The sequence below is a fragment of the Streptomyces sp. NPDC046716 genome, from assembly GCF_040645755.1.
Classification (GTDB): Bacteria; Actinomycetota; Actinomycetes; order Streptomycetales; family Streptomycetaceae; genus Streptomyces.
In genome coordinates this window covers 1-115,343 of sequence record NZ_JBEYYU010000008.1, presented here as the reverse complement: position 1 = coordinate 115,343, position 115,343 = coordinate 1, and the positions used below count along the sequence as shown (strand labels likewise).

Genomic DNA, 115,343 nt, shown 5'->3' with positions numbered 1-115,343 from the left:
GCCTCGGCGCCGCAGATGCAGTCGAGGATCGAGCCGGTCAGCGGCTGCGCGTTCTGCAGCACCACCCCGCACTGGCGCCGCACCGCCGACTGGTCGAGCGCGGTCAGGTCCTGGCCGTCGTAGAGGACGCTGCCGTGCGTGGGCGCGTCGAAGCCGATCAGCAGCCGCAGCAGCGTCGATTTGCCGCAGCCGCTCTCGCCGACCACCGCCACGAACTCGCCCGGCCGCACGGCCAGCGACACGTCGTCGAGGACCAGCGGGCCGTCGTCGGTGTACCGGAAGGACAGGCCGCGCGCCTCCAGGGCCCCGGTCAGCTCGCCCGGCCGGCCCGCCGCCTCGCGCACCTCGGGCTCCGCGTCGAGCACCGGCTTGATCTGCTCGTACATCGGCAGCACGGCCGCCGCGGACAGGAGCGCGCCGGTCAGCTGGGTCACCGACGTCAGCAGCATCGCCACCGAGGTGTTGAACGTGAGGAACGCCGCCGCCGACAGCGAGCCGCGCGCGGGACCCGCGAGCAGCATGAACATCAGCAGCGAACACAGCGGCAGATAGACGGAGTTGAGGACCGTCGTCACGTTCTTGATACGGCCCGCGCGCCGCTGCAGCTCCCGGCTGCGGGCGAACTGGTCGGCCCACGCCGCGTACGCGAAGCTCTCCGCGCCCGCGACCCGCAGCTTCGGCAGCCCGCGCAGGGTCTGGAAGGCCTGGTTGTTGAGCCGGTTGCCGAGCTTCACCAGACGGCGCTGCCAGCGCAGTTCCCACAGCCCGAGGGTGAGGAAGAGCGCGGCGACCACGGCCAGCATGCCGAGCGCGGCCAGCGCGAGCGGCACGCTGTAGACGAGGAGCAGGACGAGGTTCATCACGCCGATCGTCGTCGCCTGCACCACCACCGGGCCGACCCCCGACAGGAGTCGCCGGATCGCGCTGATGCCCATCGCCGCGCTCGCCAGCTCACCCGTGGACCGGGCCGCGAAGAACCGGGTCGGCAGTCTCAGCAGGCGGTCCCAGACGGCCGGCTGGAGGACGCTCTCCACCCGGCCCTCGACCCGCAGCACCGTGAGGTTCTGCACCAGGGTGAACGCCGCCGACACCACCCCGGCGACGACGACCGCCAGGGACACCTGGGTGACGAGGTCGGTCTGCGCGTTCGGCACATAGGTACCGAGGACCTGGCCCGTCGCGATCGGCACGAGCGCGCCGAGGCCGACCGTCACCAGGCCCGCGAGGAGCAGCCTGCGCACGTCGCCGCCCATGGCCCGCAGACTGAACCGGGCCAGCCGCCACGGACTCAACTCGCCCTCGGGCAGCGGGCGGTAGAGCAGCACGGCCCGCTCGTCGAAGTCCTCGGCGTTGTCCTCGTCGATCCGGGTGCGGCGCTCGCCCGCCGGGTGCACCGCCTCGTACCCGCCGCGCCGCCACAGCAGCGCGACCGGCGCCCCGGACGCGGCCCGGAAGCCGACCAGGGGCCCCGAGTCCTGCCGCCACCAGTCGCCGGTGAGCCGCACCGGACGGGTCCGGATCCGGGACGCCAGCGCGATCTGCTCGATCGGGTCGACCCGATCGCTGACCGCGCCGCCGCGCCCCGGCTCGACGAGCGTGATGCCCGCCGCCCGGGCCACCACCTTGCAGGCCGCGTACGTCGCGTCGACCCCGGCCTCCGTGCCCCGGGCCCGGCGCCGCTGCGTCCCGATGGAGGCGAGCAGGGTGCGGTCGGCCTGCTCGCGGACGGCCTCGCCCGCGCGGATCCCGGCGGCCGCCCGGTCCTCGTGCGCGCTCTCCATCCGCTCGATCCAGCGGTCGAGCGTCGACAGGAGGCGGTACTGCTGGTTCACCATGCGCTGCCACAGGCCGCCGTCCACCAGCAGATCGGCGGCGGCGTCGGCCGCGTACGCGGAGCCGTACTGCACGCTGCCGGGGGAGAGCTGCGGCCACAGCACGTCGTCGTCGGTGACGGCGTCCTCGGCGGCCCGGCCGTCGCGCCCGTCGAGCGGTGCCTCGAACAGCACCCGCTGCCCGCGGCCCACCCCGAGCGCGAACGCCTCCTCCAGCAGGCTCCACGCCATGTCGTACGAGCCCTGGGAGGCGTCAGCGCTGTAGGGGAGCTCGCGCAGCGGCACGCGGCGGACCGAGCAGCCCGCCAGCGGGCGTCCGACCAGCGTGTGCTGGGTGCCCTCGACCGGGCCGAGGAGCAGCGTGCCCGGCTCCAGCCGGCCCAGGAAGTGCCAGTGACCCTGCGCGTGGACGTCCACCGCGAACAGGTCGAGCGCCCCGCCCGCGACGAGCCACAGCACCTGCGGCCCCTCCAGCGGCAGGCTGCGCAGCCCGGTGCAGTCGACCGGCGCGCCGAGCCCGCCGAACGCGGCGACGACCTGGTCCGCCGAGGTGAACTCCGGTTCCGTGTAGGTCACTTCAGTGCTCCCTGACCAGCTCGGCGTACGGCCCGCCCGCCGCCACCAGATGCTCGTGGCGGCCGCGCTCGACGATCTGCCCCTGGTCGAGGACCACGATCTCGTCGCTGTCGCGGACGGTGGACAGCCGGTGGGCGATGACGACGCAGGCGCAGCCGCGCCGCCGGATGTTGTCCATCACGTGCCGCTCGGTCTCGGCGTCCAGGGCGCTGGTCACCTCGTCGAGCACGAGGATGCTCGGGCGGCGCACCAGCGCCCGCGCGATCTCCAGACGCTGGCGCTGCCCGCCGGAGAAGTTGCGGCCGTCCTGCTCGACCCGGCCGTGGATCCCGCCGGTCCGCCGTGCCACCACGTCGTACAGGCACGCGTCGCGCAGCGCCTCCATGACGGCCTCGTCGGTGATCGACGGGTCCCACAGCGCCACGTTGTCGCGCACGGTCCCCTCGAAGAGGAAGACGTCCTGGTCGACGAAGGAGACGGACGCGGCGAGCGCGCCGCGCGGAATGTCGTCCAGGCGCCGGTCGTCGATCCGGATGACGCCCTCCCACGGCGCGTACAGGCCCGAGATCAGCCGGGACACCGTCGACTTGCCGCTGCCGGACCCGCCGACCAGCGCGACCTGCTGCCCGGGTCCGACCGTGAGGGAGAAACCGGAGAGCAGCGGCTTGTCGAGCGGGCTGTAGCCGAACGTGATGCCGTCCAGCTCCACCTGCCCGCGCAGCCGCCGCGTGCTCTGCGCCTGCTCGGGCCGCGCGTACAGGGTGTCGACGGGAAAGTTCTCCACGTCCTTGAGCCGGGCCACGTCCGCGGCGAAGTCCTGGATGCGGCCCGCGACCCCGTTCAGCCGGGTGATCGGCGCGGTGAACCGGGTGACCAGCGCCTGGAAGGCGACCAGCAGGCCCACCGACAGATGCCCCTCGATCGCCCGCAGCCCGCCGATCCACAGGATCAGTGCGCTGTTGAGCGTCGCGAGCGTCGGCGCGACGATCCCCAGCCAGGCGCTCGGCACCCCGAGCTTCTGCTGCTCCTCCAGCGTCGTGGCGTGCTGCCCGGCCCACTTGCGGAAGTAGCCGTCCTCGCCGCCGGTGGCCTTCATCGTCTCGATCAGCTGCAGGCCGGTGTAGGAGGTGTTGGTGAGCCGCGCCGAGTCCGCCCGCAGTTTCTGCGTGCCCGTCGCGCGCAGCCGGACCACGATCCGCATCGCCACCACGTTCAGCAGCGCGATGCCGACGCCGACCATCGTCAGCTGCGGGTCGTACGACCAGAGCAGCGCCGCGTACAGCAGCACCACGATGCCGTCGACCCCGGCCGCCGTCAGATCGCGGGCCAGCGTCTCGGCGACCGCGTCGTTCGACTGGAGCCGCTGCACCAGGTCGGCCGGACTGCGCTGGGAGAAGAACGTGACGGGCAGCCGCAGCAGATGCCCGAAGAACCGGGCGCTGCTCAGCGTGGACGAGATGATCCGGCCGCGCAGCAGATTCGCCTGCTGCAACCAGGTCAGCGCCGCCGTCAGCGCCACCATCGCGCCCATCGACGCGAACAGCGCCCCCAGCAAAGAGGTCTGATCACCTATCAGGAAGAGATCGATATAGGTCTTGCTCAGTGCGGGCACCGCCGCGCCCACCGCCACCAGCAGCAGGCTCGCGAGCAGCGCGGCGAGCATCGTGCCCGTCGTGCCGCGCAGCCGCCCGGGCAGCGCCTTCAGCACACCGGGCCGCCGCCCGCCGGCCGTGAATCCGTCGCCCGGCTCCAGGACCAGCACGACACCGGTGAAGCTGGAGTCGAAGTCCTCCAGCGGCACGAACCTGCGGCCCTTGTCGGGATCGTTGATGGACACACCCCGACGGCCGAACCGCCGGGTGAGGCCCTCGTACACGACGTAGTGGTTGAACTCCCAGAACAGGATGGCCGGCCCCTGCACCTCGGCGAGCGCGGCGGGCTCCATCTGCATGCCCCTGGCGGTCATCCCGTAACTGCGCGCCGCCTTGAGGAGGTTGCTGGCCCGCGAGCCGTCGCGCGAGACGCCGCACGCGATGCGCAGCTCCTCCAGCGGGACGTGCCGGCCGTGGTGCGCGAGCACCATCGCCAGGGCGGCGGCGCCGCACTCGACGGCCTCCATCTGGAGCACCGTCGGGGTGCGTACCGTGCGGCGCCGCTTGCGCGGCGGGGGAGCGGGCCTGGCCCGGCGGCGGCCGTGGCCCGCGGGCGGAAGGGAGGTCGTCGTCACGGCAGTAGCCAGTCGATCGGGCGCTGGGCCGCGAGGTGCACGGCGCCGGAGGTCAGGGTCATGGAGGTGAGTGGATAGGGCGGCCCGTCCTCGGTCGACCAGGCGTAACCCGACTTCGTGGAGGCCGACTTGGTCAGCTGGACGAGGACCGGCACGCGGGTGCCGCCCTTCGTGAACTGCCCGGCCAGCTCACTGTCGCCGAGGAAGTCGGCGACCTGCCGACGCGTCTGCGGGGCCCGGCCGACGGCCTTCACGGTGCCGCGCAGCACCCCGTAGCTCTGCGCGGCGGGCACGGTCAGATCGACGGAGGCCCCGGCCGGGATGTTCGCCGCTCCGGTGGCGGGCACGTAGACCATGGCCACCAGCGGATCGCGGGCGGAATCCGTCTTCTCGACGGTCGCCACGTCGGCGCCGGTGCGGACCACGGAGCCGATCCGTGCGACGAGTGCGGTGACGCGCCCGGCGTCGATGGCCCGCACGGCCCGGTTCCCCTGCTCCGTACGGATTTTGAAGAGGACGGTGTCCGCGGCGACCCGCTGCCCCTCCTTCACGTACACGCCGGTGACCTGTCCCGTCACCGGGGTCTGAAGCACGTAACTGCCCTGCCCGTAAGTGAGGATGCCGCTCGCCCTGAGCGTCGACGACACCGATCCGGTCACCGCCCACACGGACGCGGCCGCCATCACGACGACCGTGACGGCGAGCGCGAGCAGGCCTTGCGGCCGGGCGAGCCGCACCGGGAGGTCGAGGCTCTCGGGTGACTGCAGTTTGGACAGGGCCTGTTGGCGGAACTGCACGGGGGTCTTCCCTTACGTCGCTGAAGCCCGGGCGCGCGAGACCGTCGCCCGGACGTGCCCGTAGGCCCCGGGACGCGAGGTCCCGAGGCCTGGGGCGCGCGGCCCGTCAGGTGGGCGGCGCGAAGATCCGGTGGATCGGCTCAGAGGCCGGAGACCAGACCCGTGACAGCACCGGTGTTCAGGCCGGTGAGGCCCTCGACCGTGTTGGTGAGACCGGCGACCGTGCCGGAGACCGGGACGATGCCGTCGACCGTGGTGGTGACCTGGCCGACGAGGCCGCCGACGAGACCGCCGGAGACGTTGTCCAGCTCGGCGTCGGAAATCTCGAGGGTCTCGACCTTGGGGGTGTTGCTCATGAGGTGAGCCGCCCTTCTCATAGGTATCAGAGGGTATTTCGCAAAACGTGGAAGGTGCCGTGATCCGGTGGCGCCGAATCCGTCGCCGTTCCGCGATGCGGAGGATCAAAGCACGTTGACGCGTCGCACAGCCAATCGGAAGGTCGCCGGTCAGAGGGGATGTGCTCGCTCAATTACCAAGACGTGCAGGCCCGTTCACGAACGGGTGGCAACGTCTCCACATTCTTCACGGAGTGAATTGCGCACGACCGGTTCGGCTATTCGCCAAAGGGGACACCCGCGCATCAATGGGTTTCATCGCGTGCATCATGCAATGAATTTTTTGAGGCCCGCGTGACTGCTCTGCGCAACCGCTGTGCAGGTTTCTGGCACGCCACCGCGCACGCCGTGAGCACGGCCGGCGGCACGAATCCCCACGGGGGCGCGGCGGTGTCCACGGCCACGGCACAGGCGGCCCCGCCGACCACGGCCGACAGGCGGGCGGCGGTCCACAGTTGCGCGGCGCCGCGCGCCGATCCGTCCACGGCGCCGGTGACGAGCGTGGTGAGCGTGCCGGTGAAGTAGGTCGTGGGCGCGCCCCCGGTGCCCGCGGCGACCATGGCCGCGGACTGCCCGCCCATCGCCACCGCGGCGCCCACGAGCAGCACGGTCCGCCAGCCCTCACCGGGCCGCCCGCCGAGTGCTCCGGCCGCGACGGCCACGGCGGTGAGCAGCGCGCACTGCGCGGCGAGGCAGGCGACGACGGCCCCCGGCCACGCCCGGCCGGCGGCCCGCCGTCGGGCGCCCCGGCACGCGAGCGCGGCGCAGGCGGCGCCGACGACGTATCCGCCGAGCGCGACCAGGGGGCCTGTCACCTCCGAGCCGTCGCCGCGCCCGGCGGAGATCCCGAGCAGCACCAGATTGCCGGTCATCACCCCGGCGAACACGCTCCCCAGCACCGTGAAGGCGAGGGCGTCGACGGCGCCGGAGGCCCCGGCGAGCAGCAGAAGGGCGAGCTGGGCGCGTCGGTTCATGACCCGACGGTAGGTGCCGCCGCACCGATCCGGCGGGACCCGGGGCGGGGCGTCACCGCGACGGGCCTCGACCGCTTTGCGTGCTACGGGCAACCACAGCATCAGCGCCCTGTGTCCCCGGGGACCCGCTGATCTCTGACGAACCTGCAATCGCCCCTGTTAGCAAGGGAGTTGGCGTGGTAACTTCACCGACAGTTCCCAGTGTGGGACCGACTTACGGGGGTTGGTCGGTGAAGATATGAGCACGCCACAGGAACCGGGCGGCCTGCTCATGCGCTTGGTCTTGGTTCTTACCGACGAGTTGTGCGCCCTGCCGTGTGTGCGCGAGGCCCGGCAGCGCTCCCTCTACATGAACATGGTCTGCGACGCCCTGGGGATCCCGTGGATCGAGCAGGGACTGCCGGTCCGGGCCGAGGTGTCGTACTTCGTCAGGCAGGTCCTCCAGTACGACGTCGGGCAGGGCTTCCGGGCGCTCATCGACGGCGTCGGTGTCCTGGAGGGACGCGAGACCGGCGAGAGCCTCGACCGCCTGGTGCGCCGTGAGGTGTACGGCGTGGAGAGCCGAGGACTCCCGGAACTGCCCGGGGTGTTCGACGCCGAGACCCAGCGCAGGGCCTGGGAGCTGCTGGCCCAGGGACCCGTACCGCGGCCGGTGCTGCACAGCGTCCTCGCCGGTGAACTGCGCATCGCGCTGCCCGACGCGGAGGGCGCCGTGGGCCTGTTCGCCCATCTGGTCGAGCAGAACGCGCAGCCGGACGGACTGCCCCCCGCCCTGGTCCTCGTCGAGGTGGTCGCCGCCCTCGGCTCGACCCAGGCGGCGGCCCTGCGGACCTGGTCCGACAAGTGGGCCGAGGCCGCGGAGCTCAACGACGCGCTGCGCGAGCGGCGCGACCGGATAGCGCACCGCGCGGTGCCCGACGGTACGGTGCCGCGCGCCCTGGTCGTCATGGTCGACCCGGCGCACGACGGCACCGACCGGATCTACGTACGCCACTGGGTGAACGCGGCGGCGGGGTTCTGGCAGCCGCGCGCCTTCGCGCCGGAGGAGACCACGCTCGACGGGCTGGGCCCGGCGGTCCAGCGAGCGGTGCAGCACGGTGACGCGCAGTGGGCCGGGGCGGCCGAGGACAGCCCCGTCCACGTGGAGTTCGTCCTGCCCCACGCCCTGCTCAACCACGACGTGGCGCGACTGAAGATCGCCGCCGACGCCTATGAGCCGCTCCCGCTCGACCTGCGCTACTACATCCATCTGCGCAGCCTCGACCGGATGCGCAGCCGGGACCGGCGGCGGATCGACCTGTGGCGCGAGCGCTGGCGCACCTTCCTGCAGGCCCCGGCCGCGGAGGCGTACCGGTGGAGCGGGACCGATCCGTTCACCGAGTGGCAGCAGATGCTCGCCGCCAACCCCCGGGCGACCGGCGTCATCCTGCAGCACCCCGCGGATCGCGGGCGGGCCCTGGAGGCGCTGATGGTGGCCCTCGACCAGGGGGTGGGCCTCGTCGTCTGGGACCGGCGTCCCGACTCGCCCCAGTCCGTCGAACTGCTGCAGCTCCTGCTCGGCCACAGCCCCGGTCAACTCCCCTTCAAGGTGCACCAATTGCGGGTCCATGCGGAGACGGAAGAAGGGGGGCGGCTTCGCGTGGGGAGAAACATCGCGTTCCTCTGGGACGACCCGAACCGCCTCGTCGACTGTGAGGAGATGCCGGCATGACCGAGCAGCACGGCACCGCATGGCGTGTGTTCCACGGCGTGGGCAGCGCCCCGGTGGGGGCGGGGCCGACCCTGCCCGGGGCGCCGCCCTGGCGGACGTTCGCGGGCGGCCCGGCGCAGCCGCTGCCCGACTGCGACGACTCACGGGCCACCCGGCGGCGGCTCGGCGACGACCAGGACCTGGTCCATCTGCGCCAGGAGGACATCGACATCGTGAACGCGGCGCTGCTGCTGCGCCGCCCTCTCCTGGTCACGGGACCGCCCGGCGTCGGCAAGTCCTCGCTCGCCTATCTCATCGCCCGCGAACTGGGCCTCGGCCGTGTCCTGCAGTGGGGCATCGTCTCGCGCACCGCTCTCAAGGAGGGGCTGTACGCCTACGACGCCATAGGCCGCGCCCAGGCCATCGCCGCCTGGCGGGCGGGGGCCGACCCCGACGCCGGTGAACAGGCCCCGCGCATGGGCGACTTCGTGACCCTCGGCCCGCTCGGCACCGCCCTGCTCCCGTACGAGCAGCCGCGCGTGCTGCTCATCGACGAGCTGGACAAGAGCGACATCGACCTGCCGAACGACCTGCTGCACGTCATGGAGGACGGCTCCTACGACATCCCGGAGCTGAAGCGCAGCTCCGAGGAGGCGGTCAGCGTCTTCACCGACGACCCGGGCGCCCGCACGACCGTCGAGCGCGGTCTGGTCGAGTGCCAGGCGTTCCCCGTCGTGGTGATCACCAGCAACGGCGAGCGCGAGTTCCCGCTCGCGTTCCGCCGCCGCTGCCTCCCGCTGGAGCTGCGGCTGCCCTCGCGCGAGCGGCTGATGTCGATCGTGGCGAGCCATCTGAGCGGCAGCGAGGACGTCGTCGGGGAGCTGGTGGACGACTTCGAACGACGGGTGCAGGACGGCGGAACCCACTCGGTGGACCAACTCCTGAACGCGGTCCTGCTGGTCACGACGGGTGGTTTCCAGGCCGACGCCGACGGGCGTAAGCTCGTCGAGATGCTGCTGCGCGACCTCGCGAAAGGCCGCTGATGACCGGCTTGCCCAGGAAGCGCGCCCCCGACCCGGGCGGCGGCGGGAGCGGCGCACCGACCGGCTCGTCGGAGGACGGACCGGACTGGCGCGACCTCGCCGAGGCCACCTGGCTCGCGGCCGCGTGGCTCGCTTCAGGACGGCGCGCGTCCACGCCGTCACAAGCCCCGGAAGCCGATCATCCGGATGACCCGGCGGTGCCCGCCCCGGACCCCGGCACCGCAGGCGCTCCCGGCTCCGGACCGCCGCCCGACGGCGGACCGGCGGGCGGCAGCATGGAGATCCCGTACGCGTATCCGGACTCCGGGCCCGACCTGGCCTCCGCGGAGTCCGGCGGCGGGCCCCTCTTCCGGCTGCCCCCCGCGCCCGCGGTACCGCCGGCCCGCCCGCTGCGTCTGGCACGGGTGCTGCGCTCCCTGGGCCGCCGCGTACCCACGAACGAGCCGGGGCCGCTGGACGAGGACGCCACCGCGCAGCACGGGCTGAGCGACGGGCTGTGGATCCCCTATCTGCTGCCCGCGCACCAGCGCGCCCTGGACGTGGTGCTGCTCGTCGACGACACGCTGACCATGCGGGTCTGGCGCGGCACCGTTCGCCGGATCGCCGACGAGGCGGCCCGCAGCGGTGCCTTCCGCGACGTCCGCACCGTCCGGATCAAGGTCCCCGTCGAAGGCCCCGCCGTCGTGTGCTCCGCCGACGGCCGGGCGGGCGACCCCCGCGAACTCCTCGACGGCAGCGGCCGGCGACTCTTCCTCGTCGTCACCGACGGGCTCGGCGCGGGCTGGGCCGCGCCCGCCGCCGACGAGCTGCTCTCCGCCCTCGCCCGGGGCGGCCCCACGGCGCTGGTCCACCTCTTACCGCCGTACCTGCGCCACCGCTCGTCCCTGTACCCCTTCCGCGCCCAGTTCGGCGCCGCCGGCTTCGGCGCGGCCAACTCGGCACTGGGCTGCCGTCCGCCGCACGACATCGCCGACCCGCTGCGCCCGCTCCCCGAACCCGACGACGGCACGGTCCCGGTGCCCGTCCTCAGCACCCACCCCGCCTCGTTCACCGCGTGGGCCGAGCTGGTCACCGGCGAGCCCGGCGTGCACCGCACGCTGCCGATGCTGCCCGCGGGCGCCCTCGCCAAGGGCACCCCGGCGCCAGGACTGCGCACCCCGAGGATCGACGGACCCCGCGCGGCGGCCGCCGCCGTGGCCCGCTTCGCCGGACTCGCCAGCCCGCTGGCCCGCCACCTGGCGCTGCTGCTCGCCGTGATCCCGCTCGACTTCGACCTCATCGAGGAGCTGCGCGAGCGCGCCGTCCCCGAGGCGGGCCCCGACCACGTCGCCGAGGTCATGATGGGCGGCCTCATCGACTGGGAGCACGGCGACCATCCGGACGGGAGCGGCCCCGAGTTCGCCGACGGCGTCCGCGAGGCGCTGCTCGCCACGGGCACACGTACGCAACTCGCACGAATCGTCGACGTCCTCGCCGAGCTGCGCAGGGGCCGGGGCGCCGCGGCCCCCCTGCGCGCCGCCGTGCGCAATCCGGAGGACACCCCGTTGCCGGACACGGGCAGCGTCGGCCGCCCCTGGCTGCGGATCGAACTCGCCGTGCTGCGCGCCCTGTCCGGACCGCACGCGCGACGAGCGGCCCGGATCGTCGCCGGGCTCACGAATGCGGGTGGTGCTGTGGCGAGGGAAGATTCCAACGGTCCTGGAGGGGACAACCTGATCGCTGAGAGCACCGGCGAAACAGGAGTCGACGACGTGGTATCAGCGGCTGGACCCGACACAACCGAACACACCGAAGCTGGGAAGGCTGACGCAACCATGGACCTCAAGGCTCCCGAACACCGCTTCGTCCGCAGCGGTCAGCCGAAGATCATGGGGAACGTGCCGCCCAAGAATCCCAATTTCACCGGCCGCGAGATCCTGCTGGAAGCCGTCGACGAACAACTGCGGCAGAAGGAGACCGCCGCGGTCCTGCCGCACGCCCTGCACGGCATGGGCGGCGTCGGCAAGTCGCAGATCGCCATCGAATACGTGTACCGGCACAGCGCCGAGTACAACGTGATCTGGTGGGTGCCCTCCGAGCGGGAGTCCCTGATCCTCGCCTCCCTCGCCGAGCTGGCCTCCTTCCTCGGCCTGGACACCGGACCGCAGGCCAACACGGCGGTGCCCGCCGTGCAGGAGGCGTTGCGCTCCGGAAAGCCGTACGACAACTGGCTCCTGGTGTTCGACAACGCCGAGGACATCGACGCCGTCCGGGCCTATTTCCCGAGCGGCGGCCCCGGCAAGATCATCGTCACCTCGCGCAACCGCGACTGGGAGCGTGTCGCCACCCCGCTCAGCGTCGACGTCTTCGACCGCGAGGAGTCCATCGCCCTGCTCCAGCGGCGCGCGCCCGACCTCGCGGCCTCCGACGCCGATCTGCTCGCCGACGCCCTGGGCGATCTGCCGCTCGCGATCGAGCAGGCCGGAGCCTGGCACGCCGCCACCGGCATGCCCGTGGCCGAACACCTCGAACTGCTCTCCCAGCGCCGCGTCGAGATCCTCGACCTCGACCCCAACCCGGACTACCCGGTGCCGGTCGCCGCGGCCTGGAACCTCTCGCTCGACCGGCTGGCGCAGGAGCACCCCGCCGCCCGCCAGCTCCTGGAGGTCTGCGCCCTGATGGCGCCGGAGCCGATCCCGCTCAGCCTGCTGCGCGGCGGGCGGAGCGTGGAGGTCAGCCCCGAACTCGACCCGGTGCTGCGCGACCCGGTCCTGCTGGCCCGCGCCACCCGAGAGCTCAGCAAGTTCTCGCTGATCCGCCTCGACCACAAACGCGGCACCCTCCAGATGCACCGTCTGATGCAGAGCGTGCTGGTGAACGGCCTGGACCCGGCCGCCGAGACGCGGCTGCGGCACGCCGTCCACCAGCTCCTCGCCACCGCCAAGCCCGGCGAGGGCGCCTCACCGGAACTGTGGCCGGCCTACCAGGCGCTGCTGCCGCACGTGCAGGCGTCGGGCGCGGTGCGCAGCTCCGACCCGTGGGTGCGCGACCTCGTCCTCGACGTCGTGTTCTTCCTCTACTACTGGGGTGCGCACGACACCGCGATGAACATGGCACGCCAGGCCTGGACCGTCTGGCAGTCGCAGTCCGGCGACGACGACATCATGGTCATCCGGATGGCCAAACTGCTGGCCTTCATGCTCGGCAAGTTCGGCAGCCGCGACGAGGCCCTGCGGCTCAGCGAGAAGGCCCTGGAGGAGTCCAGGGGCGGCGAGGTGCCGGACGAGGAACTCATCAGCTCGATGTCGCAGATGGCCTTCTCCCTGCGCTGCCAGGGTGAGTTCGAGTCGGCCCGGACGCTCGACGAGGACGGCTTCGACATGGCCCGCCGCCTCTTCGGCCCCGACGACCCGGCCGCCCTCCAGGCGGCGCACAGCTACGGCGTCTCCCTGCGCTGCTGCGGCGCCTTCACCGAGGCGCGCGCGCTCGACGAGGACACCGCCCGCCAGTTCGAGGTGCTCTACGGACCCACGAACGGGTTCACCCTCAACTCGCTGAACGCCCTCGCCGTCGACATCCGCGAGTCCGGCGACTACCGCTCAGCCCGCCTCCTGATGGAGTCCACCTACGAGGGGTACGTGGCCAACTTCGGCGTCAACAACGCCGCGACGATCTCGGCAGCCCGCGAACTCGCCGTCTGCCGCCGCCGCGCCGGCGCCACCGCGGAAGCCCGTGAACTCATCGAGGACACCTTCGCCCGCTTCACCGAGCGTTACGGAACCGAATACACGGACACCCTGGCCGCGGCGATGAACGCGGTGGTGGACCGCCGCATCACCGGCGACCTGGCCCAGTCCCGCGACCTGGGCGAGAAGATCGTGGTCCGCTACCGCGGCGCACTGGGCGAGGACCACGCCGCCACGGTGTCCGCCCTGGTCAACCTGGCGGCCACGCTGCGCGCCGTCGGCGACATCGACGGCGCGGAGCGCTGCGACATCGAGGCGGTGGAGCGGTTCACCACCCGGCTCGGCGAGCGGCACCCCAACACGCTCACCGCCCGCATCAGCCGGGCGAACGACCACTACGCGCGCCTCGACTTCGCGGCGGCCCGCACGGTGGACGAGGCGGTGCTGCCGCTGCTCGACGACGTCCTCGGCCCGGATCACCCACTCACCCTGACCTGCACCGCCCACCTCGCCCTCGACCTGCGCGGCCTCGGCGAGTCCGCCGCGGCCGACCGGCTGAACGCCCAGGCCGTCGAGGGCCTCACCCGGGTCCTCGGCGCCGACCACCCCTGGCGCACGGCCGCCCAGCTGCACCAGCGCATCGAGTGCGACATCGCGCCGATGCCGCTGTGACCGCGCACTGACCGAAAGCCCCCGCGGTGCGGGCCCGTTCCCGCACCGCACGATCCCCCAACTGCCGCTGCCTGCACCTAAGATGACCCCGAGCGACACAGGGATCAGTACATCGGACCGGCACGGGGGCTGGGCGTATGACCACGGTCGTCTTCATTCACGGTACGGGGGTCAGAGAACCCCGCTTCGGCGCGCTGTACGCCCGGACGGCCCAAGGGCTGGGCGCGCTCGCGCCGCACGTCCGCGTCGTCCCCTACCCCTGGGGCGAGACGTACGGCGCCGTGCTCGCAGCCCGGGGCGCCAGCATCCCGGAGCCGCAGGGCGGCACGAGCCGCGGCCCCGACGACGCGGACGAGACGGACCCCTGGGCCCTGCTGTACGAGGATCACCAGGCCGAACTCGCCCTCGCGGCGGCGGGCACGGGCACCGTGGTGACGGCGCCCGGGGCGGAGTTCCCCGACGAGCGCCCCCGCCGACTCCTGCTCCGACTCGACGACCTCGCACCGGAGTTGGGCCGAGGGCTGCCGATGCGCGCCGCCGCACTCGCCCGCTCGCCCCTGCTGGGCCCTGCGGCCGCCGCACTCGACCCGGACGAGCTGGCGCGGCTGCTCGCCCGCGCCCTCGCCGCCGCCGTCATCGGCGCGGCCCTGGACGCCGACGCGCCCGTACTGTGCACCGGCGACGTCCGGGACGCGGCCGTCGACCGGATCGCCGAAGCACTCGGTGCCACACCGGACGGCGCCGGGCGTGGCCTGTTCCTGCGCACCGTCAAACGGCCGCTCATGAGGGCCGGTTCGCGGGCGGCCGTCCGTCGGCGCCGGGCCCTCACCGAGGCCGTCCATCCGGCCGCGGGCGACATCCTGCGCTATCTCGCCCGCGGCGCCGACGTCCGCCGCGGCCTGCGCGACCTGATAGCCGCCCAGGAACCACCGGTGGTGCTGCTCGGGCACAGCCTCGGCGGCATCATCGCCCTCGACACCCTGGTCCTGGACCCGCAGCCGGCCGTCGAACTCCTCGTCACGGTCGGCTCGCAGGCGCCGTTCCTGTACGAGACGGGCGCCCTGCCCTCCCTCGTCCACCCGCAGCCCCTGCCCCCGCACGTGCCCGACTGGCTGAACCTCTACGACCGCCGGGACCTGCTGGGCTACATCGGCGCCGGGCTCTTCCCCGGCCGGGTCACCGACGTGGCCACCGACAGCCGCCAGCCCTTCCCCGTCGCCCACAGCGCCTACTGGGACGATCCTGCCGTCTACCGGGCCATCGCGGCCCGACTGCCGTGACGGCCCCGGAGACCGACCCGCGCCGGGTCACCGCGCTCGTCGTCGGCATCGAGGAGTACGCGGCCGGGGAGAGCTGGCGGCTGCCGGGGCCCGCCGACGACGCCGTCCGCTTCCACGGCTGGCTGCGCGAGCGCGGAGTGCCCGAGGCCAACATCCTGCTGCACCTCGCCCCCACCGAAGGACACCGCCCGGCGCTCCCGTACCGGCCCGCCGACCAGGCCGCTCTGCACCGCGCCCTCACGGACGAACTCCCCTCCCTGGAAGGCGACTTCCTCTGGGTGTGGTGGGGCGGCCACGGCGTGCTCGACCAGGACGAGCGGATCCGCCTCTACTACGCGGACGCCACCGGGCACGCGCGGCGCAACCTCGACCTGGAGTCCGCCCGCCGCCTCCTGGCCAGCGACGCCGTCACCGGATTCGCCCGGCAGAGCTGGGTCGTCGACGCCTGCCAGACCTTCGACGAACGGCACGGCTTCCCGCGCTCCCTGGACACCGAACGCCTGGGCGCGGGCGCCCGCACCACCGTCCACGAACAGGCCCTTCTGCTGGCCGCCTCCCGTGGTGAGCGAGCCGCCAACGACCCGGTGCTGCGCGGCGGCCTCTTCTCCCGCCTCGTCCAGGACGAACTCGACCGGTTCGCCGGCGACGATGCCGCCCCCGATCCGGAGCGCCTCTTCGCCGGAGTGCTGGCCCGCGTCGAGCAGGAGATCTGGGCGTCCGACCGTCCCGACCAACTGCCCACCCTCATCATCAGACGGCCGGGCCATGAGCGGACGCTGGGCCCGCCCATCGTGCGACGCAAGGGCCCCGGCGCCCTGACCGCGCTCGCCCGCGTCGCCGAGGCGCTGCTCGCCTACCCGTTCGCCCACAGTCCCGACGAGCGGCAGACCCTGGTGCTCATGCTCGATCCGAGGCTGACCGCCCGGATGCGCCGCAACCCGGCGCCCCGCCCGGACCTGGTCGCCATCGTGAGCGCCCACGCCCGCCGCGGCGATGCCCTGTGGACCCTGTACGAGGCGGTGACCTCCCTGGACGACGATCCGGACCGGGCCACCGAACTCGCAGCCGCTATCGACGAGTTGGCCGACTGAGCCCGGCACGCCCGACGGGATCCGGCCAACAGACGGTTCTCGATCATCCGCAGGGCCTACGGGTTCCGGGACCGGGCAGGCTTCGTCATGATGGAGACAGGACCAAGGCGGCATCGCGTGCCGTCATGGGTGAAGGGGGAGAACGCCTTGAACGAGCCGGTGCGCGCCGACCGTCCGGCGGACCATGTGGAGTCGGACCTGGCGGACCTCGCCGAGGTCCGCCCGGCGGAGCTGCGCCGGTACCCCACCCCGGGCCCCAGCCGCAGACTCCTCGAGGAGACCCGGCGGCCCCGCCTGGGGGTCATGTCGGGCGGCGGGAGCAATCCCGGCCGGGCCGAGTAGAGGATGGCCGCGTCCGGTTCCGGATTCGTCGCGTCCTCCTCACCCCTTCCGGTACTGCGCATGCCGGGGCCGCTCTTCGACGAACTCGCCACAGGCGGTGGTTCCGGGCGGGCTGTCGCGTTCCTGCTGAAGGGGGAGCGCGCCCGCCGCCTGCTTCTGCTTCGTGAGCTGCTCGACCGCCTGGACGAACTGCCGGACATCCTCGGTCCGTTGGGTGAGGTCGGGCAGATGTGGGAGGTGTGGGAGACGGCTGCCCGGCGTGCCCCGGACGCAGTCGACGGCCTGATCATGAGCCCGCAGTGCGGCTCCTGGGTTGCGCACACGCTGCGCCGCCTGCACGGCGCGGCGTCCGGCCCGCCGCTGTGGGTGGACGCCGGGCACCTCGGCAGCTTCGCCGCCGCCGCGAGCCTTCTGGCCGGCACGAACGCTGGTCTGTCCGTCCCGATCCGAGCCGGGGCGCTGACCCTCCCGACTCTCGGTCTCCTTCAACTCCCGCGATCGGAAGACGAGTTCTCGCCAGTGCGGGTCACCGTGCGGGCGGGGCTGCTGACCGCCGGGCCGGTCACCGTGCGGCCGCTCGACGCCGACTCCGGCGCCCCCGGCTGGCACCCGTTGCGCGCCCTGCGGCACAGCGGCGCCACGCTCGACGACCTCGACCCGTACCGCGACCTCGACGAACCCGTGCCGCCCGCCAGGCTCCCTGCCGACGACGTCGTCTACTGGGAGAAGACGCTCGGCGAGGCCCACGCCCTCCTTGCCCGCACCCCCGGGCCCATCGGCACGGTCCGCCCCGGCGACATCACCCGCATCGTCCCCTGGCCCTCCGCGCAGCGGCCCGGCATCCGGCTCAGCGCCTCCACCGGCGACGCGTTCGGCTCGATGATGTCCTCCCTGCCCGACAGCGGCCTCGACCTCGCCGAGACCCTCGTCCACGAGTTCCAGCACAGCAAACTGGGCGCGCTCCTCCACCTGTTCCCGCTGCTCGCCGACGACCGCGCCGAACGCTTCTACGCACCCTGGCGCGCAGACCCCCGCCATCTGCCCGGGCTGCTGCACGGCGCCTACGCGTTCACCGGCGTCGCCGGCTTCTGGCGGGCCCGGATCGGGGATCGCGCGGCCGACCCCGAGAACGCGGCGCCCTTCCACTTCGCGCTGCGCCGCCTCCAGACCCGCCTGGTGGTGCGCACCCTCGTCACCCGCGCCGACCTCACCCCGGTCGGCCGCCGCCTGCTCGCCGGCCTCGCGGCGACGCTCGACCGGTGGCTGCGTGAACCCCTCGACCCCGAGGTGGCCGCGCGCGCCCGCGCCGCGGCCGTCAGCCACCGCGTCGAGTGGCGTCTGCGGAACCTGCGCTGCGGCCCGGCCGAACACGCGGCGCTCGCCCGGGCCCGGCAGGACGGCGGCGCACCGCCGTCCGGGTTCGCACCGGAACTGGTGCCGGGCGGATCCACCGCCCACTGGGAGGACGCCCGAGCCGCCCGATACCTGGCACCGCGCCCGGGACCCGACGCCGACGCCTTCCTGACCACGGGCGACCCGGCCCGCGCCCGCGATCTGTACGGGGCCCGGCTGCGGGAAGCGCCGGGAGACCCGCACGCCCTGTCCGGACTGCTGCTGGCGCAGGCAGAACTCGACCACCGAGTGCGGCGGCTGCTCGCGCGCCCCGAGCGGGTCGCCGCCGCGCTGGACGTGGTGGGCGGCGACCCGGACGAGGCCGTGCGCTGGCTCGCCGCGCTCAGCCGCTGACCGTCGGCAGGGCGGTGGGCGTGCCGGTCGCGGCCGTCGACGCGCCCGAGGCGATGCCGTGCTCCGGCTCGGGCAGCGTCTCGGGGGACAGGAGCGTCGACGTCCGGCCGTCGACGCCGACCGGGACGTCGCCGTCGATCGTCACCCGGGCCAGCTCGCGCTCGTGGTCGTCGGAGTCGTCGACGCCGTAGTGCTGGGTGGCGCGGTTGTCCCAGATGGCCACGTCGCCGGCCCGCCACTGCCAGCGGACGGTGTTCTCCGGGCGCTCGATGTGCCGCTGGAACAGGTCGACCAGGTCGCGCGAGTCCTGGCCGGTGAGCCCGGCGATCTTCTGCACTTTGCCGAGCAGCAGCGTGCGCTCACCGGTCTCCGGGTGGACGCGGACCACCGGATGCTCGGTGCGGAACTCGATCTTCGCGAACACGTCGCGGAAGCGCCGCAACTGCTCCGGGACCGCGTCGGGGCGCAGGGCCGCGTAGTCGTAGTCGTTCGTGTGCACGGCCCGCAGATTCTCCGCCAGCCTCTTCAGCGGGGCGGGCAGATTCTCGTACGCCGTCGCCGTGTTGGCCCACAGCGTGTTCCCGCCGTACGGCGGGACGGTGATCGCGCGGAGGATGGAGAACGCCGGGTAGGCGGGCACGAACGTGACGTCGCTGTGCCACTGGTTGGCGCGGCCGCCGTGGTCGGAGTTGATCGGGAACGCGTACCGGCCGTCGGTGGACGGGACGGTGGGATGGGCGACCGGCGTGCCGAGCAGCCGGCCGAACGCCTCGTGCGACACCGCGTCGAGCCGGTCCTGGTCGCGGAAGAAGACGACCTTGTGGGCGAGCAGGGTCGCGCGGATCGCGGAGACCGTCCCGGGCGCCAGATCGCCGGAGAGGCGGACGCCCTCGACGACGGCGCCGAGGCGGCCGTTCAGCTTGGTGACGGTGAGGCCGGAGGCGGGGGTGGGTTCCAGGGCGGTCGTGGTCATGGGCGCGAGCGTCGCAACCGGCTCCGAAAGGCGTCAACCACTCGCCCCGCGCCGCGGCCGCCTCCCGCCGCGCCGCCGAATCCCGCTCTGACCAGGCACGTCGGGGCACGCTCCGGCCCGCCCGGGACGCTCCGCGATTTCACGGACCCGCAATGTTCCCCGGCCCGGGAACCGGCCGGATCCCCGCGGTCGGCGACCGCTCGCGCACCCAATCTTTCCGGCGCCGCCCCTCGCACGGCGACCTGTCATTAACCTGTGCGGACAGGAACACCCGTCACTCGGCGGGGTGGGACAGCTCTGTCGAAGCGCTTCGACAGTCTTATGGACAGGCGGCTGTTGATCCCCATAGGGTCAACATGTCGAACCGGCATCGGTAACCCGTCCGCGTCGAAGCGCTTCGCACCGGAAGTGCTTCGCCCCCTTACGCATCGGCTCAGGAGAACGACATGGTCACGCTCGCAGAGGTCGCCCGGCACGCCGGAGTCTCCGCCAGCACCGTGAGCTACGTCCTCAGCGGCAAGCGGTCGATCTCCGCCGCCACCCGCGAGCGCGTCGAGAGCAGCGTGCGCAAGCTGGGCTACCACCCGAACGCGGGGGCCCGGGCCCTGGCCAGCAGCAAGTCCAACATCATCGCCCTGATGGTGCCGCTGCGCACCGACATGTACGTGCCGGTGATGATGGAGATAGCGATGGCCGTCGCCACCGCCGCCCGCGCCCACGGCTACGACATCCTGCTGCTCACCGGCGAGGAGGGCGCCGAGGCGGTGCGCCGCATCGAGGGCAGCGCGCTCGCCGACGCGATGATCCTGATGGACGTGGAGCTGGACGACGAGCGGCTGCCGCTGCTGCGCACCGCGTCCCGGCCCGCCGTCCTGATCGGGCTGCCGGCCGACACCACCGGACTCAACTGCGTGGACCTCGACTTCGCCGCCGCGGGCGCCGCCTGCGCCCAGCACCTCGCCGACCTCGGACACCGCGAGATCGCCGTCATCGGCGAGGCGGCCGCCGTCTACGAGCGGCGCACCGGATTCGCCGAGCGGACCCTGTCCGGACTGCGCGAGCGCAGCGGCGAGCTGGGGCTGCGCCTCCTGCACCGCCCCTGCGAGGGTTCGTACGCCTCGGTGTCGGCAACGTTGTCGCGGGTCTTCGACGAGCGCCCCGGCACCACCGCGTTCGTCGTGCAGAACGAGGCGGCGACCGACCCGCTGCTCGCCCTGCTGCGCCAGTCCGGCCGCGCCGTCCCCGAGGACGTCTCCGTCGTCGCCGTCTGCCCCGAGCAGGTGGCGGCGCACGCCTCGGTGCCGCTGACGTCGGTCGCGGTGCCCGCGCAGGAGATGGGGCGGCGCGCCGTCGAGCAGGTCATCGCGAAGATCGAGGGGCGCGGCTGCGACGAGGAGGTCGTGCTGCTCGCACCGGAGCTGACGGTGCGGGAGAGCGCGGCCCAGGCGCCCGCCGACGCCTGAGCCGCACCGGGCCGGTCAGCTGTTGGAGACGCTGAAGCCGTTGGTGGTGAAGTTCAGGCCCCCGGCCGACGAGGTGATCTCGTAGCCGAACTGGACGTCACCGACGGTCACGTTGCCGATGTAACCCTTCGTGTCCCGCAGCCACTTCAGGATCGACAGGATGTTCACCGTGCCCGACGTGGAGTCGGAGGTGCGCAGGAACGAGTACACGTTGTTGGCGCCGTTGCTGCCGACGTAGACCGTCCAGGTGTGGCCGCCCAGCGTGACGTTCCCGATCGAGCTGCCGAGCGCGCCGACGGCGCCGTTGTAGTTGACCCACAGCATGATCTCGTTGGCGTACCCGCTGTCCCAGATGTCGTACGAGGTGTTGTAGGCGCCCGACGACGGAACCGTCACGTTGTAGCTGCTGGTCAGGGAGGACAGCGCGCTGATGGGTTTGCCGATGACCTTCTTCGCGTTCGGGTAGGACTTGATGCCGCCCGTGTTCGGATGGTCGGCCCAGACACCCCAGTTGGCCGACGAGTTGGCCCAGATCGTCTGGGAGCCCGCGCCGGATCCCCAGATGTTGTTGTACAGGGTGTAGCCGTCCGACGTGGAGTACGTGCCCCACTGGGCGGACGAGGACCACACCGCCGCCTGGGCGGGGGAGGCCGCGAGGGCGAGTGCGGCCGTGGCGGCGAGGGCGGAGCCGAGGACGGTGCGGCGGCTCGGCGATGTTCCTGATCGTGCCATGGTGTCCCTTCCATGGTCGGTGGGGGGCAGAACTAACGCGTCCTCAGGGTGAGTTCGCGGTCCTCGCCGGCGGTCAGGCGGACGCGCCCGTCGTCGCCGTCGGGGGTCTTGAGTTCGATGTGCGCGTCACGGCCGGGGCGTACGAGCGCCGTGCAGCGGCCGCCGCCCCAGGTCAGGTCGACGCGCGCGCCGAACCGGGTGCGCAGGCCGCGCACCGTGCCGCGTGCCCAGGAGGCGGGCAGCGCGGGCAGCAGCACGAGCCGGCCGGGTGTCGACTGGAGCAGCGCCTCGACGAGCAGCGCGGGCAGGGTGTGCGCGGCGTCCGCGTTGTAGACGTCGCGACGCGGATAGTGCGCGCTCATCAGGGAGGGGTGGAAGTAGTCGCCGGTCAGGACCCGGCGCAGCGCGTCGGCGACCCGGGGCGCGTCGCGCAGCCGGGCCGCGATCAGGGCGTGGTGGAGGTGGCCGTGCGCGGAGTCGTTCTCGGCGCCGCGCAGCGCGAGCGCCCGCCGCGCCGCCCGCGCCAGCTCCGGTGTGTCGTACGGGGTGATCTCGTGGTGCGGCCACACCGGGTAGAGGTGACTGAGATGCCGGTGGTCGTAGGTCTCCTCCAGGCCCGGCCAGGCCCATTCGGCCAGGGCGCCGTCGTCGTTGACCCGGAGGTCGGGCAGCCGGTCGGCGAGCGCGGTCCAGCGGTCGGCGTCCGCCCCCGGCGACCAGGCGGCGGCGGTGCGCAGGGCGTGCCGGGCCGCGGCGATGTCCATCGTGGCGTTGAGGGTGCCCCAGCTCGCGTTCGCCGGACGGTTCTCCGGCGAGTACGACGGCACGACGACCACCCGCCCGTCGGGTCCGGTCCGGCTGAGGAAGTCCTCGTAGAAAAGGGCGAGTTCGCGGACCGCTTCGATCAGCCAGGAAGGGCGCTCACCGGTCGTCTCGGCCTGTTCCACCAGCGGGGTGAGCAGCCAGTCGGCGCCGGCCGTCCACAGGTGCATCGGCCACTGGCGCTGGAAGTGGTACGTGTGCCCGGACTCGCCGTCGGTGTGCGCGGGCGCCACGATGCCGCGCGCCCCGAAGATGCTCCGGGCGTTGTCCCGCCAGTCCGCCAACTGGCCCTGTATCAGAGCGCCTTGTGCCTCGACCACCTCCGGGAGCGCGCAGGCGGGCGCCGACGCGGTCTGGAGGTTGAGGTTGGCGTCGGTGGTGAACGCGCCCGACCACGCGGTGTCCCACTCGCCGGTCCACAGCCCCGTCAGCCGGGGCGGCAGGGCGCCGGAGGAGCTGAGCAGGTGATAGCGGCCCGCGGCGAACAGCCGCTCCAGCAGGGCGTGACTGTCCGGACGGGGCAGCAGCTCGGAGCCGGGAAGCGCCCGCTCGGCCGGAAGCCCGCCGAGCGAGAAGGTGACCCGCTCGTACGCCGCCCGGTGCGGGGCCGTGTGCCGTGCGAGCAGGCTCCGGTGGCCGCGTGCCGGGCCGCCGCCGTCGATCAGGGCCGTCAGCTCGGCGGCCGCCGCACTCGCGTCCAGTTCCCCCAGGTGCCGGTGCACGCGGGTGAGCAGCAGGATCTCCGCCGCCCCGTCGACGCGGAGCCCGGTGGTGCCGATCGACGTGCGCCCGCCCTGGACCACGGCCACCGTCACACCCGTGTAGGCGAGGTCGCCGTCCGGGTAGCGGCAGCGCAGGGTCAGCTGGGCGCCGTACGGGGTCAGGACGACGCTGCGGCCGACGCCGAGCCCGCCGGGCACCCCTGCGAGCCGGTGATCGAGCAGCACCTCCCCGTCGAGGCCGGGCCCGGTGACGTACTGCACCACGACGTCGTCGGCGCGCGAGACGAAGACCTGTCCCTGCCAGCCGCCGCAGCGCGCCGCGCACACGCCCGACGCGAAGTCGACGGAGCGGCGGTAATGGCGCCACGTGATGCTGTCGCGGACGAACCGCACCTGGAACGCCGGATGGAACGCCCGCACCCATCGCAGTGCCCGCCCGTCAGTGAACTCCTCCGCGGCCGTCACGTCCCCGGCCAGCAACCTCTCCTGGAGATCGGGCAGTTGACCGGCGAGCAGTGGTGGCTTGGGCCGGGGTCCGCCCTCCGGGCGCACCAGCGAGTGGTGGGTGACGATGACCCGGTCGTCGTGCGGGTCGCCGAACACGAGGGCGCCGTGGCGGCCGTTCCCGCTCAGGAAGGCGTCCTCCCAGCGGGCGGCCGGTGCCGGCTCCCAGGTGCCGTGCGGATGCTCAGGCAGCGTCATGACCGTCCCGCCCGCCGCGCAGCGCCACGACTCCGAAACGCCCCAGCGGCACGGAGCCGGTGTACTCGGCCCCGGTGAGCAGATCGCGCAACGCGCCTTCCTCCGAGGGGAGTTCGACCACGACCTCGCCCGGCCCGTGATGCAGCAGGAACAGCACGTCGCCGCGGCGTACGGCCTCCACTCCTGCGGGGAGGCCGGGCAATGGAGGCCGTACGCCCGCCTCGGCGGCCACACCCGCGAGCAGCGCGCGCAGGGCCGAGGGCTCGGGAAGGGTGGAGAGGTACCAGGCCCGGCCGCGCCGCAGCACGGCCGGCAGGCCGTCGAGTTCACCGCCGCGATAGGCCGAGGCGACCTCCGCGTCCGGGGCGGCGGTCAGCTCCTCGGACCACAGGGTGCCGCGGAACTCACCGCAGTCCACGCTCTCCCCGGGCGCCAGCGGCCACCACTCGTGGACGGTGCGGATGCCGAACAGCTCACGCAGCCGCGCGTCCATCCCGCCGGGCCGCACCCGGTCGTCGGCGTCGGCGATCCCGGAGAAGAACCCGCACACGATCCGCCCGCCGCCGCGCGCGTACGCGAGGAGGTTCTCGACGGCGGCGTCCGTGAGCAGGTACAGCTGCGGCACGACCACCATCTTGTAGGCGGACAGATCGTGCTCGGGGTGCGCGAAGTCCGTGGTCGGGCCCGCCACCCACAGCGCCCGGTGCCAGGCCCGCACCACCTCCTCGTAGGCGACCCGCGTGGACGGCCGGGCCTCCTGGCTCCCCGCCCACCAGGAGTGCCAGTCGTGCAGCACGGCGACGTCGGCGCTCACCCGGGTGCCGGCCACCTCCCCCTCCAGCAGCGCGAGTTCGGCGCCGATGCGCTTCACCTCGGCGAACGCCCGGCCCTCCTCGCCCGCGTGTCCGACCATCCCCGAGTGGAACTTCTCCGCGCCCTGCCGGGACTGCCGCCACTGGAAGTGGAAGACGGCGTCCGCGCCGCGGGCCACCGACTGCAGCGACCACAGCCGGTTGAGGCCGCGCGGCTTCGGCTGGTTCACCTCCCGCCAGTTCACCGCCCCGGCCGCCTGCTCCATCACCATCCACGGGCGGCCACCGGCCTGACCGCGCGTCATGTCGCCGATCATGGCGTTGTACTGGCCGCCCAACGGGTCCCGCGGATCCGGGTACACGTCGACGGAGACGACGTCCTCCCGCTCGGCCCACGCCCACGCGTCCTGCCCGATCCAGAACGGCATGAAGTTCGTCGTCACCGGGATGTGGCCCGGGGAGTGCCGGCGCACGATGTCGCGCTCGGCGACGAAGCACTCCATGAGCGCGTCGGAGGTGAAGCGCCGGAAGTCCAGTACCTGCGCGGGATTGCGCAGGTACTGGGCGCGGCGCGGCGGGATCACGTCGTCCCACGTGTCGACGTGCTGGCTCCAGAAGGCCGTGCCCCACGCCTCGTTGAGCGCGTCCGGGGTCAGGTACTTCGCCCGCAGCCAGTCCCGGAAGCCGCGGGCCGCCTCGTCGCCGTAGTCGAACGTGCAGTACTCGTTGTTGATGTGCCACATGCGCAGCGCCGGATGGTGGCCGTACCGCCGGGCGAGGTCCTCGGTGATCGCCGCGGCGAAGCGGCGGTAGGTCGCGGAGGAGTGCGAGAACTGCTGGCGGGAGCCCCACCACACGGTCTGCCCGTTCTCGTCGCGGGGCAGGGTCTCCGGGTGCAGCCGGCCCAGCCACGGGGGCGGTGCCGCGGTCGGCGTCGCCAGGACGACGCCGATGCCGTGCAGGTGCATCAGGTCCATCAGCCGGTCGAGCCACCCGAACTCCCTTGCTCCCGGGCGGGGTTCGAGCTTCGCCCAGGAGAACACCCCGAGCGTGACGGAGGTGACCCCGGCCGCCTTCATCAGACGGACGTCCTCGGCCCAGACCTCCTCGGGCCACTGCTCGGGGTTGTAGTCGCCGCCGTAGAGGAGGCGGTCGGGGGCGGTCATGGCGCGGCTCCGATGGGGGGCACAGGTGGGGCGGGCGGTGCGCGGGGCGGGCCGGGGCGTCAGCCCTTGACGGCGCCGGTGAGCATGCCCTTCTTGAAGTGGCGCTGGACGAAGGGCGACGCGACGGCCACCGGGACCAGCGCGAGGACCATGACGGCCATCTGCAGGCCCAGCGTGGACAGCTGGCCGGTGTGCACCGCCTGCTGGAGCCCGGTCGGCGCGGCCCGGCTCTTCTGCACCAGCTGGATCAGCACGTTCTGCAACGGCATCATCTGCTGGTCGGTGAGGTAGATGGAGGCGTTGAACCAGGCGCTCCAGTACCCCACCGCGTAGAACAGCGAGATCACCGCGAGCACCGCCCGCGACAGCGGCAGGATGATGGTGAGCAGGATGCGCAGATCGCTCGCCCCGTCGATGCGGGCCGACTCGGTCAGCTCCGGCGAGATGCCCATGAAGAAGGAGCGCAGCACCAGGATGTTGAAGACGCTGACCGCGCTCGGCAGGATCAGCGACAGATAGGTGTCGGTGAGGCCGAGCGACTGCACGAGCAGGTACGTGGGGATCAGCCCGGCGCCGAAGAACATCGTGGCCATCAGCGACATCAGCAGGAACCGGTGGCCGAGGCTGCCGGTGCGGGACAGACCGTAGGCCGCCAGTACCGACACCGTCATCGAGAACACGGTGCCGACCACGGTGACCCCGATCGACACGAGCATCGCCCGGCTGACCTGGCCGCCGCCCAGCAGCTCCGTGTAGTTGATGAACGTGATGCCGTCGGGGACCAGGACGAGCCCGCCGGCCCGGTCGATCACCGGCTTGGGGGACAGGCTCGTGACGACCACGATCCACAGCGGGCCGAGGATCGCGAGACAGCACAGGACGAGGAAGCCGCCCTTGAGGGTGAGCCCCGCCTTGCGCGGCGGCTCCTCCCACACCGGGCGCGGCGGCGCCTGAAGGCTGCGGATCAACTGCGTGTTCAGACTCACTTCTTGTACACCCCCTGCTCGCCCAGCAGGTGCGCGAAGCGGTTCGCGCCCAGGACGAGACAGATGCCGATGGCCCCCTTCACGAGGCCGACCGCGGCCGCGTAACTGAAGTCGCCGTTCTGGATTCCCATGTTCCACACGTAGGTGTCGAGGACCTCGCTGGCTCCCGCGCCGACCGCGTCGCGCTGGAGCAGGAACTGCTCGAAGCCGACGGACAGCGCGTCGCCGACCCGCAGTACGAGCAGCAGGGCGATCACCGGGCGCAGCGCGGGCAGGGTCACGTGCCACATGCGGCGCCAGCGTCCGGCGCCGTCCATGGCGGCCGCCTCGTAGAGGTCGGTGGAGACCGCGGCGAGCGCGGCGAGGAAGACGATGACGCCCCAGCCCGCGTCCTTCCACACCGACTGCGCCGTGACCAGGAACTTGAAGAAGCTCGCGTTGGTCATCAGGTCGAAGCCGCCCCAGCCGTGCCGCTCCATCGTCTGCGCGATGATGCCGGCGCCGCCGAAGATCTGCTGGAAGACGGTGACGACCAGCACCCACGAGAAGAAGTGCGGCAGATACATGATCGCCTGCGCCACGGCCCGCACCCGGGGCCGCACGACGCTGTTGATGAGCAGCGCCAGCGCGATCGGCACCGGGAAGAACAGCACCAGCTGGAGGACGAACAGGACCAGCGTGTTCTTCGCCGCGTCCCAGAACAGCGGGTCGCCGAGCATCCGCGAGAACTGCTCCACGCCGACCCAGGGGCTGTGGAAGATCGCGGCGACGCCGTTGCTGGAGACGTACGGGTCGTAGTCCTGGAAGGCGACGACATTGCCCAGCAGCGGGACGTAGTTGAAGAGCAGGAGCAGGGCGATGGCGGGCAGCGTCATCAGGATGAGGGCGCGGTCGCGGCGCAGCCGGGTCCTGAAGGGGACCTTGGCGCCGCCGGAGCGCTTCTCGGGGACTGCCTTCGGGGTGAGCGCGGCCACCGGCTCCTCGACGGCGGCCGGCGGACGCACCCCGTCGGGCCTGCTCCCGGCGGTGAGAGACATCAGTTGCCGCTGCCGTTCTTGTCGATGAGCTTCTTGTACCAGTCGCGCAGCTTGTCGCCGCCGGACGACTTCCAGGTGGAGATGGCCTGCTGGACGTCGGAGAGCTTCTTGTTGCCGCGCACGTAGTCGATCTCCAGCTGCTCGAACTGGCTGGAGAGGTTCGCGTAGCGGGTCGGCTCGACGATGTTCATGCCGTACGTGCTCGTGTTCTTCATGAACGCGCCCTGACGCTGCTCCCACTCGACCTGCGCGCGGGCGATGTCGGGGTAGTCGGGGTGCGCGAAGTAGGGGGCCGGGGCGGACAGCATCACCCAGGCGTTGATGACCTCCTGGTTGCCCTGGTCGTTCTTGACCGGGGTGCCGTCCTTGACCGAGTAGTGCGTGCCCTCGACGCCGTAGTTGACGAGCATGAACTCCTTGGTGCCGTAGGGCGCGGCGGCGAAGTTCGCGGCGGCCAGCGCGTTCTCGACCGTCTCCTTCGAGGCGCCCTTGCGGATCAGCGACCAGATCGTGGCCGGCGAGCTCGCCCACAGCGTGGGGTCGCCGCCGTCCGGGCCGAACAGATCCATGGCGGCCATCTCGAAGTCGGGGTTCGACTTCGCCTGCTCGGCGGTCTTCACGTACCACTGGGACATGTCCATGTTGAACATGAGGATCTGGCCCGCGGTGAACCGCTGGCCCGCGTCACCGGAGCGCGCCTTGTCGTCGGGGTGCACCACGCCCGCGTCGAACAGCTTGCGCGTCCACTCCAGGGCTTCGAGGTACTCGGGCTGCTCGACGCGGTAGGTCAGCTTGCCGTTGTCCTCGATGTGCCAGCCGAGGGTCCCCGAGGGGCGCACACCGAAGATGTTGAAGCCGGTCCACGACATGTCGGCGCAGGCGTACACCTTCGCCTTCGCGCTCGTCGCCTCCTTGGCCCAGCTCAGGAACTCGTCCGCCGACTTCGGGACGTCGTAGCCCTTCTTGTCGAAGATGTCCTTGCGGTAGTACGCCGGGTTGAACGTCGCCGCGGCGGACGGCATGGGGATGCCGCGCAGGGCACCGCCGAAGATGCCCATCCGCCAGGAGTCCGACGGGATCGCCGCCAGGTTCGGGTACTTCTTCACCTTGTCGCCCGCGAGGTACGGGCCGAGGTCCATGAACTTCGCGGTGATCGCGTTGGAGATCTTGCCGACCAGCTCCCAGCTCGGCACGACCACCATGTCGGGTATCGAGCTGGACGCCAGCACGGCTCCCAGCTTCTCGCCGTAGGTGTTGCCGTCCTGGTTCTGCCAGGTGATCTTGGTGCCCGCGGCCTTGTCGAGTTGCGTGTAGTAGGCGCAGTCCGCCTTGGGTGCGGTGCCCCACAGCGGGGACATGACCTTCAGGGGAGCGCCGGTGCCGAGCTTGCCCTTCACCGAGGCGGACAGGGCGGAGAGGTCGACCTTGGCGGTGTAGCCCGCCGCCGATCCGTTCTTCGACGAGATGTCCGGCCGGGCGAAGGTGCTCGCGACGTACGTCGGCAGCAGCTTCGCGGCGTTCTTCTCGGATGTGGTGCCCTCCCGGTCCTTGCTCTCCGAGCCGCCGCCGCAGGCGGAGAGCAACGGCACACCGCCGGCGACCGCGACGGCGGCGACGGCCGTCGAGCCGAGGAAGGTTCTCCGGCTGGGACCGGAGTTCACGGTGTGTGCGGTGGAGGAGTTCGGCGTCATTGCTGCAACCCTTCGGGACAACGCATCGCGCATTTCGTCGAAGCGCTTCGATGTTGCAGCGACATTAAGGGAACCCCTTGAGGCTCACAAGGTGCGTGCATCAGATTCCTGAACGCAGTGTCACTGCCAGGCACTTGACACCTGACATCTTCTGTACGGAGCATCGAAGCGCTTCGAAGATTTCTTGCGCCGGTCGGTGAGACGACCGCCCCATCTCGACAAGGGACCCGCCAGTGACCGAAGAATTCCCGCTCGACCCAGGTGGCACCCCGCCCGCCGACAAGCGCGTCGACGACCTGCTCGCCGCCCTCGCGCTCGACGAACGCATCGCGCTGCTGCACCAGTTCACGCCCGGCGTGGAACGGCTCGGCCTCGCCGCGTTCCGCACCGGCCAGGAGGCACTGCACGGGGTCGCCTGGATGGGCCCGGCCACCGTGTTCCCGCAGTCCGTCGGGCTCGGCGCCACCTGGAACGAGGACCTGGTGCGCCGGATCGGTGACGCCGTCTCGAACGAGGTCCGCGCCATGCGCGCCCGCGACGAGCGCGTCGGTCTCAACGTCTGGGCGCCGACGGTCAATCTGCTGCGCCATCCGCTGTGGGGCCGCAACGAAGAGGGATACTCCGAGGACCCCTGCCTCACCGCCGCCATCGCCACCGCCTACACGCGCGGCCTGCGCGGCACCCACCCCACCTACTGGCGCACCGCCCCCGTCCTCAAGCACTGGCTCGCCCACAACAACGAGACGGCCCGCGACACGGCCAGCTCCTCCGTGCGTCCGCGCGTCCTGCACGAGTACGACCTGAAGGCGTTCCGGCGGCCCGTCGAGGAGGGCGCGGTGGCCGGCGTCATGCCCGCCTACAACCTCGTCAACGGCCGCCCCAACCACGTATCGCCCTATCTGCGCGAGCAGTTGAGGACCTGGACCGACCAAGAGCTCCTCGTCTGCTCGGACGCGGGCGCGCCCAGCAACCTCGTCGACTCCGAGCACTACTACGCCACCCACGAGGAGGCCACCGCCGCCGCGCTGATCGCGGGCGTGGACAGCTTCACCGACCACGGCACCGACTCGTCACAGATCATCGGCCGGGTCCGGGGCGCCCTGGAGCGGGGACTGATCACCGAGACCGACATCGACACCGCCGTACGCCGCCAGCTCGACGTCCGCGCGCGCCTCGGCGAGTTCGAGGACACCGACCCGCTGCCGCCCGGCGCGTTCGACACCGACGCCCATCGCGCCCTCGCCCGGGAAGCCGCCGAACAGGCCGTCGTGCTGCTCAAGAACGACGGTGTGCTGCCGCTCCCCGACGACGCCCGGATCGCCCTCGTCGGCCTGCTCGCCGACGAGTGCAAGACCGACTGGTACAGCGGCACCCTCCTCCACCGCTCCACCCCGCTCGACGGCCTCCGCGAACGCTTCGGACCGGACCGGGTCACCTTCACCGAGGGCGTGGACCGGATCCGCCTCCGCTGCGACGAGGGCTGGCTGTACGTCCCCGAGGGCGCCGCCGCCACCGAGGCACGCGGCGCCGAGGGCGCCCTCGACCCGGCGCTGCTCGCCGGCCGCACCGACCTGCCGCCGCTCGTCACCCGGACCGACGAGGGCACCGAACTCGCCCTGATCGACTGGGGGAACGGCGTCCTCACCCTGCGCGCGCCCGACGGCCGCTATCTGTCGGTGGCCGACGACGGCTTCGTCCGGGCGTCCGCGGACCAGCCGGGCGGCTGGGTCGTCCAGGAGACGTTCACCCTGGAAGCGGTTCATGACGGACACCTCCTCAGGCACACGGGAACGGGGCGCTGTGTCGAGGTCGCCGCCGACGGCGTGAAGGTTGCCGACCGGGGCACCGTTTTCCGGATGGAGTTCGTCGAACGCGGCGCCGACGCCGTGACCAGGGCGGCGGCCGACGCCGACGTCGTGATCGTCGTCGCGGGCAACGACCCGCACCTCAACGGCCGCGAGACCGAGGACCGCACCACTCTCGCCCTGCCCGCGCAGCAGGACGGCCTGTGGCGCGCGGCCCGCGCCGCCAACCCGAACACCGTCCTCGCCCTGGTCTCCGCCTACCCGTACGCCGTCCCCGACGCCGACCGGGAGCTGCCCGCCCTGCTGTGGACCGCGCACGGCGGACAGGCCGCCGGCCGCGCCCTGGCGCGGGTCCTCGCGGGCGACGTGAGCCCGGCCGGCCGGCTCCCGCAGACCTGGTACGCGGCCGACGCCGACCTGCCTGACCTCCTCGACTACGACATCATCGGCTCGCGCCAGACGTACCTGTACTACGAGGGCACCCCGCTCTACCCGTTCGGGCACGGGCTGACGTACAGCTCCTTCGCCTATGACGACCTGAGCGCCGAAGTGGACTCCGAGAAGCTCGAGTTGACCTTCACCGTCACCAACACCGGGCCACGCGCCGCGGACGAGGTCCCGCAGCTCTACGTCCGCCCGCTCGGGATGCCCGTGCCGCGCCCGCGCCGCCAGCTCCTCGCGCACCGCCGCCTCACCCTGGCGCCGGGCGCCCGCGAGCGGATCACGTACACGGTGCCGGTCGCCGGCCTCGGCCACTTCGACGTCGCGCACGACCGCTGGAGCGTGACCTCGGGAACGTACGAACTCCTCGTGGGCGCCTCCAGCGAGGACATCCGCCTCACCACCGCGATCGCCCTCGACGCCGACGCGCCCGCGCCCCGGCCCGTCGTCACGGACGGACTGGAGGCGGCCGCCTACGACGAACAGCGCGGCACCGAGATCGTCGACCGCACGAAGACGCACGGCGACGCCGTCACCCCCGTCGAGTCGGCGGGCGAACTCCACTACCGCTCCTGCGACTTCGGGGCCAACGGCGTGACGGGCGTCCGCGTCGAGGCGGCGGGCGAGGGGACGGTGACCGTCGGCGACGGCGACACCCTCACGGTCCCCGCCACCGGCGGCCCGTACCGCTACGTCACGCTCGACGCCGACTTCACCGCCACCGGCGTGCAGGACCTGCGCGTGACGATCGACGGCACGGTGCGGCTGGCCCGGCTCACCTTCATCCCGCGGAGGCTCGACGCATGAAGTTCACCGACGGTTTCTGGCTGATGCGCGACGGCGTACGGGCCTCGTACGCCACCGAGGTCCGCGACGTCCGCGCCGCCGACGACCGGTTCACCGCGTACGCGGCCGTACGGCACGTGCGCGACCGGGGCGACACCCTCAACCAGCCGCTGATCACCCTCGACTGCTTCTCGCCCGCCGAGGGCGTCATCGGGGTCCGCGTCACCCACCACGCGGGCAAGCGGCGCCCCGGCCCCGACTTCGAGCTGCTGCCGGCCGAGGGCGGCAGCGGCGCCCGGGTCACCCGCGACGGCACGGTCACCGAGCTGACCAGCGGACCGATCGGGGTGCGCCTCGACTCGGCGGGGGAGTGGGGCCTGGAGTTCCGCGACACCTCGACCGGGCGGCGGCTCACGGGAGTCGACCGCAAGGGAACGGCCTTCGCCACCACCGCCGACGGCGCCCACCACATGATCACCCAGCTGGCGCTCGGCGTCGGCGAGCACATCTACGGCCTCGGCGAACGCTTCACCCCGTTCGTGAAGAACGGCCAGACCGTCGACATCTGGCAGGCCGACGGCGGCACCAGCAGCGAACAGGCCTACAAGAACGTCCCGTTCCACCTGTCCTCGCGCGGCTACGGCGTCCTCGTCAACCACCCGGGCAAGGTCAGCTACGAGATCGGCTCGGAGTCCGTCGGGCAGCTTCAGTTCAGCGTCGAGGACCAGTCCGTCGAGTTCTACGTCGTCGCCGGGCCGACCCCGAAGGACGTGCTGCGCCGCTACACCGCGCTGACCGGCCGCCCGGCCCTGCCGCCCGCCTGGTCCTTCGGCCTGTGGCTCACCACCTCCTTCTGCACCGAGTACGACGAGGAGACGGTGACGTCGTTCGTCGACGGCATGGCCGACCGGCACATCCCGCTCTCCGTCTTCCACTTCGACTGTTTCTGGATGCGCGAGTACCAGTGGTCGGACTTCACCTGGGACCCGGACGTCTTCCCCGACCCGGTCGGCATGCTGCGCCGCCTCAAGGCGCGCGGCCTGCACATCAGCATGTGGATCAACCCGTACATCGCCCAGAAGGCCGCCCTCTTCGAAGAGGCCGCCGCACAGGGGTTCCTGGTGCGCAGGCCCAACGGCGACGTGTGGCAGTGGGACCTGTGGCAGCCGGGCATGGCGCTGGTCGACTTCACCAACCCCGCCGCCCGCGCCTGGTACACCGACAAGCTGCGCGGCCTCCTCGACCAGGGCGTGGACAGCTTCAAGACGGACTTCGGCGAGCGCATCCCCACGGACGTCGTCTGGCACGACGGCTCCGACCCCGAGCGCATGCACAACTACTACGCGCACCTCTACAACCGCACGGTCTTCGAACTCCTCGAGAAGGAGCGGGGCCACGGCGACGCGCTGGTCTTCGCGCGCTCCGCGACCGTCGGCGGGCAGCAGTACCCGGTGCACTGGGGCGGCGACTGCTTCGCGTCGTTCGGCGCCATGGCGGAGTCCCTGCGCGGCGGCCTCTCGCTGTCCCTGTCCGGCTTCGGGTTCTGGTCGCACGACATCGGCGGCTTCGAGGGCACCCCGGACCCGGCGGTCTTCAAGCGCTGGCTGGCCTTCGGCCTGCTCTCCTCGCACAGCCGGCTGCACGGCAACGTCTCGTACCGCGTGCCGTGGGAGTTCGGCGAGGAAGCGGTCGACGTGGCCCGGCGGTTCACGCTGCTCAAGCACCGGCTGATGCCGTACCTGTACGGAGTCGCGACCGAGGCGCACGGCACCGGTGTGCCCGCGATGCGGCCCATGGTCCTGGAGTTCCCCGGCGACCCGACCTGCCGGACCCTCGACCGCCAGTACATGCTGGGCCCCGACCTGCTGGTCGCGCCGGTCTTCTCCGCCGACGGCGACGTCGAGTACTACCTCCCCGAGGGCACCTGGACGCACCTGCTCACCGGGGAGCACGTCGAGGGCCCCGGCTGGCGCCGCGAGACGCACGGCTTCGACAGCCTGCCGCTGTTCGTCCGGCCCGGTGCGGTGCTTCCGTTCGGCGCGGACGACCAGCGCCCCGACGGCGACTGGCCCGACGGACTCACCCTCCTCGTCACCCCGGACGCCGACGACGTGACGGTCCGCGTCCCGGGCCACGGCGCCCAGGAGGCGAGCCCCGCCGCCACGTACCGGGTGCGCCGGGACGCGCCCGGCGGGGCGGTGGCGGTCGAGGTCGCCGGGACGCAACTACCCTTCCATGTAAGGGAGATGTGACCTCACCCGGCGGGCGGCGCCTGGAGCGGTTCGGACGTGAACCAGTCGAAGCCGACGGTGCCCTCGGCCGCGTACGGGCCGATGACCCGGCCGGTGAAGCCGCCGGCCACCTCGGTCGACAGGTACCGTCCGTCGAGCGTGGCCAGCGCGGTGAAGGTGCCGTCCGGGCCGCTCACGCCGAAGGTGAGCGTGTCCGGGCCCGAGCGCGCGTCGCTCACCGGGAGTTCGGCCACGTCGACGCCGAGCGTCAACGGCCCGTCCGGAACCGGGTGTTCGGCGACGACGGCGGCCACGGGGCCGATCCGGGCCCGCACGCGCACGGTGCCGCCGCCCGCCTCGATCTCGTAGTGGTGGTCCTCGTCGAGCCGGACGGCGAGCCCGCCGCGGCCGTCGCCCGGGTCGACACGGGTGCGTATCCGGCAGCCGAGCAGGTCCTGGCGGCGGCCGACGAAGGTGACGTCGGGGGCGTCGAGCCCGGCCCCGCGGGCGCGCAGGGTCAGCCGGCCCGGCCGCTCCTTCGTCGTGCAGTGGGAGGCGGGCCGGGACCGCGGCGAGAGCCAGCCGGGCGCCAGGTCGGGCGCGTCGAAGTCGTCGCGGTACGCGGCCGGGGCGGACTCCGCGCCCGCGACGATCGCGCCGACCACCGGCCAGCCGTCCTCCCACCGCACCGGCGCGAGGAACGTCTCCCGCCCGAGCACGTGCCAGCCGGGGGAACCGCCACCGGGCCGCACGCCGAGGAACACCATCCACCAGGTGCCGTCGGGGGCCTGGACGAGGTCGGCGTGGCCGGTGTTCTGCACCGGGTCGTCGGTCGAGCGGTGGGACAGCACCGGATTGGCCGGGCACGGCTCGAACGGCCCGGACGGCGACGGCCCGCGCGCGACGGAGACGCCGTGCCCGCGCTCGGTGCCGCCCTCGGCGATCAGCAGGTACCAGGTCCCGTCGATCAGGTACAGGTGCGGCGCCTCCGGTGCCTTGGCGCCGGGCGTGCCCGACCACAGGCTTCGCGGGGCGCCGAGCGTCCGTCCGGTGTACGGGTCGATGGGCACCTGCGAGATCCCGGCGGTGGTGCACCAGCACGTGCCGTCCTCGTCCCAGGCGAGGTCGGGGTCGATGCCGTGCACCCCGGGCAGGGGCACCGGGTCCGACCACGGGCCGGCCGGATCGGTGGCGGTGACGAGGAGGTTCCCGCCGCCCTCGGCGCAGTTCGTGACGATCAGCCAGAAGCGGCCGTCGTGATGGCGCAGCGTCGGCGCGTAGATCCCGCCGGACGCGGGGGTGCCCGAGGGGATCGTCAACTGGCCGGGCCGGTCGAGGACGTTGCCGATCTGCTTCCAGTGCAGCAGGTCCCGGCTGTGGAAGAGCGGGACGCCGGGCACGTACTCGAAGCTGGAGCACGCGAGGTAGTAGTCGTCACCGACCCGGCAGATGCTCGGGTCGGGGTGGAATCCGGGAATGACCGGGGTGCGGTCTGCCATGAGAGCCCTCTCCGTCGAAGCGCTTCAACGCAGACTACAGCGGGTTGTGCAGCAGCAGTTGGGGTCGCTCGCTGTGTGCTGTCGAAGCGCTTCGGTCCGCCGTCGCGCCCGCTACAGCGGCAGCGCGCACACCGCGATCGGCGCCTTGAACGCGGTACCGGCGGAGGTGAGCCGGCCGGAGGTGTGGTCGACCTGGAAGACGCTCACGGAACCCGATTTCTGGTTCGCCGCGAACAGCAGCTCCTCGTCCGGCGAGAACGCGATCTGCCGCGGGAAGTCGCCGCCCACCGGCACCGTGTCGAGCAGCCGCAGCCGTGCCCCGTCCGCCTCGACCGCGTACCGGGTCAGGCTGTTGTCGCCCCGGTTGGCGAGATACGCGTGACCGCCCTCCCGCGTCACGAGGAACTGCGCCGGGTAGCTGGTGCCCGCCCCCGTGCCGGTGGACTGCGGCTCGCCCGGGGTGAGACGCCCGCTCTCCGGGTCGTACGCGCAGACGACCGCGGTGTCGTCGACCTCGTTGGCGAGGTAGGCGTACCGGCCGCCGGGGTGGAAGGTGAGGTGGCGGGGGCCCGCGCCCGGGCGCAGGGCCGCGTACGAGACTTGCGTGAGCGTCCCCGTACCGGTGTCCAGGCGGTAGGTGTACACGGTGTCGTTGCCGAGGTCGACCGCCAGGACATGGCCGCCGTCCGGGCTGGTGACGATCTGGTGGGCGTGCGGCCCGTCCTGGCCGGGGCCGGGCGCGGGCGCGCTGTGCGTGACCAGCGCGGTGCGCTCACCGAGCGCGCCGGAGGCGTCGACCGGATGCACGGCGACGCTGCCGGAGGTGTAGTTGGCGCTCAGCAGCCAGCGCCCGGACGGGTGCACCGACAGGTGGCAGGGGCCCGCACCGCCGGTCGGACGGGTGCCGAGGACCGTGGCGTCGGCCAGGCGCACGGCCGTCACGCCGCCGTCCTGCCGCTCGTCGACTGCGTAGAGCGTCCCCCCGTCCGGATGCACCGTCAGGTACGAGGGATCGGCCACGCCCTCGACCGTCCCCGCCCCGGTGATCGCGCCGCTCTCCGGGTCGTACGTGGCGAGCCCGATGCCGGAGCCGCCGCCCTGCTGCGAGGTGTACGTACCCAGGTACAGGGGACGGTCGGCGAGCGGCCGCGGCGGACGGGTCCCGCGCGGCCGTGATCGCGGCTGCGGCGGCGCGGTGGCCGCAGCCGACGACGGCAGCAGCGCCAGCGCGCCGACGGCCGCCGCAGCGCCCAGGAATCCCCGGCGTCCCGTTCCGCTCGTACGCGTACCCGACATCCGGGGAACCTCCTGCGTGGTCGCTGTCCGCTGCTTCTTCCGTGGCTACTTCATCGTGTACGAGATCACGGACGTCGTCACCAGGCACGGCGACGGCGGCACGATCTCCACACGCAAAGTTCCGCGCGTGCTGTCGTAGTCGACGCCCTCCGCCTCGAAGGAGCCCGAGCAGACGCTGCGCTGCGGGATCGTGAACGCGGTCGAGACCCGGCCGGTGACCGGTTGGCCGTCGAGGGGGCGCGCCAGCTCGACCTGGAGGACCTCCTTCGCCGCGTCGTCCGACGCGCACAGCAGACGGGTGTCCGTCACGAAGTCGCAGCCCTGGATGTTCTCCACCGGCCGGTCGAGGCTGATCTGCCCGGCCTGCGGCAGATTCGCGCCGGGCGCGGGGGCGGCGGGGTTCAGGACGGGGGCGGGGAAGACCTGGAGCCGGTTCATGGTGCCCCACTCGCCGGACACGATCCACTGCCCGTCGGGCGACACGGACGCGAACGAGTTGTTCAGCAGTTCGCCCTGGTCCAGCTTGTGCTCGTAGGTCGTGCGGGTGCCGTCGGGAGCCGTCACCGCGTACATCTTCTTCGTCGCCGTGTCACCTCCCTGGTACGCGTCGAAGGTGTAGCCGCGTGCGATGTCCGGGTCGCCGACGTGCGACCAGCCTTTGACACGCAGGGAGAGCGGCACCGAGGCGAGGCCCCGGTACAGGAGTGATCCGTCGGCGCGGCTCGCCAGGCCCTGGCTGCCGGTCAGCGAGTTCACGTACGACGTGCCGGTCTCGGTCCAGGCGGGTTCGGCGGCGCCCGCCGAGCCCGCCGCCGAGAAGGTGAGTGCGGCCGTCGCGCAGACTACGGCCGCGCGGACGGAACGTCGGTGCTGTAAAGGTCTGGGCATGCCCGTAGCCTGCACTATTCGCACGCGCGATCGCAGGCGATCGGGCGAGTAAGGTGCGCCGCGTGCCGCGAACCATGATCGCGGCCCACTCGAAGGCGAAGACCGGCGCAAAGGTGGTTGTGGCATGACGTCAACGCGACTGACGATCCTCGGCGGCGGCGGCTTCCGCGTCCCGCTGGTGTACTCCGCCCTGCTCGGCGACCACGCCGAGGGACGCGTCACCCACGTCACCCTGCACGACGTCGACAGGGCCCGCCTCGACGCCGTGGTCCGGGTCCTCGCCGACCAGGCCGCGGGCATCGCGGACGCCCCCGTGGTCACCGCCACCACCGACCTCGACGAGGCGCTCACCGGCGCCGACTTCGTCTTCTCCGCGATCCGCGTCGGCGGCCTCGACGGGCGCGCCGCCGACGAGCGGGTGGCCCTCGCCGAAGGGGTGCTCGGGCAGGAGACGGTCGGCGCGGGCGGCATCGCCTACGGGCTGCGCACGGTGCCCGTCGCCGTCGACATCGCCCGGCGCGTCAAGCGTCTCGCCCCCGACGCCTGGGTCATCAACTTCACCAACCCGGCGGGGCTCGTCACCGAGGCCATGTCCCGCCACCTCGGCGACCGCGTCATCGGCATCTGCGACTCGCCCGTCGGCCTCGGCCGGCGCGTCGCCCGGCTGCTCGGCGCCGACCCGGACCGCGCCTGGATCGACTACGTCGGCCTCAACCACCTCGGCTGGGTGCGCGGCCTGAAGATCGACGGCCGCGACGAGCTGCCCCGGCTGCTCGCCGACCCGGCGCTGCTCGGCTCCTTCGAGGAGGGCCGGCTCTTCGGCGCGGACTGGCTCCGCTCGCTCGGCGCGATCCCCAACGAATACCTGCACTACTACTACTTCAACCGCGAGACGGTCCGCGCCTACCAGGAGGCCGAGCAGACGCGCGGCGCCTTCCTGCGCGACCAGCAGGCCCGGTTCTACGCGGAGCTGGCCGACCCCGCCGCCCCGGCCCTCGCCACCTGGGACCGCACCCGGGCCGAGCGCGAGGCCACGTACATGGCGGAGAACCGGGAGGCGGCGGGCGCGGGCGAACGCGAGGCCGAGGACCTGGAGTCCGGCGGCTACGAGAAGGTCGCCCTCGCCCTCATGCGGGCCATCGCCCGCGACGAACGCACCACCCTCATCCTCAACGTCCGCAACCGCCACACCCTCGCCGCCCTGGACGCCGACGCCGTCATCGAGGTGCCGTGCCTGGTCGACGCGGGCGGCGCCCACCCCGTCTCCGTGGACCCGCTGCCGCTGCACGCCACCGGCCTGGTCACCGCGGTGAAGGCGGTCGAGCGCGAGGTGCTGGACGCCGCCGACTCCGGCTCGCGCGCCACCGCCGTCAAGGCCTTCGCCCTGCACCCGCTCGTCGACTCCGTCACCGTCGCGCGCCGGCTCGTCGACGGCTACACCGACGCCCACCCGGGACTCGCCTACCTCACCCGGTGACAACATCCCGGATCCGCACGGAAGTTCATGAACATCTGCGTGTGGAGGACCACTTGAGGACGTGTAAAGGCCTGTAAAGGCGGTATTGAGAAGGGGCGGCTCTCGAGAGCCGCCCCTTTTACGTGCCTGACGTAGCGTCATCACTCAGCGTGGCGGAATGAACTCGTCCGCAGGTGTGACGCGTCCTACAGAGAGAATCCGAGATATTCGCCAGGACTGTGACGCCGGAGAGTCACCATGCGCTTGACTTGGTGCACCCCCCAACTAGGAGAGCCCATGCGACCTTTCGCCCTGAACTATGCCCGGCCTGTGAGAGAGCCTGAGGTCAGCGCGTCGTACACATACGACTCCGCACTGCAATTGAATCTGTTGCCCGATGGCGCGGTGGCTGCGCGTGATTACGCAGTGTTGCGGGCCTGCGCGGCGACGACCTCCACCGCCGGATCCAAAACTCATTTCGACGACTGAGCGGCCGCGCGGAAATGACCGTACTGATCCTGACCTGTGAACAGGATGTGACCGCCGACCTCGCCGTCGTCGAATTGAACGCCAATGGAATCCCTGTGCTCCGCTTGGATCCGGCGGAACTGCCCGGTGGTGTCGACGTGTCCGGGGAATATGTGCACGGCGCGTTCGAGGGTCATCTGTCCGTCGGTGGCCGGGTGGTCAGCATGCAGGGTCTGCGCTCCATCTGGGTGCGCAGACCCGGCACGCCGGCGGCCCGGTCCGCCGACGTCTCCAGCTGGCTGTCCGAGGAGTCCGCGCAAGCGCTGTACGGGATGCTGCGCTGCACCGGCGCACGCTGGATGAACCACCCCGACGCGGCCCGGCAGGCCCGGCACAAGCCCTGGCAGCTGTGGCTCGCGCGGGAGTCCGGCCTGCCGGTGCCCGCCACTCTGATCACCACGTTTCCCCGCGTGGCACGCGAGTTCGCCGTGCGCTACCCGGACCTCGTCGTGAAGCCGGTCTCCGGATCGCACCCCGGGGACGACGGGCTCGCCGTACCGACCACCCGGGTCCGCCCCGACGAGGACTTCCGCGCGGTGGCGCACGGCCCCACCCTGCTCCAGCGCCGGATCCGCAAGGCCGCCGACATCCGGCTCACCGTCGTGGGGGAGCGGATGTTCGCCGCCCGGACCGAGGCCGGGCCCGACGCCGACGACGCCGTGGTGGACGTCCGCTTCAGGACCTCGGGCGTCACCTGGCGCCCGGTGCCGGTCCCGCCCCGCGTGGCGGATGCCGTCACGGCCTATCTCGAACGAGCCCAACTCGCCTACGGAGCCTTCGACTTCGCGGAGGACACGGACGGCATCTGGTGGTTCCTGGAGTGCAACCAGTCGGGCCAGTTCGGCTTCATCGAGATCGAGACCGGACAGCCCATCGGCAGCGCGGTGGCCCAGTGGCTGGCGGGCGAGCCGCTCGGCCCGGCGAACGGTGCGACGGACCCGACACGTCCTTGATCTTTACGCGGGCGCGGTCGGCGGGGTACGAGAGGTGAGGGTGTCCGACGCCGGGCACCCGGTGCGCGCCGTACGCACGAGCCCGAGCCCGGTCCCGGCGCCGCGCCGTCCGACAGCCGACCCAGGGAGCCCGCACCGCATGACACCGGTCGTCACCACCGCACAGGGCGCGCTGCGCGGCAGCACCGACGCCCAGGGCGTCGCCGCCTTCCTCGGAGTCCCCTACGCCGCCCCGCCGTTCGGCCCGCGCCGCTTCCGGGCCCCCGCCCCCGCCGAGCCGTGGACCGGTGAGCGGGACGCCACCGCCTACGGCCCCACCGCGCCCAAGAACCCGTACACCCCGCCCTTCGACGCCCTCATCCCCGAGACCTCGGTGCCGGGCGAGGACTGTCTGAACCTCAATGTCTGGACGCCCGAGCCCGGTCCCGGCGCCCGGCTGCCCGTCATGGTGTGGCTGCACGGCGGCTCGTTCTCCAACGGCTCCGCCAATTCCGGCGGCTATCGCGGCGAGACCTTCGCCCGGGACGGCGTCGTCTTCGTCGGCGTCAACTACCGGCTCGGCACCGACGGCTTCCTCCACCTGCCCGGCGCCCCCGACAACCGCGGCCTGCTCGACCAGCTCGCCGCCCTGGAGTGGGTCCGCGACAACATCGCCGCGTTCGGCGGCGACCCCGACCGCGTCACCGTCTTCGGCGAATCGGCGGGCGGCATGGCCATCGGGCAGCTCCTCGCCCACGCGCGCGCCCGCGGGCTGCTGCGACGGGCCGTGCTGCAGAGCGGTGCCTGCCACCACTTCGTCCGCCCGGAGACGGCCCGCCGGATCGGCGCGCGGATGGCGGACCGGCTCGGCGTCCCGCACACCGCGGAGGCGTTCGCGGCCGTCCCCCTGCCCGAACTGCTCGCCGCGCAGGACGCGCTGCGGATGGAGCTCGCCACGCGGCCCGACCCGGCGGTGTGGGGCGACGCGGCGCTCAACGCCATGCCCTTCGAACCGGTCGCCGACGGCCTCCGGCTCCCCGGCCCCGACCTCGGCGTGGACCTCCTCGTCGGCTCCAACCGGGAGGAGAACCGGCTGTTCATGGTGCCGACCGACCGCTTCCACGGCATCACCGAGGAGCGGGCCCGGCGCGGCGCGACGGCGTACGGCGCGGACTACGACGCGTACCGGGAGCGGCGGCCCGGCGCGGCCCCCGGCGCACTGCTCGAGGCGATCGGCACCGACTGGTTCTACCGCATCCCGGCCGTCCGGCTCGCCGAGTCCGTCCCCGGCACCCACGTCTACGAGTTCGCCTGGCGCTCGCCGCAGTTCGACGGTGAGCTCGGCGCGTGCCACGCCCTCGAACTCGGCTTCGTCTTCGACCTGCTCGACGACCCGGACTATCTGCCGATGGCGGGGGAGAAGGCACCCCGCGACCTGGCCCGCACGATGCACGCCGCGTGGGTGGCGTTCGCCGCGACGGGCGATCCCGGCTGGACCGCGTACGACCCGGCGGGCGAGCGGACGACCATGGTGTTCGACGCGGACGGCTGCCGCACCGAGGCCGATCCCCGGGCGGCGGAGCGAGAACTGTGGCAGGACGTGCGGTGATACGCGGGTGATGTCGCGCACCGGCCGCCCAGTTTTTGCCCGACTGTCACTTCAGCCCCCTTTTCTTCGGCCCCTGCCATCTTGAACACTCCGGGTGCCCCTCTTCGTGGACCGACCACCGTCGAAGCAACAGGAGACCCCCACACCCATGACGGAACTCAATCGCCGCCGCTTCCTCCAGATCGCCGGCGGAACCGCCGCTTTCACGGCCCTCTCCGGCTCCATCGACCGGGCCGCCGCCATCCCCGCCGCGCGGCGCAGCGGAACGGTCCAGGACATCGAGCACATCGTGGTGCTCATGCAGGAGAACCGTTCCTTCGACCACTACTTCGGATCGATGAAGGGGGTGCGCGGGTTCGGTGACCCGCGCCCCGTGACGCTGCCCAGCGGAAAGCCCGTGTGGAACCAGGTGAGCGCGGGCAAGGAGATCCTGCCCTACCACCCGGACGCCGACGATCTCGGCATGCAGTTCATCGCGGGCCTCGACCACGACTGGGCGGGCGGCCACAGCGCCTTCAACAACGGCAAGTACGACAACTGGGTCCCGGCCAAGGGCACCGGCACGATGGCGTACCTGACCCGGGACGACATCCCGTTCCACTACGCCCTCGCCGACAAGTTCACCGTCTGCGACGACTACCACTGCTCGTTCATCGGAGCCACCGACCCCAACCGCTACTACATGCTGAGCGGCTGCGTCGGCAACGACGGCACGGGCGGCGGCCCGGTCCTCGGCAACGAGGAGGCGGGGTACGGCTGGACCACGTACGCCGAGCGCCTGGAGAAGGCGGGCGTCTCCTGGAAGGTCTACCAGGACATCGGCGACGGCCTCGACGCGGCGGGCGGCTGGGGCTGGATCGACGACGCCTACCGCGGCAACTACGGCGACAACTCCCTGCTGTACTTCAACAGCTACCGCAACGCCAAGCCCGGTGACGCGCTCTACGAGAAGGCCCGCACCGGCACGAACGCCAAGGCCGGAGACGGCTACTTCGACGTCCTGAAGGCCGACGTGAAGGCCGGCAAGCTGCCCAAGATCTCCTGGATCGCGGCCCCCGAGGCCTTCTCCGAGCACCCCAACTGGCCCGCGAACTACGGCGCCTGGTACGTCTCCCAGGTGCTCGACGCGCTCACCTCGAACCCCGAGGTGTGGAGTAAGACCGCCCTGTTCGTGACGTACGACGAGAACGACGGCTACTTCGACCACGTCGTGCCGCCGTACGCGCCCGCCTCGGCGAACCAGGGCCTGTCGACCGTGGACACGAAGCTCGACTACTACCCGGGCGGCTCCCGGGCCGCCGGTCCCTACGGACTCGGCCAGCGGGTACCGATGATCGTCGTCTCGCCCTGGTCCACGGGCGGCTACGTCTGCTCGGAGACCTTCGACCACACGTCGATCCTCCAGTTCATGGAGAAGCGGTTCGGGGTCAAGGAGACCAACATCTCGCCGTGGCGGCGCGCCGTCTGCGGCGACCTCACCTCGGCCTTCGACTTCTCCCTCAAGGTCACCGACCCCGCCGACCTGCCCGACACCGCGGCCTACGAGCCGCCGGACCGCGACCGGCACTCCAGCTACGTGCCCAAGCCGCCCGCGCAGGGCACGCTGCCCAAGCAGGAGAAGGGCTCCCGGCCGAGCCGCCCGACCCCCTACGCGCCCTACGTCGACGGCGCCGTGGACCTCGCGACGGGCAAGTACAAGCTGACGCTCAGCGGCGGCGACACCAAGGGCGCCTTCTTCCAGGTCCGCTCGCAGAGCCGCGGCGACGGCCCCTGGACGTACACCGCCGCGGCGGGCAAGCCGGTCTCCGACAGCTGGAACTCGGCGTACTCGGCGGGCAGGTACGACCTCACGGCGCACGGACCGCACGGCTTCCTGCGCGCCTTCAAGGGCGACAACAAGGTGGCGGAGCCCGAGGTGACCGCCCGGCACGACGGCGGCACCGGCAATCTGAAGCTGACCCTGAAGAACCCGGGGACCGCCGACGCCCGGATCACCGTCACCAACGCCTACGGCGGCTGGCACGCGACGTACACGGTGCGCGCGGGCGCCACCGTCACCCGGACCGTCGACCTGCGCGCGAGCAAGCGCTGGTACGACCTGACGGTCGTCGTCGAGGGCAACGCCGGATATCTGCGCCGGCTCTCCGGGCACGTCGAGAACGGCACGGCCGGAGTGAGCGACCCGGGCATCGCCACCGTGTAGTTCCGGGCCCGCACCGGGGGTCGCCGGGGTGCACATCACACCCGTCCATCTGGTCACATTCCCAGGTCGGCGCGGTAGTGTGCCCCGGTGACTTCGCCTTCAAGCACCCCCGCAGGTTGGTACCCGGACCCCCACGGGGTGCCCCAGACGCTGCGGTGGTGGGACGGTTCCCAGTGGACCGACCACACGCACGCGGCGCCGGCCGAGCAGCCCGCGGCCGCCGCCCAGGTTCCGCCGCAGCAGCCGCCGCTCCAGCCGCAGCCCGTGATGGCTCAGCAGCACTTCGGCGGCCAGGCCGCCCCCGCGCCGCAGCACCCGGACGCCGCGCGCGTCCAGCGCCAGGTGCAGCAGCAGGCCGGGGTCGCACCGGCCGGGCAGGGCGGCGGCTCGCTGTTCACCGAGCCGGTCCTGGTGGTGAACCAGAAGGCCAAGCTGATCGAGCTGACCAACGAGTACACCGTCATGGACCAGCACGGGAACCCGCTCGGCTCGGTCACCGAGATCGGCCAGAGCGGTCTGAAGAAGGCCCTGCGCTTCGTGTCGTCCGTCGACCAGTTCATGACGCACAAGCTGGAGATCCGCGACGCGTACGGGCAGCCGCAGCTGGTGCTCACCCGGCCCGCGAAGTTCATCAAGTCCCGGGTCCTCGTGGAGCGCCCGGACGGATCACCGGTCGGTGAGATCGTCCAGCAGAACGCCATCGGGAAGATCAACTTCGCGATGGTCGTGAACGGCCAGCAGGTCGGCGCGATCAAGGCGGAGAACTGGCGTGCCTGGAACTTCGCGATCGTCGACCACGCCGGGCAGGAGGTCGCCCGCATCACCAAGACGTGGGAGGGCCTGGCCAAGACGATGTTCACGACCGCGGACAACTACGTCCTGCAGATCCACTTCCAGCTGCCCGAACCGCTGCTCAGCCTCGTCGTGGCGACCGCCCTGACGGTGGACACCGCGCTGAAGCAGGACTCCCGCGGCCTGGGGTGACCCGCGCCCCGTCGGGGGGCGCGGCCGGAGGGGATTGTCGAGGGCCCCGTCAGGGGCGCGGGGAACTGCGCGAGCGACCACGACGGACGCGCGCCCGCGATGACACCCGAAGGCCCTACGGCGCGAAGGCCACGGGGCTCTGCCCCGGACCCCGCTCCTCAATCGCCGGAGGGGCTTGAAGGGCGGTCGCCGTAGGGAGTTGAGGGGGCAGCTGTCCGGTGGTCACGACCACGGAGTCGCCGGTCACCGTCGACCGGGTCAGCAACAGCACCCCGCGCGCCGCGAGCACCGCCCCCGCCCCGGCCAGCACGTACCCCGCGACCCCACCCTGAAGCCGCTCGCCCAGCAGCGAGAGACCGATGACCGCGGCGGCCACCGGATTGGCCAGCGTGACCATCGCCAGCGGGGCGCCGAGCCCGCCCTGGTACGCGGTCTGCGACAGCAGAAGACCGCCGGCGGCGAACAGGGCGACCAGTACCGCCACCACCACGACCTGCGCGGTGAACACGGAACCCGAACGGTCCGTCGCCGCCACCGTCACCGTCTGGGTGAGCGCGGAGGCGACCCCCGAGGCGACCCCGGACGCGGTGGCGTGCCGCAGCCCCGGGCGGGCGCCGCGCCGGGCCAGGAGGCCGATGAGCGCCGTCGTCAGACCGGCGACCGCGAGGGCCTGCGGCAGGGAGAGCGTGTCGTCGGGTGCGGGCCCCGACGCCGTCACCAGCAGCGCGGCCAGACCGAGCAGGGTCAGGGCGGTGCCCCGCCACTCGACCACGGTCACCCGCCGCCCGGCGATCCGGGCGCCGAGCGGCACGGCCGCGACCAGCGTGAGCGCGCCGAGCGGCTGGACCAGGGTGAGCGGCCCGTACTTGAGGGCGGCGACGTGCAGCAGCGCCGCCGCGGCGTTGAGCAGGACCGTCCCCCACCAGGCCCCGGTGGTCAGGAGCCGCAGCGTGCCGCCCCCGGACCGGGCCGCGAGCCGCTCCTGGGCCACGGCCGCGGCGGCGTAGGCCACGGCCGAGACGAGGCAGAGCGCGACGGCGAGCAGGGTGGCGCTCATCGCTCGGCCCCGCTCGTCACGAGCTGCGGCGCGGTGGCCGCGGAGGTGGATCCCGGCGTCGGGGAGACCTGCACCGGGATGCGCAACGGCATCCGGGCCAGGACGTCGGAGGCGGACAGCGAGTCCGGCGGCGTCCGTGGGGCGGGTCGCGGCGACCACGGCGCGGAGGCCGACGCGCCGCGCGTCTCGGCGACGGCGGCCGGGTGGGCCGGGACCGGCAGCAGATGCCGGCCGATGCCCCGCCCGCTGACCGTGTGCGGCAGCCGGATCACCGCGAGGGCGGCACCGAGCAGCGCCGTCGCCACGATCGCGTCCAGCCAGTAGTGGTTGGCGGTGCCGACGACCACGAACAGGGTGAGCAGCGGGTGCAGCAGCCACAGCCAGCGCCACGTGGAGCGCGTCGCGACGATCAGCCCGACGGCGACCATCAGGGCCCAGCCGAAGTGCAGCGAGGGCATCGCCGCGAACTGGTTGGCCATGGTGTCGGTGTCCGGCTTGGCCGCGTACACGGAGGGACCGTAGACCTGCGCGGTGTCGACGAGGTGCGCCGCCCCCAGCATCCGCGGTGGGGCCAGCGGGAACGTCAGGTGCAGCGCGAGCGCGGCGGCCGTCAGCGCGGCCAGCACCCGCCGCGTCCACACGTAGTGGCGCGGGCGGCGCAGGTACAGGAAGAGCAGGAGCCCGAGCGTGGCCGGGAAGTGCACGGTCGCGTAGTAGGTGTTCGCCGCGTGGACGAGGGTGTCGCTGTGCAGCAGGACGCCCTGCACCAGACCCTCGCCGGGCAGGTGCGCGGACCGTTCGAGATGCCAGACATCGCCGGCGTTGCGGAACGCCTCGGCGGTGTGGCCGTTGGCCAGCTGGCGGCCGAACTTGTAGACGAGGAAGAGTCCTACGACCAGCAGGAGCTCGCGGACCAGGGGTGGTCGGGCGACGGATGCGTCCGGCTCCGGTTCGGCAGGCTCGGTAAGGGAATTCATCCCCCGGCCCCTTTTCGTGACGACTGGGTGGTGCGTGGTGCGCTTTATCGATACGAGAGTGTACCGATACGCCAGTGTACCGAAACGCTGGCGTACCGGTACACTGACGTATCGATAGTGGTTGTGATCTCATCGGCACCGACATCGCCACCGAGTGGAGGAGCATCGTGACGACGACGCGCGACAAGGGAACCGAGCCGGTCGGTGCGACCGCGCCGACCGCATCGCGCCGCTCGAAGATCACGCCCGAGCGCGCGCAGGAGTTCTACGACGCCGTGCTCGACCAGCTCCGCCGGCACGGGTACGAGGCGCTGACCATGGAAGGGGTCGCCGCGCAGGCCTGCTGCAGCAAGTCGACCCTGTACCGGCAGTGGAAGACGAAGCCGCAGCTCGTGGCCTCCGCGCTGCGGGCCGGCCGCTGTGTGACGTTCTTCTCGGCGGACACGGGCAGCCTCGCCGGGGACCTGGTGGCCGCGGCGCGGCACGCGGCGAACCAGGGCAAGCGGGACACGGCCCTGCTGCAGGCGCTCGGCCACGCCGTCCTCCAGGACAGCGAGCTGAAGACAGCGCTGCGCGAGGCGCTGGTCGAACCGGAGATCGCGTCGATCGACGCGATGGTCGAGCGGGCCGTGGCGCGCGGCGAGATCGCCGCCGACCATCCGGCACTGCCCTATGTGGCCGCGCAGCTCTTCGGAGTCATGCGCAGCCGCCCCGTCCTGGAAGGGCGCTACGCCGACGCCGACTACCTGGTCGGCTTCGTGACGCGCGCGCTGATTCCAGGACTCGGCCTGACCCACGAGGATCAGGCCCCTTAGACGGGAGACCGCCGGTCGCAGGGATGACCGGCCGGCGGTCTGCCCGCGCCGCACCGTGGGGACGGGGGCGGCGCGCACCCCCGGGCCGGGCGGGTTCCTCCTTGAGCGGAGGGGGACCTGCCCGGCCCGTATGCGGTGGGTTCCGGCGCGGGCCGGTCAGACGCCCTGGCCGCTGCCGCCCGAGGCGCTGCCGGTCAGGTCGGACTTCTTGATGCCCTTGACGATCTCGTCGATCGCCGAGTCGTCCGGTCCCGTCGTCTTCTCCTTCGCCGTCTTCGGCTTGTCCACGCCGATACGGATCACGACCAGGGAGTCGGAGCGGGACGGGGAGGGCAGGACGACCGACTCCACCCAGGCGTCGACCTCGGCCTCGGTGTCCACGCTCCAGCGGACCAGATAGCCCTTCTGTCCCGCCACCGTGACCTTCTTCGAGAGCAGCTCCTTGTGCCCGGAGATCCCGCCGTAGGTCTTGCCGCCGTAGGACGCCTTCGCGTTCTTGGCGATGTCCTCCTTGGCGGCGGCCTCGGCGGTGGTCGCGGACAGCTTGAGCGCCTTCGCCGACGCGCTGGAGGCGCCGCCCTTCACGCACGTCTTGCCCGAGCCGTCCGGGCAGGTGTACGTGCCCGTCTGCACCCCGGCGGAGCCGACGCCGTCCGCGCCGGTCCAGCCGTCGGGCACGGGCAGGGCTATCCCGTTGCCTATGTCGGTGGCGAAGCCCTTGTCGAGCGGTGCCTGCGGGGACTGGTCGGGCGCCTCGGGCGACGGGCTGGCGCCCTGGCCGCCGTCGCCGCCCTGCCCGCCGTCGCCGCTCTCCGGGCCGCCCCCGCCGCCGGGCGGCTCGGGCTGCCTCGACTGGGAGTCGACCCGGTCGCTCTTGCCGTCGTCGCTCGCGGTCAGCGCGTACACGCCGCCGCCGATCCCGGCGAGCACCACGACCGCGACCGCCGCCGCGATGGCGATCCGCGCCTTGCTGCGCGGCTTCGGCGGCAACTGCCCCGGATAGGCCTGATAGTTGGGATATGCCGGATAATTCCCCGCCGGCGGGTACCCGGGGGCGCCCGGCGGCTGCACCGGCTGTGCGGGCATCTGCACCGGCGCCGGGGGCTGGGCCGCTTCCGGCACCGCGTCCTGCGGCGGAGTCGGCGACGGGGTCGTGGCGGGTCTGGTCTGTTCCGTCCAACGGCCGCCGTCCCACCAGCGTTCGGTGCGCGGGCCGCCTGGAACCTGACCCGGATCGGGGTACCAGCCTGCGGGAGTCTGCGACGTCATGGCCGCCACAGTATGAGGCGCGCCTGAAAGGCGGATGAGAGGGGCGCTGTTCAGCCCGCATTACGGGCGAGATCGTTATGCGCCGCGCACCTCCCGCCACCGACAGCCCCGATCAAATGTCACCGGCTCCGCAACCCCCCACCACGGCGGCCCGGCGCGCACTACTCTCGTGACCAGTACACACCGGTACGACACCTGGAGGGTGCGGGATGACTCAGGGACGGCACGCCGACGCCGCCTCCTGTGGGCCCCAGTTGTGGGAGCGGGAGCCCGAACTGGACGTCGCCGCAAGGGCACTGGACGACCTGTGCGCGGACGCCGCCTCCTCGGGCAGCCTCGTCGTCTACCGGGGAGAGGCGGGGATCGGCAAGACCGCCCTGCTCGACCAGGTGCGCCGGCTGGCACAGGGCCGGGCCACCGTGTGGTCCGCACGGGGCGGCGAGACCATCACCTCCGTCCCGTTCAACGTCGTACGGCAACTGCTGCAGCCCGCGCTGCTCGCGCTCTCCGAGGAGGAGTCCCGCGAGTACTTCGGCGACTGGTACGACATCGCGGGCCCCGCGCTCGGCATAGCCGAGCCCACCGGCCGGCAGGCGGACCCGCAGGGCGTGCGGGACGGACTGGTCGCCGCGGTCTCGCGGCTGGCCCGGCTGCACTGGCCGTTGGTGCTGCTGATCGACGACGCGCACTGGGCCGACCTGGAGACCCTCGAATGGCTCGTCGCGTTCGCCGAGCGCCTCGACGACCTGCCGGTCCTGGTCGTCGTCGCGCAGCGCGACCCGGAGGGCGAGCAGGTTGCCGCCTGCCTGGACGCGGTCGCGCTCGCCGCCCGCCAGGACACCTCCCGGCTGCGCCCGCTCAGCCCGGACGCCACCGCGGGACTGACCCGGGCCACGCTCGGCCCGCACGCCGACGACCCGTTCTGCCGCGAGATGTGGGCGGTCACCGGCGGAAACCCGTACGAGACGGTCGAGTTGCTGGCCAAGGTGCAGGACGCCGGGATAACGCCCGAGGAGAACCGCGCCGCCGAACTGCGCGCGCTCAACAAGACGGCCCGCGGCCGCGGCCTCGTCACCCGGCTCGAAGGACTCGGCACCGAGGCGACCCGGTTCGCCTGGGCCGCCGCCGTCCTCGGCACCCGGATCGAACCGGGCCTCGCCGCCCTCCTCGCCGGGATGAACCCCGAGCAGGCCGGCCGCTGCGCCGACCGGCTGCGCACCGCCCGCATCCTCACCGACGGCGCCTACGGGGACGTCGGCACCCTGGAGTTCGTGCACCCGCTGATCGCCTCGGCCGTCTACGAGTCGATCCCGCCGGCCACCCGCACCGCCATGCACGGCCAGGCCGCCTGGGCGGTCACCGCCTCCGGACACGGCCCGGCCGCCGCCTCCCGGCACCTCCTCGAAGTGCACCCCGACGACGACCCCGAACTCGTCGAGCAGCTGCGCGCCGCCGCCCGCGAGCACCTCGCCGTCGGTGCCCCGGCCGCGGCCCGCCGCTGTCTGGAGCGCGCGCTGGAGGAGCCGCCGCTGCCCGAGCTGTGGCCGCACGTGCAGTACGAGCTGGGCTGCGCCACGCTGCTCACCTCACCGGCCACCACCGTCCGGCATCTGCGCGCCGCCCTCGAGGCCACACCCGGTCTGTACGGCGAGGAGCGCGTCGACGCGGTCTGCCGGATGTCCCAGGCCCTGGTCCACAACGATCAGCTCGCGGACGCGCTCACCCTCATCGACGCCGAGTCCCACCAGCTGGAGCCCGGCCCGCAGCGGATGCGGCTCCAGGCCAGCCGCTTCTTCTGGGAGAGCATCTACAACGGCGAGTCGGACGCCCCGGCCCGCTCCCGCAGGCTCGCCGACCTCGCCGCCAAGGTCACCGGCCGCGACAACGCGGAGCGGGTGCTGCTCATCCTGCGCGCCTTCGACATGATGAACCGCGGGGAGAACGCCGAGGAGGTCGCGGAGTACTGCGACCGCGCCCTGGTCAACGGCCGCCTCGCGCCCGGACTCGGCTGGACCGACACCGAGTGGAGCTTCGAGATCCTGATCGCCCTCGGGTTCTCGTACATCTTCTCCGACCGGCTCGACCGGGCCGAGAGCCTCTTCGCGGAAGGCATCCGGGCCTACGAGAGCGCCGGCTGGAGCGGCGGACACCTCGCCGTCGCCCACGCCTTCGCCGGATACGTCCACCGCAGGCGCGGCCGGCTCACCGAGGCGGAGGCGCTGCTGCGCGAGGCACTGCGGCTGACCGACCGCGTCGGCCGCGGACTGCCCATGCACTGGGACGCCGCGGGCAAGCTCATCGACACCCTGCTCGCCCGGGGCCGGCCCGACGAAGCCCTCAAGATCGCCGAGCGCTACGACTACGCGCCGCCCTACCCGTCGACGATCCTGTTCCCCGAGGCGTACTCCGTGCGCGGCCGGCTGATGCTCGCCATCGGCCGCACCGCCGAGGGCATCAGCGAACTGGAGGCGGCGAGCAAGGCCGCGCAGGCCCGTGGCGGGCACAACACCATCGTCTCCTCGTGGGCCTGCGACCTGGCCCGCGCCGTCGCCGACACCGATCCCAAGCGCGCCGCCGATCTCGCGGTGCAGGCCCGTGTCCAGGCGGAGCGGCTCGGCACGGACACGGCCATAGGGGAGGCGCTGCGGTGCGCTGCCGCGCTGGAGACCGGGCAGCGGCAACTGACCCTGTACGCCAAGGCGGTGACCTATCTCGAGGCGTCCCCGAGCGCGTACGAGCATGCGCTGGCCCGCGTCGAGTACGGGATCGCCGCGCGGTCGCGGGCCGAGCTCAATCACGGGTTGCAGCTGGCCCGTTCCTGTGGCGCCGAGGGTTTGGCCAACCGGGCCCGAGAGGTGCTGGAGACGGGGCGCGGGCTGCACTGACCGGTTCTTCGGGTGCGGCCCGGTGGCCGCTTCTCGCGCAGTTCCCCGCGCCCCTGAGGCATGCGCTGCGCGCAGCCTCCCCGATGAGATGCCGCACGAAGTGCGCATCTCAGGGGCGCGGGGAACTGCGCGGCCGGTCGCGACGGTGCCGCGCTAGATCGAACCGGGCTCACCCTCGGAGAGCGCCCGTTGGGCCACGGCGAACGCGGAGTTGGCCGCCGGGACGCCCACATACACCGCGCACTGCTGAAGCACGGCACCGATCTCGTCCGGGGTGAGGCCGTTGCGGCGGGCGGCCCTGACGTGCATGGCCAGCTCGTCGAGGTGACCGTGCGCGACCAGCGCGGTCATGGTGATCATGCTGCGTTCGCGGCGGCCGAGCGTCGGGTCGGTCCAGATCTCGCCCCAGGCGTAGCGCGAGATGAAGTCCTGGAACCTGGCGGTGAACGGCGTCTGCCGGGCCTGTGCCCGGTCGACGTGGGCGTCGCCGAGGACCTCGCGGCGCACCTCCATGCCGCGCCGGGCGCCCTGCCCGAAGTGGGAGCGGAGCAGCCCGAGGACCGCGTCCGGACGTTCGGCGACGGCCAGGTGCGAGGCGCCGGACAGCTCGACGAGTTCGGCGCCGCGCACCGCGTCGGCGATCTCCCGCAGATGCGCGGGCGGTGTCGCCGGGTCCTCGCGCCCGGCGATCAGCAGCGTGGGCACGGTGATGTCCCGCAGCCGGTCGCGCAGATCGAAGGCGGCGAGCGCGTCGCAGCAGGCGGCGTACGCCTCGGGGGAGGCGTCCCGGTTGTCCCGCACCAGGCGCGGCGCGGAGAACCCCGGGGTGAACCAGCGGGCCGGCGCGCTCTCGGCCACCCCGGCCGTTCCCTCCGCGCGGACGAGCGCGGCCCGCTCCCGCCAGGGCCCGGGCCCGCCGAAGTGCGCGGAGGAGCAGAGCACGGCGAGGCTGCCGACCCGCTCCGGGTGGTGCACGGCGAGGTGCAGCCCGACGGCGCCGCCCAGCGACACACCCGCGTAGGCGAACCGGCCGATCCCCAGCTCGTCGGCGAGCGCCAGCACGAGTCCGGCGAGGTCGGCGACGGTGGCACCGGCCGCGATCAGCCCGGCGTCGGACCCGCCGTGCCCCGGCAGGTCCCAGCGCACGACGCGGTGGGCCGTGGACAGTTCGGGTGCCACCTGGTCCCACAGTGCGAGCGAGGTGCCGAGCGAGGGCCCGAGGAGGAGCGGGGGCGCGGTGGGGGAGCCCTCCGCGTGGTGGTGAAGAAGACGACTCATGGTGAACTCCAGAGAGCGAGAGGGGCAGTCGCGGCGGGGGCGTCACACACGGGCCAGCGCCCGGTCGACCAGCGCCCCGGCGGCCCCCACGTACCGGGCCGGATCGAGCAGCGCCGCGACGTCGACGGACCTCAGGTCCGGCTCGTCGGCGAGCGCCTCGCCCAGCGGACACCCCCGCTCGCGGGCCGTCGCGGCGGCAGCGGCCAGCAACTCCTTGGCCCGCGCGCGGCCCACGACACCGGCCAGTTCGGCGGAGAGCCGCTCGGAGACGATCGCGCCCCCGGTCAGCCCCAGGTGCTCGCGCATCGCGTCGGCGCGCACCACGAGCCCCCGGGTGAGCTCGGCGGCGTCCCGGGCCGCACCGCCGACCAGCCGCAGCAGCTCCCGCAGCGTGGCCCACTCGGCGTGCCAGGCCCCGGCGGGCCGCTCGTCCTCGGCGGGCAGCGACCCGTACAGCGTCGCCGCGAGTGCGGGCGCCCGCCGGGCCGCGGCGGCGATCAGCGTGGAGCGCACCGGGTTCGCCTTGTGCGGCATGGCGGAGGAGCCGCCGCCCGAGCCCTCGGCCAGCTCCCCGATCTCCGTACGGGACAGGGTGAGCACATCGGCGGCCGTCTTGCCGAGCGCGCCCGCCGTGAAGGCCAGCGCTCCCGCGAGGTCGGCGACCGGGGTCCGCAGCACATGCCACGGCAACGTCGGCGCGGCCAGGCCGAGTTGGTCCGCGTACGCGTCCACGAGAGCGAGCGGGTCCGCGGCGCCGTACGCCTCGAAGGCCGCCAGCGTCCCCGCCGCGCCACCGAGCTGCACCGGCAGCACGACCGCCCGCAGCCGGTCCCGCGCGTCGAGCACCAGCGACCGCCAGCCGGCCGCCTTCAGTCCGAACGTCGTCGGCACGGCGTGCTGCGTGAGCGTCCGGCCCGGCAGGACGGTGTCCCGGTGCTCGGCCGCGATCCGCCCCAACTCACGCGCGATGGAGTCGAGTTCATCGGTGACGAGAGCCAGCGTCCGTGCCGCGACCAGCATCAGCGCGGTGTCGAGCACGTCCTGGCTGGTGGCGCCCCGGTGCACATACGCGCCGTGCTCGGCGGGGACCGCGGCCGTCAGATCGGCGACCAGCGGGATCACCGGATTGCCGCCGGAGCGGGCCCGCCGCGCGAGGTCCCGTACGTCGAAGGCGTCGGCCACGGCCGCCTCCGTCACCGCGTCGGCGGCCGCGGCGGGCGCGAGTCCGAGCGCCGACTGCGCCCGGGTCAGGCCCGCCTCCGCGTCCAGGAGGGCCTGGAGAAAGGCCTGTTCGGAGGTGGTGCGCTCGGTGGGCGCGTCCTCGCTGCCGGGGTCGAACAACGTCACGTGAACTCCAGGAAGACCGTTTCGCCCTCGCCCTGAAGGCGCACGTCGAAACGGTACGTGCCGTCCGCCTGCGGACGGGCGATCAGCGTGTCGCGGCGCTCCGCGTCGAGGCGGCCGAGGAGCGGGTCGTCGGCGAGCGCGGCGTCGCTCCCGAAGTAGATCCGGGTGAACAGATGGACCAGCAGCCCGCGAGCGAACACGCACACGCTCAGGTACGGGGCATGGTCGCCCCGGGCCCCCGGCAGCCTCGTCCGCACGTACCACTGCCCGTCCGCGTCGGTCTGGCTGCGGCCCCAGCCGGTGAACTCCCAGTTGTTGCGCCCGAGATAGCCGCCGGTGGCCGGGTCGCGCCGGATCGAGCCGGTGGTCCGCGGCAGCTCGCCCTCGCTGTCGGGGCCCCAGATCTCCAGGAACGCGTCGGGCACGGGGGTGCCCGCGCCGTCGTACACGTACCCGTGCACCACGACCTCGTCCGGGTCGCCGGCGGGGGCGATGTCGGGGCCTCCGGGGAACGGCAGCGCGTAGCCGTAGAACGGGCCGACCGTGTGCGACGGGGTCGGCAGCACCTGCTCCGGTTCGCTGATGTCCCTCTTCGTCATGGTGTCTGCTCAGCGCCCTTCTTCGATCCAGGTGGCCTGCGGGCCGTCGAGGACGATGTCCCAGTGGTAGCCCATCGAGAACTCCGGCACGGACAGGCTGTGGTCGTAGGTGGCGACCAGGCGCTGCCGGGCGGCGTCGTCGGTGACGGACTGGATGATCGGGTCGTACGGGAACAGCGGATCGCTCGGGAAGTACATCTGCGTCACGAGCCGCTGGGTGAACGCCGGGCCGAACATCGAGAAGTGGATGTGGGCGGGGCGCCAGGCGTTGAGGTGGTTGCGCCACGGATACGGACCCGGCTGGATCGTGGTGAAGCGGTAGCCGCCCTGATCGTCCGTCAGGACCCGTCCCACGCCGGTGAAGTTGGGGTCGAGCGGGGCGTCGTGCTGCTCGCGCTGATGGGCGTAGCGGCCCGCCGAGTTGGCCTGCCAGATCTCGACCAGCTGGCCGCGCAGCGGACGCCCGGCGCGGTCGAGGAGACGGCCCGAGACGGTGATCCGCTCGCCGATCGGTTCGCCGGTGTGCTGCCGGGTGAGGTCGTTGTCGATCTCGGTGATGTCGCGCTCGCCGAAGGCGGGGGAGGCCAGCTCCACCAGCTCCGGGTCCTTCGACACGTCGATGGCGACCGGCGGCTGTCGAGGATGGCGCAGGGTGGACGAGCGGTAGGGGGCGTAGTCGCGGCGCGGGTGGTGCTCGACGGGCGCACCGGAGGCGACCCGCTTCTCGTACGCGGCGTGCTCGGCCGCGATCTCGGCGTCGATGTCGGCTTGAGTGAGGGTCATGGGAGTTCGCGGCCTTCTCGGAGAAATGCTCAGCGCACTGAGTATCTTCTGGATGAGCGACACGTTGCCACTGGGTATGGGAGTCGTCAAGGGTCTAGCATTGCTCAGTGCACTCACGTAATTCCGACGCAGACCGGAGGTCCGCGATGGTCGCGGTGGACCTGAGCAGCCACCCCGGGCACCTCGCCCGGCGGCTCCAGCAGGCGCACTATCTGCTGTGGAACACGATGGTCTCCGAGGAGATCACGTCACCGCAGTTCGCGGTCCTGAACGCGCTGGTGGCCGAGCCGGGCCTGGACCAGCGCACCGTCGGCGAGCGCGTCGGCCTCGACCGGTCCACGATCGCCGAGGTGATCAGCCGGCTCACCCGGCGCGAGCTGCTCGACAAGGTGCGCGATCCGCGGGACGGCCGCCGCTGGCTGCTCCGGCCGACCGCCGAGGGCCTGCGCGCGCACAAGAAGCTGACCCTGCGCACGGCCCGGATGAACCAGGTGTTCCTGGCGCCGCTCGACGCGACGGAGCAGGCCCAGTTCTTCGACCTCATCCAGCGGGTGGCGGACGCGGCGGAGGGGCTGCGCCGCCCGCAGGAGCCGGCGCTGGGCACGCACGGCTGACCCCCGGACGCCGGGGCTACTTCTTCGCGAACACCACCCACACCTGCCCCGGCGCGAACGGCAGCGGGCCGCCGCCGTCCGCCGCCGTGAACGTGGTGCCGCTCCGCGCGGCCGGCCGCGACCACCGCGCTTCGTGCGCCCGCCCGTCCCGCAGCACCAGCGCCCGCCCCGAGCCGACCGTCCGGGACAGCGGTGACGTGCTGCCGTTCACGTCGTGGAAGCGCGAGGGCAGCACGTCGACGTACTGCACCACGACCGTCGGCGCCGCGAGCCGCTTCCCCCGGGCGTTCGTCGCGGGCCGGCCGTCCATGCCCACCAGCCAGCGCCCCTGCCCCGACGACCAGTCGAAGGTGAACTGTGCGGCGGGGAAGCGCACCGTCTGCCGGGTCCGTGGCTGTCCGCCCGCGGGCGCCTTCGCGGCGAACCGGAAACCGGCCGCGGTCCCCGCACCCGTCCCGGCCGTCGTCCGCCCGAGGCTGCCGGGCCGCAGATACAGATTGTGCGGCGCGGGTTTCCCTCCGCCCCGGAAATAGGCGGCCGGCTTCGCGCCCTGCGGCACCGCGTGCAGCGGCGCCGCGTCGATCAGCGGCTTGAGCCTGCCCTGCGCCCCGGAGTAGGCGAGCGTCGGCTCGTCGAACTGGCGCAGCAGGTCCAGATCGGTCTCGCGGGCGCTGCGCACCGGTCCCACGACGTCGGGGACCCGCGTCCCGAACACCGCCATGAGCCGGCTGAGGCCGCCCTCCACCTGCTCCGCGTACACGATGTCGGCGTCCTCGAGACCGGTCTGCGGACGCGCCGCGCCCACGTTGTCGATCTTCACCGCGAGGACTCCCGGGCCTCCGGAACCCTGCCCGCCGGGCGGCGTGCCCGTGGGCTTGCAGGCCGCGGAGAGCACCCCGAGCGCGCCGATGACGAACCCCCGCCTACGCATCCCGCGCATCTCGTTCACGTACCCCGCATACCCATCGCGGGCCGCCGCTCACCCCACGAGATCCGGCCGCGCCCCGCTTCAGCGCAGCACGTCCGCCAGATCGAACGAGACCGGTTCCTCCAACTGCGCGTACGTACAGCTCCCGGGCTCCCGGTCGGGGCGCCAGCGGCGGAAGCGGGCCGTGTGCCGGAAGCGCGCCCCGTTCTCCATGTGGTCGTACGCCACCTCGCAGACCAGCTCGGGCCGCAGCGCCACCCACGACAGGTCCTTCTTGCCCGTCCAGCGGCTCGTCGCGCCCGGCATCCGCTTCCCCTCGTGCGCGGACTGGTCGCCCCAGTCCGCCCACGGGTGCCCGGCGGGGTCGTCCATGCGCAGCGGCTCCAGCTCCGCGACCAGTTCCGTGCGCCGCTTCATGGTGAAGGCCGCGCACACCCCGACATGCTGGAGGGCGCCCTGGTCGTCGTGGAGCCCGAGGAGCAGGGAGCCGACGACGGGGCCGCTCTTGTGGAAGCGGTACCCGGCGACCACGCAGTCCGCCGTCCGCTCGTGCTTGACCTTGATCATCAGGCGTTCGTCCTGGCGGTAGCGCAGGTCCGGCGGCTTGGCCACGATGCCGTCGAGCCCCGCGCCCTCGAACTGCTCGAACCAGCGTCCCGCCAGCTCGGCGTCGGTCGTCGCGGGCGCCACGTGCACGGGCGCGGAGGTGTCGGCCAGGGCCTCCTCCAGGCGCCGTCTGCGCTCGGCCAGCGGGGTGTCGGTCAGCGACTCGTCGCCGAGCGCCAGCACGTCGAAGGCCACGAAGGAGGCCGGGGTGCGTTCGGCGAGGGTGCGCACCCGGGAATCGGCCGGGTGGATCCGCTCGCTCAGCGCGTCGAAGTCGAGCCGCCCGTCCCGCGCGATCACGATCTCCCCGTCGAGCACGCAGCGCTGCGGAAGCCGCTCGGCCAGGGCCGCCACCAGCTCGGGAAAATACCTGGTCAGCGACTTGGTGGTGCGGCTGGTCAGCTCGATCTCGGGGCCGTCGCGGAAGACGATCGCCCGGAAGCCGTCCCACTTGGCCTCGTAGTGCATCCCCGCCGGGATCCGGGCGGCGGACTTGGCGAGCATCGGCCGGACCGGCGGCATCACGGGAAGATCCATGAACCGATTCTGTCCCGTACCTCGGGGAATCGCCCGGTATGCGCACTACGTCCGGTCGGCCTAGCGTGGGGCCATGGGCAGCAAAGGCGCGGCAGTGGAGCTGGAAGCGGGCGGGCGGACGGTGCGGCTGTCCAGCCCCGACAAGGTGTACTTCCCCGACGGCGGCGGCGGGAAGGGGTACACGAAGCTGGACCTCGCGCAGTACTTCCTCGCGGTCGGCGACGGCATCGTGCGCGCGCTGCGCGACCGCCCCACCACCCTTGAGCGCTACCCCGAGGGCGTCACCGGCGAGTCCTTCTACCAGAAGCGCGCCGCGAAGAACCTGCCGGACTGGATCCCGACGGCCACCATCACCTTCCCGTCCGGGCGCACCGCCGACGAGATGTGCCCCACCGAGATCGCCGCCGTGGTGTGGGCCGCCCAGTACGGGACCCTCACCTTCCATCCGTGGCCCGTGCGCCGGGACGACCCCGACCACCCCGACGAACTCCGCATCGACCTCGACCCGCAGCCCGGCACCGACTACGCCGACGCGGTGCACGCGGCCCGCGAACTGCGCGCCGTGCTGCACGAGTTCGGCGGGCTGCGCGGCTGGCCCAAGACCTCCGGCGGGCGCGGTCTGCACGTCTTCGTGCCCATCGAGCCGCGCTGGACCTTCACCGAGGTGCGGCGCGCCGCGATCGCCTGCGGCCGCGAACTGGAGCGCAGGATGCCGCAGTTCGTCACCACGGCCTGGTGGAAGGAGGAGCGCGGGGAGCGGATCTTCGTCGACTTCAACCAGACGGCGCGGGACCGCACCATCGCCTCCGCCTACTCGGTCCGCGCCCGCCCGAACGCCCCGGTCTCCGCCCCGCTGACCTGGGACGAGCTGGGCGACGCGCTGCCCCGCGACTTCGACATCGTCTCCCTGCCCAAGCGGTACGCCGAACTCGGCGACGTGCACGCGGACATGGACGCCGAGCGGCACTCCCTCGACGCCCTCCTCGAACTCGCCGACCGGGACGAGAAGGACCGCGGCCTCGGAGATCTGCCGTATCCGCCCGAGTACCCGAAGATGCCGGGCGAGCCCAAGCGGGTACAGCCGAGCCGGGCCAGACACGAGGACTGACCCGGCTCGACCCGCTTCACCACTGCGCTACGGCAGTTCCTTCACCCGGATGTCCCGGTAGGAGATGACGTCCGAGGTGCTGTGCACCTGGAGCCCGACATAGCCGGAGGAGTAGCGCCGGCCGTCGGTGCCCGGGTCGTCGCCCCGCGGGGGTTCGAAGACCTGGCCACCGGTGTTGTCGAACTCGTTGAGCAGCACACCGTTGCGGTAGATCGAGAAGTGCTGGTCCACCACCTTCACCTCGTAGTCGTTCCACGTGCCCTTCTGGGTGACGCCCGCTCCCGCGAGGCCGACCTGGTCGAAGCCGTAGACCGACCCGGTCTTGTACATGTCGCCGTCGGGCTTGTCGAGCACCTGGATCTCGTGCCCGTACTTGATGGCGACCCACTCCGGGCTCGGCTCCTCGGGGTTGTCGTGCACCCACGGGAAGCGCACGAACACACCGCCGTTGGCGTTGCCCGTGCCCGGCGCGTCGTCACGCCACTGGAGCTTCAGCGAGAAGTTCCCGTACTTGCGCTGCGGGAACCAGAGCATCCCCATGCCGTCGACGTCCGTACGGCTGGTGATCGAGCCGTCGTCGTTCAGCGCGAACTTGCCGCCGCCGACCTGCTCCCACTTCGCGAACTGCTCCTGCGTGCCGTCCAGGATCTTGGTGTAGCCCTCGGTCTGGCCGGGCTTGCCGATCGGGGACGCCTTCGCCGCCTTGTTGAGCTTGTTGTACTCGCGCTGGTCGAGGACGCCTTCCTTCAGGAGCCGGTCGGTCACCGTCTTCACGTGCTTCACGAAGAGGGCGTGCGACGTCCACTCCTTCTCGTCCTCGATCAACTCGCCGATCCGGCACCGGTTGTTCGTGACCCGGTTCGGGATGCCCGTGTCGGTCGTCCCGACGAACACCGTGGAGCGCTCGTCGTACTCCGGGCAGTTGGGTGCGGGCACCCCGCCGCCCGACGCGACCGCGAACACGAAGGTCTGCGCCGCGGCGGTGTTCCCCGCCTTGTCGCTCGCCCGGTACGCGACCGAGTGCGCGCCCACCCGGTCCACCACGACCGGCGCGGTGTACGCGAGATAGGGCCCGCCGTCGAGCGAGTACTCGACCTTGTCGACCCCGGAGTCGTCGTCCGTCGCCGTCAGCGTCAGCTTCGCGCTGTTGACGTAGGCGTTGTCCGAGTTCTTGTCGCCGGCGACCGCGAGGGACACGCTCGGCGGGGTGGTGTCCTGCGCGGGCGGCTCGACGACCGTGAAGTCGACGGACTTCTCCGCCGCCCGGTTGCCCGCCTTGTCCGTGGCCCGGTAGCGCACGGTGTACGCGCCCGCCTTGTGCACCATGACCGGCGCGGTGTACGGCTGCCAGGCGCCGTCCGCACCGACCGCGTACTCGATGGTGTTGACGCCGGAACCGGTGTCGGACGCGGTCACCGTGACCGTCGCCATCCCCAGGTAGGCGCCGTCGGCGTCCTTCTCGCCGGTCACCGTCGCCGAGGTCTCCGGCGCCGTCGTGTCGTCCGTCGGCGGCGCCACCACCGTGAACTCCAGGGACTTCTCGGCGGCGGTGTTGCCCGCCTTGTCGGTCGCCCGGTACTTCAGGGTGTGCGCGCCGACCTGGTCGACGACCACCGCGGCCGTGTACGGCGTGTAGGCGCCGTCGTCCAGGGCGTACTCGATCCGGTCGACGCCCGAGCCGTCGTCGGTCGCCGACACGGTCACCGACGCCGAACCGACGAACGCGCCGTCGGCGTTGGTCTGCCCCTCGGCCTTGGCGGAGGTCTCCGGCGCGGTGGTGTCGTCACCGCCGCCGCCGTCCGTCACCGTCAGGACCCCCGTCATGCTGGTGTGGCCGGGGATCGTGCAGTGATAGCGGTACTTGCCGGGGGAGAGGGTGACCTCGACGGAGTACTTGCCGCCCTGGTCGTCGTTCGGGTTGGCCATGATGTTGACCGGGACGTCGTTGTTGTACTCGGGATCCGACACGTCGAAGGTCAGCGTGTGCGGCATCCCCGTGGTGTTGCCGGTCGCCGCGCTGTTCTCGAAGACGATCGTCGCCTTGCCCGCGACCGCGGTCGTCGGCGCCGACGCGTACTTCGTGATGTCGTCGCCGGCCGTCCACGTCAGCACCTGCTCGGCCGCCGTGCCCGACGGGTCCGGCTGGCTGTACGCGGCCTGGGTGCCGCCGAGCCCGAGGAGCAGCAGGAGCGCCGCGAGCAGCGCGATCACATGTCTGGGCCGTTCTCGTGTACGCATGGGTCAGCCCTTCCTGGCCAGCTGATCGGCCGCCGGAGTCGGCTCGCCACCGGTGTACGTGACCTTCCACAGCGCCGACTTGGAGTCGGAGGTGAAGAAGCCGCGCCCGTAGTCGAGGACGTACAGCGCACCGTCGGGACCGAACTTCCAGTCCATGAGGTTCTTGATGCCGTCGTTCCCGACCGGGACGATCTTCTTGAGCGTCTCGGAGTGGACCGGGAGTCCGCCGTCGCCCTGGGTGGCCGGATCCATCACGACCGCGTTGCGCGGCTGGTCGGAGTCGTAGAAGTCACCGACGAACCACTTGCCGTCCCAGTAGCCCGGCCACTTGTCCGCGTTCGGGATCGACGCGTCGTACCGGTACACCGGTCCGTCCATGGCCGCCTGGCCGCCGCCCTTCAGCCACGGCAGCAGATAGGTGGCCTCGTCCTTCTTGTAGGACGGGACGCCGTTCGCGTCGCGCGGGTAGTCCGGGGCGCCGCCCTGCGGCGAGTACCAGATGTTGTTCCCGGTGACCGGCGGCAGATTGACGAGACCGTCGTTGTTCGGCGACTCGTTCTTCGGGTGGTCGCAGTCGTACCAGCCCAGCGGCTTGCTCGGGTCCGGCAGATTGCGGTCGCGGTAGGGCTGCTTGTTGCCCATGCAGTACGGCCAGCCGCGGTTCGACGCCTTGGTGATGACGGCGAACGTGTCGTACTTCGCCGGACCCCAGGTCGTCGAGGGCTCACCGGCGTCCGGTCCGACCCAGCCCGCGTAGAGCGTGTCGGTCTTCCGGTCGATCGAGATGCGCGCCGGGTTGCGGACGCCCATCACATAGATCTCGCCGCGCGTCTTGCCGCCGCCCTCTGCCGTCTCCTTGCCGGTGAAGAGGTTGCCCTCCGGCAGGGTGTACGTGCCGTCGGCCTCCGGGTGGATGCGCAGGATCTTGCCGTTGAGGTTGTTGGTGTTGCCCGCGGTGCGGCGGGCGTCGGCGAACGAGACGCCCTTGTAGTTCGGCTCCGGGTTGTTGCCCGAGTAACCGTCGCTGAACTGCGAGGAGTTGTTGTCGCCGGTCGCGACGTACAGGTTCCCCTTCGAGTCCCAGGCCATCCCGCCACCGGCGTGGCAGCAACTGTGCACCTGAACCGGCCACTTGAGCAGCACCTTCTCGCTGCTCAGGTCCAGCTTGTTCGTGGCCCGGTCGAGCGTGAAGCGGGAGACCCGCCGCTCGGCGATCTGCTTGTCCCGGTCGAGCTGCGAGTGCGGCGTGTAGTGCAGGTACACCCACCCGTTCTGCTCGAACTTCGGATCCAGCTCGATGCCGAGCAGCCCCTCCTCGACCTTGACGAGCTCGTCGCCGCCGCCCTTGTTGCCGAAGACGGTCAACTCCCCGGCGAGAGTGACCTTCTTGGTCTTCGGGTCGTAGACGTGGATCTGCCCCTTGCCCTTGCCGACGTCGGGGTCGTTCCAGTCCGTGACGACCGGCTGCGAGGAGTCCGCGCCGCCGCGCCCGATGTAGAGGATCCGCCCGTCGGGCGCGCTCACCAGGCCGTGCGGCTCGCCGATCTGGTCGTTCTGCCCGGGCTGATTGGCCTGGGTCAGCCGCTCGGCCTTGTAGTTGCCGTTGATCGTCGCCTTGCAGTCGGCGCGCACGAGCCGCGTCGTCCACAGCAGCGCGCCGCGCAGATGGTCGCGGAAGTCCGCCTCGTCGTAGGAGGAGGCGGTCCCGCCCATGCCGGTGTAGAAGGACCGGCCGCCGTCGTAGTCACGGCACCAACTCACCGGATGGTCACCGCCGTTGGCGCTGTCACCCGGCTTGTAGGTCGACTCGCGCACCCGCGCGACCGTGTGCACGTCGCCGGACGGGTTCTTGACCCAGTTCAGCCACTGGTCGGGCCGCTTCCACTGCGTCGGCAGATCCTTCGTCGCCGGGTGCTGCCGGTCGCCGACCTCGACGGTGGCCCGCTGCACGCCGGTCGGCGACGAGGCGGCGGGCCGGGCGCCCACGAGTCCCGTGAACCAGTCGGAGTACGGCTCGGCGCGCGCCGCGTCGTGGACGCCGACGAAACCGCCGCCGGCCTCCATGTACGTCTCGAGCCCGGCCTCCTGGTCGGGGTCGAGGACGTCCCCGCCGCCGGTCAGGAACACCACGGAGTTGAAGCGCCCCATCTTGGTGCCGTTCGTGAAGACGGAGGCGTCGTCGGTCGCGGTGACGGTGAACCGCTGTCCGGCCGGCCCCGACTGGCCGATCTTCTCGATCGCCTCGATGCCCGCGTTCACCACGGGCGACTCGTCGCCGCCCGCCGCGGACCCGTAGAACAGCAGGACCCGGACGGTGGCACCGCCGGGCGGCGACTTGACGGACATCGTTGTCACGGGCCCGGCCGGGTCCGGTTGCGCGCTCGCGTTCGGCATGCCCAGGAGTCCCGCGGCGAGCGCTCCGGCCGCGACACCTCCGGCCACGATCCGGGCACGTCTGCGCCTGCTCGCTCTGAACTCTCGTACGGGCAACGGCTTTTGATGCGGTAGATGCCGCATGTGTTCACTCGCCCCTCGTCGGACACAGCAACAGCGCGGTGAAAACTAGACCTCTTTTCATGGCGCGCCAATAGGTATGACCGCAATGGCACGAACTTTGTCCTGAGTGTGGATAAACGAAGATCACCTGGCTACGGTGATCGGCGCGATGCTCTGTGTGACGTGAAGACCGGTACGAGGCTGGGGAGTTGGCCGTGACGGAACACGAAGAGGCGAACCGGGCGAGCGAGGGCGACCGTCGTGCGCTCAGTCGCCGCATGCTGATCGGCGGCGCGGTGGCCGCGACGGCCGGGGTGACATCGTTGTCCATCGGGGCCTCCGCGCCTCCCGCGGCCGGCGCCGACACCCCGCCGCGCACCGCGCCGGCGGGCGGTGAGGTCAGACGGATCAAGATGTACGCGGAGAAGCTCGCGGACGGGCAGCTCGGCTACGGCTTCGAGAAGGGCAAGGCGTCGGTCCCCGGCCCGCTGATCGAGCTGAACGAGGGCGACACGCTGCACATCGAGTTCGAGAACCTCACGGACGTCGACGCGAGCCTGCACGTCCACGGCATGGACTACGAGATCTCCAGCGACGGTACGCGGATGAACCGCAGCCATGTCGAGCCCGGCGGCACCCGCACCTACACCTGGCGCACCCACGCGCCGGGCCGCCGCAAGGACGGCACCTGGCGCCCCGGCACCGCGGGCTACTGGCACTACCACGACCACGTCGTGGGCACCGACCACGGCACCGGCGGCATCAAGAAGGGCCTTTACGGCCCGGTGATCGTGCGCCGCAAGGGCGACCTGCTGCCGGACCCCGGCAAGACGTTCACCATCGTCTTCAACGACATGACGATCAACAACAAGGGCATGCACGACGCCCCCACCTTCGAGGCCACGGTGGGCGACCGGGTCGAGATCGTGATGATCACGCACGGCGAGTACTACCACACGTTCCACATGCACGGTCACCGCTGGGCGGACAACCGCACCGGCATGCTCACCGGCCCCGACGACCCCACCCAGGTCCTCGACAACAAGATCTGCGGCCCGGCCGACTCGTTCGGGTTCCAGATCGTCGCGGGGGAGGGGGTGGGCGCCGGGGCGTGGATGTACCACTGCCATGTCCAGAGTCACTCGGACATGGGGATGGCGGGGCTGTTCCTGGTGAAGAAGGCGGACGGCTCGATCCCGCCCTACGACGACCCCCACCACATGTAGGCCCAGGGGCGCGGGGAACCGCGCGACAAGCCACGACGCACCCGCACCCGACCGAGGCCGGGCGTGCCCCTAGAGGTCGGCGGCCCGATGGGTCACACGGCCGCCGACCACGGTCAACCGCACCGGAACATCGGCCAGTTCGGTGGCGTCGACGGCCACCGGATCCCCGCCGAACACCGAAAGATCCCCTCGCGCCCCGACCCCGAGCCGCCCGGCAACCCCCTCCTCGCCCGAGGCGTACGCCGGGGCGACCGTCATCGCGCGCAGCGCCTCCATCCCGGTCAGCGCCTGCTCCGGGCCGTGCGGCGGCAGGCTCAGGTCGCGGCTCGGGCGCCGGTGGCGGGCGCCCGCCAGGACGCCGAGCGGCGGGTAGGGGGCGATGGGCCAGTCCGAGCCGAGGACGACCCGCGCCCCGGCGTCCAGCAGGTCGCGGCAGCGCCACGCCCGCCCGGCCCGGTCCGCGCCGAGCCGCCGCGACCAGTTGTCGGTGTGGTCGGCGCGGGTGAAGTCGCAGCAGTGGGTGGGCTGCATGGAGGCCACGACGTCCAGCTCGGCGAAGCGGCGCACCGTGTCGTCGGGCACGGTCTCGATGTGCTCGACCCGGTGGCGTACGGATCCGGGGGCCCCGGCCCGTGCCTTCGCCACGGAGTCGAGCACGTGCCGGACCGCCGCGTCGCCGATCGCGTGCGTGGCCGTCGGCACGCCGGCGCGGTGCAGCTCGCCGACGACCTGCGTGTACGCCGCCGGGTCCGGCCAGAACGCGTGCGTCGACTCGCCGTGGCAGTCGGGCCGCTCCAGCCAGGCGGTGCCGTTGTCGATGGTGCCGTCCATGAACAGCTTCACTCCGGCGACCTGCCACAACCGGCCGCCGGTGCCCTGGAGTTCGACGAGCGCGCGCAGTGCGTCGGCGTCGGCGCCCGGCTGGCACCAGGGGGCGACGCGCAGCCGCACCGGGAGCTCGCCCGCCTCGTCGAGCTCCCGGTACAGCTCGAGGCTGTCGCCGTTCGCGTCCATCGCGTGCCCGCCGGTCAGGCCCGCCGCGGCCATCGCGCGCAGCGCCGCCGCGAGCCGGTCGCGGCGCTCGGCGCGGGTCGGCTGCGGCGCGGCCCGCTCGACGAGCTCGCAGGCGGCGTCCTCCAGGAGCAGACCGGTGGGCCGGCCGCTCTCGTCGCAGACCACCTCGGCGGCCTGGTCGAAGGTGCGCGGGCCGTCGACGCCCGCGAGTTCCAGCGCGCGCGGGCTCGCCAGCATCGAGTGGGCGTCGAAGAGGAGGATCAGCGCGGGGACGTCGTCGAGCACGGGGGACAGCGCGGCGGACTCGACCGGGCGGTCGCCGAAGACGTTCGGGTCCAGGCCCCAGGCGTGCAGCCACGCCCCGGGCGCCAGGGTCCTCCGGTGCCGGGCCAGTGCCTCGCGTACGTCGCTCAGGCCGGTGCAGGCGGAGAGGTCGAGGCCGTGGGTGAGTTCGGCGCCGTGGGCGGGGTGGATGTGGCCGTCGACCAGGCCCGGGGTGACGGTCGCGCCCTGGAGGTCGAGCACCGTGGTGGCCGGGCCGGCCAGCGCGCGGATCTCCTGGTCGGTGCCGAGTGCCGCGATGCGGCCGTCCTCCGCCACGGCCAGCGCCGTGGCGGGGAGGACGCCGGCGGACGCCGGGTCCAGGAGGTGGGCGTTGAGCAGGGCGAGTCGGGGGTGCATGGGGCTCCGCGGGTTGTTTCGGGTGCGGGTGGTGTGTGGCTGGGCGCGCAGTTCCCCGCGCCCCTTCGCCCATGGGGGTGGTGGGTTGTTCGTTGTCGGCGGGTGCGAGTCGTGTGTGGTTGCTCGCGCAGTTCCCCGCGCCCTTAAAGGGGCGCCAACGCCCCCGGTGCCAGGGACAGTTCGCGTTCCGCCGTGGTGATGGCCATGCGGGCCACCGCCGGCGGGACGTCGTCCGGCGTCAGGGTGCCGTCCGCGCTCAGGCCGTCCAGGACGACCAGGATCTGGAGGGCGACGATCAGCGGGTCGGGGGTGCGGAACTCGCCGTGTTCGACGCCGTCCGTGATCAGGCCGGTGAGGCGGGCCCGCCAGGCGGCCTCCTGCTCGGCGACAGCGGTCCGCAGGGCCGGGCGGTAGCGGCTGAGGTGGCGGGCGTTGATCCACAGGGCGCTGATGTCGTCCCACGCCGGATCGCCCGCCGTGCGCGCCAGGAATCGGGCCAGATGCCCCGTCGGGGTGCCGTCGGGCCGCTCCGCCGGGATGAGCGTGTCCAGCTCCGCCGTCGCCGCCGTGCCGAACGCCTCCGCGACCAGTTCCTCCGCCGAGGGGAAGTAGTGGCTCACGAGCCCCGGCCGGACGTCGAGCTCCTCGCCGATGCGGCGCAGCGTGATGCCCTCCAGACCTTCGGAAAGCGCAATTGTGGCGGCCGACGCAACGATTTCCGCACGTCTGGCGGCCGGTGACTTTCGAATTCGCTTGCGCTCAACGCTTGACGACATGCCCGGCACGTTATTGAGTGTGCGACCAATAAGCAAGCAGGCGGGTCGGTCCAGCACCGCTCAGCACCCTCGGAGGGCTCGATGGCGTCCACACTTCCCGACCCGTCCCCACGCACCGGCCGGGCCGCCACCGCCCCGCCGGACGACAACCGGGCCGGCCGGATCGAGGCCCACGGCATCGACGTGATCCCGGACGCGGACCGGCGCGGGAAGGCGAGCGAACTGTTCGCGGTGTGGGCCGCGACGGGCGTGAACTATCTGAGCCTGGTCGTCGGCGGCTCGCTGGTCCTGATGGGCCTCGCCCTCTGGCAGGCCATCGCCGTCCTCGTCGTGGGCAGCCTGTTCTCGGTCCTCACCGGTCTGCTCGCGATCCCCGGCCCGGCCGCGGGCGCGCCCAGCGAAGTCGTCACCCGCGCGCTCTTCGGCGTCATCGGCAACCGCGTGAACAACGCGATCACCGGCTGGCTGATCTCCGTCTGCTACTTCGCGCTCAACCTGTCCGCCGCGGCCGTCGCCGCCTTCTCGCTCGTCGCGCGGACCGGGATCACGGTGAACACCCCGGTCAAGGTCGTCGTGATCGTCGTCATCGCCGCGCTCACGCTGGTCATCAGCGTCTACGGCCACGCCACCATCGTGAAGCTGTACCTCCCGATCACGCTCGTCCTCGCGGCGGTCTTCGCCGTGGTCGCCGTCTTCGTCGTACGGCACGCGGAGTTCGGCTACGTCCCCCAACACCCGCTCAGCGGCGCCGGATTGTGGGCGGCGGTCCTCGCCGGGGTCACGATGGTCGCCTCGGCCCCGCTCTCGTACACCACCAGCGCGGACTTCTCCCGCTATCTGCCGCGCACGACGCCCAGGCGGGCGATCATCGGCTGGACCGCCCTCGGCAACTTCGTCTCCGGCCTCCTCGCCAGCCTCATCGGCATACTCGCCGCGACCGCCGTCGACATGACCGACCCGCAGTCGGCCCTGGAGTCGATCCTGCCCGGCTGGTTCACGCCCCTGTTCCTGCTCGCCCTCGTCCTCGGCACCATCGCCGTCAACGCCCTCACCGCCTACAGCGCGGGCCTCGCCCTCCAGGCCGTGGGACTCACCATCCGCCGCCAGGTCAGCGTGCTGTTCGACGGCACGGTCGCGATCGCGCTCACCCTGTACGGCCTGCTGATCTCCAACTTCCTCGACACGGTGAACAACGTCCTGCAACTGACGGTCGTCCTGCTCGGCCCGTCCGTCGCCGTCTACGCCACCGACATCGTCCTGCGCCGCAACCGCTACGACGGCCCGGCGCTGTGCGACGAACGGCCCGGCAGCCCGTTCTGGTACCGCGGCGGCGTCAACTGGGCAGGAGCTTTCTCCCTGTTGACGGGCGCGGGCGCGGCCGCGCTCTGTGTGAGCACCCTCTACACCGGCCCGATCGCCGCCGCGCTCGACGGCGTGGACCTCGCGCTGCCGGTCGGCATGGTCGTGTCCTGCGCGTGCTACTGGCTGACGATGCGCCGCTCCCTGGCCGCGATCGCCCGCGGCTGACCCCGGGCCCCGCACCGCGGCTCCTCACGCGCCGCGCTCGCCGGGCGGCAGCAGCAGCACCTCCAAGGCCCGCGCGCAGGACCGGGCCCGTTCCAGGAACCACGGGATGCGGCGGTCGGGCAGCAGCTCAGGCGTCGCCCGCACCGCGAGCGCGAACCGGGCGTGCGCCGCGTGGTCCAGGACCGGCACCGCGAGAGTGCGCACCCCGTGCGCGGACTCACCGTCGTTGAGGGCGTGGCCGCTCTGCCGTACGTGCGTCAACTCCCGCTCCAGTGCGGCGCGTTCGACGATGGTGCGGTCGGTGAAGGCGTGCAGCGGCGGCAGCGTGCCGAGATCGCCGTCGCCCGGGCGCGGCCACGCGAGCAGGACCTTCCCCAGCGCCGTCGAGTGCAGCGGACGGCGCAGCCCCACCTTCGGGGTGACCGAGCCGCCCGCCACGATCACCGCGTACGGGCCGCTGCGCAGCGCGAGGTCGGCCGTGGCGCCGGTGCGCTCGGCCAGGTCGGCGAGTTCCGGCGCGGCCAGGTGCAGGCCCCGCTGGTGGTACGAGAGCCGGCCCAGCTCGGTCACCGCCGGACCGAGCCGGTAGCGGGCCGTGCGGAAGTCCTGCTCCAGGAAGCCCGCCGCGAGCAGCGTGCGGGCGAGCCGGTGCGCCGTGGAGCCGGACAGCTCCAGCCGCCGGGCCAGATCGGAGGCGCTCAGATCCGGCCCGTTGTCGTGGAAGCAGTGCAGCAGGTCCAGGGCGCGGCGCACGGCCTGGGAGCCGGAGGGCGGGCGGAGGTCATCGGTCACGGTGGTCCCGGGGGAGGGGAGGGAGTGCGGGGGACGACAGGAAACGTCCCACATCACGGCACCGCCGAGCAGCCCCGACCCCCAGGCGCAACAGCGCGTTCACACCCGCTCCCACATGGTGGGACGTCGCTTGCCGCCCGGTCGCGGCTCGTGCGAGTCTGCGGCCACACCGCACCGACCGTGCCTGTTCCGGACATCCGGGGAAGGGAGCCGCGCCATGCACCGCCACCACCGCGTCGCGCCCGCCGCCCGCCCGCTCCCGGTCCCGGCCGCCTTCACGCTGCGCCGCCACATCGATCTGGCCCGCGTGACCAGCGCCTCCTGTCGCCGCGCCTGACGCACTGACGCGCCGCCGCGCATCGTTCTCTCCACGCTCTCCGCGGCACCTGCCCGCTCTCCCGCTGCCGCCCGTGGGCCGTCGCCCGCCCGCGCACCGCCCTGCCCCGAACCCTGACACCCGGGACCCGCCATGCCCTCGCACGCCCCGACCCGCACCACCCCCGACACCCTCTGGTTCACCCGCTGTCCCGTGCCCACGGCCACCGGCATCGCCGCCGACCGCCGCTGGCTCGCCGACGAGTTCGCCGCCGACGGCATCGCCGTACGGTCGCTGCAGGACGCCGCGCCCGACGTCGACCGGCAGACCCACTACACGCACGCCCTGCCAGGACTCTTCCGCGAAGGCGGCAACGTACCCGCGCTGTGGGCCCGTTCGCGGGGCCAGGAGACCCGGCTCATCGGGCTGACCTGGATCGAGGAGCGCCAGGCCGTCCTCGTCGCCCCGGACAGCGCGGTGCGCGCCGCCGCCGACCTGCGCGGCCTGCGCCTCGCCGTGCCCCGGCACACCGTCGCCATCGACTTCTGGCGGGCCATGGCGCTGCGCGGCTTCGAGGGCGCCCTCGCCTCCGCCGGACTCACCCCGGACGACGCCCGCCTCGTCGACGTACCCGCCGACGGACATGAAGGACAGTGGGCCGCCGAGCTGGCCGCGCTGCGCCGCGGCGACGTCGACGCCGTCTACGTCAAGGGGGCGCTCGCCGTCGAGGCGGCCCGCCGCGCCGGAGCCCGCGTCGCCGTCGAACTCGACGAGCTGCCCGACCGGACGCACCGCGTCAACAACGGCACCCCCCGCCCCATCACCGTCCACCAGCGGCTCCTCGACGACCGGCCCGACCTCGTCGACCGGTTCCTCGCCGTGCTGCTGCGCGCCGCCGACTGGGCCGCCGGACACCCCGGCGACGTGGCCCGCATCCTCGGCGCCGAGACCGGCGCCGGAGCCGAGGGCGTCGCGGGCGCCTACCGCCCCGGCACCCACCGCACCCTCCACCCCGACCTCTCCGCCGACCGCCTCGGCCTGCTCGCCCGCCAGGAGGAGGCCCTGCGCGCGCACGGCTTCCTGCCCGACCCCGTCGACGTGCACCAGTGGGCCGACCCCGAGCCGCTGCGCCGGGCCCGCCTGCTGCCGACCACCCCCGAAGGACCGTGAGGACGCCCGCCATGCGCATACCGAACCCCGCCCTCCGCGCCATCCGTGTCTCCGCCGCGCTGACGGCCCTCGCCGCGGTCGCCGCCCTCGCCACCGGCTGCGGCACCTCCCAGGCCGACGCCGGAGGCGGCGACGACAAGCAGGTCACCATCCGCATCCCCGACCCCGGCAACGCGGGCGTCCTCGCCGTCGGCAAGAAGGACGGCAGCCTCGACAAGGCGCTCGCCAAGGTGCACGCGAAGGCCGAGTGGACCGGCAGCGCGGGCCCCTTCGCCCCCGCCGCCCAGGCGATGAACGCCGATCAGCTCGACATCGCCACCGGCTCCATCACCTCCGGCATCACCTCCCTCGCCCAGACCCCCGGCTTCAGCTTCTTCACCGCGACCGCGCCCGACGGCGCCGGCGAGGGCATCCTCGCCAAGAAGGGGTCCGGCATCGACTCCGTCGAGGACCTCGTCGGCAAGAAGGTCGCCGTCAACCAGGGCGGCACCGGCGAGTACCTCCTCCTCAAGGCACTCGCCGACCACCACATCCCCGCCTCGAAGGTCGAACGGGTCTATCTGCGCCCCGACCAGACGGCCGCCGTCTTCAACAGCGGCAAGGTCGACGCCTGGGCCGTCTGGTCGACGTACTCGGTAGCCGAACTCGGCACCGGGAAGGCCGAGTTCATCGCGACCGGCAAGGAGATCGGCTCCGACAACTACAGCCTCACCGCCGTCCGCACCGCCTTCGCCGACAAGCACCCCGAGGTCGTCCGCGCCCTCTACGCCTACCTCCACGCCGCCAGCGCCAAGGAGAAGGCGGACCCGGCCGCGTACCTGAACGTGAACACCGACGCGGGACCCCAGGCCCTCAGCGGCGCCGCGAAGCGGACCCAGATCCGCATCACCCGGCAGGGCGGCACCGTCGAACCCATCACGGACGCCGACATCGAACGGTTCGAGGCCGTCGCCCGCTTCTACGCCGACCAGAAGGTCACCCGCAAGACGGTGGACGTCGCCGCGCACCTCCTCGACGTGGAGAAGCTGTCATGACCGCCGCCGTCACGGAGACGAAGCCGGCGCAGACGGCGCGCCCCACCTCCCTCGTCACGCCCCGCCCGCCGCGCGACCGGCCCCGCCGCCGCGGCTACGCCCTCACCGTCCGCGCCCTCGGCCCGCTCCTCCTGCTCGCCGTCTGGTGGCTCGCCTCCGCCACCGGACTGCTCACCAGGGACGTCCTCGCCTCACCGGCCGAAGTGCTGGACGCCGTCGGCGAGTTGTGGGGCAACGGGCAGCTGCCCGACGCCCTCGCCACCTCCCTCACCCGCTCCGGCATCGGCCTCGTCCTCGGCCTGGCCGCCGGCCTCACCCTCGGTGTCGTCACCGGCTTCACCCGCCTCGGCGACGAACTCCTCGACTCCTCCCTCCAGACCCTGCGCACCATCCCCTTCCTCTCCCTCGTCCCCCTGTTCATGGTCTGGTTCGGCATCAACGAGACCGCCAAGATCCTCCTCATCGCCGTCGCCACCACCTTCCCCATGTACGTCTCCACGTACGGCGGCGTCCGCAACGCCGACCGCAAGCTGGTCGAGGCGATGCGCAGCTTCGGCATGGGACGCCTCGCCCTCGTCCGCGAGGTCGTCCTGCCCGGCGCGCTGCCGTCGCTGCTCGCGGGGCTGCGCCTGTCCATGACGCTCAGCGTGATCGCCCTGATCGCCGCCGAGGAGATCAACGCCACCGCCGGAATCGGGTACTTGATGGCGCAGGCGCAGAGCTACGCCCGCACCGACATCCTCGCCGTCTGCATCCTCGTCTACGGCCTGCTCGGCCTCACCGCCGACGCCCTCGTCCGCCTCCTCGAACGCGTCCTCATGCCCTGGCGGCGCGCCGCACAGGGAGCCGCCCGATGACGACCCCCACCACCGAGACGGCCGTACGCATCGCAGGACTGCGCCGCACCTTCGGCGACCGGAACGTCCTCGACGGACTCCACCTCGACATCGGGCGAGGCGAGTTCGTGGCACTCCTCGGCGCGAGCGGCAGCGGCAAGACCACCCTGCTGCGCATCCTGGGCGCGCTCGACGCCGCCGACGACGGCGAGGTGCTCGTGCCCCGGGCCCGTACCGTCGTCTTCCAGGAACCCCGGCTCGTCCCGTCCAAGAAGGTCCTCGCCAACGTCACCGTCGCCCTGCCGCGCGGCCGCGCCACCCATGACCGGGCCCGCACCGCCCTCGCCGAGGTCGGCCTGGAGCGGCACGCGGACGCCTGGCCCGGCACCCTCTCCGGCGGCGAGGCCCAGCGCGTCGCCCTGGCCCGCGCCCTGGTCCGCGAGCCCGAACTGCTGCTCCTGGACGAGCCGTTCGCCGCGCTCGACGCCCTCACCCGCCTCAGGATGCAGGACCTCGTCGGCGAACTCCGCCGCGTCCACCGGCCCGCCGTCCTCCTCGTCACCCACGATGTCGACGAGGCCGTACGCCTCGCCGACCGAGTCTGCGTCCTGCGCGACGGCCGCCTCGTCACCGACGAGCCCGTCCCCGTCGACCACCCCCGCGACCCGGGCGACCCCGCCTTCGCGGCCCTGCGCCGCCGCCTCCTCGCCGACCTCGGCGTCCACACCTCCCCCTTGGAGAAGACCGCATGACCATCACCATCGGCGTCCACGACAGCAACCCGAGCCTCTACCACCTCTCCCGCCTCGACTACGCCCAGCAGGAACTGGCCGCCGTCGGCGAGAGCGCCGTCTTCCACCCGTACACCAACGGGGTGCGCACCGGCGCCCTCCTCACCGACGGCACCATCGACTTCGGCGGCACCGGCTCCACCCCGCCCGTCACCGCACAGGCCGCAGGACACGACATCGTCTACGCGGCCGTCTCCGCACCCCGCCCCGACCACGGCGCGCTCCTCGTCGCCGAGGACGGCCCCGTGCGCACCGTCACCGACCTCAAGGGCACCACCGTGCACCTCGCGATCGGCTCCTGGCAGACCCACCTGATCGCCAAGGCCCTGGACGACGCCGGACTCTCGTACGCCACCGACATCACGGCCGTCCGCTCCGACGACGGCAGCGCCGCGCTCCTGCGCTCCGGCGGGATCGCCGCCTGGGTCGCCCAGGGGCCGCAGCTCGTCGCCGCCCTGCGCGAGGGCGGGGTCCGGGTGCTGCTGCGCACCGGCGACGTCATCTCCGACCGCTCCGTCTTCTTCACCCGCCGCGACCTCGCCGAACAACGGCCCGAGGTCGTCGCCGCCCTCGTACGGGCACTCCAGCGCGCCGACGACTGGGCGAAGGCGCACCCGCGCGAGGCCGCCGAGATCGCCGCCGAGCACCAGGGCGGCACGGCGGACGACTGGGAGACGGCACTGAAGGCGCTGCCCTGGCGCATCGAGGAGGTCACCGACGCGTTCCTCGCCGAACAGCAGCAGGCCGCCGACATCTTCGTCCGCACCGGATTCGTCGAACGGCCGGTCCGGGTCGCCGACGCCGTCGCCCGTACGGCCGGGGCGGAGCGGGCATGAGCACCATCGCCCCGCCGGAGGTCCTCTGGTACATCATCCCCCGCGAGGGCGCCTACCCCTGGGAGCCCGCGGGCCGCCGCCCCGTCGACCTCGGCTACCTCCAGCAGCTCGCCGGAACCGTCGAACGGCTCGGCTACACCGGCGCGTTGCTCGCCACCGACCTGTACGACGTGTGGCCGCTCGGCAGCGCGCTGGCCGCCTCCACGAGCACGGCCTTCCAGCCGCTGCTCGCCGTCCACCCCGGCCTGATCTCGCCGACCCTCCTCGCCAAGATGGCGCTCAGCTTCGACACGCTCTTCGGCGGCCGGCTCCGCTTCAACGTCGTCAACGGCTCCACCGCCTCCCTCCAGGAGTACGGGCTCCACGTCGAGCACGACGAACGCTACGAGCTGAGCGCCGAATACTGGTCGATCGTCAAACGCCTCACGGCCGGAGAGGTCTTCGACCACAAGGGCCGCTTCTACGACCTCAAGAACGCGGGCGCCTCCTTCCGCGACCTCGAGCCGGTGCAGGCCCCGCACGTACCGCTGTGGTTCGGCGGATCCTCCGCGCCCGGCATCGAGATGGCCGCCGAGCACGTCGACGTCTACCTGACCTGGGGCGAACCCCCGCACCTGCTGAAGGAGAAGCTCGACCGGGTCCGCGAGCGGGCCGCCGCCCACGGCCGCACCCTGCGCTTCGGCCTGCGGCTGCACCTCATCGTCCGGGACACCGAGGACGCGGCGTGGGCCGCCGCCGACCGCCTCCTCGACGTCACGAGCGAGGCGACGTACGCCCGTCAGCTCGGCGACCGCGCGGGCGAGGACGGCGTCGGCTGGCAGCGCCAGTTCCGCGAGCACGGCGGCCGGGTCCCGGCCCGGGCCCGCGAGCTGGAGACCCATCCGAACCTGTGGCCCGGCATGAGCCTGTTCCGCCCCGGCCCGGGCACCGCCGTCGTCGGCTCCACGTCCCAAGTCGTCGACAGACTCCAGGAGTTCAGGGACCTGGGCGTCGACACCTTCATCCTCTCCGGAAACCCCCTGCTCGAAGAGGCCTACCGGGTCGCCGAGACCGTGCTGCCCGCACTGGGGGTGGTCGCGCGGCGCTGAGGCCGAAAGCACGACCGGCTGTGTACGGTCGGCACCGGCTCGGTGTAAACCATCGGTAACACCTGTACGCGACATCCGTCCGTGGCGGGCAACACCGTATCGAGGGAGCCGAGTTGAGCAAGGACCGTACGTACGACTACGTCATCGTCGGGGCCGGGTCGGCCGGGTGTGTGCTCGCGGGGCGGCTCAGCGAGGATCCCTCCGTCAGGGTCGCCCTCGTCGAATCGGGGCCCCGCGACCGCAAGACGGAGATCCGGATACCGGCCGCGTTCCCGAAGCTGTTCAAGACGCCGTTCGACTGGGACTTCGCCACCGCCAAGCAGGCCGGCCTGGACGACCGCGAGCTGTACTGGCCGCGCGGCCACACCCTCGGAGGGTCCTCCTCCATCAACGGGATGATGTGGGTGCGCGGCCACCGCGCCGACTACGACGCGTGGGGCGAGGCGGCGGGGGAGGAGTGGGCGTACGACGCGATCGAACCGTACTTCCGGCGGGCCGAGCGGTGGGCGGGGGAGCGCCCCGCGCAGTCCGTGTACGGCACCGAGGGGCCGCTGCACATCTCGCCGCAGCGCTCCCCGAACCCCACCACGGCCGCGTTCCTGAACGCCTGCCGCGCCCAAGGGCTGCGCGAGCTGGGGGAGTTGAACGAGCCCGACCACGCGGGCTTCGGCATGACGCCGGTCAATCAGCACCGTGGTCGGCGCTGGAGCGCCGCCGACGGCTACCTCAAGCCCGCCGCGCGCCGCCCCAACCTCGACGTCTACACCGACGCCCGCGTCACCCGGCTCGACTTCGACGGCACCCGCGCCGCCGGGGTCGTGGCCGAGGGCATCCCCGCGGGCACCCTGCGCGCCACCCGTGAGGTCATCCTCAGCGCCGGCGCCATCGGCTCACCGCACCTGCTCCAGCAGGCCGGGATCGGCGACCCCGAGACACTGACCGCCGCGGGCATCGAGACCTTCGTCGCCGCGCCCGGCGTCGGCCGCCACCTCCAGGACCACCTCGCCTTCGCGGTCACCGTCCGCTGCCCACGCCCGGTCTCGCTCACCGGCGCCGACACCCCCGCCAACCTCGCCCGCTTCCTGCTCGGCGGCCGCGGCCCGCTCACCTCGAACGTCGGCGAGGCCATCGCCTTCGTCCCCTCCCGGCCCGAACTCGCCGCGCCGGACGTCGAGTTGCTGTTCGCTCCGGTGCCCTTCGTGAACCACGGGCTCACCCCGCCCACCGAACACGGCCTCACCATCGGCGTGATCCTGCTCCAGCCGCACAGCGAGGGCCGCATCACCCCGACGGGACCGGGCGGCGGGCCCGCCATCGACCCGCAGTACCTGGCCGCGGACGAGGACCTGCGCGCCCTCGTCGCGGGGGTGCGGCGCGCCGAGGAACTGCTCGCCGATCCCGCGCTGAGCCCGCTGCACACCTCGCCGATGGGCGGCTACCCCGGCGTCGTCGACGACGAGGCCCTCGCCCGGGCGATCCGGGCCGGTGCCGAGACCCTGTACCACCCGGTCGGCACCTGCCGCATGGGCACGGACGAGGACGCGGTCACCGACCCGCGGCTGCGGGTGCGCGGCATCGAGGCGCTGCGTGTCGTCGACGCCTCCGTCATGCCGCACATCACCCGCGGCCACACGCACGCGCCCACGGTCGCCCTCGCGGAGAAGGCGGTGGACCTGATCCGCGAGGACGCCCGTGCCTGAGGGCTACGAGCCGACGCTCACCGTGAACCGGCGCGGGTTGCCGTCGTTCGCCGCACCCGACACGTCCGGCTCCCCGTCCGGCCGCACGTCGTCGTACGGGAACGCGTAGCCGATCGGCGAGTTGGCGTGCACGATCCGCGACCAGTGGTTGGTCGTCGCCTCCTGGTAGTAGTCGTCGGACGACGCGCCGTTCGGCTGCTCGGGGTGCGTGAGCATGATGCCGCGGTTGAATCCGGCGGCGAGCCGGGCCAGCAGGCCCTTCTTGTCGTCGGAGTCCGCCGGGTTGTTGGCGAACGGACCGTAGTTGCAGGTGAAGATGTCCTTCGCGGACGGCTTGGTGAAGGTGTGGCCGCCGTTGAAGGTGAGCGTGTCGCCGCTGACCCGGCCGGTGAACACCCCGCGCCCGCCCTGCAGGTCGATGCTGAAGTCGGTGTCCGCGTACTTGGCCCACACCTGGTCGGCGTAGGCGTCGAAGTAGTCGCGGAACGGCATCTGGTCGGGCTGCCCGAAGAACGGCGCCATCAGGTTCTGCGGGGCGATCACGCGCAGCACCTTCCCGTCGCCGCCCTTGATGACCAGCTTGTCCCAGGGCTGCCCGTCCTTGGCGGCCTGCGCGGCGAGATCCGAGGCGATCTTGTCGACGGCGCCGTCCGGCAGCGGTGCGACGGTGTGGGTGGAGTCGCCCTCCAGGGTCAGCCCGATGGGCAGCGCGGTGACCAGGTCGACGTAGCTGATGTTCGCGTACAACTGCTCGGTGTTGAAGGTGAACTCGCAGAACGACCAGGTCTTCCCGTAGTTCGGGTCGGCCTCCGTGGCGAAGGCCGGCTCGACGAGCGACGGGCCCGGGTTGAGGAAGAAGTCGAGCGTGTCGTCCCGGACGAAGTAGACCCGGGCGCCGTACATCTGAGGCAGCGTCACCACCTTCGGGGCGGACCCGGCCGAGCCCAGCGGGATGGCGCAGTCGACGGGGAGCGGGGTCTGCGGGGCGCCCGGCGACTCGGGGTGGTAGACGCTGCCGTCGGCCTTGAGCAGCACCCAGTTGCCCGTCGACTGCTCGTGGCCGGTGACGTACGCGTTGACGGAGCCGCTCAACGACTTGTTCTCCAGCGCCAGTTCACAGGTGGCGGGGGCGGCGCCCGCGGTCCAGGACGGAACGGTCAGCGATGCGGCGGCCGTTCCGACGGTCGCCGCGGCACCGGCGAGAAACAGTCTGCGCGATATCACGATCGGTACTCCCGACATGTGGGGGGTGTGGGGGAGCCCCACTGTGGCGAGAGTGAATGAACACGTCAAGACTTATGTCGGGGAGCGCTCCCAGCGAATGATCCCGTTCATTTGTTGAAGGCGGACGGTATACAAACGATTGGTCCGTACCTTGCCTGGTCAGGCCCGGTGGAGCGGCGATTGTCAGTGGGCGGTGGAAGACTCGGCAGTCCGGAGCGGAAAACGGAAATTCCCTCGACGAGGAGGGCACGACCATGATCACCACAGACTTCGTGGACGGCGGTCCCGTCTGGCTGGATCTCGGCACGCCGGACCTGGACGGAGCGGTCTCGTTCTACGGCGGACTCTTCGGCTGGCGGTTCGCGTCGGCGGGTCCCGAGTACGGCGGGTACGGCACCTTCCGGCTCGGCGACAAGGCGGTCTCCGGGGCGATGACCGTCACCCCCGAGCAGGGCGGCCCGGCCTGGAGCGTCTATTTCCGGACCGGTGACGCCGATGCGACGGTCAAGACGGCGGAGCAGGCCGGCGGCACCGTCCTCTTCCAGCCGATGGACGTCGGCGACCTGGGCCGGATGGCGATCCTCGCCGACCCCGGCGGCGCCGCCTTCGGCATCTGGGAGCCGGGCGTCCACAAGGGCCTGGAGCACGTGACGCAGGACGGCGGGCTGAACTGGGTGGAGCTGTACGTCCCCGACCCCGCCGCCGCCAAGGCGTTCTACGGCACGGTCTTCGGCTGGGGCACGTTCGACGTGGAGTTCCCGGGCGGCACGTACACGACGGTCAACCCGGCGGGCACCGACGAGAACGCCATGTTCGGCGGTATCGTCCCGCTGGACTCCGACCCGGCGGAGGCCGGGGCGGGCGGGCACTGGACGCCGTACATCCACGTCCCGGACGTGGACGCCACGGCCGCCACGACACAGCGGCTGGGCGGCACCGTCCGCTCCGCCCCGGTCGATGTGCCCGGGGTGGGCCGGATCGCGAAGCTCGCCGATCCGTACGGTGCCGGCTTCGCCGTGCTGAGGGGCGACCCGGATCAGCAGTGAGGAAGGGGGCGGCCGCCCGGCGCGGCGTTGATCGCGCGTTGATCGAACGTTTTTCGCCGGGCGGCAGGCTTCTCCCATGCACGCGACCACGACCCTTCCGCCTGCCGACCCCACCTGGCAGGACCAGGCCCTGTGCGCCCAGACCGGCGGCGACTTCTTCTTCCCCGAACCGGGCAGCTCCGTCAGAGAGGCCAAGCAGATCTGCCGGCTCTGCGAGATCCGCACGGCCTGTCTGGACTACGCGCTGGCCAACGACGAGCGCTTCGGCGTCTGGGGCGGCCTCTCCGAGAAGGAGCGGCACCAGCTCCGGCGCGGCTGACGCACGGACCCGGGGGCCGCCTCAGCCGTAGGCGACGGCGAACTCCCGGGTGCCCGCCGGGATCCGGACGTCGTCACCGGTGACGTCCAGCTCCCGCCCGTCCGCGACGACGGACCGCACGGGCCCGAAGCGGCACGGGTACACGTACCGCACACCGTCCGGGGCCGAACCGATCCGCACGGTCACCCGCCGATCTCCGGCCTGATGCGTGAGCCAGTACCCGAAGGGCCGCCCGAACAGCGTCGGCGCGTCCTCCACCGCCACCGACTCCCCGTCCGGCAGCCAGTGCGGACGCACGCCCGGCGCGATGTACAGATGCGGGTCGTGGTCCTCGTCGGCCTCGAAGAACAGGATGTCGCGGAGCAGCAGCAGATACTCGGCGGCCGCCCAGCCGTGCGGGATGTCGCCCATGTACCAGTGCCGGTCCGGGACCTCGTGGAAGTCCGAGGCCACGGGGAAGGCGTGCTGCTCGTTCCACGCGCCGAGCGCCACCGCCCGGTCCTGCGCGCGCGGGAACGCCGCGCCGACCACCCAGCCGAGCAGCGCGTCGGACCGCTCCACGTCCCCGGCGAGCAGACAGGCGTGCGCCAGCTGCGCGGTCAGATACGGCCCGTACGCGTTCCAGGCCGCCCCGTGCCGGAAGCCGCCGGTCACGAAGTGTGCGTACATCGTGTCGAGGGTGTGGCGCGCCGCCCGGTCCACGTCGTCGCCCAGCTTGCTGCCCATGTGCAGCCGCAGCGGATGGAAGTAGGCGGCCGCACCGATCATCGTCGAGTCGAGCCGGCCGACGTCCCCGGGACCCGTCGGGATGTACGTCTCCCAGGCCCCGCGGCGCCGCTGCTCGTCCAGCACCCAGCGCACCGAGGCGGCGGTCGCGGCCTTCAGGTCGTCGAAGGCGCCCCACAGCTCCGCGGCCTCGGGCGCGCCGAGCCGTTCCGCGAGCCGGGCCGCCTCGTACAGGCCCGCAAGCCCCCACAGGTCGTCCCAGTAGTGCGGCTTGTCCCGCTCGCCCAGGTGCTCCGCGCTCCAGCCGCTGTGCAGCAGCCCGTACGCGTCGCGGTTGTCGCGCAGCCAGCGCGCTCCGTCCACGACGTACGGCTGGTACATCTTCGCGCCGAACGCGGCGGCCCGCCCGCGCGTGCGGTCGAAGCGGCCGATCGCCCACAGCGCCTGCCCGTTGCTGTCCCACTCCCGGTCGGCCTTCTCGTGCTCGCCGCCGAAGAACCCGTACTCGGCACACGGCCCGATCCGGCCGCCGCCGCGGTTGAACCGCAGCGGATAGTGCCTGCCCAACTGGCGCTCGGCCAGTGCGGTGTCACCCACGAGCGAGCAGGCCGTCGCCTCCACCGAGGAGTCCCGGATCCAGAACGAGTCGTAGACCGTCGGCCCCGGGTGGATCTCCCCGAGATCGGACAGGATCAGCAGCTGGGAGCGGGCCTGGCGGAACAGGTCCGTCAGATGGGCCACCGGGAGCGGCAGCCGGAGCCGCACACCCTGGCGCACCAGCTTCCGCGTCCAGAACTCCCGGCCCGCTTCCTCCAGTTCACCGACCGGTGTCGCCCGCAGCTCGGCCAGGTCGTCGGCGCCGCTGTACTCGTCGACGGGCAGCCGGACATCGATCTCGACGGTCTCGTCCTCGCTGACCCGGAACGGCCAGCCGAACACCGCGCCGCACAACCCCGCCACCTGGTCCTGCGCCTCGGCCACGCCGTTCAGCTTGCCGCCCATCACCAGATCACGGAACGGGCTGTGCCGGCCGTACAGCTCCGGGTCCGTGCCGAACTCCGGGTTGCCGTACACCCCGAACTCCTCGGGCGCCGTGTCGAAGGCGGGCCCCCAGCCGCTGTTCGTCTCGACCCGCCGCTCACCCGGCAGATAGCGCAGGAAGGTGAGCCGCCGGTCGGTGATGCCGCGGCCGTTGCGGTCGTGCCGCTGGAAGCCGCTCGGCCCGGCCGCGAGGACCGCCGCGCAGAGCAGACCCTCGCGCGGCTGGCCCGTCGGCGAACCCACCGTCACCCGGGTGAGGACGGCGTCCCGCCGCCGGGCCCCGATCGGCGCCGCGAACGTACGCTGCACGAACTCGACGTCCTCCGGGGTGCGAAAGGTCGTCAGCACCACCGGCAGATGCGGTGCCTCCATCCGCTGCTCCACCGTGCCGCCGTCCAGCAGCTGCGGCAGGCGCAGCGCGCCGGTCGCCGGGTCGAAGAGGAAGAACGACAGGCAGTACTTGTCGTAGACGGGCTCGATCTCCCCGGCCTGCCCGATCAGGGACTCCTGCCGGTGGTCCTTCACCCCGACCATGCCCCAGTACCGGTACAGCGCGTTCGACGCGAACGCCGCCTCCTTCGAGTCGTACGTCCCCGTGTCGAAGTCGTCGCTCCACCGCCGGAACGCCGCTTGCGCCCACCACGGCACGGGGTACGGAACCTGAGCCCTCGCGGCCCAGCTGCGCCACATGACCTCGTAGAACATCCACTCGTGCGTCTGCGTCATGGAGTTCACCCCCTGGACGCACCGTGGCACCGACCGGCCGACGTGCCTAGCTTTGCGGCGTGGCCCGGATCGCCGAGATGTCGAACTGCAGGCGCACCTTCTCGCTGACCATGGTGCCGCCCGCCTCCAGGCGCTTGTTGTAGACCAGACCCCACTCGGTGCGGTCGATGGTCGTGGTGCCGTCGAAGCCCGAGCGCTCGAAGCCGAAGGGGTCGAGCACCGAGCCCAGATAGTCGAGTTGAAGGTCGACCGGGCGGGTCACGCCGCGGATCGTCAGGTCTCCGGTCATACGGAACGTCTCGCCGCCCTCGTGCACCGTGGACGTGCTGCGGAACACCATCTCCGGGTGGCGGGCCGCGTCGAAGAAGTCCCGCCCCACGATGTGCGCGTCGCGCTGCTCCACACCCGTGTCGACGCTGCCGACCCGGATCACCAGCTCGGCGCGCGAGCGGGACGGCACCGCCCCGTCGAAGTGCAGCACGGAGTCGTAGTCGGCGAAGGCGCCCCGCACCGTGGTGACCATGGCGTGCCGCACGGAGAAGCCGATCCTGCTGTGCGGCCGGTCGATGGTCCACTGCCCGGTCAGCGCGCGCAGCTTCGGATCGAGCGCGACGTCGCCGACCGTCTCGCCCGGGAACGGGGTACGAGGGCTGACGACGGCCGGGGCCGGGTCGACGGTCGCGACCTGGTGGCGACGGTTGAAGATACCCATGCGGGCGAAGCCTCCTTCGATGTGATCACTCGCGATTTGATCACTCCGTGTTATCACGCCATCGGCCCTGCGCGGGCGACGAGTTGGGCGGTCTCGTCCGAGTTCCGCGTGGTAGGACGGTTAAAGCTGCACAAGATCGCCATCAATGTGAATGCACCGCCAGAAATATCGATGTCACTCACCGTCATCGTCGATGTCCCGGTAAATTCGATGGGGCCCGGGCCGCGGACCAGGCAGACTCCTCCCATGTCCACCCCGCGCAGCGCCGCCGCCCGACTCCTCGACGACCTCGCCCCGCTGCCGTATCCGCGCCGCACGAGGGAGGCCGCCCGCCGCGCCCGCGACCTCGCGGCGGACGGTGCGCTCGGCCCGGTCGTCGCCGAACTGTCTGCCCTGGGCGCCTACGAGCGGGGCATCGGCACGATCCTCGCCTGCGCGGCCGGTGACACCGCGTGGCTGGCCGCGCACCTCGCCGACCCCGACCCGTTCGTCCGCGGCCACGCCCGCCGCGCCGCACGGGGCGCCGGTGTGCCCGACGCCGCCTTCGAGGCCGCCCTCGACGACGCGCCCGAAGCCGTCCGGCGCCCGCTGCTGCGCGCCATCGCCGCCCAGCGGCGCACCGCGCTCGCCGACCGCCTCGTCGACACCGTCCGCGCCCGGTGGGGCGACGCGGAGGCGGCGCGGCTGCTGCCCGGCTGCTCGCCGGAGGTCGTCGCCCGTGTCCTGCCGGACGTCTTCCCCGCCGTACGCGGCTGGACCGGGCTCGCCGCGCGGCACCCCGGCGCCGTGCTCGACGCCGCGGCGCGCGACCTCGCCGAGACGCCGGACACCGCCCGCGAAGGCTGGTGGCACCACTACGGCCGGGCCCTCGCCGCCGTGGCCCCGGCCGAGCCGCTGCGCGTCCTCGACCTCCTGGACGCGCAGCCGCCCCAGGATTTCCCCCGGCCGCTGCAACAGACCCTCGGCGTCCTCGCGGCCGCCGACCCGGCCCGCGTACTGCGCATGATGACCGGCCCCTGGCGCAGCCAGCTCACCGGCCGGAGCACCCTGACCCCGGCGGTGCTGCGCGCCGTCGCGCGCTTCGACGGACCCGACCTCGCCGCCTACGCCCGGGCGGCCGCCGAGCGCCCGCACGACCTCGCCGCGCTGCTGCGCGCCCAGGCCCCCGCCGACCGGCCCGCCACCTACGAAACGACCGTCGCCGGACGCGGCCCCGCGCGCGGCGTCGACGCCGACGTGCTGGACGCGCTGCCCCGCTTCCACGTCGCCGACGTGGCCCGCCGCGCGGCGCGGGCGGCCCGTGAGCGCGGCGAGTCCTGGGACGCGGTGCTCCTCGCCGAGTCCTATCTGCCGCCCGACGAGGTCCGCGACGCCCTCGACGCGGCCACCCGAAGACCCCTCGCCGACCACCGCGCCACGGCCTGGCCGCTGTACGTGCGCAACGCGGCCCGCACCGCCGACCCCGCGCAACTCACCGGCGTGGCAGCCGAGTTGGCCGGGCGTCTGCGCAACGAGCAGGACCCGGTCCGCTCCGCCGCCCTGCGCGCCCTCGCCGACGACGTCCATCCCGCGCTGTGGGAGCCGGCCGCGCTGCCGGACCTCGGCCGACTCGTCGAGGCGGCCCTGGAGGCCCCCGACACCTCGTACGCCACGCGGTACGCGATCAGCGGTCTGGCCGTCGGCGTCCTGCGCGAACACGTGAAGGACCCGGAGCAGGAGCTCGTCCAGTGGGCGCTCGCGACGCTGGCCGCCGTCCACCACCATGTGCCGGAGGCGGCCTTCGGCGACCTCGACGAAACCCTGTGCCGCGGTCAGGAGCACCAGCTCTACGCGGTGCTGCGGCCCCGCATCCTCGCGCACGAGCGGAAGCGCGACTACCGTCTCCTGCTCGCACTGGCCCGCGCCCTGGGACGCCGCGCCGCCGGGGTCCCGGAACTGCAGAGCAAGCTGCGCGGCGCCGTCGAACACGGCGACCACTTCACCTCCTGGGACGCCGTCGACCAGTGGCTCGCGCCGCCCGGGACCCGCGACGAGCGCGTCGCCGAGCTCCTCGACCTGGTGCCGTCCGCCATCGAAATCCCCTCGGTGACACCGGTGGTGGCGTACCGGCGCACCGATCTCCTCGACCGTTTCCTCGACGGGCCCGCACCCTACGGCCGGTTCCTGGCGGGGAAGGGGCCGTGGGCCTTCCCCGCGGAGCACTACGGGAAGGCGGTGCGCGGCTGGCTGCCGCGCCAACAGCGCGCGTACCTTTCGCAGTTGAAGGCCATCGCGGAGGACCCCGAACGCGAAACGGAGCGGCGCGCCGAGGCGATCCGCGCCGCCGCCGACGTGCCTGACGGCGGCCGCGAGTACGTCCGCCGGTGGGCCGGCGCGGCGGACGTGCTCCTCGCCGAAGCGGCGCTCGCCGCGCTCGGCAGCACCGCCGACGACCTGCCCCTGCTGGTCTCGCACGCGGGCGACGACCGGGCCCGCGTCGCCGTGTACGCCTTCAGCCGGGCCTCCCGGCACGCCCGCCCGTCCGCACTCGCCCCGCTCCTCGACGAGATGCTGACGGGCGAGGGCAAGAAGGTCACCAGCCGCAAGGAAGCCGCCCGGCTCACGGCCGTCCGGCTCCCCGCCGCACAGGCCGGGCCCCGCCTGGCCCGCGCCTGCGCGGACCCGGCCGCCCACCGCGACGTACGCGCCGCGTGTGTCGCCTTCGCCGCGTACCGGCTGCTCGGCGAGGACACCACCTGGCGGATGCTCGCCGACGCCGCGTCCGAGGGCAGTCCGGCCGTGCTGCGCCGGGCCGCGTTGCGCCTGGCCGTGTACGACGTCGCCCCCGCTCGGCGCGCGCGGTACGCCGCTCTCGTCGCCCGGGTCGCCGACACGGCCGGCGACGACACGGAGCTCGCCGACACCGCCCTGTCCGCTCTGGCCGGCTGGGTGCCGTGGGCGCCGCAGGCCCTCGACGCCCTGGCGCGGCCGCTCACCGACCTGGAACGGCGGGCTCCCGGGCTGTGGAGCGCGGCCGGCGCGGCCCTCGTCACGGCGGCGGGCGGGACGCGGGCCGCGGCGGACGCGCTGACCGGCGCCGTACGGACCCTGATGGCCGCCGGGCCCGCGCCCGACGCGGGGGAGGAGCGGGACCGGCCCGCGCACCGCCGCGCCGAGGCCGTCGCCGGGGTGCTCGCGGGCGCCGCGACGCGGAATCCGGCGATGCGGCCGCTCGCCCGCGAACTCGCCGACGTCCTCGCGGGCGACGACGCGTTCGTGACCTCGGCCGCGCTGGTGCGGCTCGCCGCGGTGGACCTCTCGGCACCGGGCGACGACCTGCGCGCCCTGGCCCGACTGCACGACGGGCGGCCCGTGCTGGCCCTGCGCACGGCCGAGCGACTGCGCCACGGGCTGCGCGGGGAGCGGGTGCCCAGCCCCGTGCTGGTGCCGGTGGCACGGGAGCTCGCCTCGGCCGGGTCCCTCGCCGAGGGGCTGTTCGCCTGGGCCGTCACGGTCGCCCAGGGCGAGCGGGAGGGGTGGCCGGAGCCCTGGCGCGACGTCCTCCGGAGTCTGCGCGCCCATCCCTGGGCCGACGTCCGGGACGCTTCGGCACAGGTGAGTACGGCTCCCTGAGGGGCGCGGTCAGCCGATGAAAAGCCGCGGACGCGGCTGCTCGGTCGATGAGCAGACGCGTCCGCGGCTTTCGTCGTGGCTGGTCGCGCGGTTCCCCGCGCCCCCTACGGGGCTAGACGGCGGCGGCCCGGGCCGCCATGCGGGCCTTGCGGGCGGCGAGCTTCTCGTCGAACTTGGACGCCTCGCTGTCCAGGCCGCCCATGAACAGGCCGAGCTCCTCCTGCGCCTTGAGCCCCTCCGGGCCGAGCCCGCCGATCTCCATGATCTTCAGGAACCGCAGCACGGGCTGGATCACGTCGTCGTGGTGGATCCGCAGGTTGTACACCTCGCCGATCGCCATCTGCGCGGCGGCCCGCTCGAAGCCGGGAATGCCGTGGCCGGGCATCCGGAAGTTGACGACCACGTCGCGCACGGACTGCATCGTCAGGTCGGGCGCCAGCTCGAACGCGGACTTCAGCAGGTTCCGGTAGAAGACCATGTGCAGGTTCTCGTCGGTCGCGATGCGCGCCAGCATCCGGTCGCAGACCGGGTCGCCGGACTGGTGGCCCGTGTTGCGGTGCGAGACCCGGGTCGCGAGTTCCTGGAAGGCGACGTACGCGATCGAGTGCAGCATCGAGTGGCTGTTGTCCGACTCGTAGCCCTCGCTCATGTGCGACATGCGGAAGGCTTCCAGCTGGTCCGGGTCGACGGCGCGCGACGCGAGCAGATAGTCGCGCATCACGATGCCGTGCCGGCCCTCCTCGGCGGTCCAGCGGTGCACCCAGGTGCCCCACGCGCCGTTGCGGCCGAAGAGGGTCGCGATCTCGTGGTGGTAGCTGGGGAGGTTGTCCTCGGTCAGCAGGTTGACGATCAGAGCCGTGCGGCCGACCTCGGTGACCTTCGACTGGTCCTTCTTCCAGGCCTCGCCGTCCTCGAAGAGGCCGGGGAAGTTGCGGGCGTCGGACCAGGGCACGTACTCGTGCGGCATCCAGTCCTTGGCCACCTTCAGGTGGCGGTTCAGCTCCTTCTCGACCACTTCCTCCAGCGCGTACAGAAGGCGGGCGTCGGTCCATGTGGTCGACGAGCCGAGGCGGGGGGAGATGACGGTCACGGGGGCTCCTGGGGGACGGAGGTACAGCGAGCGGTTCTACCTACGGTGTCGTAGGTTACGGTGTCGTAGGTTAAGCGCTCCATAAAGAGCTGTGGTTACACGTAGAGGTCGCGAAGTCTCACTGAGAGGCACGTCACACACCCCTCGAGCTTCTCGAACTCCGAAATGTCCACCAGTACGGGCTCATGGCCGAGGTCCGCGAGCAGCTCCGCGGACTTGGCCGCGCTCGCCGCCATGAGCAGCCGGTTTCCGCCCAGCAGGACGACATGGGCGCCCGCTTCCTCCGGCACCGGCAGGAAGCGCGGGAAGAGCGAGGCGTGGTCGACCAGCGGCTCGTGGCCGATCACCGTTCCGTCGGGCAGCGCCGTGACCGCCGACTTCAGATGCAGCACCTTGGCCACGGGAACCGCCACCACCCGGGCCCCGAGCGGCTCGAAGACGGCGCGCAGCTGCTGCACCCCGGCCGCGTTCGTGCGTCCGCCGCGCCCCACGTAGAGGGTGTCACCCACCTTCAGTACGTCGCCGCCGTCGAGAGTGCCGGGTTCCCACACCCAGTTGACGGAGCAGCCGAGGCGCGCCACGGTCTGCTCGACCCCCGACGTCTCGGCGCGCCGCGACGCGGCACCGGAGCGCCCGATCAGCGCGACGTTCCGGAAGACGGCCACCGTGTCCTCCACGAACACCGCGTCCGGGCAGTCGTCGGCCGGCTCGACCAGGACCGTCTCCCAGCCGTGCGCCTCCAGCGCCGCGACGTACTCCTGCCACTGCTCGCGGGCCTTCCCCGGATCGACGGGGGTGCGCGCGACGTGGGTGACGATCCCCTCCGCCAGCCGCGGGCCTGGCCGGCGGACGAGGGCCTTCTTGCTGGGCACGGGTGATCTCCACGGGTCACGGCGGATGCGGCGCCGCGGATGAGGGGTGACAGCGGCGGGCACATCATGCACAGCCGGGCAGGCGCGACGGAATCCCCCGTTACGCGGCTGTCACCTCCTTCTCACGTCCTCTCACCCCCCTCACCCCTCTCGCCTGTTTCCCCCGGCTCATGGCCCAGCTCCAGCCACCGGGTCACCCCGATCGACTCCAGGAACGGCCGATCGTGGCTCGCCACGATCAGCGCCCCCTCGTACGACTCGAGCGCCGACGTCAGCTGCCGCACGCTCGCCATGTCCAGATTGTTCGTCGGCTCGTCGAGCATCAGCAGCTGCGGCGCGGGCTCGGCGAGCATCAGCGCGGCCAGGGTCGCCCGGAACCGCTCGCCGCCCGACAGCGTCGCCGCCTGCTGGTCGGCCTTCGCCCCCTTGAACAGGAAGCGGGCCAGCCGGGCCCGGACCCGGTTGACGGTCGCCTCCGGCGCGAACCGCGCCACGTTCTCGGCGACGGTCGCTCCGTCGTCCAGCACGTCGAGACGCTGCGGCAGGAACCGCAGCGGCACATGCGCGATCACCTCGCCCCCGACCGGCGCCAGCTCACCGGCGACGGTCCGCAGCAGCGTCGTCTTGCCCGCCCCGTTACGGCCGACGAGGGCGACCCGCTCCGGCCCGCGCAGCTCGAACTCGCCGCGCACCCGCGCCCCGTAGGGCAGGGTGAGCGAGCGCAGCGTGAGCACGGAGCGCCCGGGCGGCACCGCCGTGAACGGCAGGTCGATCCTGATCTCGTCGTCGTCGCGCACCGCCTCCACGGCCTCGTCGAGCCGCTCCTTCGCCTCGGCCAGCTTCTCCTCGTGCATGATGCGGTGCTTGCCCGCCGAGACCTGCGCCGACCGGCTGCGCAGCTTCATCACCGCCCGCGGCTCCCGCTTGGTGTCGTACATCTTCTGTGCGTAGCGCCTGCGCCGGGCCAACTTCACATGCGCGTCGGTCAGTTCGCGCTTCTGTTTCTTCAGATCCGACTCGGCGACCCGGACCATCCGCTCCGCCGCCTCCTGCTCGACGGCCAGCGCCTCCTCGTACGCGGTGAAGTTGCCGCCGTACCGGGTGACCTCCCCGCCGCGCAGATCGGCGATCTGGTCCACCCGGTCGAGGAGTTCACGGTCGTGGCTGACCACGATCAGCACCCCGGACCAGCCCTCCACGGCCGCGTGCAGCCGCTGCCGCGCGTACAGGTCCAGATTGTTGGTCGGTTCGTCGAGCAGCAGGACGTCGGGACGGCGCAGCAGCAGGGCGGCGAGGCGCAGCAGCACCGACTCACCGCCCGACAGCTCCCCGACCGTCCGGTCCAGATCGATGTGGTCCAGGCCCAGTTGGGCGAGGGTGGCGACGGTCCGCTCCTCGACGTCCCAGTCGTCACCGACCGCGGTGAAGTGCTCGTCGGCCACATCGCCCGACTCGATGGCGTGCAGCGCGGCGCGGGCGGCCGCGATGCCGAGCACCTCGTCGACGCGGAGCGCGGTGTCGAGCGTGACGTTCTGCGGCAGACGGCCGACCTCGCCCGCCACCCGCACGGTGCCGTCGGCCGGACGCAGCTCCCCGGCGATCAGCTTCAACAGGGTCGACTTCCCCGACCCGTTGGCGCCGATCAGACCGGTGCGGCCGGGCCCGAAGGCGACCTGGAGACCGTCGAAGACGGCGGTGCCGTCCGGCCACGCGTAGTCGAGGCCCGTGACGGCGACGGACGTCGTGGGGGAGCCGGGACGACTCTGGGGATGTGACATGAAGGCCTCGCGGTTGCTCGGTGCGAACGGTGACGACATGCGACGCGTTCGAGACACCGCGGGACACGGGCGAAGAAGAAGGCCCGTACCGGCGGGAGGACGGCTCGGATGCCGAGGTCTCACACAACGCCGATCACGCAGCGCACAGCGGCTGCGGAACACGCGCGGTGTCTCAAGACCTCAGTAGAGCAACGTCCTTCTCCCTTTCGACGGCAACGGGACCGACACCCAACGTAAGGAGCTGTCGGAGGGCTGTCAAAGAATTATCGTGAGGACGTGCCCCCAGGCTCTCCCACACCCCACGCCCGCCTTATCCTCCCCGCCCGCCTGCTCCTCCTGGCGTACGACACCGGCAAGGACCGGGTGTCCGGCGCCCCCGACCTGGCCCTCGCCGTCCGTGCCGGAGCCCTCGCCGAACTCGCCGCGCGCGGCCTCGTCCACGAGATCGACGGCATCGTCACCCCGGTGCCCGACACCCGCACCGACGATCCCGTCCTCGATCAACTCCTCGAACTGATCGAGGAGTCGAGACCGCGCTCCTGGCGCCGGCTGATCACCCACAAGGCCCGCGTCACCCGGGACGCGGTGCGCCGCGCCCTGGTCGCGGACGGCTACCTGGCCGCCGAGCGGCGCCGCGTCCTCGGCCTCTTCCCCGGCACCCGGTACACCCTGCGCCGCGCCGGCTACGTGGAGGTGCTGTGCATGGAGGCCCGGACCGCGCTGACCGGCCCCGCCGCGCCCGACGCCGTCCACCCCGACCAGGCGGCCCTGCTGGTGCTCGCCGCGGCGGGCCATTTCCGGGGCCTGCTCTCCGCCCGCGAACGCCGCCGCCACGCCGACCGCCTCACCGCCCTCGCCGCGCAGGCGGGCCCGGCCGTGCCGGAGATCCGCCGGGCCCTGGAGGCGGCCGTGAAGTCCGCCGAGGCCGCCAGGGCGGCGGACGGGGGCGGCGGCTGAGACGGAGCCGAGGACGTCAGGGGGAGGCGGCCGCGCCGCGCACCCGCCCCCGGACCAGCAGCGCGACGGCCGTCCCGCCCGCCGCGAGCACCAGCGCCGCCAGCGGGCGCCCCGCTCCTGACCCCGGCACCTCCACCGCGGCCGCGCCGACCACGGCCGCCGACGCCGCGCAGGCCGCCAGCGCCTCGCCCCAGGTGCGCCGCGCGGGCCGGGTCGCGGTGAGCCCGGTCGACCAGGCGTCGCTCGCCGCGAGATAGCCGACCAGGAGCACCGCCGTGCAGCACGCCTGCCACGGCGGCGGATCGCCGAGCGCGGCGATCGGCACGGCCGCGCAGGCGAGCGCGGTCGTCCGGTGCCGCGCGAGCCGGTACCACCAGCGGAACGAGTGCAGCGTCGGACGCAGATCGAGTCCCGGCGCCGCCCACAGGCCGACCACCAGCGCGCCGCAGAACAGGAACAGGCCGATGCCTCCGTGCCCGGCGGCCCACGGCCGGTACGCGGCCACGAGCAGCGCCGCGCCGAGCACCCGCACCGGCAGCGTACGGACGGCATGGGCGGCGTACGCACCCCAGGGCGCGCTCATCGCGGACGCCCTCCCACCCGGCCGGACAGCAGCGGCGCGAGCGCCAGGTCCAGCGGCTCGCCGACCGTGTGCCGCAGCACCGGCACCCCGCTGTCGCGCAGCGCGAACCGCATCGCGGCCCGGTCCGCGTGCCACAGCCGCAGCCCCAACTCGGCCGCCACGTCTCCCGGTTCGACCTCCGGATCGCCGCTCGGGATCTCCACGACGACCGGCCGCCGGGCCCGCGCCTGGAGATCGCGCAGCACCTTGAGCACCCGGGCGTCGTTCAGCGGCGTGAACACGTAGACGAGCGCCCCCTCGGGCAGCGCGGGCGTCGGCACCCGGTGCAGCCCGGGGGAGTCCAGGCCGCGGTCCTTGCGGACGTCGAGGACGCTCTCGACGATGCGGTAGAACGCGGCGTCGCCCTGGTTCCCGGACCGCGGCTCCAGCCAGCGCGTCGCACCGCCGACGGAGACGACACCGACCCGGTCGTGCGTCCGCAGATAGGCGCGGGCGAGACCGGTCGCGGCGCGCACCGTCTCGTCCAGCGAGGACAGACCGGTCGCCGGGTCCACCACGTCGCCGAACGCGTCGATCAGCATCACCGTGTCCGCGGCCCGCTCGGCGGCGAACCGGTGCAGCTGCACCGTGCCGCGCCGCGTCGTCGACGGCCAGTGGATGCGCCGCTGGCGCTCGCCGGGCTCCCACTGGCGTACGCCGAGCAGCTCGACGCCCTCCCCGTACTGCGCGGCCGTGTGTTCGCCGAGGCGCTGCGGCAGCCGCACCGGGACGGGCGTGAACCGCGACTGCCCGGCGTACGGGAACACCGCCACCTCGGCCGCCGCCACCCGCACGCTGCGGCGGGCGGTGCCCCCGGCGTCGTACACGTCGAGATCGACCGGGCCCAGCGACCAGCGGCCCCACTCCAGCGCGGTCAGCCGCAGCGTGAGCGCGGACCGGCCGACCGTCACCTCGTCGAGCCGGACGCCCGGGCCGAGCGTGACCCCGGGATCGAGCCGGACCTCGCCGCCGTCGTGGGCGACGTCGATGCGCACGGTGACCGTGTCGCCCTCGAAGCAGCGCCGGGGCGTGACGTCCACCGACGTCTCGATCCGCCGCGCGTACGCGCGCGGCAGCGCCAGCGCCAGCAGCACCACGGGGCCCGCGGCGAGCGCGAGCAGCCACGCCCGGCCCGTCAGCAGCGCCGCGGCCAGCGCCACCACGGCCACCGTCAGCAGCCGCAGCGTCCGCTCGCCGGGGCGCGGGCCCGGTGGCGGGGGCGGCGGCGCCTGCGCCGGGGCGGTCCGGCCCTCCAGGGCGCGCAGCACCGCGGCGCTCGGCGGACCGCCGGCCGGGGTACGGGGCGCGACACGGGGCGCGGTCATGAGCGGACCGGCTCCGTGCGGCGCGTCGTCGGCGTCGGCACCGTGCCGGCCAGCTCGCGCACCACGGCGTCGGTGGATATCTCGCGCACCCACAACTCGGGCCGCAGCGACACCCGGTGGGCGAGCGCGGGCACCGCGAGGAGCTTCAGGTCCTCCGGGATCACGTAGTCGCGCTGTTCGAGGACCGCGCGGGCGCGGGCCAGCTGGACCAGGGCGAGCCCGCCGCGCGGCGAGGCGCCGATGCTGATCTGGGGGTGGTCGCGGGTGGCGTTCACCAGCGCGACCGCGTACCCGAGGAGGTCGTCGTCGATCTCGACCCGCTCCACGGCGTCCCGCCAGGCCACCACCTCCGCCGGGCTCGCGAGCGTGTCGAGCACCGTCTCGGGCGCGGCCCGCGCCACCCGGGCGCGCAGCATCCCCAGCTCCTCCGGAGCGGTCAAGTAGCCCATGCGCACGCGGAGCTGGAAGCGGTCCAGCTGCGCCTCGGGCAGCGAGTACGTGCCCTCGTACTCCACCGGGTTGGCGGTCGCGATCACCAGGAACGGATCGGGCAGCGGACGTGTCGCCCCGTCCACCGTGACCTGCGACTCGGCCATCGCCTCGAGCAGTGCCGCCTGGGTCTTGGGCGGCGTCCGGTTGATCTCGTCGGCGAGCAGCAGATGCGTGAAGACGGGCCCCGGGTGGAAGGCCATCTCACCGGCCCGCTGGTCGTACAGGGACACGCCGGTCACGTCGGACGGCAGCAGGTCGGGCGTGAACTGGATGCGGCGGAAGTCCAGGCCGAGCGCCGTCGCGAACGAGCGGGCGAGGAGGGTCTTGCCGAGCCCGGGCAGATCCTCGACGAGGACATGGCCGCGGGCCAGGACGCCGAGCATGACCAGTTCGAGGGCGTCGGACTTGCCCACGACGGCACGCCCGACCTCGCGCAGCACGGCACCGGCCCGCTCGCCGGCCTCCCGCGGAGTCATGGGCGCGAGCGGCGCGGGCAGGGCGGGCGGCTCGGAGGGGTTCGTCACGACGCTGCTTCCTTGGCGGTCACGAGGCTGCTTCCTTCGACGGGTGCGGACGGGTGCGGACGGGTACGGGGAGTGCCGAGCTCTTCGAGGCGGTCGGCGAGCCGGCCCAGGACCTCGGCCGGGATCGCGCCGTCGGGTCCCGTCGCGGGCGGCTCGGGTCCCAGCCAGGGCCACAGCTCCGGACCGATCAACTCGGCCGCGCGTGCGGGCTGTCGGTCGAGGGAGACATGGTGGTGCTCGGTGAGTGCGGCGGCGAAGAGCCGGCGCAGCTCGGGCCGGAGGACGGCGCGGTAGCACAGGGCGCCGTCCGGCCCCAGGGAGATCCGCACATTGCGGTGCCACTCGCCCATGCCGGGGGCCCGCGTCCGCAGCAGCCGCACCTCGCCCCGCCGCCCGGAGTCCTGCGCGTCGGCGCCCGCGACGTACCGCGCGCACAGCAGCGCGCCCACGGCGAGGGCGACGGCCGTGGCCCCGGCGGCGACCCAGCCGTCGACGAGCAGGACAAGCACGACCGCGGAGGCCGCGAGCGCCGCCGACAGGAGCAGCAGGCGCGGAACGGTCAGCGGGAGCCGGCCGAGCGGCCTCCCTCCCGGCCCAGGTGCCGTCATCGGGCGGCCTCGCGCCCGGGCCGCTCCCGCAGCCGGCCGGCGATCTCCTCCAGCGCCTCGGCGGCGGCCGCCCGCCGGGAGTCGTCCATGGGGTGCGAGGAGTAGCGCGCCTCCCGGAACAGCGCGGTCAGCAGGGGCGCGGCGGGGCCCGCCGCCAGGCCCGCACGCGATGCCCGGGTGAGCAGATCGGCCGGGCTGTCGGCGGCATGGCGCGGCACGCCGGACGCGGCGAGGGCCTCCTCCATCGCGGCGTAGCAGGCGATCACGGCGGCCCGCGCGTCGGTGCCGTCGGCCAGCGCGCGGCGGCCCTCGCCGACCACGGACAGCAGCAGATCCCGCTCGGTGTCCTCCTCGGCGACGGCGCGCGCGGGCGGCCCCGGCAGCGAGAATCCGTGCCGGCGCAGCCGGACGGCCAGCAGCACGACGGCGATCACCAGCGCGGCCACGGCGAGCCCCGCCACGACGAGGGGCAGCGGCAGGCCCGATCCGTCGCCCGAGCCCGCGGGACGCGGCGACGGGGTGGGGAAGGACGGGACCGGCAGCTCCGTCGGCTCCGCGGCCGGGGCGTCCGAGGACCTCGCGGGGAACCGGTGCAGGACCAGGGCGAGCACCGCGAGCGCGACCGGGCCCACGAGCAGCAGCGGCAGGGCGATCTGACGCAGCCGGTCCTCGTGCGGCGACAGCGTGCCGCGATCGCCCCGGATCCGGGACCGCAGCCGCCGGACCACCAGCAGCCAGACCGCGGCCCAGGCCAGCGTGAGGCCGACCACGAGGAAGGAGGAACCGCCGAGCGGGCCCCCGCCCGGGCTCAGCAGGGTCGCGGCGGGGCGTAACAGCAGGGCGGCGGCGGCCAGTACGGCGATGACACCCACGGCGACCACCGGGCCGGGACCCGCCCGGCGAACGTCTCGGCCCACGCGTACCGCGCCTCCCCCCGCATGCCGGTCCAGGCATCCTCACACGCGGCGACACCGATGTCAGCCGTCTCCCGGGCCGCACGGGGATTTCATCTCCGGGACGCTTTCGGCCCGGTGACGGTCAGCAGGCGTCCCGCAGCAGCTCCGCGAGGTACCCGTCGACGTCGACGTGCCGGCCCTCGTCGCCCGTCGGCACCAGCTGCGTCGTGCCCGTCAGGAACTGCCGAACGTCGTCCGAGCGGACATGCACGACCGCGGTGCCCTCCACGGCGTGGAACTCCAGGACCGTACGGTCGTAGCCGTACGGCCGCACCCGCACGTCGCCGGCGCCGACGGACTCGGTCAGGCCACCGGTCAGCAGCTCGCGGGCGAACGTCCAGCACACCTCGACACCCTCCAGGGTGGCGGCGGCGGGGAAGGACATGCGGACGGCGAACGGGTCGTGCGTGTCGTACCGCAGGGTCGCCGGGATGCTCGCCATGCGCGGCGCGGCAGCGACGAGACGGGCCTCAACGGCTTGCTCGATGACGGTGGACAACGCTGCTCCCTTGCGACGACTGGACGGAGAGCGACGGACGCTCTGGGGGCCTCTCTTGAATAGACGGCGGAACGAGCGAATCCGTGCATCTGATGTCGGACGAAAAACGAGTGACCTCTGTCACCGGTTCTATTCAAGATCGCTCGAGGTGCTCTGGACGCGGCTGTGACGGTGGACTAGCTTCGCGCGCCATGGGGAGACCGCGAACGTCGAGGTACCAGAGGCATCAGAGGGCACGGCGATCGGTGGGACCGGTGGTGGCGGCGCTGCTGGGCGTCCTCGCCTCGGGCACGGGCGCGGGCCCGGCAGCCGCCACGCCCGCGGGGCAGCCCGCATGGCAGCTGAAGGACACCGGCCGCACGGACGTACGGTTCCGTGGTCTGGCCGCGGTCGACCGGTCCGCCGCCTGGCTGGCCGGGACCAAGGGCACCGTGCTGCGCACCACCGACGGCGGCAGACGCTGGCGCGATGTGTCGCCGCCCGCGGCGGCCGGTCTGGAACTGCGCGACATCGAGGCGTTCGACGCGCGGCGCGCGGTCGCCCTGGCGATCGGCGAGGGCGACGCCTCCCGCATCTTCCGCACGGACGACGGCGGCGCGACCTGGACGGAGTCGTTCCGCAACGCCGACCCGAAGGCGTTCTACGACTGCGTGGCGTTCTTCGACAGCCGGCACGGGCTCGCGATGAGCGATCCGGTCGACGGCCGGTTCCGCATCCTGTCGACCCGCGACGGTGGCCGGTCCTGGTCGGTGCTGCCGAGTTCCGGGATGCCGCCCGCGCAGTCCGGGGAGGCGGGCTTCGCCGCGTCCGGGCAGTGCCTGGTGACATCGGGCCCGAAGGACGTCTGGCTGGCGACCGGCGGCGGCGCGAGCGCCCGCGTGCTGCACTCCGCCGACCGCGGCCGCACCTGGACGGCGAGCGCCACGACGGTCCCGGCGGGCGATCCGGCCCGCGGCGTCTTCGGCCTCGCCTTCCGCGACCGTACGCACGGCATCGCCGTCGGCGGCGACTACCGCGCCGACCAGCCCTCACCGCGCGCCGCCGCGGTGACCGGCGACGCGGGACGCACCTGGACCCCGTCCACCGCAGGACCGCCGGCCTACCGCTCCGGTGTCGCCTGGCTCCCGCGCGGCCGCGCGGGAGCCCTCGCGGTAGGCCCGACGGGCACCGACCTCACCACGGACGGCGGCCGCACCTGGCGCACCGTCGACTCCGGCTCGTACGACACCGTGGACTGCACGCGCGACGGCGGCTGCTGGGCGGCGGGCGAGCAGGGACGGGCGGCCCGGCTGGAGCGCTAGGGCTCCTGTCCTAGGAGGCGGGCAACTCCTGCCGCCACCTGTCGAGTTCGGGCGCCGTCCGCGCGGCGACGAACTCGGTGATCCGGTACGCGCACACGCCGCCGGTGACGAAGGGGTCGGTCGCGGTGAGCCGCTCGACGGCCGCGCGATCGTCCCCGGCGGCGATGACGATGCCGCCGTCCCGCGGTTCCTTGCGCCCCGCCGCGAGGAACGTCCCCGCGGCGAAGTGCCCGTCGAGCCAAGCGCGATGGGCTTCCAGGAGGGCATCCACGCGCTCGACGGGCGCCGTGTACGTCAATTCCAGTACAAACATGATCGACAGCGTACGTGCGGTCTTGTGGCGTTCGTTGAAGTGTGCATGATCTACGGCTATGGCTACGCCCAAGGACCAGGCAGCCGCAGGCGCGCGGAACGGCGACGCGCCCCCGGCGATCGCACTGCGCGGCCTGCGCAAGTCGTTCGGTGACGTACAGGCCGTCGACGGCATCGAACTCGACGTGGCCGAGGGTGAGTTCTTCTCGCTGCTCGGCCCCTCCGGATCGGGCAAGACGACGGTGCTGCGGCTGATCGCCGGATTCGAGACGCCTGGCGGCGGCAGCGTCTCGCTGGCGGGCGCGGACGTCACCCGGCGCGCTCCCTTCGAGCGCGACGTCACCACCGTCTTCCAGGACTACGCCCTCTTCCCGCACCTGACCGTCGAGCAGAACATCGCCTACGGACTCAAGGTGCGGGGCGCGTCCCGCAAGGAGCAGGCGGAGCGGACCCGCTCCGCACTCGCCTCCGTACGCCTCGAGGGATTCGGCGGCCGCAGACCGCGCCAGCTCTCCGGCGGGCAGCGCCAACGCGTCGCGCTCGCAAGGGCGTTGGTCGTACATCCCCGGGTGCTGCTCCTCGACGAACCGCTCGGCGCGCTCGACCTCAAGCTGCGCGAGCAGATGCAGACGGAGCTGAAGCAGCTGCAGCGCCAGGTCGGCATCACCTTCGTCCTCGTCACCCACGACCAGGCCGAGGCGCTCGCCCTCAGCGACCGGGTCGCCGTCATGAACACCGGCCGCATCGAACAGGTCGGCACACCGGGGGAGTTGTACGAGGCACCCGCCTCCGCCTTCGTCGCGTCGTTCGTCGGCACCTCCAACACCGTCACGGGCCCGGCCGCCGAGCTGCTCGTGGGGAAAGCGGGGACGTTCGGCATCAGACCGGAGAAGATCCGGCTGCTCGCCGCCGGCGCCGAGCACGATCGCCGTGACCACAGCCAGGTGCACGGCACCGTCGCCGACGCCGTCTACCTGGGCGACCACACCCGCGTCCTCGTCGACACCGACGCCGGGCCACGCTTCGTCGTCCTCACCCAGAACCTCGACACCTCCGCCGCCGACGCCCGCGCGCTGCCCGGTGAACGGGTCCTGCTGCACTGGCACCGCCGCCACAACATCCCCCTGCACCAGCCCAGTTGATCCACCTCACGGACCGGGAGAGATCACGTGCGCGCAACCCGAACGCTCATGGCCGCCGCCGCGCTCGGCGGGCTGCTGCTCGCCACCGCCTGCGGCGGCTCCGGCGGGGACTCGAAGAGCGGCGGCCAGGGCTTCACCCCGCCGAAGATGTCCGCGCCCAAGTCCCTCGGCAGGACCGAGGGCGAGGTCAACCTGATCGCCTGGGCCGGTTACGCCGAGGACGGCTCGAACGACCCGAAGGTCGACTGGGTCACCCCGTTCGAGAAACAGACGGGCTGCCAGGTCAGCACGAAGGTCGCCGGTACCTCCGACGAGATGGTCAACCTGATGAAGACCGGCCAGTACGACGCGGTCTCGGCCTCCGGCGACGCGTCCCTGCGCCTCATCGCATCCGGTGACGCGGCTCCCGTGAACACCGGCCTCGTCCCCCACTACAAGGACATCTTCGCCGGGCTGAAGATGCAGGCCTGGAACTCCGTCGACAAGGTCGCGTACGGCATCCCGCACGGCCGAGGCGCCAACCTCCTCATGTACCGCACCGACAAGGTCTCCCCGGCGCCCGACAGCTGGAAGGCCGTCTTCGAGGACGCCGGCCGGTACAAGGGGCACGTCACCGCGTACGACTCGTCCATCTACATCGCCGACGCCGCCCTGTACCTGATGAAGACCCGGCCGAACCTGGGCATCAAGGACCCCTACGCCCTCGACCAGAAGCAGTTCGACGCCGCCGTGAGCCTGCTCAAGAAGCAGAACGGCGACATCGGCGAGTACTGGAGCGACTACCTGAAGGAGATCTCCGCCTTCAAGAGCGGCGACTCGGTCGTCGGCACCAGCTGGCAGGTCATCGTGAACACGGCGCAGGGCGAGAAGGCCCCCGTGAAGGCCGTCCTGCCCAAGGAGGGGGCCACCGGCTGGTCCGACACCTGGATGGTCTCGGCGAAGGCGAAGCACCCCGACTGCGCCTACAAATGGCTCGACTGGATCGTCTCGCCCAAGGTGAACGCCCAGGTCGCCGAGTACTTCGGTGAAGCACCCTCGAACGCGAAAGCCTGCGACGAGACCAGCGACAAGAGCTTCTGCGCCACCTACCACGCCGACGACACGGCGTACTGGAAGCAGGTCCACTACTGGAACACGCCGATCCCGCAGTGCCTGGACGGACGCACCGACGTGACGTGCGTGCCCTACGCGAAGTGGGTGCAGGCCTGGACCGAGATCAAGGGCTGAGCGGCCGAGATGGCCGACACGGCCCCGCGAAAGGTCTCCGGGGCGCTGCACCGCAGCCCCCGGCTCCGCCTCGCCCTGCTCCTGGCCGCGCCGCTGACCTGGCTGGTCGTCGCCTACCTCGGGTCGCTCGCGGTCCTGTTCCTGTCCGGTCTGTGGACCACCGACCCGTTCACGTCCGACATCGTGCGGACCTGGACGCTCGACAACTTCAAGGCCCTGTTCACGACGGACGTGTACCGCCAGGTGGTGCTCCGCAGTGTGGGAGTCGCGCTGGGCGTCACGGTCCTGTGCGTGGTCATCGCGTTCCCCATCGCCTTCTACACGGCGCGCGTCGCCCGTCCCCGGTGGCGCCCCCTCCTCGTCGTCGCGATCCTCACCCCGCTCTGGGCGAGCTATCTGGTGAAGGCGTACGCGTGGCGGGTCATGCTCGCCCAAGGGGGCCTGCTCGACCGGCTGTTGGAACCGTTCGGTCTCGACGGCCCCGGGTACGGCCTCACGGCGACGGTCCTCGTGCTGACCTACCTCTGGCTGCCGTACATGATCCTGCCGATCCACGCCGGTCTCGAACGCGTCCCGGACAGCCTGCTCGACGCCTCCGCCGACCTCGGCGCCCGCACCTGGCGCACCCTGCGCACCGTGCTGCTGCCGCTCGTCCTGCCGTCCGTCGCGGCGGGCTCCGTCTTCACGTTCTCCCTCAGCCTCGGCGACTACATCGCGGTCCAGATCGTCGGCGGCAAGACCCAGTTGATCGGCAACCTCGTCTACTCCAACATCACGCTCGACCTGCCGCTGGCCGCCGCACTCGGCACCGTTCCGGTCGTCGTCATCGTCCTGTACCTGCTGGCGGTGCGCCGCACGGGCGCGCTGAGCAGCCTGTGAACGGCCCACCGAAAGGAGACGGCGGTGCACCTGTCCCGCCCCGCCCGGATCGCGCTGCGCGTCTGCGCGCTGCTCGGCTTCGCCGTGATCTATGTGCCGCTGCTCCTGGTCGTCGTCAACTCCTTCAACCGCGACCGCAGTTCGGGCTGGCCGCCGGACGGGGCGACCCTCGACTGGTGGCGCGCGGCCTGGCACAGCGCGGGCGCCCGCGACGCGCTGTGGACCTCGGTGAAGGCGGGGCTCGGCGCCACCGTCATCGCGCTGGTCCTCGGCACCCTCATCGCGTTCGCGGTGGCCCGCCACCGCTTCTTCGGCCGCGACGCGATCTCCTTCGCCGTCGTCCTGCCGATCGCGCTGCCCGGCATCATCACGGGTGTGGCCCTCAACACGGCCTTCCGCACCGTCCTGGAACCCCTCGGCATCGGCCTCGGCCTGTTCACCGTCGTGGTCGGACACGCCACGTTCTGCGTCGTGGTCGTCTTCAACAACGTGGCGGCACGCCTGAACCGACTGTCCGGCACGTACGAGGAAGCGGCGATGGACCTGGGCGCCGGCCCCTTCCGCACCTTCCGCGACATCACCTTCCCGCTGACCCGCTCGGCGCTCGCCGCGGGCGGACTGCTCGCGTTCGCGCTGTCCTTCGACGAGATCGTGGTGACCACGTTCACGGCGGGCCCCGGCGTCCAGACGCTCCCCGTCTGGATCTTCTCCAACATGGCCAGGCCCCAACAGGCCCCGGTCGTCAACGTCGTGGCCGTCGTCCTCGTCCTGCTGTCCGTGATCCCGGTGTACGTGGCCCAGCGACTGTCGTCCGACACGACGGCGGGGAGCCGGGTCTAGGCCGCCTCGTCCGAATCGGTGTGGAGGCTGACCGCGGGGACGCCCAGCATCCTGGTCAGCACCCGGCGTTGACGGTCCGTCAGTGAACACAGGAACACCGCCGCCTCCGCGCGCGTACGGGCGCACAGGGCGGCGGTCTCGCGGACCTTGCCGTAGCTGAGGAGCGTCCGCGAGGAGTACGGCAGGGTCATCCGCGCGGCCCCGCCGGCCGAGACACCGCGCCGCTGCACGATACGGCCGACGACCCGTGCGCCGCGCCGCGCCAACTCCTCGGCCGCCGCGTCCATCAGCGCGCCGAAGTCCCGCTGCTTGCCGGAGAAGAACCCGACGAGGACGACATCGGCGCCCTGGGGCACCGGGACCGCGGGGGACGGCTCGCGCACCGGCCCCACGCGGCGCACCGGCCGCCTGTCGCGTCGTCGATTCTGCTGCACGACGCCAAAGGCTAGACGGTCCACGTCACTTGAGCTTCTCCGCGAGCAGCGGCACCACGTGCTTCAGCGCGTAGCGCGTCGACAGGATCGAGTCCGTGGCGAAGGCGCTGGAGATGTTCTTGTCGTCGAAGACCAGCGAGTGGCCCTTCTTCACCCCCGGGATCGCCCGGTACAGCGGGTCGGAGCCGACCTTCTTCGCGGTGGTGCCGATCGGCGCCATCACCAGCAGATCGGCGTCGAGCAGCTGGAGGTTCTCCTCCGACACGGACACCGAGAACGCGCTGCCGGCCTTCTTCTCCACCGCCGGGTTGTTCGTGAACCCGAGCCGCTCGACGAAGTCCACCCGGCCGGTGCCGCGCACGTACGCGCCCCAGGTCGTCGCGGTGCGCGAGCCGACCGTGATGGTCCGGTCCTTGAACTCGGGGTGCGCCTTCGCGGCGGCGGCGAACTCCTGCTTCGTCCCGTCGATCAGCTTCTTGCCCCGGTCGGCCAGGCCCAGTGCCTGGGAGACCATCGTGGTCTGCTTCTCCCAGGAGACCTTGTACTGGTCGCCGCCCTTGGGTACCCCGATGGTCGGCGCGATCTTGCTGAGGGTGTCGTAACGGGTCTGGTCGCCGCTCGACTTGGTGTCCAGGATCAGATCCGGCTTCAGCGCGGCGATCTTCTCGTACTCGGGCTCGAGGGTGCCGATCTTCTGCGGCGACTTGTCGTACTTCCCCTTGGCCCACGGGCCGACACCGTCGCCGCCGAACGCCAGCCAGTCGCTCTGCCCGACCGGCTGCACCCCGAGCGCGAGCGCCGTCTCGGCGTCGCCCCAGCCGAGCGCGACGACCCGCTTGGGCTGCTGCTTCACGGTGACGGTCCCGAACTTGGTGGACACCTTCGCGGGGAAGGAGCCGGTCGACGCGGAGCCGGCGGTGTCCGACGCGTCGTCCTTGTCCGAGCCGCAGGCGGCGAGTGTGCCGGTGAGGGTCAGGGCGAGGGCGCCGACGAGCAACGAGCGGCGGCGGGGAGTGGCGATGGCCATGGAACCTGTTCTCTTCTGTGAGCGGGGAGGTACGCGAGTCGTGTTACGGGGCGGGAGTGACGGGGCCGGCGTGGTGTCGGCCCACGGGGACGATCAGGGGCGTGCCGGACACCGGGTCGGGCACGACGGTGCTGCGCAGCCCGAAGACCTCCTCGACCAGTGCCTCGGTGACGATCGCCGAGGGCGCGCCCTCGGCGACGATCCGGCCGTCCTTCATGGCGATGAGGTGGTCGGCGTAGCGGCAGGCCAGGTTGAGGTCGTGCAGGACGACGACGAGGGTGACTCCGCGCTCGCGGTTGAGGTCCGTGAGCAGGTCGAGGACGTCGAGCTGATGGCTGATGTCCAGGTACGTCGTCGGCTCGTCGAGGAGCAGCACGTCGGTCTCCTGGGCCAGCGCCATCGCGATCCACACGCGCTGGCGCTGACCGCCGGAGAGTTCGTCGATGGGCCGGTCGGCGAGGTCGAGGGCGTCGGTGGCGTGCAGGGCGGTGGCGACCGCGGCGTCGTCGGCGGCCGTCCAGCGGCGGAACCAGCCCTGGTGCGGGTAGCGGCCCCGGCCCACCAGGTCGGCGACCGTGATGGAGTCGGGCGCCACCGGCGTCTGCGGCAGCACGCCGAGCACGGCGGCGACGTCCTTCGTGGCCGTCTTGTGCACATCGCGTCCGTCGAGCAGCACCGCGCCGTCGGTCGGCGTGAGCAGCCGGGCCATCGAGCGCAGCAGGGTCGACTTGCCGCAGGCGTTCGGGCCGACGACGACGGTGATCGCGCCCGGCGGTACGTCGACGTCGAGGCCGGAGACGATCCGGCGCTCGCCGTAGCCGAGTTCGAGGCCACGGGCCTGGAGGGTGTGCGGGGATGCCACGGGCTTCTCCTCGATGGGCCGCGGGGTGTGCGGAGAGGTGTTCATGGGTCAGCCGCCCTGACCGACGCGGTTGGCGCGGGCCAGCAGCCACAGCAGGTAGGGGGCGCCGATCACGCTGGTGACGATGCCGACCGGCAACTGCGTGCCGTCCAGGACGTGCTGGCCGGCGAAGTCCGCGACGCTCACCAGGAGCGCGCCCACGGCGGCGGACGGCAGCAGCGCCGCGCCCTGGCCCGGCACCAGGCGCCGGGCGATCGGCGGCGCGAGGAACGCGACGAAACCGACCGGGCCCGCGGCGGCGGTGGCGATCCCGGCGAGCCCCATGGCACAGGCGAGCAGTGCGCGCCGGTCCCGCTCGACCCGGGCGCCGAGACCGCCCGCGGCGTCGTCGCCGAGTTGCAGGGTGGGCAGGACACGGGCGGCGAGCGCGGTGAGCGGCACGAGGACCGCCGCGCCGACGAGCAGCGGCCACACCTGAGGCCAGGACCGGCCGTTGAGGCTCCCCGACAGCCACAGGAACGCGTTCTGCGCCTCGGTGACCTCCGCCCGCGTCATCTGGTACGAGATGACGCTCGACAGGCCCATGCCGATGCCGAGCCCGATGAGGACGAGCCGGTATCCGCTGACGCCGCCGCGCCAGGCCAGCAGATAGATCGCCGTGCCCGTCAGCAGCGAACCGGCCAGCGCGACGAAGGACAGGGGCGTCCCGCTCAGCCCGGTGAGCCCACCGGCGAGCACGACGGCGGCGCCCGCGCCCGAGCTGACCCCGATCACGTCGGGGCTCGCCAGCGGATTGCGCAGCAGGGTCTGGAAGACGGCGCCGGACATGCCGAAGCAGCAGCCCACCAGCAGGGCCAGCAGGGCGCGCGGCAGGCGCAGTTCGACGATGACGAACCGGCTGCCCGGGTCACCGCCGCCGAGCAGGGTGCGCACCACGTCGGGCAGCGGCACGGTGTAGTCGCCGTAGCTGAGCGCGAAGCAGAAGGCGGCGGCCGTCGCCGCGAGCAGCGCCGCGCTCACTCCGACGAGCCGGGCGCGGCCCCGTCGGCGGACCGCCGCGACCCGGGCGGTGGCCGCCCGCAGGTCAGGTGCGGGCGAAGCAGCGGGGGAAGTTGCGGGAGAAGTAAGGGAACCCTTACCGGTTCGGGGCGGGGATATGTCGCTCACAGCTCCACCGACTTCCGGCGCCGGACGAGAAGGATGAAGGGGACCGTGCCGAGCGCGGTGGTCATCACGCCGACCTGCACCTCGCCAGGGCGTGCGATGAGCCGCCCCACGACGTCCGCGAGCAGCAGCAGGGCCGGTGCGAGCAGCGCGCTGTACGGCAGGACCCATCGGTGGTCGGGGCCGGTCAGCAGGCGCGCCGCGTGCGGCACCGCCAGACCCACGAAGACGAGCGGCCCGGCGACGACGGTCGCCGCCCCGCACAGCAGCACCACACACGCGGCGGCGCCGAGCCGGGCGAGCGCGATCCGCTGGCCGAGCCCGCGGGCCGTGTCGTCGCCCAGCGCGAGGGTGTTCAGCTGCGGTCCGAGCGCGAGCGCGAGCACACCGCCCACCACGATGAACGGCAGTGCCTGCCAGAGCACTTCGGGCTCCCGGCCGCTGAGCGAGCCCACCTGCCAGAACCGGAACTGGTCGAAGGTCCCGCGGTCGGTGAGCAGCATGGCGCTGGTCAGCGCGGAGAGCGCGGCGGCCACGGCGGCGCCCGCGAGGGCCAGTTTGACCGGGGTCGCTCCCTCCCGGCCGAGGCTGCCGACGCCGTACACGAGGACGGCGGAGACGCACGCGCCGAGGAAGCCGAACCAGATGTACTGCTCGGGCTCGGCCAGCGACAGCACGCTGATGGCGAAGACCACCGAGACCGAGGCGCCCGCGTTCACGCCCAACAGGCCCGGATCGGCGAGGGGGTTGCGGGCCACGCCCTGCATCACGGTGCCCGCGAGGCCGAGCGCGACCCCGGCCAGGACGCCGGCCGCGGTGCGCGGGATCCGTACTTCCTGGACGATCAGCTGGGCGCGGTCGGACCGGTCGGGATGGAAGACTCCGGCCACGACATCGGCCCACGCCACCTGGCCGGAACCGACCGTCAGGCTGAGCGCGACGGCGGCGACGAGCAACAGTACGAGCGCGGCCAGGCCGAGCGGCAGACGACCGGAACGGCGGCGGGGCGCCGTCGGAGGGCGGGGTGGAGCGGTGGCCCGCGCGGTGAGTTGCACTGATCTGTCCTGTTCAGGGCGCGCGGACGAAGCCCGGCAGCGATCCGGAGCGACAGCCTCCGGAGGGTAAGGTCAGGCTAACCTAACACTCGAACGGGTGGATGTAGCACCTACCCGGACGTCACCCGCACGACCTCAGGAGACGGCTTGCCGTACGCCACCGAAACCCGCGAACCGGCCACCGGCCAGGTGGAACTGCGTGACCCGGCCCAGCTGCGCGAGATCCTCGGCGAGCCGCACCCCGTCGTGATCGACAAGGTGCACGACCGGCTCGACGCGCGGGACCGGGAGCTGATCGCCCGTTCCCCGTTCTGCCTGCTCGCCACCTCCGACGCGCGCGGCGCCTGCGACGTCTCGCCGCGCGGCGACGGCCCGGGATTCGCGCACATCGTCGACGACGGCACGCTCGCCCTGCCGGACCGCCCCGGCAACCGCCGGGGCGACAGCTTCCACAACATCCTGGAGAACCCGAACGCGGGCCTGCTCTTCCTCATACCCGGCGCCAAGGACGTCCTGCGGGTCAACGGCCGCGCGCGGATCCTCACCGACGCGCCCTTCTTCGACCTCATGGAGGTCAAGGGCCAACGGCCGAGCCTCGCCCTGCTCCTGGACATCGACGAGATCTATCTGCACTGCCCGCAGTCGCTGCGCCGCTCCGGCATCTGGGAGCCGGCCACCTGGGCCTGAGTCCGCCCGCGCCCGGCGTCTAGGGTTGCGGCATGGTGACGATCACGGGGATCCCGGCGGGCTGGCCGGCCGACGAGGTGGCGGCGCGGGCGGTGCAGGACGCGCTGCGCGGCCGCGTCGTCCTCGACGAGGCCGGGCCGCCGCCCGGTGCGGGTCCGGTCACCGGGATCGACGTCGCCTACGACGACGAACGCGATGTCGTCGCCGCGGCCGCCGTCGTCCTGGACCCGGCCACGCTCGACGTCGTCGAGGAGGCGACGGCCGTCGGGCGCGTCGCCTTCCCGTACGTCCCCGGCCTGTTGGCGTTCCGGGAGATCCCCGCGGTCCTCGGTGCCCTGGAGGCGCTGCGCACCGACCCGGGCCTGGTGGTCTGCGACGGCTACGGCATCGCCCACCCGCGCCGCTTCGGTCTCGCCAGCCATCTGGGCGTGCTCACCGGACTGCCCACGATGGGAGTCGCCAAGAATCCGTTCGTGTTCGCGGAGGGCGAGTTGGGGCCGGAGCGGGGGAGTGCGGCCCCGCTCCTCGACGGCACCGAGGAGGTCGGCCGCGCGCTGCGCACCCGCGCGGGTATCAAGCCGGTGTACGTCTCGGTGGGTCACCGGGTGTCCCTGGACAACGCGTGCGCGCACGCGTTGTCCCTCACTCCGGCCTACCGTCAACCGGAGACGACAAGACGAGCGGACCGCCTGTGCAGGGACGCCTTGGCGGCCCTTTAGGGGTGCGAGGCGGTGGCCATCAGCGCTCGGCCGCCACCCTGAACGTGATCCCGGCCTTCCGCAGCCGCGCGGTGAGCGCGTCCCCCATCGCCACCGCCGTGGTGACCTGCCCGGCGCTCTCCGGCAGGTCGTCCAGCGCGAGCGACAGCGCGGACTCGGCCAGCATCTTCGCGGTCTCCCCGTAGCCCGGGTCCCCGCCGGACACCTCGGTGAACACCCGCCGTCCGCCGCCCTCGCCCACGAACCGCACCGAGAACCAGCTCTTGGACCGGCGCTCCGCGTCGGGGCCGGCTCCGGGCAGCAGCCGACCGCCGAGCCAGCGCCGCGCGGGCGGCACCTGGGCCGCCGCGAACAGGGCGCCCGCGGCGGCGACGCCACCGACCGCGACCGGCAGCGACTTCACCGCAGCGTAGTGCCGGTAGCGGAAGTCGGGGCCGTAGCGCTCCAGGGCCCGCGCGGAGCGCTGCACCACCTGCGGGTCGATCGTCGGCAGCGGCACCGCCCACGCGCCGACCTCCTTCGCGTACCGCGGCGCGGCCGTCGGCGCGTACGCGGTACGGCCCACGAGGCGCGGCTGGTGGCGCCGCCGGTCGCGCTGGGCGGCGAGCATCTGGCGCCCGCGCGCGAACTGGTTCAGCGCGGACGCGAACGTACCGCCCGAGAACCGGGCGTTGGTCCGCACGAACCCGTCGACCCGCAGCGGCACCCTCTCCGGCAGCTGCCGCACGGTGAAGTAGGCGCCCAGGTCGTGCGGCACCGAGTCGAAGCCGCAGGCGTGCACCAGACGGGCGCCCGTCTCCCGCGCGCGGGCGTCGTGGCGCACGTACATCAGGTCCACGAACTCCGGCTCGCCCGTCAGGTCCACGTAGTCGGTGCCCGCGTCGGCGCACGCCGCGACGATGCCCTCCCCGTACTCCAGGTAGGGGCCGACGGTGGAGATCACCACGCGCGCGCGGGCGGCCAGTTCGCGCAGGCTCGCCTGATCGGCGACGTCCGCGCGCTCCAGCGGCAGCACCGCGCACTCCGGGTCGATCCCGGTGAGCCGCTCGCGCAGCCGCTCCAGTTTCGCGGTGTCCCGGCCCGCGATCGCCCAGCGCAGCCCGTCGGGCGCGTGGGCCGCGAGGTACTCGGCCGTGAGCACGCCCACGAACCCCGTCGCCCCGAAGAGCACCACGTCGTACGCCCTGTCGGTCCTGTCGGGCTTCCCACGCTCGTTCATGACACCCCTCATCGTGCGTCCGGGCCGTTGCCGGTGGCCGAGGCTAGCGTGACGACTCGGAAATTGGCTAAGCGCTTGCTCGTCAAGGGCTTGTGCTGACCGGTCCGTGTTCATAGCATCGTTGGTGTTACATCAGTTGTGTCACAGACGGCCTGGGGGCGTGACCGGATGACCATGGCAGGCACGGAGACCCGCGACGAGCACGGCGGCCCGCTCGCCGGGGTGCGCGTGGTCGAGCTCGCGGGGATCGGCCCGGGTCCGTTCGCCGCGATGCTCCTCGCCGACCTCGGCGCCGACGTCGTGCGGGTCGACCGGCCCGGCGGCGGCGGACTCGCGATCAACCCCGAGTACGACATCACCAACCGCAACAAGCGCTCCGTGGTCGTCGACCTGAAGGCCGAGGGCGGGGCCGAGCGCGTGCTCGGACTCGTCGACCGCGCGGACGTGCTCATCGAGGGCTACCGGCCGGGCGTCGCCGAGCGGCTCGGTGTCGGCCCCGCCGTCTGCCACGCCCGGAACCCGAAGCTGGTCTACGGCCGGATGACCGGCTGGGGCCAGGACGGCCCCCTCGCGCAGCGCGCCGGGCACGACATCGCCTACATCGCGCCGACCGGCACCCTCGGCATGATCGGCAAAGCGGACGAGCCGCCGACCGTCCCCGCCAATCTCGTGGGGGACTTCGCGGGCGGCTCCCTCTACCTCGTCGTCGGCATCCTCGCGGCCCTGCACCACGCCCGTGACACCGGCGCCGGCCAGGTCGTCGACGCCGCCATCGTCGACGGCACCGCCCACCTCACCTCGATGATCCACGGCATGCTCGCGGCGGGCGGCTGGCAGGACCGGCGCGGTGCCAACCTGCTGGACGGCGGCTGCCCGTTCTACGGCACGTACGAGACGACCGACGGCCAGTACATGGCGGTCGGCGCCCTGGAGCAGCAGTTCTACGACGAGTTCATCGACCTGCTCGGCCTCGCGGACACCGCCCCCGCCCGCAAGGACCTGACCCGCTGGGGCGAGCTGCGCGAGGCGGTCTCCGCACGCTTCAAGGAGCGTACGAGGGAGGAGTGGACGGCCGTCTTCGAGGGCTCCGACGCCTGCGTCGCCCCCGTCCTGTCGCTGCGCGAGGCGCCCGGGCACCCGCATCTCGCCGCCCGCGGCACCTTCGTCGACCACGGCGGCATCACCCAGCCCGCCCCCGCCCCCCGCTTCACGCGCACCCCCACCTCCGTCCGTTCGGGGCCCGCGCAGCCGGGCGCCGACACCGCGGCCGTGGCGCGCGACTGGGACGTTCCGGATCTGACCGGCGAGCCCACCGCCCCTCCGAAGAAAGGCAGTTGATCGCGAGCATGGAACGACGCCTGTTCACCGCCGAGCACGAGGCGTTCCGGGAGACCGTGCGCACCTTCCTCGCCAAGGAGGTGACCCCGCACTACGAGCAGTGGGAGAAGGACGGCATCGTCGCGCGGGAGGCCTGGCTCGCCGCCGGCCGCCAGGGCCTCCTCGGACTCGCCGTGCCCGAGGAGTACGGGGGCGGCGGCACCACCGACTTCCGCTACAGCGCCGTCCTCGCCGAGGAGTTCACCCGGGCCGGCGCCGCCGGGCTCGCGGTCGGCCTGCACAACGACATCATCGGCCCGTACCTGACCTCGCTCGGCACGGACGAGCAGAAGCGGCGCTGGCTGCCCGGCTTCTGCGACGGCTCGCTGATCACCGCGATCGCGATGACCGAACCCGGCGCCGGATCCGACCTCCAGGGCATCCGCACCAGCGCCGAGGACAAGGGCGACCACTGGCTGCTCAACGGCTCGAAGACCTTCATCTCCAACGGCATCCTGGCCGACCTCGTGATCGTCGTCGCCAAGACCACGCAGGAGGGCGGCGCCCACGGCCTGTCCCTCCTCGTCGTCGAGCGCGGCGCCGAGGGCTTCGAGCGCGGCCGCAACCTCGACAAGATCGGCCAGAAGGCGCAGGACACGGCCGAGCTGTTCTTCAACGACGTACGGGTTCCCAAGGAGAATCTGCTCGGTGAGCTGAACGGCGCGTTCATCCACCTGATGACGAACCTGGCGCAGGAGCGCATGGGCATCGCCGTCGCCGCCATCGCCGCAGCCGAGCACCTGCTGGAGATCACCACGACGTACGTCAAGGAGCGCGAGGCCTTCGGGCGGCCGCTCGCCAAGCTGCAGCACATCCGGTTCGAGATCGCCGAGATGGCCACCGAGTGCGCCGTCACCCGGACCTTCCTCGACCGCTGCATCGAGGACCACTCCGACGGCACCCTCGACGCCGTGCACGCCTCCATGGCCAAGTGGTGGGCCACCGAACTGCAGAAGCGCGTCGCCGACCGCTGCCTCCAGCTCCACGGCGGCTACGGCTACATGACCGAGTACCGCGTCGCGAAGGCCTTCACCGACGGACGCATCCAGACCATCTACGGCGGGACGACCGAGATCATGAAGGAGATCATCGGCCGTTCGCTGCTGTCCTGAAAACACCCCTGCTGAAAGGCACTTCCGTGACCACAGACGCGTACGTCTACGACGCGATCCGCACCCCTCGTGGCCGGGGCAAGGCCAGCGGCTCCCTGCACGGCACCAAGCCGATCGACCTCGTCGTCGGCCTCATCCACGAGATCCGGGCCCGCTTCCCCGGCCTCGACCCCGCCGCCATCGACGACATCGTCCTCGGCGTCGTCGGCCCGGTCGGCGACCAGGGCTCCGACATCGCCCGCGTCGCCGCCATCGCGGCCGGACTGCCGGACACGGTCGCGGGCGTGCAGGAGAACCGCTTCTGCGCGTCGGGCCTCGAAGCCGTCAACCTCGCCGCGATGAAGGTCCGCTCCGGCTGGGAGGACCTGGTCCTCGCCGGCGGTGTCGAGTCGATGTCGCGGGTGCCGATGGCCTCCGACGGCGGTGCCTGGTTCGCCGACCCGATGACCAACTTCGAGACCGGCTTCGTGCCGCAGGGCATCGGCGCCGACCTCATCGCCACCATCGAGGGCTTCTCCCGCCGCGACGTCGACGAGTACGCGGCGCTGTCGCAGGAGCGGGCGGCCGCCGCGGTCAAGGACGGCCGGTTCGAGCGGTCGGTGGTACCGGTGAAGGACCGCAGCGGGCTCACGGTCCTCGACCACGACGAGTTCCTGCGGCCGGGCACCACCGCCGACTCGCTCGCCAAGCTCAAGCCGTCCTTCAAGGACATCGGCGACCTCGGCGGCTTCGACGCCGTAGCGCTGCAGAAGTACCACTGGGTCGAGAAGATCGACCACGTGCACCACGCGGGCAACTCCTCGGGCATCGTCGACGGCGCGTCGCTGGTCGCCATCGGCTCGCGCGAGGTGGGGGAGCGGTACGACCTCACGCCCCGCGCCCGCGTCGTCTCCGTGGCCGTCTCCGGCTCCGAGCCGACCATCATGCTCACCGGCCCGGCGCCCGCCACCCGCAAGGCGCTCGCCAAGGCCGGTCTGACCATCGACGACATCGACCTCGTCGAGATCAACGAGGCCTTCGCCGCGGTGGTGCTCCGCTTCGTCAAGGACATGGGTCTGTCGCTGGACAAGGTGAACGTCAACGGCGGCGCGATCGCGCTCGGGCATCCGCTGGGGGCGACCGGCGCGATGATCCTGGGCACGCTCGTCGACGAACTCGAGCGCAGGGACCTCCGGTACGGGCTGGCCACCTTGTGCGTCGGCGGTGGCATGGGCATCGCCACCATCGTGGAGCGGGTCTAGCGCCGCGGGGGCGTGGTCCGTTGCCGCGTGCGGGTGCGTCGTGGCTGGTCGCGCAGTTCCCCGCGCCCCTGAGGCATGCGCTTCGCGCAGCCTCCCCTGGGCGAGTACTCCGCTGCCCGCCCCCGCCGTCACCTCGGCCACCTCCCCGCGCACGGCGCACCGCACGACTCTCGCCCCCTGTGCCCGGGCCACCCGCTC

91 protein-coding genes (1 of these 91 running past the window's edge) are annotated in these 115,343 nt (G+C 72.6%); 43 read left to right on the top strand and 48 right to left on the bottom strand.

Annotated features, from left to right (window positions below; genetic code table 11):
- From ABZ930_RS08800 to ABZ930_RS08780, 5 genes are all read right to left on the bottom strand, one after another.
- Positions 1-2,408: the 5' portion of an NHLP bacteriocin export ABC transporter permease/ATPase subunit gene (locus ABZ930_RS08800; RefSeq protein ID WP_361543739.1), read on the bottom strand. It extends 409 nt beyond the left edge of the window; 2,408 of the gene's 2,817 nt are visible here — the first part of the coding sequence; it begins with the start codon at positions 2,406-2,408; its stop codon lies beyond the left edge, outside the window.
- A 1-nt stretch (position 2,409) separates the two neighbouring features.
- A complete protein-coding gene (locus ABZ930_RS08795) occupies positions 2,410-4,635 on the bottom strand; it encodes an NHLP family bacteriocin export ABC transporter peptidase/permease/ATPase subunit (protein WP_361543736.1) in 2,226 nt (741 codons plus the stop codon).
- The gene (locus ABZ930_RS08790; RefSeq protein ID WP_361543733.1) at positions 4,632-5,432 is read right to left on the bottom strand and encodes an HlyD family efflux transporter periplasmic adaptor subunit; all 801 of its coding nucleotides are present in this window, start codon (positions 5,430-5,432) and stop codon (positions 4,632-4,634) included. Before ABZ930_RS08790 ends, ABZ930_RS08795 begins: the two co-directional genes overlap by 4 nt.
- Before the next feature lie 140 nt (positions 5,433-5,572).
- Complete coding sequence (locus tag ABZ930_RS08785; protein WP_361543730.1) at positions 5,573-5,788, bottom strand: type A2 lantipeptide; 216 nt, start codon at positions 5,786-5,788, stop codon at positions 5,573-5,575.
- 284 nt (positions 5,789-6,072) lie between these two features.
- Complete coding sequence (locus ABZ930_RS08780) at positions 6,073-6,801, bottom strand: DUF1275 family protein (protein ID WP_361543727.1); 729 nt, start codon at positions 6,799-6,801, stop codon at positions 6,073-6,075.
- A gap of 238 nt (positions 6,802-7,039) precedes the next feature.
- Between ABZ930_RS08780 and ABZ930_RS08775 the strand changes: the two genes are divergently transcribed.
- The 7 genes from ABZ930_RS08775 (at position 7,040) to ABZ930_RS08745 (ending at position 18,330) form a co-directional block, all read left to right on the top strand.
- Positions 7,040-8,512 (top strand): hypothetical protein, encoded by a 1,473-nt coding sequence (locus ABZ930_RS08775; RefSeq protein ID WP_361543724.1) that lies wholly within the window; start codon positions 7,040-7,042, stop codon positions 8,510-8,512.
- Positions 8,509-9,534, top strand: a complete 1,026-nt coding sequence (locus ABZ930_RS08770) for an AAA family ATPase (RefSeq protein WP_361543721.1) — start codon at positions 8,509-8,511, stop codon at positions 9,532-9,534. Before ABZ930_RS08775 ends, ABZ930_RS08770 begins: the two co-directional genes overlap by 4 nt.
- A complete protein-coding gene (fxsT, locus tag ABZ930_RS08765; protein ID WP_361543718.1) occupies positions 9,534-13,871 on the top strand; it encodes an FxSxx-COOH system tetratricopeptide repeat protein in 4,338 nt (1,445 codons plus the stop codon). The genes ABZ930_RS08770 and fxsT overlap by 1 nt, the downstream gene beginning before the upstream one ends.
- A gap of 137 nt (positions 13,872-14,008) precedes the next feature.
- Positions 14,009-15,151, top strand: a complete 1,143-nt coding sequence (locus tag ABZ930_RS08760) for a hypothetical protein (RefSeq protein WP_361543715.1) — start codon at positions 14,009-14,011, stop codon at positions 15,149-15,151.
- Positions 15,148-16,242: a caspase family protein gene (locus tag ABZ930_RS08755; protein ID WP_361543712.1), complete on the top strand. Its 1,095-nt coding sequence runs from the start codon at positions 15,148-15,150 to the stop codon at positions 16,240-16,242. The genes ABZ930_RS08760 and ABZ930_RS08755 overlap by 4 nt, the downstream gene beginning before the upstream one ends.
- Positions 16,243-16,389: 147 nt before the next feature.
- Positions 16,390-16,584, top strand: coding sequence for an aldo/keto reductase (locus ABZ930_RS08750; protein ID WP_361543709.1), 195 nt, complete (start codon positions 16,390-16,392; stop codon positions 16,582-16,584).
- 60 nt (positions 16,585-16,644) lie between these two features.
- On the top strand, positions 16,645-18,330 hold the full coding sequence (locus tag ABZ930_RS08745) for an HEXXH motif-containing putative peptide modification protein (protein WP_361543706.1): 1,686 nt from the start codon (positions 16,645-16,647) through the stop codon (positions 18,328-18,330).
- On the opposite strand, the gene ABZ930_RS08740 is transcribed toward ABZ930_RS08745, so the two are convergent.
- Positions 18,320-19,303: a TauD/TfdA family dioxygenase gene (locus tag ABZ930_RS08740; protein WP_361543703.1), complete on the bottom strand. Its 984-nt coding sequence runs from the start codon at positions 19,301-19,303 to the stop codon at positions 18,320-18,322. The two genes, ABZ930_RS08745 and ABZ930_RS08740, sit on opposite strands and share 11 nt — an antisense overlap.
- 446 nt (positions 19,304-19,749) lie before the next feature.
- On the opposite strand from ABZ930_RS08740, the gene ABZ930_RS08735 reads away from it, so the two are divergent.
- Positions 19,750-20,766: a LacI family DNA-binding transcriptional regulator gene (locus ABZ930_RS08735; RefSeq protein WP_361543700.1), complete on the top strand. Its 1,017-nt coding sequence runs from the start codon at positions 19,750-19,752 to the stop codon at positions 20,764-20,766.
- Positions 20,767-20,781: 15 nt separating this feature from the next.
- Here ABZ930_RS08735 and ABZ930_RS08730 read toward each other — a convergent pair whose 3' ends face one another.
- Genes ABZ930_RS08730 through ABZ930_RS08705 form a run of 6 tightly spaced genes read right to left on the bottom strand, consistent with a single transcriptional unit; the run spans position 20,782 to position 29,436 of the window.
- The gene (locus ABZ930_RS08730) at positions 20,782-21,498 is read right to left on the bottom strand and encodes a hypothetical protein (RefSeq protein WP_361543697.1); all 717 of its coding nucleotides are present in this window, start codon (positions 21,496-21,498) and stop codon (positions 20,782-20,784) included.
- 32 nt (positions 21,499-21,530) lie between these two features.
- Positions 21,531-23,744: a glycoside hydrolase N-terminal domain-containing protein gene (locus ABZ930_RS08725; RefSeq protein ID WP_361543694.1), complete on the bottom strand. Its 2,214-nt coding sequence runs from the start codon at positions 23,742-23,744 to the stop codon at positions 21,531-21,533.
- Positions 23,731-25,722 carry a beta-galactosidase gene (locus ABZ930_RS08720; protein WP_361543691.1) on the bottom strand — a complete coding sequence of 664 codons (1,992 nt, stop codon included), beginning with the start codon at positions 25,720-25,722 and terminating at the stop codon, positions 23,731-23,733. Before ABZ930_RS08720 ends, ABZ930_RS08725 begins: the two co-directional genes overlap by 14 nt.
- Before the next feature lie 59 nt (positions 25,723-25,781).
- On the bottom strand, positions 25,782-26,708 hold the full coding sequence (locus tag ABZ930_RS08715; protein WP_361543688.1) for a carbohydrate ABC transporter permease: 927 nt from the start codon (positions 26,706-26,708) through the stop codon (positions 25,782-25,784).
- Entirely contained in the window at positions 26,705-27,745 is a 1,041-nt protein-coding gene (locus tag ABZ930_RS08710) for an ABC transporter permease subunit (RefSeq protein WP_361543685.1), read from the bottom strand. The genes ABZ930_RS08715 and ABZ930_RS08710 overlap by 4 nt, the downstream gene beginning before the upstream one ends.
- The gene (locus ABZ930_RS08705; RefSeq protein WP_361543682.1) at positions 27,745-29,436 is read right to left on the bottom strand and encodes an extracellular solute-binding protein; all 1,692 of its coding nucleotides are present in this window, start codon (positions 29,434-29,436) and stop codon (positions 27,745-27,747) included. The genes ABZ930_RS08710 and ABZ930_RS08705 overlap by 1 nt, the downstream gene beginning before the upstream one ends.
- A gap of 233 nt (positions 29,437-29,669) precedes the next feature.
- Here ABZ930_RS08705 and ABZ930_RS08700 point away from each other — a divergent pair, with 233 nt between their 5' ends.
- Together ABZ930_RS08700 and yicI are read left to right on the top strand one after the other, a co-directional pair.
- Positions 29,670-32,489, top strand: a complete 2,820-nt coding sequence (locus ABZ930_RS08700) for a glycoside hydrolase family 3 C-terminal domain-containing protein (protein ID WP_361543679.1) — start codon at positions 29,670-29,672, stop codon at positions 32,487-32,489.
- The gene (gene yicI, locus ABZ930_RS08695; protein ID WP_361543676.1) at positions 32,486-34,720 is read left to right on the top strand and encodes an alpha-xylosidase; all 2,235 of its coding nucleotides are present in this window, start codon (positions 32,486-32,488) and stop codon (positions 34,718-34,720) included. The genes ABZ930_RS08700 and yicI overlap by 4 nt, the downstream gene beginning before the upstream one ends.
- Positions 34,721-34,722: 2 nt before the next feature.
- Here the strand turns inward: yicI and ABZ930_RS08690 are convergent, their stop codons facing one another.
- The 3 genes from ABZ930_RS08690 to ABZ930_RS08680 all read right to left on the bottom strand — a co-directional run bounded on the left by ABZ930_RS08690 (position 34,723) and on the right by ABZ930_RS08680 (position 38,382).
- On the bottom strand, positions 34,723-36,198 hold the full coding sequence (locus ABZ930_RS08690) for a glycoside hydrolase family 43 protein (RefSeq protein WP_361543673.1): 1,476 nt from the start codon (positions 36,196-36,198) through the stop codon (positions 34,723-34,725).
- Positions 36,199-36,309: 111 nt separating this feature from the next.
- The gene (locus ABZ930_RS08685; RefSeq protein WP_361543670.1) at positions 36,310-37,494 is read right to left on the bottom strand and encodes a lactonase family protein; all 1,185 of its coding nucleotides are present in this window, start codon (positions 37,492-37,494) and stop codon (positions 36,310-36,312) included.
- Positions 37,495-37,539: 45 nt separating this feature from the next.
- On the bottom strand, positions 37,540-38,382 hold the full coding sequence (locus ABZ930_RS08680; RefSeq protein ID WP_361543666.1) for a hypothetical protein: 843 nt from the start codon (positions 38,380-38,382) through the stop codon (positions 37,540-37,542).
- A gap of 124 nt (positions 38,383-38,506) precedes the next feature.
- On the opposite strand from ABZ930_RS08680, the gene ABZ930_RS08675 reads away from it, so the two are divergent.
- The 6 genes from ABZ930_RS08675 to ABZ930_RS08650 all read left to right on the top strand — a co-directional run bounded on the left by ABZ930_RS08675 (position 38,507) and on the right by ABZ930_RS08650 (position 46,094).
- Entirely contained in the window at positions 38,507-39,859 is a 1,353-nt protein-coding gene (locus ABZ930_RS08675; protein WP_361543663.1) for a 6-phospho-beta-glucosidase, read from the top strand.
- A gap of 276 nt (positions 39,860-40,135) precedes the next feature.
- Positions 40,136-40,327 (top strand): putative ATP-grasp-modified RiPP, encoded by a 192-nt coding sequence (gene tgmA / locus ABZ930_RS08670; RefSeq protein ID WP_111661123.1) that lies wholly within the window; start codon positions 40,136-40,138, stop codon positions 40,325-40,327.
- 14 nt (positions 40,328-40,341) lie between these two features.
- Positions 40,342-41,319, top strand: a complete 978-nt coding sequence (tgmB, locus tag ABZ930_RS08665) for an ATP-grasp ribosomal peptide maturase (protein WP_361543659.1) — start codon at positions 40,342-40,344, stop codon at positions 41,317-41,319.
- A 139-nt stretch (positions 41,320-41,458) separates the two neighbouring features.
- Positions 41,459-42,907 (top strand): carboxylesterase family protein, encoded by a 1,449-nt coding sequence (locus ABZ930_RS08660; RefSeq protein ID WP_361543656.1) that lies wholly within the window; start codon positions 41,459-41,461, stop codon positions 42,905-42,907.
- Between the two features lie 148 nt (positions 42,908-43,055).
- Positions 43,056-45,110 carry a phosphocholine-specific phospholipase C gene (locus tag ABZ930_RS08655; RefSeq protein WP_361543653.1) on the top strand — a complete coding sequence of 685 codons (2,055 nt, stop codon included), beginning with the start codon at positions 43,056-43,058 and terminating at the stop codon, positions 45,108-45,110.
- A gap of 87 nt (positions 45,111-45,197) precedes the next feature.
- The gene (locus ABZ930_RS08650; RefSeq protein WP_361543650.1) at positions 45,198-46,094 is read left to right on the top strand and encodes a phospholipid scramblase-related protein; all 897 of its coding nucleotides are present in this window, start codon (positions 45,198-45,200) and stop codon (positions 46,092-46,094) included.
- 115 nt (positions 46,095-46,209) lie between these two features.
- Here ABZ930_RS08650 and ABZ930_RS08645 read toward each other — a convergent pair whose 3' ends face one another.
- The gene (locus ABZ930_RS08645; RefSeq protein ID WP_361543647.1) at positions 46,210-47,151 is read right to left on the bottom strand and encodes a hypothetical protein; all 942 of its coding nucleotides are present in this window, start codon (positions 47,149-47,151) and stop codon (positions 46,210-46,212) included.
- Positions 47,148-48,128 carry a phosphatase PAP2 family protein gene (locus ABZ930_RS08640; RefSeq protein ID WP_361543644.1) on the bottom strand — a complete coding sequence of 327 codons (981 nt, stop codon included), beginning with the start codon at positions 48,126-48,128 and terminating at the stop codon, positions 47,148-47,150. Before ABZ930_RS08640 ends, ABZ930_RS08645 begins: the two co-directional genes overlap by 4 nt.
- 167 nt (positions 48,129-48,295) lie before the next feature.
- On the opposite strand from ABZ930_RS08640, the gene ABZ930_RS08635 reads away from it, so the two are divergent.
- On the top strand, positions 48,296-48,943 hold the full coding sequence (locus tag ABZ930_RS08635) for a TetR/AcrR family transcriptional regulator (protein ID WP_361543641.1): 648 nt from the start codon (positions 48,296-48,298) through the stop codon (positions 48,941-48,943).
- Positions 48,944-49,099: 156 nt separating this feature from the next.
- Here the strand turns inward: ABZ930_RS08635 and ABZ930_RS08630 are convergent, their stop codons facing one another.
- On the bottom strand, positions 49,100-50,212 hold the full coding sequence (locus ABZ930_RS08630; protein ID WP_361543638.1) for a DUF2510 domain-containing protein: 1,113 nt from the start codon (positions 50,210-50,212) through the stop codon (positions 49,100-49,102).
- Positions 50,213-50,421: 209 nt separating this feature from the next.
- On the opposite strand from ABZ930_RS08630, the gene ABZ930_RS08625 reads away from it, so the two are divergent.
- Entirely contained in the window at positions 50,422-53,097 is a 2,676-nt protein-coding gene (locus ABZ930_RS08625) for an AAA family ATPase (protein ID WP_361543635.1), read from the top strand.
- A gap of 153 nt (positions 53,098-53,250) precedes the next feature.
- On the opposite strand, the gene pcaD is transcribed toward ABZ930_RS08625, so the two are convergent.
- The 4 genes from pcaD to pcaH are packed head-to-tail and all read right to left on the bottom strand — an operon-like array spanning position 53,251 to position 57,104.
- Complete coding sequence (gene pcaD, locus ABZ930_RS08620) at positions 53,251-54,375, bottom strand: 3-oxoadipate enol-lactonase (RefSeq protein ID WP_361543632.1); 1,125 nt, start codon at positions 54,373-54,375, stop codon at positions 53,251-53,253.
- 42 nt (positions 54,376-54,417) lie between these two features.
- Positions 54,418-55,722 carry a 3-carboxy-cis,cis-muconate cycloisomerase gene (gene pcaB / locus ABZ930_RS08615; RefSeq protein WP_361543629.1) on the bottom strand — a complete coding sequence of 435 codons (1,305 nt, stop codon included), beginning with the start codon at positions 55,720-55,722 and terminating at the stop codon, positions 54,418-54,420.
- Complete coding sequence (gene pcaG, locus ABZ930_RS08610) at positions 55,719-56,321, bottom strand: protocatechuate 3,4-dioxygenase subunit alpha (protein WP_361543626.1); 603 nt, start codon at positions 56,319-56,321, stop codon at positions 55,719-55,721. The genes pcaB and pcaG overlap by 4 nt, the downstream gene beginning before the upstream one ends.
- A 9-nt stretch (positions 56,322-56,330) precedes the next feature.
- Positions 56,331-57,104 carry a protocatechuate 3,4-dioxygenase subunit beta gene (gene pcaH / locus ABZ930_RS08605; protein ID WP_361543623.1) on the bottom strand — a complete coding sequence of 258 codons (774 nt, stop codon included), beginning with the start codon at positions 57,102-57,104 and terminating at the stop codon, positions 56,331-56,333.
- A 146-nt stretch (positions 57,105-57,250) separates the two neighbouring features.
- Between pcaH and ABZ930_RS08600 the strand changes: the two genes are divergently transcribed.
- On the top strand, positions 57,251-57,718 hold the full coding sequence (locus ABZ930_RS08600) for a MarR family transcriptional regulator (protein ID WP_361543968.1): 468 nt from the start codon (positions 57,251-57,253) through the stop codon (positions 57,716-57,718).
- A gap of 16 nt (positions 57,719-57,734) precedes the next feature.
- Here ABZ930_RS08600 and ABZ930_RS08595 read toward each other — a convergent pair whose 3' ends face one another.
- The gene (locus ABZ930_RS08595) at positions 57,735-58,658 is read right to left on the bottom strand and encodes a DUF3048 domain-containing protein (protein WP_361543965.1); all 924 of its coding nucleotides are present in this window, start codon (positions 58,656-58,658) and stop codon (positions 57,735-57,737) included.
- Between the two features lie 69 nt (positions 58,659-58,727).
- Positions 58,728-59,789, bottom strand: a complete 1,062-nt coding sequence (locus ABZ930_RS08590; protein ID WP_361543620.1) for an ATP-dependent DNA ligase — start codon at positions 59,787-59,789, stop codon at positions 58,728-58,730.
- A gap of 73 nt (positions 59,790-59,862) precedes the next feature.
- Between ABZ930_RS08590 and ligD the strand changes: the two genes are divergently transcribed.
- Positions 59,863-60,897: a non-homologous end-joining DNA ligase gene (ligD, locus tag ABZ930_RS08585; RefSeq protein ID WP_361543617.1), complete on the top strand. Its 1,035-nt coding sequence runs from the start codon at positions 59,863-59,865 to the stop codon at positions 60,895-60,897.
- A 27-nt stretch (positions 60,898-60,924) separates the two neighbouring features.
- Here ligD and ABZ930_RS08580 read toward each other — a convergent pair whose 3' ends face one another.
- Together ABZ930_RS08580 and ABZ930_RS08575 are read right to left on the bottom strand one after the other, a co-directional pair.
- Positions 60,925-63,135 (bottom strand): family 16 glycoside hydrolase, encoded by a 2,211-nt coding sequence (locus ABZ930_RS08580; protein WP_361543614.1) that lies wholly within the window; start codon positions 63,133-63,135, stop codon positions 60,925-60,927.
- Positions 63,136-63,138: 3 nt separating this feature from the next.
- Positions 63,139-65,529, bottom strand: coding sequence for a ThuA domain-containing protein (locus tag ABZ930_RS08575; protein WP_361543962.1), 2,391 nt, complete (start codon positions 65,527-65,529; stop codon positions 63,139-63,141).
- 380 nt (positions 65,530-65,909) lie between these two features.
- Here ABZ930_RS08575 and ABZ930_RS08570 point away from each other — a divergent pair, with 380 nt between their 5' ends.
- Positions 65,910-66,857 (top strand): multicopper oxidase domain-containing protein, encoded by a 948-nt coding sequence (locus ABZ930_RS08570; protein WP_361543959.1) that lies wholly within the window; start codon positions 65,910-65,912, stop codon positions 66,855-66,857.
- Positions 66,858-66,926: 69 nt separating this feature from the next.
- Here ABZ930_RS08570 and ABZ930_RS08565 read toward each other — a convergent pair whose 3' ends face one another.
- Positions 66,927-68,552 (bottom strand): amidohydrolase, encoded by a 1,626-nt coding sequence (locus tag ABZ930_RS08565; protein WP_361543611.1) that lies wholly within the window; start codon positions 68,550-68,552, stop codon positions 66,927-66,929.
- A gap of 143 nt (positions 68,553-68,695) precedes the next feature.
- Positions 68,696-69,328, bottom strand: coding sequence for a TetR family transcriptional regulator C-terminal domain-containing protein (locus ABZ930_RS08560; protein ID WP_361543608.1), 633 nt, complete (start codon positions 69,326-69,328; stop codon positions 68,696-68,698).
- A gap of 81 nt (positions 69,329-69,409) precedes the next feature.
- Between ABZ930_RS08560 and ABZ930_RS08555 the strand changes: the two genes are divergently transcribed.
- A complete protein-coding gene (locus ABZ930_RS08555) occupies positions 69,410-70,855 on the top strand; it encodes a cytosine permease (RefSeq protein WP_361543605.1) in 1,446 nt (481 codons plus the stop codon).
- A gap of 24 nt (positions 70,856-70,879) precedes the next feature.
- Here ABZ930_RS08555 and ABZ930_RS08550 read toward each other — a convergent pair whose 3' ends face one another.
- Positions 70,880-71,647, bottom strand: a complete 768-nt coding sequence (locus ABZ930_RS08550; protein WP_361543602.1) for an IclR family transcriptional regulator — start codon at positions 71,645-71,647, stop codon at positions 70,880-70,882.
- Positions 71,648-72,116: 469 nt separating this feature from the next.
- On the opposite strand from ABZ930_RS08550, the gene ABZ930_RS08545 reads away from it, so the two are divergent.
- From ABZ930_RS08545 to ABZ930_RS08515, 7 genes are all read left to right on the top strand, one after another.
- On the top strand, positions 72,117-73,133 hold the full coding sequence (locus ABZ930_RS08545) for an ABC transporter substrate-binding protein (RefSeq protein ID WP_361543599.1): 1,017 nt from the start codon (positions 72,117-72,119) through the stop codon (positions 73,131-73,133).
- An 11-nt stretch (positions 73,134-73,144) separates the two neighbouring features.
- Positions 73,145-74,167 carry an NrtA/SsuA/CpmA family ABC transporter substrate-binding protein gene (locus tag ABZ930_RS08540; protein ID WP_361543597.1) on the top strand — a complete coding sequence of 341 codons (1,023 nt, stop codon included), beginning with the start codon at positions 73,145-73,147 and terminating at the stop codon, positions 74,165-74,167.
- Positions 74,164-75,024 carry an ABC transporter permease subunit gene (locus ABZ930_RS08535; protein WP_361543594.1) on the top strand — a complete coding sequence of 287 codons (861 nt, stop codon included), beginning with the start codon at positions 74,164-74,166 and terminating at the stop codon, positions 75,022-75,024. Before ABZ930_RS08540 ends, ABZ930_RS08535 begins: the two co-directional genes overlap by 4 nt.
- Positions 75,021-75,755 (top strand): ABC transporter ATP-binding protein, encoded by a 735-nt coding sequence (locus ABZ930_RS08530; protein ID WP_361543591.1) that lies wholly within the window; start codon positions 75,021-75,023, stop codon positions 75,753-75,755. The genes ABZ930_RS08535 and ABZ930_RS08530 overlap by 4 nt, the downstream gene beginning before the upstream one ends.
- Entirely contained in the window at positions 75,752-76,630 is an 879-nt protein-coding gene (locus tag ABZ930_RS08525) for an ABC transporter substrate-binding protein (protein WP_361543588.1), read from the top strand. The genes ABZ930_RS08530 and ABZ930_RS08525 overlap by 4 nt, the downstream gene beginning before the upstream one ends.
- Complete coding sequence (locus ABZ930_RS08520; protein ID WP_361543585.1) at positions 76,627-77,718, top strand: LLM class flavin-dependent oxidoreductase; 1,092 nt, start codon at positions 76,627-76,629, stop codon at positions 77,716-77,718. Before ABZ930_RS08525 ends, ABZ930_RS08520 begins: the two co-directional genes overlap by 4 nt.
- A gap of 113 nt (positions 77,719-77,831) precedes the next feature.
- Positions 77,832-79,418 (top strand): GMC family oxidoreductase N-terminal domain-containing protein, encoded by a 1,587-nt coding sequence (locus ABZ930_RS08515; protein ID WP_361543582.1) that lies wholly within the window; start codon positions 77,832-77,834, stop codon positions 79,416-79,418.
- A 3-nt stretch (positions 79,419-79,421) separates the two neighbouring features.
- Here the strand turns inward: ABZ930_RS08515 and ABZ930_RS08510 are convergent, their stop codons facing one another.
- Complete coding sequence (locus tag ABZ930_RS08510) at positions 79,422-80,642, bottom strand: glycoside hydrolase family 64 protein (RefSeq protein ID WP_361543579.1); 1,221 nt, start codon at positions 80,640-80,642, stop codon at positions 79,422-79,424.
- A 254-nt stretch (positions 80,643-80,896) separates the two neighbouring features.
- Between ABZ930_RS08510 and ABZ930_RS08505 the strand changes: the two genes are divergently transcribed.
- Both ABZ930_RS08505 and ABZ930_RS08500 read left to right on the top strand, forming a co-directional pair.
- Positions 80,897-81,688 carry a VOC family protein gene (locus ABZ930_RS08505; RefSeq protein WP_361543576.1) on the top strand — a complete coding sequence of 264 codons (792 nt, stop codon included), beginning with the start codon at positions 80,897-80,899 and terminating at the stop codon, positions 81,686-81,688.
- A gap of 76 nt (positions 81,689-81,764) precedes the next feature.
- Positions 81,765-82,007 carry a WhiB family transcriptional regulator gene (locus ABZ930_RS08500; protein WP_361543573.1) on the top strand — a complete coding sequence of 81 codons (243 nt, stop codon included), beginning with the start codon at positions 81,765-81,767 and terminating at the stop codon, positions 82,005-82,007.
- 21 nt (positions 82,008-82,028) lie between these two features.
- Here ABZ930_RS08500 and ABZ930_RS08495 read toward each other — a convergent pair whose 3' ends face one another.
- Together ABZ930_RS08495 and ABZ930_RS08490 are read right to left on the bottom strand one after the other, a co-directional pair.
- Positions 82,029-84,500 carry a hypothetical protein gene (locus tag ABZ930_RS08495; RefSeq protein ID WP_361543570.1) on the bottom strand — a complete coding sequence of 824 codons (2,472 nt, stop codon included), beginning with the start codon at positions 84,498-84,500 and terminating at the stop codon, positions 82,029-82,031.
- 46 nt (positions 84,501-84,546) lie between these two features.
- Positions 84,547-85,212: a YceI family protein gene (locus ABZ930_RS08490; protein WP_361543567.1), complete on the bottom strand. Its 666-nt coding sequence runs from the start codon at positions 85,210-85,212 to the stop codon at positions 84,547-84,549.
- A gap of 246 nt (positions 85,213-85,458) precedes the next feature.
- Here ABZ930_RS08490 and ABZ930_RS08485 point away from each other — a divergent pair, with 246 nt between their 5' ends.
- Positions 85,459-88,824, top strand: a complete 3,366-nt coding sequence (locus ABZ930_RS08485; RefSeq protein WP_361543564.1) for a hypothetical protein — start codon at positions 85,459-85,461, stop codon at positions 88,822-88,824.
- Between the two features lie 112 nt (positions 88,825-88,936).
- On the opposite strand, the gene ABZ930_RS08480 is transcribed toward ABZ930_RS08485, so the two are convergent.
- The 3 genes from ABZ930_RS08480 to ABZ930_RS08470 all read right to left on the bottom strand — a co-directional run bounded on the left by ABZ930_RS08480 (position 88,937) and on the right by ABZ930_RS08470 (position 92,564).
- A complete protein-coding gene (locus ABZ930_RS08480) occupies positions 88,937-89,914 on the bottom strand; it encodes an acyl-ACP desaturase (protein WP_361543561.1) in 978 nt (325 codons plus the stop codon).
- Between the two features lie 95 nt (positions 89,915-90,009).
- Positions 90,010-90,786: a dimethylargininase gene (gene ddaH, locus ABZ930_RS08475; protein ID WP_361543558.1), complete on the bottom strand. Its 777-nt coding sequence runs from the start codon at positions 90,784-90,786 to the stop codon at positions 90,010-90,012.
- A 122-nt stretch (positions 90,787-90,908) separates the two neighbouring features.
- Positions 90,909-92,564, bottom strand: a complete 1,656-nt coding sequence (locus tag ABZ930_RS08470) for an ABC-F family ATP-binding cassette domain-containing protein (protein ID WP_361543555.1) — start codon at positions 92,562-92,564, stop codon at positions 90,909-90,911.
- 276 nt (positions 92,565-92,840) lie between these two features.
- On the opposite strand from ABZ930_RS08470, the gene ABZ930_RS08465 reads away from it, so the two are divergent.
- Entirely contained in the window at positions 92,841-93,521 is a 681-nt protein-coding gene (locus ABZ930_RS08465; RefSeq protein ID WP_361543552.1) for a GPP34 family phosphoprotein, read from the top strand.
- Between the two features lie 16 nt (positions 93,522-93,537).
- Here ABZ930_RS08465 and ABZ930_RS08460 read toward each other — a convergent pair whose 3' ends face one another.
- The 6 genes from ABZ930_RS08460 to ABZ930_RS08435 form a co-directional block, all read right to left on the bottom strand.
- Positions 93,538-94,104, bottom strand: coding sequence for a hypothetical protein (locus ABZ930_RS08460; protein ID WP_361543549.1), 567 nt, complete (start codon positions 94,102-94,104; stop codon positions 93,538-93,540).
- The gene (locus ABZ930_RS08455; RefSeq protein ID WP_361543546.1) at positions 94,101-95,468 is read right to left on the bottom strand and encodes a DUF58 domain-containing protein; all 1,368 of its coding nucleotides are present in this window, start codon (positions 95,466-95,468) and stop codon (positions 94,101-94,103) included. The genes ABZ930_RS08460 and ABZ930_RS08455 overlap by 4 nt, the downstream gene beginning before the upstream one ends.
- Positions 95,465-96,436 carry a MoxR family ATPase gene (locus ABZ930_RS08450; protein WP_361543956.1) on the bottom strand — a complete coding sequence of 324 codons (972 nt, stop codon included), beginning with the start codon at positions 96,434-96,436 and terminating at the stop codon, positions 95,465-95,467. The genes ABZ930_RS08455 and ABZ930_RS08450 overlap by 4 nt, the downstream gene beginning before the upstream one ends.
- Before the next feature lie 44 nt (positions 96,437-96,480).
- Positions 96,481-97,092, bottom strand: a complete 612-nt coding sequence (locus tag ABZ930_RS08445; protein ID WP_361543543.1) for a hypothetical protein — start codon at positions 97,090-97,092, stop codon at positions 96,481-96,483.
- The gene (locus ABZ930_RS08440) at positions 97,089-98,009 is read right to left on the bottom strand and encodes a DUF4129 domain-containing protein (RefSeq protein ID WP_361543540.1); all 921 of its coding nucleotides are present in this window, start codon (positions 98,007-98,009) and stop codon (positions 97,089-97,091) included. Before ABZ930_RS08440 ends, ABZ930_RS08445 begins: the two co-directional genes overlap by 4 nt.
- Before the next feature lie 121 nt (positions 98,010-98,130).
- The gene (locus tag ABZ930_RS08435) at positions 98,131-98,547 is read right to left on the bottom strand and encodes an SsgA family sporulation/cell division regulator (RefSeq protein WP_361543537.1); all 417 of its coding nucleotides are present in this window, start codon (positions 98,545-98,547) and stop codon (positions 98,131-98,133) included.
- Positions 98,548-98,792: 245 nt separating this feature from the next.
- Here ABZ930_RS08435 and ABZ930_RS08430 point away from each other — a divergent pair, with 245 nt between their 5' ends.
- Positions 98,793-99,848: an oxidoreductase gene (locus ABZ930_RS08430; protein ID WP_361543534.1), complete on the top strand. Its 1,056-nt coding sequence runs from the start codon at positions 98,793-98,795 to the stop codon at positions 99,846-99,848.
- Between the two features lie 10 nt (positions 99,849-99,858).
- Here ABZ930_RS08430 and ABZ930_RS08425 read toward each other — a convergent pair whose 3' ends face one another.
- The gene (locus tag ABZ930_RS08425) at positions 99,859-100,161 is read right to left on the bottom strand and encodes a YciI family protein (RefSeq protein ID WP_361543531.1); all 303 of its coding nucleotides are present in this window, start codon (positions 100,159-100,161) and stop codon (positions 99,859-99,861) included.
- Positions 100,162-100,219: 58 nt separating this feature from the next.
- On the opposite strand from ABZ930_RS08425, the gene ABZ930_RS08420 reads away from it, so the two are divergent.
- Genes ABZ930_RS08420 through ABZ930_RS08405 form a run of 4 tightly spaced genes read left to right on the top strand, consistent with a single transcriptional unit; the run spans position 100,220 to position 104,248 of the window.
- Positions 100,220-101,302: an ABC transporter ATP-binding protein gene (locus ABZ930_RS08420; protein ID WP_361543528.1), complete on the top strand. Its 1,083-nt coding sequence runs from the start codon at positions 100,220-100,222 to the stop codon at positions 101,300-101,302.
- A gap of 27 nt (positions 101,303-101,329) precedes the next feature.
- The gene (locus ABZ930_RS08415; protein WP_361543525.1) at positions 101,330-102,529 is read left to right on the top strand and encodes an ABC transporter substrate-binding protein; all 1,200 of its coding nucleotides are present in this window, start codon (positions 101,330-101,332) and stop codon (positions 102,527-102,529) included.
- Positions 102,530-102,538: 9 nt separating this feature from the next.
- Entirely contained in the window at positions 102,539-103,408 is an 870-nt protein-coding gene (locus ABZ930_RS08410; protein ID WP_361543522.1) for an ABC transporter permease, read from the top strand.
- Positions 103,409-103,432: 24 nt separating this feature from the next.
- A complete protein-coding gene (locus ABZ930_RS08405; protein WP_361543519.1) occupies positions 103,433-104,248 on the top strand; it encodes an ABC transporter permease in 816 nt (271 codons plus the stop codon).
- Here the strand turns inward: ABZ930_RS08405 and ABZ930_RS08400 are convergent.
- From ABZ930_RS08400 to ABZ930_RS08380, 5 genes are all read right to left on the bottom strand, one after another.
- The gene (locus ABZ930_RS08400) at positions 104,245-104,682 is read right to left on the bottom strand and encodes a hypothetical protein (protein ID WP_361543516.1); all 438 of its coding nucleotides are present in this window, start codon (positions 104,680-104,682) and stop codon (positions 104,245-104,247) included. The two genes, ABZ930_RS08405 and ABZ930_RS08400, sit on opposite strands and share 4 nt — an antisense overlap.
- 25 nt (positions 104,683-104,707) lie before the next feature.
- Positions 104,708-105,709, bottom strand: a complete 1,002-nt coding sequence (locus tag ABZ930_RS08395; RefSeq protein WP_361543513.1) for an iron-siderophore ABC transporter substrate-binding protein — start codon at positions 105,707-105,709, stop codon at positions 104,708-104,710.
- A gap of 43 nt (positions 105,710-105,752) precedes the next feature.
- On the bottom strand, positions 105,753-106,616 hold the full coding sequence (locus ABZ930_RS08390; protein WP_361543510.1) for an ABC transporter ATP-binding protein: 864 nt from the start codon (positions 106,614-106,616) through the stop codon (positions 105,753-105,755).
- A 3-nt stretch (positions 106,617-106,619) separates the two neighbouring features.
- Positions 106,620-107,654, bottom strand: a complete 1,035-nt coding sequence (locus ABZ930_RS08385; RefSeq protein WP_361543953.1) for an iron chelate uptake ABC transporter family permease subunit — start codon at positions 107,652-107,654, stop codon at positions 106,620-106,622.
- A gap of 80 nt (positions 107,655-107,734) precedes the next feature.
- The gene (locus ABZ930_RS08380; protein WP_361543950.1) at positions 107,735-108,721 is read right to left on the bottom strand and encodes an iron ABC transporter permease; all 987 of its coding nucleotides are present in this window, start codon (positions 108,719-108,721) and stop codon (positions 107,735-107,737) included.
- Between the two features lie 216 nt (positions 108,722-108,937).
- On the opposite strand from ABZ930_RS08380, the gene ABZ930_RS08375 reads away from it, so the two are divergent.
- Complete coding sequence (locus tag ABZ930_RS08375) at positions 108,938-109,477, top strand: MSMEG_1061 family FMN-dependent PPOX-type flavoprotein (RefSeq protein ID WP_361543507.1); 540 nt, start codon at positions 108,938-108,940, stop codon at positions 109,475-109,477.
- Positions 109,478-109,509: 32 nt separating this feature from the next.
- A complete protein-coding gene (locus ABZ930_RS08370) occupies positions 109,510-110,196 on the top strand; it encodes an endonuclease V (protein WP_361543504.1) in 687 nt (228 codons plus the stop codon).
- A 19-nt stretch (positions 110,197-110,215) separates the two neighbouring features.
- Here the strand turns inward: ABZ930_RS08370 and ABZ930_RS08365 are convergent, their stop codons facing one another.
- Positions 110,216-111,415 (bottom strand): saccharopine dehydrogenase NADP-binding domain-containing protein, encoded by a 1,200-nt coding sequence (locus ABZ930_RS08365; RefSeq protein WP_361543501.1) that lies wholly within the window; start codon positions 111,413-111,415, stop codon positions 110,216-110,218.
- A 168-nt stretch (positions 111,416-111,583) separates the two neighbouring features.
- Here ABZ930_RS08365 and ABZ930_RS08360 point away from each other — a divergent pair, with 168 nt between their 5' ends.
- The 3 genes from ABZ930_RS08360 to ABZ930_RS08350 are packed head-to-tail and all read left to right on the top strand — an operon-like array spanning position 111,584 to position 115,145.
- Complete coding sequence (locus ABZ930_RS08360; RefSeq protein ID WP_361543498.1) at positions 111,584-112,753, top strand: CaiB/BaiF CoA-transferase family protein; 1,170 nt, start codon at positions 111,584-111,586, stop codon at positions 112,751-112,753.
- An 8-nt stretch (positions 112,754-112,761) separates the two neighbouring features.
- Positions 112,762-113,904 (top strand): acyl-CoA dehydrogenase family protein, encoded by a 1,143-nt coding sequence (locus ABZ930_RS08355; RefSeq protein WP_361543495.1) that lies wholly within the window; start codon positions 112,762-112,764, stop codon positions 113,902-113,904.
- A gap of 26 nt (positions 113,905-113,930) precedes the next feature.
- On the top strand, positions 113,931-115,145 hold the full coding sequence (locus ABZ930_RS08350) for an acetyl-CoA C-acetyltransferase (RefSeq protein WP_361543492.1): 1,215 nt from the start codon (positions 113,931-113,933) through the stop codon (positions 115,143-115,145).
- Positions 115,146-115,343 lie beyond the last annotated feature (198 nt).

What these genes read in the sequence shown, in the direction of transcription:
- ABZ930_RS08785 (WP_361543730.1), bottom strand. Translation starts at nt 5,788, where the DNA reads ATGAGCAACACCCCCAAGGTCGAGACCCTCGAGATTTCCGACGCCGAG.
- ABZ930_RS08780 (WP_361543727.1), bottom strand. Translation starts at nt 6,801, where the DNA reads ATGAACCGACGCGCCCAGCTCGCCCTTCTGCTGCTCGCCGGGGCCTCC.
- ABZ930_RS08775 (WP_361543724.1), top strand. Translation starts at nt 7,040, where the DNA reads ATGAGCACGCCACAGGAACCGGGCGGCCTGCTCATGCGCTTGGTCTTG.
- ABZ930_RS08770 (WP_361543721.1), top strand. Translation starts at nt 8,509, where the DNA reads ATGACCGAGCAGCACGGCACCGCATGGCGTGTGTTCCACGGCGTGGGC.
- fxsT (WP_361543718.1), top strand. Translation starts at nt 9,534, where the DNA reads ATGACCGGCTTGCCCAGGAAGCGCGCCCCCGACCCGGGCGGCGGCGGG.
- ABZ930_RS08760 (WP_361543715.1), top strand. Translation starts at nt 14,009, where the DNA reads ATGACCACGGTCGTCTTCATTCACGGTACGGGGGTCAGAGAACCCCGC.
- ABZ930_RS08745 (WP_361543706.1), top strand. Translation starts at nt 16,645, where the DNA reads ATGCCGGGGCCGCTCTTCGACGAACTCGCCACAGGCGGTGGTTCCGGG.
- ABZ930_RS08740 (WP_361543703.1), bottom strand. Translation starts at nt 19,303, where the DNA reads ATGACCACGACCGCCCTGGAACCCACCCCCGCCTCCGGCCTCACCGTC.
- ABZ930_RS08735 (WP_361543700.1), top strand. Translation starts at nt 19,750, where the DNA reads ATGGTCACGCTCGCAGAGGTCGCCCGGCACGCCGGAGTCTCCGCCAGC.
- ABZ930_RS08730 (WP_361543697.1), bottom strand. Translation starts at nt 21,498, where the DNA reads ATGGCACGATCAGGAACATCGCCGAGCCGCCGCACCGTCCTCGGCTCC.
- ABZ930_RS08725 (WP_361543694.1), bottom strand. Translation starts at nt 23,744, where the DNA reads ATGACGCTGCCTGAGCATCCGCACGGCACCTGGGAGCCGGCACCGGCC.
- ABZ930_RS08720 (WP_361543691.1), bottom strand. Translation starts at nt 25,722, where the DNA reads ATGACCGCCCCCGACCGCCTCCTCTACGGCGGCGACTACAACCCCGAG.
- ABZ930_RS08710 (WP_361543685.1), bottom strand. Translation starts at nt 27,745, where the DNA reads ATGTCTCTCACCGCCGGGAGCAGGCCCGACGGGGTGCGTCCGCCGGCC.
- ABZ930_RS08705 (WP_361543682.1), bottom strand. Translation starts at nt 29,436, where the DNA reads ATGACGCCGAACTCCTCCACCGCACACACCGTGAACTCCGGTCCCAGC.
- yicI (WP_361543676.1), top strand. Translation starts at nt 32,486, where the DNA reads ATGAAGTTCACCGACGGTTTCTGGCTGATGCGCGACGGCGTACGGGCC.
- ABZ930_RS08690 (WP_361543673.1), bottom strand. Translation starts at nt 36,198, where the DNA reads ATGGCAGACCGCACCCCGGTCATTCCCGGATTCCACCCCGACCCGAGC.
- ABZ930_RS08685 (WP_361543670.1), bottom strand. Translation starts at nt 37,494, where the DNA reads ATGTCGGGTACGCGTACGAGCGGAACGGGACGCCGGGGATTCCTGGGC.
- ABZ930_RS08680 (WP_361543666.1), bottom strand. Translation starts at nt 38,382, where the DNA reads ATGCCCAGACCTTTACAGCACCGACGTTCCGTCCGCGCGGCCGTAGTC.
- ABZ930_RS08675 (WP_361543663.1), top strand. Translation starts at nt 38,507, where the DNA reads ATGACGTCAACGCGACTGACGATCCTCGGCGGCGGCGGCTTCCGCGTC.
- tgmA (WP_111661123.1), top strand. Translation starts at nt 40,136, where the DNA reads ATGCGACCTTTCGCCCTGAACTATGCCCGGCCTGTGAGAGAGCCTGAG.
- tgmB (WP_361543659.1), top strand. Translation starts at nt 40,342, where the DNA reads ATGACCGTACTGATCCTGACCTGTGAACAGGATGTGACCGCCGACCTC.
- ABZ930_RS08660 (WP_361543656.1), top strand. Translation starts at nt 41,459, where the DNA reads ATGACACCGGTCGTCACCACCGCACAGGGCGCGCTGCGCGGCAGCACC.
- ABZ930_RS08655 (WP_361543653.1), top strand. Translation starts at nt 43,056, where the DNA reads ATGACGGAACTCAATCGCCGCCGCTTCCTCCAGATCGCCGGCGGAACC.
- ABZ930_RS08645 (WP_361543647.1), bottom strand. Translation starts at nt 47,151, where the DNA reads ATGAGCGCCACCCTGCTCGCCGTCGCGCTCTGCCTCGTCTCGGCCGTG.
- ABZ930_RS08640 (WP_361543644.1), bottom strand. Translation starts at nt 48,128, where the DNA reads ATGAATTCCCTTACCGAGCCTGCCGAACCGGAGCCGGACGCATCCGTC.
- ABZ930_RS08630 (WP_361543638.1), bottom strand. Translation starts at nt 50,212, where the DNA reads ATGACGTCGCAGACTCCCGCAGGCTGGTACCCCGATCCGGGTCAGGTT.
- ABZ930_RS08625 (WP_361543635.1), top strand. Translation starts at nt 50,422, where the DNA reads ATGACTCAGGGACGGCACGCCGACGCCGCCTCCTGTGGGCCCCAGTTG.
- pcaD (WP_361543632.1), bottom strand. Translation starts at nt 54,375, where the DNA reads ATGAGTCGTCTTCTTCACCACCACGCGGAGGGCTCCCCCACCGCGCCC.
- pcaG (WP_361543626.1), bottom strand. Translation starts at nt 56,321, where the DNA reads ATGACGAAGAGGGACATCAGCGAACCGGAGCAGGTGCTGCCGACCCCG.
- pcaH (WP_361543623.1), bottom strand. Translation starts at nt 57,104, where the DNA reads ATGACCCTCACTCAAGCCGACATCGACGCCGAGATCGCGGCCGAGCAC.
- ABZ930_RS08600 (WP_361543968.1), top strand. Translation starts at nt 57,251, where the DNA reads ATGGTCGCGGTGGACCTGAGCAGCCACCCCGGGCACCTCGCCCGGCGG.
- ABZ930_RS08595 (WP_361543965.1), bottom strand. Translation starts at nt 58,658, where the DNA reads ATGCGCGGGATGCGTAGGCGGGGGTTCGTCATCGGCGCGCTCGGGGTG.
- ABZ930_RS08590 (WP_361543620.1), bottom strand. Translation starts at nt 59,789, where the DNA reads ATGGATCTTCCCGTGATGCCGCCGGTCCGGCCGATGCTCGCCAAGTCC.
- ligD (WP_361543617.1), top strand. Translation starts at nt 59,863, where the DNA reads ATGGGCAGCAAAGGCGCGGCAGTGGAGCTGGAAGCGGGCGGGCGGACG.
- ABZ930_RS08580 (WP_361543614.1), bottom strand. Translation starts at nt 63,135, where the DNA reads ATGCGTACACGAGAACGGCCCAGACATGTGATCGCGCTGCTCGCGGCG.
- ABZ930_RS08575 (WP_361543962.1), bottom strand. Translation starts at nt 65,529, where the DNA reads ATGCCGAACGCGAGCGCGCAACCGGACCCGGCCGGGCCCGTGACAACG.
- ABZ930_RS08570 (WP_361543959.1), top strand. Translation starts at nt 65,910, where the DNA reads ATGCTGATCGGCGGCGCGGTGGCCGCGACGGCCGGGGTGACATCGTTG.
- ABZ930_RS08565 (WP_361543611.1), bottom strand. Translation starts at nt 68,552, where the DNA reads ATGCACCCCCGACTCGCCCTGCTCAACGCCCACCTCCTGGACCCGGCG.
- ABZ930_RS08560 (WP_361543608.1), bottom strand. Translation starts at nt 69,328, where the DNA reads ATGTCGTCAAGCGTTGAGCGCAAGCGAATTCGAAAGTCACCGGCCGCC.
- ABZ930_RS08555 (WP_361543605.1), top strand. Translation starts at nt 69,410, where the DNA reads ATGGCGTCCACACTTCCCGACCCGTCCCCACGCACCGGCCGGGCCGCC.
- ABZ930_RS08545 (WP_361543599.1), top strand. Translation starts at nt 72,117, where the DNA reads ATGCCCTCGCACGCCCCGACCCGCACCACCCCCGACACCCTCTGGTTC.
- ABZ930_RS08540 (WP_361543597.1), top strand. Translation starts at nt 73,145, where the DNA reads ATGCGCATACCGAACCCCGCCCTCCGCGCCATCCGTGTCTCCGCCGCG.
- ABZ930_RS08535 (WP_361543594.1), top strand. Translation starts at nt 74,164, where the DNA reads ATGACCGCCGCCGTCACGGAGACGAAGCCGGCGCAGACGGCGCGCCCC.
- ABZ930_RS08530 (WP_361543591.1), top strand. Translation starts at nt 75,021, where the DNA reads ATGACGACCCCCACCACCGAGACGGCCGTACGCATCGCAGGACTGCGC.
- ABZ930_RS08525 (WP_361543588.1), top strand. Translation starts at nt 75,752, where the DNA reads ATGACCATCACCATCGGCGTCCACGACAGCAACCCGAGCCTCTACCAC.
- ABZ930_RS08520 (WP_361543585.1), top strand. Translation starts at nt 76,627, where the DNA reads ATGAGCACCATCGCCCCGCCGGAGGTCCTCTGGTACATCATCCCCCGC.
- ABZ930_RS08505 (WP_361543576.1), top strand. Translation starts at nt 80,897, where the DNA reads ATGATCACCACAGACTTCGTGGACGGCGGTCCCGTCTGGCTGGATCTC.
- ABZ930_RS08500 (WP_361543573.1), top strand. Translation starts at nt 81,765, where the DNA reads ATGCACGCGACCACGACCCTTCCGCCTGCCGACCCCACCTGGCAGGAC.
- ABZ930_RS08495 (WP_361543570.1), bottom strand. Translation starts at nt 84,500, where the DNA reads ATGACGCAGACGCACGAGTGGATGTTCTACGAGGTCATGTGGCGCAGC.
- ABZ930_RS08490 (WP_361543567.1), bottom strand. Translation starts at nt 85,212, where the DNA reads ATGGGTATCTTCAACCGTCGCCACCAGGTCGCGACCGTCGACCCGGCC.
- ABZ930_RS08485 (WP_361543564.1), top strand. Translation starts at nt 85,459, where the DNA reads ATGTCCACCCCGCGCAGCGCCGCCGCCCGACTCCTCGACGACCTCGCC.
- ABZ930_RS08470 (WP_361543555.1), bottom strand. Translation starts at nt 92,564, where the DNA reads ATGTCACATCCCCAGAGTCGTCCCGGCTCCCCCACGACGTCCGTCGCC.
- ABZ930_RS08460 (WP_361543549.1), bottom strand. Translation starts at nt 94,104, where the DNA reads ATGAGCGCGCCCTGGGGTGCGTACGCCGCCCATGCCGTCCGTACGCTG.
- ABZ930_RS08455 (WP_361543546.1), bottom strand. Translation starts at nt 95,468, where the DNA reads ATGACCGCGCCCCGTGTCGCGCCCCGTACCCCGGCCGGCGGTCCGCCG.
- ABZ930_RS08450 (WP_361543956.1), bottom strand. Translation starts at nt 96,436, where the DNA reads ATGACTCCGCGGGAGGCCGGCGAGCGGGCCGGTGCCGTGCTGCGCGAG.
- ABZ930_RS08445 (WP_361543543.1), bottom strand. Translation starts at nt 97,092, where the DNA reads ATGACGGCACCTGGGCCGGGAGGGAGGCCGCTCGGCCGGCTCCCGCTG.
- ABZ930_RS08425 (WP_361543531.1), bottom strand. Translation starts at nt 100,161, where the DNA reads ATGTTTGTACTGGAATTGACGTACACGGCGCCCGTCGAGCGCGTGGAT.
- ABZ930_RS08420 (WP_361543528.1), top strand. Translation starts at nt 100,220, where the DNA reads ATGGCTACGCCCAAGGACCAGGCAGCCGCAGGCGCGCGGAACGGCGAC.
- ABZ930_RS08410 (WP_361543522.1), top strand. Translation starts at nt 102,539, where the DNA reads ATGGCCGACACGGCCCCGCGAAAGGTCTCCGGGGCGCTGCACCGCAGC.
- ABZ930_RS08395 (WP_361543513.1), bottom strand. Translation starts at nt 105,709, where the DNA reads ATGGCCATCGCCACTCCCCGCCGCCGCTCGTTGCTCGTCGGCGCCCTC.
- ABZ930_RS08390 (WP_361543510.1), bottom strand. Translation starts at nt 106,616, where the DNA reads ATGAACACCTCTCCGCACACCCCGCGGCCCATCGAGGAGAAGCCCGTG.
- ABZ930_RS08370 (WP_361543504.1), top strand. Translation starts at nt 109,510, where the DNA reads ATGGTGACGATCACGGGGATCCCGGCGGGCTGGCCGGCCGACGAGGTG.
- ABZ930_RS08365 (WP_361543501.1), bottom strand. Translation starts at nt 111,415, where the DNA reads ATGAACGAGCGTGGGAAGCCCGACAGGACCGACAGGGCGTACGACGTG.
- ABZ930_RS08360 (WP_361543498.1), top strand. Translation starts at nt 111,584, where the DNA reads ATGACCATGGCAGGCACGGAGACCCGCGACGAGCACGGCGGCCCGCTC.
- ABZ930_RS08355 (WP_361543495.1), top strand. Translation starts at nt 112,762, where the DNA reads ATGGAACGACGCCTGTTCACCGCCGAGCACGAGGCGTTCCGGGAGACC.